Source organism: Vreelandella sp. 162(4c), from assembly GCF_058152265.1.
The window spans coordinates 5,084,822-5,199,216 of the sequence record NZ_CM176981.1; the positions used below are offsets into that span (position 1 = coordinate 5,084,822).

The following is a 114,395-nucleotide window of genomic DNA, read 5'->3' on the forward strand; positions in this document are numbered from 1 at the left end:
AGCTCAGTTGGTTAGAGCGCCACGTTGACATCGTGGAGGTCGGCGGTTCAAATCCGCCTGGTCCTACCAGCTTTTATCAGAAACGCCCCAGGCAGTGATGCTTGGGGCGTTTTTGTGTGGGTGTTATATGGCGTTTTTTATTTTGTAGACTATAGCTTTTAACTAGCTCTTTTGAATTAGGTCGGGTAGGTCAGTTTGGCGCATAAACGTTGCTACCAGGGCCTCAATGCCTGCTTGGTCTTGTTGTGTGAAGCGCGCCTCCAGCGGGCTATCCAAATCCAGTACGCCCCATAGGTTGCCATCGACTACGATGGGAATCACCAGTTCAGAGCGAGAGTTGGCGTCGCAGGCAATATGGTCGGCAACCGCGTGTACGTCGTCCACTCGCTGGGTAGTTTGTTGGCGAGCAGCCGCGCCGCATACGCCTTTGCTAAAGGGAATCGGGTGGCAGGCGGGCTGCCCCTGAAAAGGGCCTAGACCTAACACATCAGGCTGGCGTTGAAGGTAAAAGCCTACCCAGTTTAAGTCGCTAAGCTGTTGGTGAATAAACGCACAGGTTTGCGCGCTGTTGGTGAGCCAATCACGTGTATCGAGCAGCGCTTCAAGCTGTCGATTGAGAAGAGGGTAGTCAACACTGTTTTGCATGAGGGATCCTTTGCTACAAACGCAACAGGCCGACACTTTTGCATTTGGGGTTACCTATGCGTGTCGGCCTGACGTCATCTATTGATGGCTTGCGGTATTACTCGATCCAGCCAGGAACTGCTGCGCCTTTGAATAGTTCTTCGGCTTTCTCGATCACTTCATCACGCTGATAGGCGTCGACCAGTTGACGAATCTCTTCACGCTCTTCGTCACCGCCGCGAACCGCGATCAGGTTGACGTAAGGAGACTCGGGGCCCTCTTTGATCAAGGCGTCATCCAGGCTTAGGCCAGCAGGCTGAGCGAAGGTGTTGTTGATGAACGCCATGTCGACATCGGGCAGCACGCGGGGGAGCTGGGCGGCTTCAATTTCGCGGAAACGGAAGTCGCGGGGGTTTTCAGCGATATCGATCGGTGTTGATTCGAGAAATTCTGGATCGTTAAGGGTGATCAGGCCTTCGTTGTGCATCAGGATCAGCGCGCGACCTTCATTTGAAGGGTCATTGGGCAGTGCAATTTGTGCGCCGTCAGGCAGGTCGTCGATACTGTCGTATTTTTCTGAGTAAGCACCAATCGGGTACACGAAGGTGTAACCAGCGATTGCCAGGTCATAGCCACGATCGTCGACCATCGACTGCAAATAGGGCTCATGCTGGTAGGCATTGGCGTCGAGGCTGCCGTCTGCAAGGGCTGCGTTCGGGGTAACGTAGTCAGTGAACTCGATGATTTCTACATCAAGGTCGTACTCTTCTTTGGCAATGCGCGCTGCAACTTCCATCACTTCTGTTTCAGGGCCCGCAACGGTGCCCATTTTGATGCTGCGCGTTTCAGCATTGGCGACGTTAACGGCAAGCGCCAGGGCGGTAAGGCTGCCAATAATCAGTTTTTGCATGAATCTCTCCAGTGGCATTTTGATAGATGGTGCAATGATGCGGCAATAAAAAACTGTTGTCTAATGCATTTTGGTTATAATGGATGACAAATAAACGAGTGGCTACTTGCGATCGCTTTTGCGTACCAAGTAGTCGCCCAAGCTCTGAAAACCCTGCACCATGACGACCAAAATCACCACGGTAATCAGCATGATGGTTGGGTTGAAGCGGTTGTAGCCGTAGCGGATACCTAAGTCGCCGAGACCACCGCCGCCCACTGCGCCGGCCATGGCGGAGTAACTTACCAGCGTGACAACGGTAATGGTTAAACCCGTCATGATCCCGCCGCGAGCTTCCGGAATCAGCACCTTGCGAATAATTTGCCAAGGCGTTGCGCCCATGGCTTGGGCGGCTTCAATTAACCCTGGCGAGATTTCATTAAGTGCAGCCTCGACAAGCCGAGCGACAAACGGAATAGCGGCAATTGTGAGCGGTACCGACGCGGCATTAATGCCAATCGAGGTGCCCACCAACATGCGCGTAAAAGGAATGATCGCTACCATCAAAATAATAAACGGGATGGAGCGACCAACGTTGGTAATAATGCTCAGTACTTGATTAAGTACGGGCTTCGCCAATATTTGCCGTGGGCGTGTAACGTACAGCATTACCCCAAGGGGCAAGCCGACGAGGGTAGAAATAAGTCCTGAAACGGCCACCATATAAAGGGTATCCAGCGTGGCCTGTAAAATGAGATCAATCATTGCGCTGGACATGGCCGAGTACCTCCACTTGCAGTTGATGAGATTCGAGATAGTGCATGGCTTGCTGGGTTTGCGTCGGAGAACCGAGTAGTTCCGCAATCATCAGGCCCAGGGTGCGCTCCTGAATCGACTCTACTTTTGCTTGTAAAATGCTGACATCGACCCCGCATTCTCGAGCAAGGCGGGAAATCAGCGGCGTCGAGACTGCATCGCCAGAGAAGGTTAGGCGTACCACAGGGTGGGTGTTTTCGCCTGGGGCATCAAGGAGCCTCTCAATCAGCTCTTTGGGCGGTGTTAGCTGGAGGAAGTCGTTAAGAAACTCACGACCAAGCTGGGTACGCGGAGCGGTAAAGAAGTCGCCGACTTCAGCGTCTTCCACCAGTTCGCCGTCCGAGATCAAACTCACCCGGTGGCAAATCGATTTGACCACTTCCATCTCGTGGGTGATCAGCAGGATGGTAATGCCCAGTTGGTGGTTAATATCGCGCAGCAGTTCCAGTATTGAACTGGTGGTTTGTGGGTCTAGCGCAGAGGTTGCCTCATCACAGAGCAACACCTGCGGCTTGCTGGCTAGCGCCCGGGCGATCGCCACACGCTGTTTTTGACCGCCGGAAAGCTGAGCAGGGTACTGGTTGGCCTTATCTGCCAGGCCTACCATCTCCAGGAGCGGAATAACGCGATCGCGGACGGTGTGGCGTTTTTGCCCCATTAGTTCTAGAGGCAGGGCAACGTTGTCGAACACCGTGCGTGTGGTCAATAGATTAAAGTGTTGAAAAATCATGCCAATACGGTGACGCGCACGATTAAGCGCGGCGTTACTCAGCTGGGTCATTTCCTGACCATCGACCGTGACGCTGCCGCTCGTGGGGCGCTCTAAGAGATTAACGCAGCGAATTAGCGTTGATTTACCTGCGCCGGAGAGGCCGATGACGCCGTGAATAGTGCCTTTGGGCACACTGAGAGTGGCATTTTTGAGTGCATGGACGGCATTTGCGCCGCTGCCCTTGTTGTTACTGAAATAGGTTTTACTGACGTTGCTAAGTTCAATCATAGCGTCTGCCTTAACGGTAGGCCGAAGACGGAGTGCGGGATGCGAGCTGGGGGAGGGCCAGTATCGAATAGAAAATAAAAAAGGCCACCCCAATGGGTGGCCATCAACGCTGGACACGCCCGTTTAGCTGCACTTCACTCAATCAGTAGGCTAAATACTAAGCCATAGACTAGGTGGACGCCCGCAATCTGGGTACAAATCGGCGTCATTAGATTTGCGGCAAAATTTTAGAGATAGGTCGCTGCCTTGTCAATTTTATCCATCTGATTTTATGTTGTAAGTCGCCGAGTCAGCATTATTTTCTGATTTTTATAAATATTTAAGTTTTTAGTTCTGTGCGTGCGTTTTTAAAGATGTGCAGCTGGATGAAGTTACCTTGAGTTGAAAGCAGCCATAGAAAAGTCAATGGCGTAGAATGGCAAGATCAAGAAACCCTCAAGGCAGAATGCACGGCGGTGAGGGAGCAGTAGGAAGCTTGCGCCATTCATTGAGCGCTTTTGCTACGTGCTCTTTACGACTTATTTGAATTACACGGCTTTTTTATTAGATGAGGAGAAAGCGCCTTATGTTTACTGGCATTGTGCAAGGGGTAGCCAGGGTTGTGGCGGTACGCGAGCTGGATGATTTTCGCGTGCATGTGTTGGAAATGCCCCCCGCGATGCGCGAAGGGCTTGAGGTCGGAGCGTCTGTTGCTCATAACGGCGTTTGCTTGACGGTAACGGCCATAGAGGGGGATAGCGTTAGTTTTGATTTGATGCGTGAAACGCTGCGATTGACTAATCTTGGTGCAATCACCCCTGGGCAATGCGTCAATATAGAGCGCGCGGCGCGCTTTGGTGATGAGATAGGCGGACACTCCATGTCAGGCCACATCATTTCCATGGCAGAAGTGGTGGCCATCGAAGAGGCGCCCAACAACCGTCGGCTATGGTTTTCGCTGCCGGAACGACTGGGCCGATTCGTGTTTGAAAAGGGCTATATCGGGGTGGACGGTATTAGTTTGACCATTGGGGATGTACGCCCCACTGAAAGTGGGGATGTGGAGTTCAGCGTCAATTTAATTCCTGAGACACTTTCGCGTACCACGCTTCAGGATCGAGCCCCCGGGGATCAGGTCAATATTGAAATTGACCCGCAAACCCAGGTGATCGTTGAAACCGTTGAGCGAGTGCTTTCTCAAAAAAGCGGCGTTTAGTAAGTGACGCGGCAATGGCAATAATCAGCTTTTTTGGTTAATGGGTTGACCGATCGGTTAGTTCATGGCCTAAAGATTGCTAGACATTAGGCGGCGGGCGATTTCCGCCAACATTGGTCGCTACGCTGAGGCGCTCGCATCACAGCGAGCGTTTCGGTAGTATGTGCGGCTTTTCTCAGCACCAGAACGCATACTCATGCGGCGTTAGCGCTAAGGATAAAAAGATTCATGAAACTTCTGGATAACTATTTCAAGCTCTCCGAGCACAAAACCAACGTGAAGACAGAAGTTATCGCCGGGATCACCACCTTCCTGACGATGGCCTATATCATCTTTGTCAACCCGAGCATTTTGTCTGAAGCGGGGATGGACTACGGCGCAGTGTTCGTCGCCACTTGCCTAGCGGCAGCGATTGGCTGTTTCGTCATGGGGATGTGGGCTAACTACCCGATAGCTCAGGCGCCAGGCATGGGTTTGAATGCCTTTTTCACCTACGGCGTGGTGCTGGGGATGGGCTATACCTGGGAAGCTGCGCTGGGGGCGGTGTTCTTCTCAGGTCTAACGTTCTTCTTGTTGAGTATTTTTAAAATTCGCGAGTGGATCATTAACTCCATTCCTATGACGTTACGGTTGGGGATCGCCGCTGGTATTGGCCTTTTCTTGGCAATGATAGCGCTTAAGAACGCCGGTATCGTGGTTGCCAACCCCGCGACCTTTGTTTCCTTAGGTGATCTTTCCCAACCCGCGGCTATTTATGCGCTGCTGGGCTTCTTTGTGATTACCGCGCTCTCTTACTTGCGAGTGACTGGTGCCGTCATGATCGGGATTTTGGGGATTACTATTGTTGCAATGGTGCTCGGTCATAATGAGTATGGGGGCCTGATGTCGATGCCACCCTCTATTGCACCTACCTTTATGGCGATGGATTTGATGGGCGCGCTGGATGTGGCGATGCTTAGCGTAATCTTTGCCTTCCTGTTTGTGGATCTATTTGATACCTCCGGCACCCTGGTAGGCGTTGCTCACCGCGGCAAGCTGTTGGACAAGGATGGCAAGTTACCGCGCATTGGTCGCGCCATGATGGCCGACAGCACCGCGTCAATGGCGGGTGCCGCCTTGGGTACTTCCACCACCACAAGCTACATTGAATCGACGGCGGGTATCGCTTCGGGTGGCCGTACTGGGTTAACGGCGGTAGTGGTTGGTGTTCTGTTCCTGATCAGCCTGTTCTTCGCTCCGCTGGCGGGTTCTATTCCGGCCTACGCTACCGCAGGTGCGCTGCTGTATGTGGCGGTATTGATGGCAGGAAGTTTGGCTCACGCGAACTGGGAAGACCCCACCGACGCCGCGCCGGTACTGATTGCCGCCCTGGCGATGCCGCTGACGTTCTCGATTGCCGAAGGTATTGCGCTTGGCTTTATTAGCTATGTAGCGATCAAGGCGTTGTCGGGCCGTTTTGCCGACCTGAATCCGGCGGTGATTATTTTGGCGTTGCTGTTTGCGACAAGATACCTTTTCTTGGTTTGATTGATCATTACCACTTTTTATTACTCAATGAGAGACGCGATGAGCATCTACGGCGACTACATTAAGTCCGTCATTCGCACGGTTCCCGATTGGCCTGAACAGGGCGTGAACTTTCGCGACATCACCCCGTTGCTGCAAAATAGCGCGGCCTTTCGCAAGCTGATCGATAGCTTCGTTCACCGCTATCAGGAAATGAACCTGGATGCCATCGCGGCCATTGATGCGCGTGGCTTTATTATTGGTGCGCCGCTCGCTTATGAGTTGGGTTGCAGCTTTGTACCGGTGCGTAAGAAGGGCAAGCTGCCTTTCAAGACCATCAGCGAGACTTATAAGCTGGAGTACGGACATTCAGAAGTGGAGCTGCACTCCGATGCGTTCCAGAAAGATGACCGTATCCTGCTGATGGATGACCTCATCGCCACCGGCGGCACCATGCTGGCCGCGGCCAACCTCATTCAGCGCAGCGGTGGTCAGGTGGTTGAGACCGCCACCATTATTGATCTGCCTGAGCTGGGCGGATCGCAGAAAATTCGCGATGCTGGTTTCAGTGTATTCGCAGTTTGTTCTTTCAACGAAGACGAGTAATGCCCCATGAGCAGCGATCGCTACCACCAACACTTCACTGTCTCCTGGGATCAGTTGCACCGTGATGTGCGCACCCTATGCCATCAAATGATCGAGCGTGATTTTAAAGGCATCGTAGCGATTACCCGCGGCGGTTTAATTCCCGCCGCGCTGATTGCTCGGGAGCTTAATATCCGGCTGATCGATACCGTGTGTATTAAAAGCTACGACCATATGGATCAGGGCGGTCTGGATATCATGAAGGGCGTCGATCATGACGGTGAAGGTTGGTTGCTGGTCGATGACTTGGTGGATACTGGCAAAACAGCGCGGGCAGTACGTAAAATGCTGCCTAAAGCTCACTTTGTGACTATCTATGCCAAGCCGGATGGTCGTCCCTTGGTGGATCAATACCTGACCGAAGTTGCCCAGCAGTGCTGGATTCAGTTCCCCTGGGATATGGGTGTTGCATACGTTGAGCCGCTTGTTGATCAAATGAAGAGGTAATAATGGCCAATCCACTTCCCGACGATTGGAGTCAGTGGCTGGGTAATGAGTTTCAGGCTGACTATATGCTGGCGCTAAAAGATTTTTTGGCGCAGCAAAAAGCTGCGAAGAAGATCATATATCCCCACTCAACGCAGTGGTTTCGTGCCTTTGAACTGACCCCGTTGAACGAAGTGAAGGTGGTTATTTTAGGCCAGGATCCCTATCACGGGCCCAATCAGGCTCACGGTTTATGCTTTTCCGTGCAGCCCGGCGTACCCGTGCCACCGTCGCTGGTCAATATCTACAAGGAGTTGGCCACTGATGTTGGTTTTACCCCCGTGCGCCACGGCCATCTGGAAGCATGGGCCAAGCAGGGCGTGTTGTTGTTAAACACTTCGCTGACTGTGGAGCAGGGCAATGCGGCATCTCATCGCGGTAAGGGATGGGAGCCCTTCACTGACCGCGCGATTGAAACCGTCAGCCAGCACGCGCCGCCGTGTGTGTTTCTGCTGTGGGGCAGTCATGCGCGCCAGAAGAAGGCGTTAATCGACCAAAGGCGCCATTTAATACTGGAAGCCCCGCACCCATCACCGCTCTCTGCGCATCGGGGCTTTTTTGGTACCCGGCATTTTTCCCAAGCCAATCAATTTCTTCAGGCGCAAGGGCGAGCACCTATCGAATGGCAATTGCCTGAAACCCCTTAACCTCGTAAGTGGTTGCGGGTAGAATACGCGCAATTTTGTGCCTAGCTGATGCAACCTTGGTTGCCATTCTGAATCCCCTGCAGTGAGGAAGTCCCATGAGTGTTTACGCCATTAACCATCCGCTTGTACAACATAAGCTGGGTCTGATGCGCGAAGTTGACCTGAGCACTAAGAGCTTTCGTGAACTGGCAGGTGAAGTCGCCAAGCTGCTGACCTATGAAGCAACTAAAGGTCTTGAGCTGGAAGATCATGAAATCCAGGGATGGAACGGTGAGCCGATTGCAACGCGCCGATTAAAAGGTAAAAAAGTCACCGTCGTACCGATTCTGCGTGCCGGGCTCGGCATGCTGGAAGGCGTAACGGATCTAATCCCGAGTGCGCGGGTAAGCGTTGTAGGTCTTTATCGCGATGAAGAGACGCTACAGCCGGTGCCTTACTTTGCCAAGTTTGCCAACGATATCGAAGAGCGCATGGCGATCGTGATAGACCCCATGCTGGCTACCGGCGGTTCGATGGTAGCAACACTGGATATGCTGCGTGAGCGTGGCTGTGAGCATATGAAGGTGATCGTTCTCGTTGCCGCCCCTGAAGGTATCAAGCGGGTGCAGGACGCTTACCCCGATATCGAAATTTACACCGCCTCAATCGATGACCGCCTCGATGAAAATGGCTACATCGTCCCCGGACTAGGTGACGCTGGCGACAAGATTTTCGGAACGCGCTAAGCATCGTTATTGACATTGCCCCTTACGCCCAGCGTCAGGGGCATTTTTTTGTATACCTGCTATCAAATCAATAATCACTAGGAATTCACTTATGCGTGAAGCTGCCAGTCAGGCTGAGTCGTGGCCAAAAGTCATTTTAACCGGCGCACAAATGCTATTTGTGGCGTTTGGCGCCTTGGTGTTAGTACCGCTTTTGACAGGACTCGACCCAAGCGTTGCGCTGTTCACGGCTGGGGTGGGAACCTTGGTATTTCATGGGGTCACCAAGCAGAGCGTGCCGGTGTTTTTAGCCTCATCGTTTGCCTTTATAGCGCCTATTCAAGGCTCTGTGGCGAGCTTTGGCGTTTCGGCAACCATGGGCGGACTAATGGCAGCGGGGCTGGTCTATGTGGCGATCTCTCAGGTTGTGCGCTTAAAAGGCTCCGCTTGGCTGCATCGCTTGCTGCCCGCTGTGGTGGTGGGGCCGGTGATTATGGTGATTGGCCTGGCGCTGGCGCCGGTGGCCGTAAGTATGGCGACCGGTGAAACCAGCGACAATATCGGCTATGGCGCGGCGATTTTCTTATCAATGACCAGCTTGCTAGTCACGCTTGTGTTGGCCGTTTTTGGTCGCGGGCTACTTCGCCTAGTGCCGATTATGGGGGGCATTATCACCGGCTATTTTTTAGCGTTGCTGATGGGGGTAGTCGACTTTACGCCAGTGCATGAGGCGGCGTGGTTATCGATACCCAGCTTTACCGCACCCAGTTTTCACTGGGCTGCCATTCTGTTTATGATTCCGGTCGCGATTGCCCCAGCGGTAGAACACATTGGTGATATGGTGGCCATTGGTTCGGTGACCCGCAAAAACTACCTGGAAAAGCCTGGCCTGCATCGAACTCTGTTAGGCGATGGGCTGGCGACCAGCGTAGCAGCGCTGTTCGGCGGGCCGCCGAATACTACTTACTCGGAAGTCACCGGGGCGGTAACGCTTACTCGGGCATTTAATCCCAAGTACATGATTGTTGCCGCGATTATTGCCATTGTGCTGGCGTTTGTGTCCAAGCTTGGCGCGTTGCTGCAGACCATTCCTGGCCCGGTAATGGGCGGTATAATGACGCTGTTGTTTGGCTCCATTGCGGTGGTCGGTATGAACACACTGGTACGTGCAGGACAGTCGCTGACGGCGCCGCGCAACTTGGTCGTGGTTTCGCTGATACTGGTGTTCGGGATTGGCGGCATGCAGTTTGGTGGAGGCCAGTTTACGCTGCAGGGCGTTAGCCTGGCCGCTTTGATGGGTATTGCGTTGAACTGGCTATTACCCCGTGAGCAAGAGGGCGAGTAGAGTCATCCTCTATAACGCTGTGTGAATCGTTAGAATGGTAGCGTGAGTGATCATCAGGAGTTTCGGCAGCATGGAAAACGAACTAACCGCACCTTTTCCCATACTGGGGATTGCTGCCTGGAGCGGTACCGGAAAAACGACGCTGCTAGAGAAGCTGTTGCCACGATTAGGGGAGTATGGCTTGAGCGTCGCTGTCATCAAGCATGCGCACCACTCGTTTGATGTCGACCAGCCCGGCAAGGATAGCTATAAGCTGCGTAGCGCAGGTGCCGCACCGATACTGGTGGCTTCCCGTCAGCGCTTTGCGCTGATGCAGGAAACCCCTGACCAGGGAGAGCCTGATTTAGCCCAGCTAATTGCCATGATGGCGCCGCACAAACCTGACCTGGTGATTGTCGAAGGCTTCAAGGCTTGGCCGATTCCCAAGCTGGTGCTATACCGCGATGGGATTGGCGATGCGGCTATTTTAACCGGCCGATGGGTTGAGGCAGTCGCGCTCAGTGCGCCACCGCCTATCGACCTGGCGGCTTCGGTGGCTCAGTTAGATCTAGACGATAGCGAAGCGGTTGCACAATGGGTAGTGACCTGGTTAAGCGCTAAAAACGATACGATGTCTTCAAAAAATACGTCTTCAAAACGTATGTCTTCAAAACAGCAATGGTGACAACATGCATCTGACCCACCTTAACACCCGTGGCGAAGCCAATATGGTGGACGTCGGCGATAAGCTGGAAACCCGCCGCGAAGCAGTCGCCTCCGGGCGCATTATAATGCAGCCTGAAACGCTGAAATTGCTTAGCGATGGTGAACTGCCCAAGGGTGATGTGCTGGCCACCGCGCGTATCGCTGGTATTCAGGCGGCCAAACGTACTCATGAGCTGATTCCTCTCTGTCACTCACTGGCGCTCTCCAAGGTTTCTGTTGAGTTCGATATTGATGTGGCCGAATCCTGCGTTCATGTGACCTCGCTGTGTCGCTTGAATGGACGCACTGGGGTCGAAATGGAAGCCCTTACCGCTGTTTCGGTAGCCTGTTTGACGCTTTACGATATGTGCAAAGCGGTCGATAAAGGTATGCGTATCGAGGCTATACAACTCGACAGCAAGCAAGGTGGTCAGCGTGGCGACTACCAGCGTATGAGCACCCAGGCGCCGATTGTTACCGGTGACGGCGTAGCCGGAGAAGTCAGCTTGGGCGAGCGCTGCCCTTCACCCTGCGTGCGGGTTAAGTTTTTAGCCGAACTGCGCGAGCGGGTAGGCGAAAGTGAGACCGTCGTGAGTCTCGATCAACTGGCTAGCCGCGACATTAGTGGATTAAAAGCCGCGCTGGCCGAGCAGGATAGTCGCTTTAAACAACTCACCGACCAGCGTACGCTGTGTGCGATTAATCAGGTCATGGCCAATGACGAGGCGTTAGTGACCGATGATGACGAAGTGGCGTTTTTCCCGCCAGTAACAGGGGGGTGAGGGTGGATAATAAGCTGGATATTAAAGTAACGATTCAAGCAGCCCCGTTTCCAATGGACTACGGCTATGACGATGCCTTGGCTGGGCGTAGTGATATTGGCGCGGTGGTGAGTTTTACCGGCTTAGTGCGTGATTTTAATGAAACGCCGGACGTCACAGGGTTAACGCTGGAACACTATTCGGGAATGACCGAGCGTACGCTGACGGAGATTGGTGAACAGGCTTGGCAGCGCTGGTCGCTCCAAGCGGTGCGGATTATTCATCGTGTCGGTTACCTGGGGCCAGGCGATCCGATTGTGCGCGTACTCGTAGCCAGCGCACACCGGCGTGAGGCGTTCGAAGCCTGCGATTTTATTATGGATTACCTGAAAACCCAGGCGCCTTTCTGGAAGAAAGAGCACTCTGCCCAGGGCGAGTATTGGGTCAAAGAGCGTCACTCTGATCAACAGGACGCAGCGCGGTGGGAGTGAAGTGCCGCGTCACTGTGCTTGTTGCACTGACACGAAACTGTCATTGCGAACGCAGTGAAGCAATCTCGGGGGTAGGCGCCACCGCTGGTTGAGATTGCCGCGTCGCTGCGCTCCTCGCAATGACATAATAAGAAGGCTCCTCGCAGTGACACGAAACTGTTATTGCGAACGCAGTGAAGCAATCTGGGTTTTATAGCCGTCGTTGAATGATGCCGCTCTAACGGTTAGCGGCACTTTCATACGCAGCAGGTTCTGGCATTTCGGCGGCCATAATCTGTAGATGCACGTCGGGCAGGTGCTGCATATGCTCCGCCAGCCACTGCACCATGCGAGGCTGTAATGCTTGGCGCAAGTCGGCAAGCGTCTCTGCTGCAATCTCCTCAAGCTGATCATCCAGCCAATCATTAAAGCTATCTTCATCTAGCGGGCTGGCCCCCGAGGCATCCAGCATCAAACGGCCAATACGCGCCCATCCAGTGTCAGTAGCCGTCACTGGCAGCGCTAAGTATAAGCTACCGCGACGGGCCTTGTTGGCGTCGTGAACCTCAAGACCAGGATGGGGCACCACGCTGTTTTGACTGACGATGCAGGGCGGCTGCGGATAGCGCGACTCACAGCGCAGCCCGTGACTGTCAAAGCAAATTAGATCGCCGTTCACCGGCGCCAATGGAGCGCTAATGCCTAGCTGTTTGGCAATAGTCTGATGAGCCTGCTGATGGCGTGCTTCGCCATGCACCGGTATGAGATGTTTTGGCCTGACCCACTGATACAGCTTGATCAGTTCATCCTGGGCGGGGTGCCCGGTAGCGTGCAGCTCAGGGTGGTTGAACTCGTCGTAGAGGTTGACACCTAAATGCGCCAAACGCTTTTTAAGCTGCTCAATGGGGCGTTCATTGCCAGGAATGGCTTTAGCCGAAAAAATAACGTTATCGCCCGGCTGAAGATCCACAAAAGGGTGGCGACCCTGGGCGAGACGCTGTAGCGCAGCACGGGGCTCGCCCTGGCTGCCGGTGGCGATAATCACCACTTCATCCGGGGGGAGGTAGCCTAGGTCATGATTGGGCACCAGCGGCGGTAAATCATCCATATAGCCGAGCCCCCGGGCAACGCTGACCATGCGCTCCATTGAACGGCCCATCAAGCTAATGCGTCGGCCACACTTCTGAGCGGCGCGCCCTATCGCTAACACCCGGGCAAGGTTACTGGCAAAGCAGGAGACCACCACCCGGCCCTGGCAGTTGCCGAGGGTTTTTGTCAGGGCGCGGGCGACGTCCCCCTCGCTACCGGAGTGCCCGGGCATGGGGGCGTTAGTGGAGTCGCCCACAACCAAGTCAACCGGGGCAAGCGCCTTGAAGAGGGCTGCACTGATCGGCGTGCCGATAATCGGTTCAGGGTCGAGTTTCCAGTCGCCGGTATGTAAAACGCGATAGCCACCGGCTATCATTATTAGCGCACAGCTTTCGGGAATCGAGTGGGTTAAAAGTAAATAGCGCAGCGTGAATGGCCCGCTCTCTAGGGCCTCGCCAGGTTCAATGACATGGATAGCCGCACTGCTAAGCTGATGCTCGGCAAATTTTAGCCGCAACAGGCCTGCCGCCAGCGGGGTGGCGTAAATGGGGCAGTTCCACATCGGCCATAGCCAGGCTGCGGCACCAATGTGGTCTTCGTGACCATGGGTGATAAATAGCGCTTTGGGCACGATCCCCAGTGCTTTCGGCGTATCAAGATTGGGTACCTGCAGTGGCGAGTTGGGAAGATCCTGGCGGATCATCATGCCGCAGTCCACGGCTATCCAGTGATCGTCATAGCCGTATAGCGTTAGATTCATTCCAATCTCACCGCATCCCCCCAGCGGCAACATGCGCAGCGGTGGACGACGACGGGGACGAATTTGAACGCGTGGTGAATGCATCTGTTATGAAAAACCTAAAAAGTAGTGACTTAACTATACGGGAAGGCAGGGGCAGCTAACAATCATCCATGGCCTTCCGATACACTATGCGACCTAAGCCGCTGGTTTGTCATAATTAACTTAGCAATAGGTCAAGAGTAGCTCACATGTCTCATTATTATCGTTTAGTAGTTTCCTGTCCTGACCGGGTGGGTATTGTTGCACGGGTATCGAGCTTTATTGCCCAGCAGGGTGGCTCCATTACCGAAGCTAGCCAGCACTCCGATTTAGAAACCGGCTGCTTTTTTATGCGCTACGAAATTCTGGCGGATTCGGTAGGTATGTCGGCGGAAGCGCTGAGCGCGGCATTTGAACCGATAGCCAGCGAATTCAATATGCAGTGGTCGCTGGTGGATACCCAGCAGCGTAGGCGCGTAGTGCTGATGGTGTCGCGGGAGTCACATTGCTTGGTAGATCTACTTTACCGCTGGCAGGCGGGGGAACTGGATTGCGACATTGTCGGGGTTATCTCCAACCATGATGATATGCGTTCGCTGACGGAGTGGTACGGTATTCCTTATCACCATGTACCGGTCGACCCCGACAATAAGCAAGCATCGTTTGCCAAGGTTCAGGCCGAAATCGACAGTGCCCGCGCCGACTGCGTGGTGCTGGCGCGCTATATGCAAATACTGCCCCCTGAGCTGTGCGCGCGCTATGCGGGGCGAGTGATCAATATTCACCACAGCTTTTTGCCCTCTTTTGCCGGGGCTAAGCCCTACCACCAGGCCTACCAGCGGGGGGTTAAGCTGATTGGCGCTACCTGCCACTATGTGACCGAGGAACTCGACGCAGGCCCCATCATCGAACAGGATATCCATCGCGTTAGCCACTGTCATACGCCTACTGATCTAGTCCGCTTTGGTCGTGATGTGGAGAAAGCCGTGCTCGCTCGAGGTTTGCGTTGGCACTTAGAGGATCGTGTGTTGGTGCATGGCAACAAGACAGTGGTATTTAGCTAAGTACTCTATAATGCCCGCCCATCAACCTGAGAGGCCGCCATGTCATTTGCGCAAGGTGTATTAGCGCCCTGGGCGCTGCTGCTCACCTGGCTACTCTCGTTAGCAGTGATCGCATGGGCGCTTTGGGGGCGGCCCTGGCAGGTGTTGATAGCGGATTCAGCGCTTCAGCACCGCTGGCTGGGTGCTACGCTGGCGGTGATGCTGATGTGGCAGCTTCGTGCCCAGGCTGTTGATTGGCTAACGCTACACCTTGTTTTTACAGTATTGATGACACTCGTTTTTAAAGCGCCATTAGCGCTGATTAGCAACGTGCTGATCAACATTGCCATGGTGGTGATTGGCCGTAATGAGTGGATGTTGCTGGGGGCAAATGTACTGGTTACTGGGATCGTCCCGGCGGCCGTTATTGGCACGGTATGGCGGCTGGTAGATCGCCGCCTGCCGGATAACTTGATGGTCTTTCTGTTTGCCTGCGGCTTTTTTGGCGCGGCGCTGGCAACGCTGGGAGGAGGCTTGGCGGCGGTAGTGCTGATTATCGTCGCGGGTACAGACCCTGAGGCGATCTATCTCGCCCAGGAGTATGCGCGTTTTTTACCACTGCTAATGCCTTCAGAGGCATTTATTACTGGCATGCTGCTGAGCATCCTGCTGGTCTATCACCCAAACTGGGTGGCCACCTTCAATGACCACCGCTATATCGACCTGCAGTAGCGGATTTATTAGCCGAGTGCCTGGCCGTTGCCACCACGAATTACGCCGACTCCAACGCCTTCAATATCGAGCGCTTGAGAGCGCAGGTCGATTTCAATGGGCGCAAAATCAGGGTTCTCTGCAAACAGCGTCACTTGGTGCCCCTGGCGTTTGAAGCGTTTAACCGTTACTTCATCGTCCAGGCGGGCAACCACGATCTGGCCATCGCGAACCCGGTCGGTGCGATGAACCGCCAGTAAATCACCTTCCAAAATGCCAATATCCTTCATGGAAAGGCCGCGTACGCGCAGCAGATAGTCAGCTTTGGGAGTGAAGTACTCGGCCGGTAGCGGGCAGTAGCGATCAATATGTTCGGCGGCCAAAATGGGGCTGCCGGCAGCTACTTCCCCGATCACAGGCAGGCCAGTGGGTGGGGCTTCCACGTTGGTTGTGGGTAAGGCGGTGACTGCGCTATCCAGGACTTCTTGAGGTTCCTGGTTGGGCAGGCGGATGCCGCGAGAGGTGTTGCGGATAATGCGAATAACACCTTTGCGTTCCAGCGCGCGCAGGTGCTCTTCAGCCGCATTGGGTGAGCGGAAGCCAAGTGCTTTGGCAATCTCGGCGCGGGTAGGAGGGTAGCCAAATTCGCCCATGGTCTTAACGATAAAATCAAACACGTGCTGTTGGCGAGCGGTTAGCGGACGCGACATACCAGACTCCATAAATAGTGAATAGACAGTAACAAGTTAAATGTCGACTTAATCAATAAGTGTTTAAGTATACAGTATGTTCCTCTGTCCAGTATATGGCTTGTCAGTGCCTATTGCCGATGTCTATGCAATTTTTCTAATCGTTTGAAACTAAGTTTCTGCTTATTTAATACGTCACATTTTGTCAATAAATCAAGCGTTGAGCCCGCCTACGTTATGGCATAGTATTTTGCTATGTTTTAAACACCTGTTTCCCTGGAGAGCGACATGGCTCAATCTGATACGGTGACCCGTATACTCGACACCGCCGAGGTGCTGTTTGCAGAGCGGGGTTTTGCTGAAACTTCGCTGCGCAACATCACTAGCAAAGCGCGGGTTAACTTAGCCGCTGTTAATTACCATTTTGGTTCCAAAAAAGCCTTGATTCAGGCCGTTTTTGCCCGCTACCTGGATCCGTTTAGTCAGCGCTTTCATACTGCGCTAGATGAGCTCGAGGGCCAACACGCCGGGCGCGTTATCCCGCTGGAAACACTGCTCGAGACCATGGCAACTACCGTTCTCGCGGTGCCCGCCGAGCGCAATAGTTTGAAAGTGTTTATGCGCCTGCTGGGTCTTGCCTACAGTCAAGCACAGGGACATCTAAGACGTTATATCCAGGAAGAGTATGGCGATGTGTTTACACGCTTCACCGAGCTTGTGCGCAAAGCAACGCCGGATCTGCCTGACGCCGAGCGTTTTTGGCGGCTACACTTTGTGCTCGGCACGGTAATCTTTACCCTGTCTGGCCTCGATGCGCTACGCGATATCGCGGAGAAGGATTACCACGAGCAGGTCTCTGTGCGTGATTTGGTCAGGCGATTGCTCCCGGTAGTGGTGGCTGCTATGAATGCGCCGTTACCCATAGCCCTTGACGGTGCCAAGCCAGAAGAAGGAAAACATGCGAACTCCTACGCTAGCTGAGCTACCTCCAACGGAACATATCTGGCTGGAGATCGATACTACCGAACAGTTGCTGCGCTGTTGGCGAGGGCCAAAAGTGCTCCATGAGTGTTCTATTTCATCCGGTGCTGCCGGAAGCGGGGAGCGCAACGGCAGTGGTAAAACCCCTCGCGGGTGGCACTATGTGCGCGCGGCCATTGGCGGTGATATGCCCGAAAATGCGGTGTTTCGAGGTCGCCGCTGGACGGGCGAGACATTTTCGCCCGAACTCGCCGAAGAGCATCCAGAGCGTGACTGGATTCTGACCCGCATACTGTGGCTGTGTGGCTTGGAAAAGGGCGTGAACCGCGGTGGTCAGGTGGACTCGCAACGGCGCTATATTTACCTGCACGGGACGCCGCCTGACGAGCCCATGGGCGTTGCTGCGTCCCACGGCTGTATTCGTTTACGCAATAGTGATTTGCTCTATATCTTTTCGTTAGCGTTGCCGGGCACCCCTGTTTGGTTGCACGGTGGACGCCAGTCCTTTGACTGATCAGATTTTGACACCGCTAGACGATCGTCTAGAATCATCGCCCCTTTTCATGGACCTATCACGATGACTCAACCGTTAGGCCCGGTCATGCTTGACCTTGAAGGCCCAAAATTGACGGCTGCAGAAAAACGCTTGCTGCTAGAACCGACGGTAGGGGGCGTAATTTTGTTTGCCCGCAACGTTGAACATGGCTATCAGGTTCGCAAGCTCTGCAGCGATATTCGCCGTGTGCGTGCTGATTTACTGCTTGCCGTGGATCAAGAAGGCGGTCGCGTTCAGCGCATAAAAGAGGGGTTAACACGCCTGCCTGCCATGGCGCGTATCGGCGAGTGTTACCGCGCTGCCCAGGGAGAGGGGCTGGCGTTAGCTAAAGATGCCGGCTGGTTGTTAGGGATGGAGATGGCTGCCTGCGGTCTGGATCTGAGCTTCGCCCCGGTACTTGATGTGGAGAGCGGTCTATCCAGCGTTATTGGTGATCGTAGTTTCAGCAGTGACCCACAGCACGTAGCCCAGCTGGGCAATGCATTTATTCAGGGGCTTCACGATGCCGGTATGGCCGCTGTGGGTAAGCACTTTCCCGGCCACGGTGGTGTCGCGGCGGACTCACACGTTGCATTGCCGATAGACGATCGCCCGCTAGAAGTGATGAAACAGCACGATCTTGTGCCCTTTACCCAGTTAGCTTCACAGTTAGATGGGATTATGCCTGCACACGTTATTTATAGTGCTTTTGATACGCGCCCAGCAGGCTTTTCACCCAACTGGTTGGGCATGCTGCGGGAATCGCTAGGCTTCAAAGGCTGCATTTTTTCAGATGACCTGAGTATGGCCGGCGCCCACGAGGCGGGAGACCCCAAAGCGCGTGCCCAGGCAGCGCTGGCAGCAGGCTGCGATATGCTGCTGGTATGTAATGACCGAGCCTCCGCGCTTGAAGTGATGGAGGCATGCCACGGAATCAATTCTAAGCGCCCCGCTAAGTTGCGCTATAGCCGTGCGCGCCCAGACCTAGATGCGCTGAGTGCATTGGGCCGTTGGCGTCGTACTCACGCTAAGCTGGAAGCGCTAGCGGATAAGCCCCAGTTCAGCGCAGAAGCCGAGTAAGCCCAGTGCGGAAGCAGAGTAAGCCCAGCGCTGAATAAATCTCTTACTTAAATAAATGAAGTTTTAACCCGCCGTGGAGTTGGTAGATGTCAAAGTTGGATAAAGAAGCATTAGAGTCGCTGGACTCGATGCGTGAGCTGATGGATAACGCCGACTGCCTAATTTCTCAGCAAGAGGTAGAGCGGGCGCTGGATCGTATGGCGGAAGAGATTACTCGGGATTTAGGCGATAAACTGCCGGTTTTTTACTGCGTAATGAATGGTGGCTTGATTACCACCGGTCATCTGCTTACCCGCTTGGGCTTTCCGTTGGAAGTAGATTATTTGCATGCCACTCGCTACCGCAACGAGCTGCGCGGCGGCGAGCTTTTTTGGCGCGTTTCCCCTGAAGTGCCCATGGCGGGCCGTCACGTAGTGATTGTTGACGATATCCTGGATGAGGGGGCGACCCTGGCGGCCATTTTGGCTTACTGCGAAGAGGCCCAGGCCGCCAGCGTTACCACAGCGGTGTTGGTCGATAAACAGCACAACCGCAAAGCAGTGCCTGGGTTGAAAGCCGACTACTGCAGCCTGGAAGTTGCCGACCGTTATGTGTTTGGCTTTGGTATGGATTACAAAGGCTACTGGCGCAACGCGCCGGGAATTTTTGCCCCCAAAGGCATGTAATCCACTGGGGGCTTGCGTAGTTTTTGTAGTAGTTTTTACATTAGCGGGGCGAGAAACGCCTCGCTAAGCCGGTTTCAGCAATCATCCGCGTTGAAATCTCCTCCACCGAGAAGCGTGTCGCATCGATGAAGGGAATGTGCATGGTGCGGTAGAGCGACTCGGCCTGTTCCACTTCTTGTAGGCACTGATCCATCGAGCTATAGCGGCTATTGGGGCGTCTCTCGTTGCGAATTGCCGACAAGCGTCGCGCATCGATGGTTAACCCAAACAGCTTTTGCCGATGGGGCACGAGCGCCTTGGGTAGCTTCAGCATGCCATCTTCGTCTAAATCGTCTTCCGTCAGCGGGTAGTTAGCCGCCCGAATGCCAAACTGCAGCGCCAGATAAAGCGAGGTAGGTGTTTTGCCGCAGCGCGAGACGCCAACCAGGATGATATCCGCTTTATCGTATTGGTGGGTGCGTGCACCGTCATCATTATCTAGCGCGAAGTGGACGGAGTGGATACGATCCATGTAGACATCATCGCTGCCTATCGAGTGAGTGCGCCCAACGCTGTAGGAGGAGTGGGTCTCTAGTTCTTGCTCTAAGGGCTCCAGAAAGGTGGAAAAAATATCGACCTTAAAGCCGGACGCCTTACGAATAACGTCGCGTATTTGTTGATCCACAATGGTGTCAATGATAATGGGGCGATGACCATCCCGGTTGGCTGTCGACTCAATAATCGCTGCTAACGCCTGCGCTTTTTCCAACGTATCGATATAGGGCTTGGTCTGCATATCGATCTCAACATCGCTGAACTGGGCCAGCAAGCTACGTCCTAAACTTTCCGCCGTGATGCCGGTACCATCTGAAATAAAAAAAGCCGTACGTTTCATAACTAAGTCCACGGGTGAGTGATACGGCTATTGTGAGCCGAGCTGTTTGTCAGCACAACGTGTCATCATTGGGCGTTTTGGCGGGCTCAAATGTATCTGACTACATAAATAGCCCAAAAAGCCCTGCTGTTGTAAAAATCCTCCACTCTCTTCGCTATTAGACCAATGGCGAATATATTGGCGTGGTGCTAGGGTGTCTCAATCAATTATCCATGATCGTCAAGGTCATGCAGATATCTATGAGCGAGGGGGTTACGTGGAAGAGTACATTCTGTGGTTCGATCAGCTGGGCATGGCGGACGTCGAACGCGTAGGTGGTAAAAACGCCTCGCTGGGTGAAATGATTTCTAACCTGTCCGGTGCTGGCGTGACGGTTCCTGGCGGTTTTGCCACCACCGCCCACGCTTATCGTGAATTTCTCTCCCACGAAGGATTAAACGAGCGCATTAATGCCACCCTGGCCCGTCTGGACGTCGATGACGTTAAAGCGCTGGCTGAGGCGGGCCGCAATATACGCCAATGGATCATCGATACGCCGCTACCTCCTACCTTTGAATCGGCCCTGCGCGATGCCTACGGCCAGCTGCAGCAACAGCACCCGCAACTGAAAGTAGCCGTGCGCAGCTCAGCCACCGCGGAAGATCTACCCGACGCTTCCTTTGCAGGCCAACAGGAAACCTTCCTGAATATCGAAGGCTTCGACAATATCAAGCGTGCAGTGCACGAGGTTTTTGCCTCGCTGTTTAACGATCGTGCGATCTCCTACCGAGTGCACCGTGGCTACGCCCACGAAAATGTTGCCTTGTCGGCGGGCGTTCAGAAAATGGTGCGTTCAGAGACCGGTGCGGCAGGCGTTATGTTTACCCTGGACACCGAATCCGGCTTTAAAGACGCCGTTTTTGTCACTGGCTCCTGGGGCTTGGGCGAAACCGTGGTGCAGGGTGCAGTCAATCCCGACGAGTTCTACGTGCACAAGCCGACCCTGGCGGCGGGCCGCCCGGCGGTGCTGCGCCGTAATTTAGGTTCCAAGCTGATCAAGATGGTTTATGGGCAGGATGCCAGCGCCGGTAAATCGGTTGAGACCGTCGATGTGCCCCATGCCGACCGCGGCCGCTTCTGTATCAACGATCAGCAAGTGATGGATCTGGCCCGACAGGCGATGACTATCGAGCAGCACTACCAGCGGCCCATGGATATTGAGTGGGCGTTGGATGGCGATGATGGTCGGCTTTACATCGTCCAGGCGCGTCCTGAAACGGTGGTCTCTCAGCAGGAGGGCGGTAAACTCGAGCGCTTCCAGCTGCGTGAAAAGGGTCGTACGTTAATAACCGGCCGAGCGATTGGTCAACGTATTGGCCGGGGTACCGTCAAAGTCGTGCTCAGCCCTGATGACATGGATAAGATCCATGATGGCGATATCCTGGTCACCGATATGACCGACCCGGATTGGGAGCCGATCATGAAACGTGCTTCCGCGATCGTCACCAATCGCGGTGGGCGTACCTGTCATGCGGCGATTATCGCCCGTGAGTTGGGTATTCCCGCTGTCGTTGGCTGTGGTGATGCGACTACCCAGTTAAAAGAGGGTATCGATGTCACGGTTTCTTGTGCGGAAGGCGATACCGGCAATGTGTATGAAGGGTTGTTGGAGTTTGATTGCAAAGTCTCCAGCGTCGATGCGATGCCGGAAATCCCCTTTAAAATTATGATGAATGTGGGCAACCCTGACCGCGCCTTTGGGTTTGCCAGTCTGCCTCACGCAGGCGTGGGTTTAGCGCGTTTGGAATTTATCATTAACCGCATGATCGGCGTCCACCCTAAAGCGCTGTTGGAGTACGACACGCTGCCGGTTGATTTACAGCAGGTGATCGATTTACGTACTGCGGGTTACACCGACCCGGTCAGCTTCTATGTCGATAAACTGGTTGAAGGTATCTCCACGCTAGCGGCAGCGTTTCATCCCCAGCGCGTCATCGTGCGGCTGTCCGACTTTAAGTCCAACGAATACGAAAACCTGATTGGCGGCAAACTCTATGAGCCGGGGGAAGAGAACCCCATGCTCGGTTTCCGGGGGGCATCGCGCTACATTTCAGAGGCGTTCAGGCCCTGCTTTGAACTCGAGTGCCAAGCGCTCAAGCGGGTGCGTGAAGAGATGGGCTTCGAGAATATCGAAATCATGGTGCCCTTTGTGCGTACCACCGACGAAGCACGTGAGGTGGTAGAGCTGTTGGCGGCTAATGGCCTCGAACGTGGCGGCCCCACAGGGCTTAAAGTGATTATGATGTGCGAGCTTCCCGCCAATGCACTGCTGGCCGATGAGTTTCTGGAGTATTTTGATGGTTTCTCCATTGGCTCAAACGACCTGACCCAGCTAACGTTAGGGTTGGATCGTGATTCCGGCATCGTGGCGCATCTGTTTGACGAGCGTAATGGGGCGGTTAAAAAGCTCCTGGCCATGGCCATTCAAGCCTGTAAGGCGAAGGGCAAATATGTTGGTATCTGCGGACAGGGGCCGTCAGACCATCCTGACTTGGCTAAATGGTTGATGGAGCAGGGTATCGATTCTGTATCACTCAACCCCGATGCGGTGCTGGAAACCTGGTTTATGCTGGCAGGGCAAAAAATCGAGTAGTTATATTTATTTTAACTAATTTACGCCCGGCCATTGTGCCGGGCGTCGCTGTTTTTATAGGCTACTCTTTTGGAGTGGTTTTTTAACTTGTCATGGAGAGCGCTGAGATGTCACCAAAATCGGTTAAGTATGCGCTACCTGTTCTGCTGGTAGCGCCATTGTATAGTTGGGGGTTTAGCTATGAGACACCCTCCATTTCCCCTGAAAGCGAATCGGGCTATGAAGAGAAGCCCGGCTGGGAAGCCGAGTCATTTGCGGTGGCAGCAGCTAACCCGCTCGCCACCGATGCCGGTTACCAAGTACTTAAAGCCGGTGGTAACGCCATTGATGCGGCCATTGCGGTGCAGATGGTGTTGAACCTGGTTGAGCCTCAGTCCAGTGGTATTGGTGGTGGTGCTTTTTTGATGTACTTCGATGGCGATGAAGTGCGTGCCTACGATGGTCGTGAAACCGCGCCCCAAGGCGTTAACGGTGAGCTGTTTATGCAGGATGGCGAGCCGCTGGCGTTTAATGAAGCAGTGGTTAGCGGCCTCTCAGTGGGAGTGCCAGGCACGCTGCGTATGCTTGAGAAAGCCCACGCTGAGCACGGTGAGCTGGCCTGGGAAGAGCTGTTTATCCCGGCAATCACCCTGGCCGAGGAGGGCTTTGAGGTTAGCAATCGGTTGCATACCAGCTTGGCTGGTGATGAGTTTCTGCGCCAAGACCCAGTAGCGAGCCAGTTTTATTATGATTCAGACGGTGAGCCTATCGCCGTTGGTGAAACGCTCAAAAACCCAGCGTTGGCAGCCGTTCTTCGCCGCGTCGCTGAGCAAGGCAGCGTCGCCTTGTACGAAGGAGCCGTGGCACAAGACATCGTTGAGCGCGTTCAGAACCACCCTGAGCGTCCAGGCAGTTTGACGCTTGAGGATATGAGTGGCTACCAGGCGCTTAACCGAGAACCGCTGTGTACGCCTTGGCAACAGTGGGAAGTATGTGGTTTCCCGCCACCCTCATCGGGTCATCTGACCGTGATGCAGATTTTAGGCATGCTTGATCAGCAGCCACTGCTTGAAGCCCCGTTAGACAGTGGTGCTGCAAGCAGTGGGTGGCTGCATCAATTCTTGGAAGCCTCACGCCTGGCCTTTGCGGATCGTGGCCGTTACATCGCCGATCCTGACTTTGTCGAGGCGCCGGGAGGCGATTGGTCATTGATGCTAGCCCCGGAATACTTGGAGCAGCGCAGTGCACTTATCGAAGAGATGAGCATGGGCGACAGCGCTGAACCGGGTAACCCTGGGGAGCTTGACGTGAGCTGGGCTAGCCAGCCCGAACAGCCCGAGTACGGTACTAGCCATATCAGTATTGTCGATGAGGAGGGCACCGCGGTGGCTATGACCACCACCATCGAGCAGGCGTTTGGCTCGCGAGTTATGTCCGACGGTGGCACGGGGCTAGCGGGTGGTTTCCTGCTCAATAACGAGCTCACCGATTTTTCATTTACCCCTGAAGTGGATGGCGAGCCCGTAGCGAACCGGGTAGAGCCCGGCAAGCGTCCCCGCTCCAGCATGAGCCCGACCCTGGTATTTGATCAAGAAACCGGCGAGCTAGTAGCCAGTTTGGGCTCACCAGGTGGCGCCGCCATTATTCATTACACCGCCCGTACATTAGTCGCACTGCGCGACTGGGGGTTAAGCGCTCAAGAGGCGCTCAACCTTCCCCATGCTATTACTTTGGGTGGGGATGTCTATGTGGAAGAGGGGCGTTTTCCTGAGGCAACCATCGAATCCCTGCGTGAGCGTGGTCATACGGTCAGCGAGCGGGAGCTAACCAGCGGCCTTCAGGCCATTATGCGCCTTGAAGATGGCACTCTGTTTGGTGGTGCTGACCCTCGGCGTGAAGGGGTGGTAATGGGCGATTAGGCCAACCTCTATTGGCGAAGCCAGTTGCGCAGCTTCACTAGCATTAGCGCACCGTCGCTTAATTCGCGGCGGACTTGAATAAGTTCGTTTAAACGATCTGGGTAGTCGGTGATAATTGCATCGACCCCCAGATCAATCAGCGTTGACATGCGAGCTCGGTCATTGACGGTCCAGGCGTGTATTTCGTAACCGTATAGTCGCGCTAAGCGAACTTCCCCTTCCGTGATGCGGTTATGGCGTAGCCCAAGGGCATCAAAGTCACGCCGGTTTAGCGTGCCGGGCAGTATAAGCTGGGCCAGTAAGGTAACGCGCAATTCAGGTGCTTGGGCTTTGATATGTTTAAGTAATGATGGGGACATGGTAGCCATGCGCATATCCATTAGCGCATTGGGAAAACCGCACGCTGTATAGCCGTCGAAGGCGCTTTGTTGGGTCGCCCAGCAGCGATAGCGCACGTCACTCTCTGCATTCAAAGTCTCGATAACAGCATCGGCTAGCGCCTGTTCTTGCCCCGGCAGAGGCTTGATGTCGATCATTAGTCCGGCTTTTCCGCGCACTCTTTGCAGCGCTTCATCCAAGCCTGGAATGTTCTCACCTTGATAAGCATCACCAAACCAGCTTCCTACATCGAATTGGCTGAGTTGTTCTCTGGTTAGCTCGCCAAACTCACGGGGGTCGCCGGTTAGCCGCGCCATGCTGCGATCGTGGTAAAGCATAACCTGTTGGTCACGGCTCAAACGTACGTCTATTTCGATATAGTCGGCGCCATCAAGTAGTGACTGCTCCAGCGCGGCAAGGGTATTTTCGGGGGCCACCATGGAGCTTCCACGGTGGGCAATCACCGCGACGTTGTCACGTATCTCAAAGCTATTGAGTATCCACCATGCTTGAAGGCCGGCAAAAATGAGTACGCTAAGCTCTACCGCCCAGGCCAGTTTGCCTGCATTAAAATCCTCAGGTGGCGGTGCGGGTCGAGCTTCTCTGTGGGCCAGCTGCATATAGAGGCAGGCGGAAAGCAGCGCATTGGTGGCAATACCGATGAAGGTAATGGCCAGGGTGATCAGCACATAGCCGAGTAAGTAGGCCAGCATGGCTGGGATGAGCACGGCATTATGCTCAGGCAGCCACCACAGAAGTGGCGTGAATAGGCGGTCAAAGAGCAGTGTCACCAGTAGCGGCAGGCTAACGATCACGACCAATAGCAGAAGTACCGCAGCGCCAATGGAGCGGCGCCAGCCGCGGGTTAAGCTAACGCTTCGTTTAAGTGCCTGCCAGGGGTTACAGCTTTCCAACGCAACGAGGGGGAGCGCCAATAGCCAGCGCAGGTAGAGCCATGACGCTACCCATACCCAGGCAATAATCAGTGGCAGCGCGCACGCCATGAAATACCACAGTGCAGGGGGACGCACGCGCTGAAGATAGTAGGGGTCTATACCACTCAGCCAGAAATCGTAAAGCCACGCGAGCCCAGCCATAAAGGGCACGAGCAGTACTAAGTGGGTGCCTACCTGGAGTATGACAAGACCCGCGAGGGCAGGTAGCCGACGGGTGCTTAGCCAGAGCGCTTCAAGGGCCAGCCGATAGTGATTGTCACGGGGCCTGACGGCGACCTGCAGCATGCCTGCCTGCTGCCAGTAAATAATCAAAAAAGCGAACCCAAGCCCTACCAGCATGCCTACCAAACCCAGCGGGCTAAACAGTAGTGCGATCAATTCATCGTTGGTGACCACTGTACGGTTGAGTTGGGCAAGCAGCCAGCGTGTCATCCAGGTGATCGCTGGCAGCAGCAAGGCTGAGGCAAGTAGGGTAAAAAACAGGTGGTAGGCGATCAGTGGGCGAAGATGATCGCGCAGCGTGTGTAGTAAGGCAGAGCCAAGGTAGGTCAAAGGCTGCATCGTCATTAAACGGTAAGAATGAGCCACCAGGGTGGCAGTAACCGCCACACCTGGCAAGAGGCTCTTTTAAGACAAATTTAATGACTACGGAGGTCTTTGTTAGGAAAGTGGCAGCTCTTGCTCGGCAACAATAATGCCGTTGTTATCTGCATACAGCCACTGTCCAGGCTGCAGAGTAACACCAGCAAAGGTGACGTCAATATCGCGTTGTCCTTCGCCGCGTTTTTCGCTTTTGCGCGGATGGCTGCCTAGCGCCTGAACGCCAATCGGCAGGGCGGCTAGTATATCCACATCGCGCACGCAGCCGTACATAACGATCCCTGCCCAGCCGTTGGCGACGGCCTGCTCGGCGAGCATATCCCCCAGCATGGCGCAGCGGTGCGAACCACCCGCATCCACCACCAGCACCGCGCCGTTACCCGGCTCGGCAACGGCCTGTTTCACCATGGAGTTATCTTCAAAGCATTTGATTGTACGAATAGGGCCATAGAAAGCTTCAAGCCCGCCAAAATTGGCAAATAACGGGTCAAGCACCGCAACCTCTGGATGCGCATCGCAGAGATCGGGCGTCACTATATCAATCGACTTCGTCATCACAAGCTCCTAAGGGTAAACACTGTTGGATTACCGGACAGTTTAGAAAGGTAGAGCATAAAAAACGCCCCGCCCTGTAAAACAGTGGCGGGGCGTTCGGTCATCGACTCAGAAAATGCAACGTGTCACATCTTCTGCGATGGTGCGAGCATCGGCGATGGGGCGGTCTATCTCAAGTGCTTAACAAGCGTTAGGCTTCTTGAGCGACCGGAATCACGTTTGAGGCTATCTTTTGATACTCCTCAATCTCGTGAAAGTTCATATAACGATAAATCTCGCCCGCCATAGCGTCAAACTCACCCATATAGCGTTGATACTCTTCAACGCTGGGTAGGCGTCCTTCTACTGCGGCAACGGCCGCCAGTTCCGCAGAGGCGAGGTACACATTGGCACCGTCACCCAAACGGTTCGGGAAGTTACGTGTAGACGTAGACACCACGGTGCTCTTAGCGGCAACGCGGGCCTGGTTACCCATACACAATGAACAACCCGGCATCTCCATACGGGCACCGGCACGGCCATAAATACCGTAGTAGCCCTCTTCAGTCAGCTGATGCTGATCCATTTTCGTCGGTGGTGCCAGCCACAGCCGGGTTTTTAAGCTACCGGCAGGCTGCTTCTCAAGCAGTTTGCCAGCAGCCCGGAAGTGGCCGATGTTGGTCATGCATGAACCGATAAAGACTTCGTCGATTTTCTGGCCAGCGACTTCAGACAGCAGGCGCGCATCGTCCGGGTCATTCGGTGCACAAAGAACCGGCTCTTTAATTTCAGCCAGATCAATTTCGATAACTTCGGTGTACTCGGCATCCTGGTCGGCACGCATCAAGCTGGGGTTGGCCAGCCACGCTTCCATGCCTTCAATACGACGGCTAATGGTGCGTTCATCGCCATAACCGTTGCCCATCATCCACTTCAACAGGGTGATGTTGGACTTCAAGTACTCGGCAACGCTCTCTTCAGACAGCGTAATGGTACAGCCAGCGGCGGAGCGCTCGGCGGACGCATCAGAAAGCTCGAAGGCTTGCTCAACGGTTAAATCTTCAAGTCCTTCGATTTCCAACACACGCCCGGAGAAGGCATTTTTCTTGTTGGATTTATCAACGGTCAGCAAGCCTTGCTTGATGGCGTAGAGCGGAATAGCGTGAACCAAATCGCGTAGCGTAACACCAGGCTGGCGCTTGCCCTTGAAGCGAACCAGTACCGACTCCGGCATATCCAGCGGCATAACGCCGGTGGCCGCGGCAAACGCTACCAGGCCTGAACCCGCCGGGAATGAGATGCCGAGCGGGAAACGGGTGTGCGAGTCACCGCCGGTGCCCACCGTATCAGGCAGCAGCATGCGGTTGAGCCAGCTGTGGATGATACCGTCACCGGGGCGCAGCGAAACGCCGCCACGGTTCATGATGAAGTCGGGCAGGGTGTGGTGAGTATCCACATCTACGGGCTTCGGATAAGCCGCGGTGTGGCAGAACGACTGCATGACTAGGTCGGCTTGGAAGCCCAGGCAGGCAAGGTCTTTCAGCTCATCACGGGTCATCGGGCCGGTGGTGTCTTGCGAGCCAACGGTAGTCATCTTGGGCTCGCAGTACATGCCGGGACGAACGCCCTCTAAACCGCACGCTTTACCGACCATTTTCTGCGCTAAGGTGAAGCCTTTGCTGGTATCTTTAGGCTGGTCAGGTAGGCGGAAAACGTCAGAGGTGGGCAGGCCCAGTGACTCACGCGCCTTGCCAGTCAAACCACGGCCAATGATCAGGGGAATACGGCCGCCAGCGCGTACTTCATCCAGAATCAGCTGCGTTTTAAGCTCGAAGGTGGTGATTACCTCGTCGCTATCGTGCTTGCACACTTTACCTGCGTAGGGGTAAACATCGATGACATCGCCCATATTCAGGTTGGTGACGTCCATCTCAATCGGCAAGGCGCCCGAATCTTCCATGGTGTTAAAGAAAATAGGCGCAATTTTACTACCAAAGCAGAAACCGCCAGCGCGCTTGTTAGGAGCGTAGGGGATATCGTCGCCGAAGAACCACAGTACCGAGTTAGTGGCTGACTTACGCGATGAGCCGGTGCCGACTACGTCGCCTACATAAACGACGGGAAAGCCTTTGGCTTTAACGTCTTCGATCTGCTTGAGCGGGCCAGTGGTACCTGGAACCACTGGCTCAATGCCGTCGCGCTCGTTTTTGAGCATGGCGTTGGCATGGAGCGGAATATCCGGACGTGACCAGGCATCCGGCGCGGGAGACAGGTCATCGGTATTGGTTTCGCCCGGGACTTTAAACACGCTCAAGGTGATTTTTTCAGCCAGTGCCGGCTTAGACAGGAACCACTCGGCGTCTGCCCAGGACTGAATAACCTCTTTAGCGACGCTGTTGCCGTTCTTGGCGCGGCTTTCCACATCATGGAAGGCGTCGAACATCAGCAGTGTGTGCTTGAGCTGCTCGCCTGCTTCTCGGGCAAGCTCCTCGTTATCGAGTAGCTCTACCATTGAAACGATGTTGTAGCCACCCTGCATGGTACCCAGTAGCTTGACGGCGTGAATCTTGTCGATCAGCGGAGAGCTCGCTTCACCTTTCGCAATGGCGGTAAGAAAGCCTGCTTTTACATAAGCTGCCTCGTCAACGCCCGGCGGAACGCGGTTGGTGATTAAGTCGAGGATAAACTCCTCTTCACCGGCCGGTGGCGTCTTCAGCAGCTCAACCAGTAAGGCTACTTGTTCGGCGTTTAGGGGTTTGGGCGGGACGCCCTCAGCTGCACGTTCCTCGACATGTTGGCGGTAAGCTTCAAGCACGTTGGGGCCCTCTCATTCACGTTTCATTTACTTTATGGTGATGGCCTGCACGGTGCACGGTGGTGGCCGCGCAGTGGGTGTAGAGTGGAGCCGATCACATATGACATACGCTTGACAAACAGCGTGTGGTTGGATGGCTGCGATTCTACGGCAAACTGTCGACAATGTTAAGCTGGCAAGCAAAGACGACTCTTGTACTTTATGTTGATACCTTGATTTAAACGGATCAAAAAAACGCTTTTTATTAGCCTATTGGCGTAAAAACAGGAAAGTTTTTTCCCCATTTACGGGCTAACCACAGGTTGTGCAGGTGTGATTGTCGTTACAGCGCGTTACCATAGTCCTCACTTTATGACCTTAGCGCTATCTAACTGCTGTGGTACTTACGTAAGCGAGCTGATTAAAAGTGTGTGGAGCATTTTTAAGCGCGCAACTACATTAGTAATAAGCGATTCAGGGTATGAAGAACGCAATTCAACAGGGAACTGTAAGCGCCTTGCGCGCTTATATGTTGTACAATAGTGAGATATAATCTCGGTAATGGTGTTATGTTGATACAACCCGGTACACTTCCGCCCTCTAAACAAAAGAATGCCTTACAAACGGCTGATCATGCGGTGAAAGCGGATGATCTGCTGCCGGAAAGTTTGCACCAGTTTTTGGCCTGTGCAACACCTGAGGCGTGGCTGCAATGGGCGTTAGAGAATCCTGAAACGCTGCTGGTCGACCACGCTCAGTGTGAAAAAAAAGCCGCTTCCACCGCCATGAGTTTGCTCTATCGCTACGTCGATCAGCCACTTCTGCTAAGCAAAATGTCGCAATTGGCGCGCGAAGAGTTGCTCCATTTCGAGCAAGTGGTTGCGCTCATGGAGGCGCGTGGGGTGACCTACCAACACTTGACCGCTTCACGCTACGCGGAAGGCCTTAGGCGACACCTGCGCAGCAATGATCCCGAACGGTTAATCGATGTGCTCATCATTGGCGCCCTTATCGAAGCGCGTAGTTGCGAACGATTCGCTTGCTTGATTCCGTATTTAGATGAAGAGCTCGCCAAGTTTTATCGCACCCTGGTGAAGTCAGAAGGCCGTCACTTTGAGGACTACCTATTACTGGCTCGCCAGCAGACATCGGGCTCTATTGATGAGCGGATCGCTTTTTTTGTAGCGCGTGAAGCGGAGCTGATTACTACGCCCGATACGGCTTTTCGTTTCCATAGCGGTGTGCCAGCTTAACCCGCTTAGCCCGGCAGGATGTTTATCATGCGCGATGCTCGTGAGACAGACCAGTTAACTCTCTTTGGTCACTTTTCGCTTACCCAGGGCGAAGACGTATTAACCCACTTTAGCTACGACAAAGTGAAGGCGCTGCTCGTTTATCTGCTGCTGCATCGTCAGCCGGTTAACCGCGCCGCGCTGGCCGAACTGCTGTGGCCTGACCAAGGGTTATCCTCAGGCAGAACTAACCTGCGTCACGCGCTGCACTGTTTACGCCAGTCGTTGGGGGAGAGCGCCGACCAAGTATTAAGCGTCTCCCGGCAAACGATTGCCTTCCAGCTTCCGGCCAATTGGAAAGTCGACCTGCATACACTGCAACAACTGCTTGAAGGGCCGCGCGACTTGGATACCCTGGAAGCACTGATGACCTGTTACCAAGGTGACCTGATTGAAGAACTTCAATTGGCCACCTGTAGTGAGTTTCAGCGCTGGTTAGTCCAGGTGCGCAATGAGTGGCGCCAGCGCGTCATTCGTTTTGCTGAACAAGTACTCGAAGCACATACCGATGTGCCTGATCTGATCCTGGAAACACTGGTCAGTCGCTTTTCCGGCTATGGCCCGTTTCATGAGCGCTTGGTTCGCCAACTGGTTGAACAGAATCAAATGGCCGCCGCGCACGAGCAGTATAATAGCTACTTGCAGCTATTGGCGTTGTCAGGCCAGCAGCCTGAACCTAGCTTCTTACAGTTGGCAAACTACTGGTCTGACGGCCACCATGATCCGCGCATGATGAGTCCCCAGGGCGCGTTTTCCCGCGCGCTGGCGGCAGACAGTAAACCGCTGCGTGAAGATGAGATTGAGCTGCGCCAACTTTCCGTGATGGCTATCCGGCTGCGCCTGAAAGGGGAGTGGCAAGACCGAGCCGCGACCCGACATTGCCTCACTCTGCAGTTAGAGCTGTTGCGATGGCTAGAGCAGCAGTGCCATCACTTGGGCGGCTTCTGGCTGCCTGGCGCCACTGGCGGCTTGGGGCTGGCGTGTTTCGGTACCCATGGGCCTGCTCACCAACTGGCTGAGTTAGTGGCGCTCTATGAGCACTGCCGTCAGGCGCTTCCCCAGGAGAGTGCTCGCCACTGGTCTGGCGAAGGCGAAGTGCCGCAATTTGAGTTAGCTGCTGGTTTGCACAGTGGGCAAGTCGTCTACTTGCCCGAGCGGCAATTGGCGGACCCGCTGGGGCAAGTCACCCAAACCTCGCTGGAGCTAATGAGCGCAGCTGAAGGCAGTGAGCTGGTTATCTCACAAGAAGCCAGTCAGCACATGCCGCCCGCGCTTGATCTACAGCCACGCTTGGTATCGCGTTTGGTGGCTAGCGATGGTCGCGTTCGACTGCGCGCTTTAGTGCTGGGCCTAAACGAAGGCGGTCGCGATGCACTGCCGCCTAGCCTGGTTGGGCGTGAAACCTCGCTGCGTACGCTGCGCGATGCGTTGGCGCGGGCAGGTATAGGTTTGCGTCAAAGCGTGTTAGTTCGTGGGGCATCTGGCATGGGAAAATCGGCGCTGATGGTCGGTTTCCGCCAGTTAGAGCTTAGTCGCGATGCGGCAATTTGCTGGCAGCCCACCACGAGGCTGTCGGTGCTAGATCCCTACGGCGTTGCCCGGACTCTGGTGGGCTGGTATCTCAAGCAACCGCTGACTATCGAGGCGATTCACGAGCTACAGGCAACGCTTGAGTTTGACCAGCTTACGCCCGAGCGTCAGCACCTGTTGGAAGAGGCGCTTGGGGTGCACGAAGTTCAGGAGATCACCCAGCTTGCCCAAAGCGGTGAAGCCGTTGAATTGGTGGTGATGTTGCTGCACCGCTTAATCGAGCGCCAGGCGACCACTCATACCCTGGTGCTGATGGTCGATGATTTACAGTGGCTTGATGAGCCGTCGTTTAAAGTGCTCGCGGGGCTTCAGGCACGTTTACCTATCAATACCGCCTTCATGTTGGTGGCTAGCCACCACGGCCGAGAACTGCTGCCGGTGAAGCTACATTGGGATCAACAGATTAGTTTGGGGAATCTGGATCCGCAGCAGTCTTCACGGCTATTGTCACAGCTGTCACGGCGCTACCGCATTCATTTGAGCCCACGGTTACGTAACCAGATTATTGAGCGCTGCGATGGCGTGCCGCTCTATATGCAGGAAATTTGCCGGCGTCTGGATATGGATCGTCGCGAAGGGCGTAGTGTCCAGTTCGATGAACTGCCCAAGGGGTTGTTAGGGCTGCTGGCAAGCCGTATTGATCAGCTTGAGGGTGACCGCGAAATTGCCCACGTAGCGGCAGTGCTGGGTAAGCGTTTCCGGTTGGATTTCCTACTGGAGTGTAGCGGCTGGGAAAAAGGGCGACTTAACCAGGCTCTCGAACATATGCGGGCGCTGGAGATTGTCGAGCCGGTCGATAAAGAGAGCGGCGAGCACGAATATCAGTTTAGCCACCAGTTGCTGCAAGAAGCTGCCTACCTTTCTTGCCCGCGGGATGTGCGGGTCAAGCTGCACCAACAGGTAGTGACCCTAATAGAGGAGCGCTTCCCTGTCTGGATTAGTCGCCACCCCGGCGATTTTGCCACTCACCTGCGCCGGAGCGGTCATTATGCCCGTGGTGCACGCTATTTCGAATTGGCCGCCCGTGAAGCGCTCAAGGTGAGCGCCAACCGAACCGCGCTACGCATGGCCGATTTCGGTTTGGCGAGCTTGCGCCACGTTGAGCATGAGATTGAGCGTGAAGTAAGTCTGCTCACCGTGCGTGGTCAGGCGGCGTTCTCACTTGAGGGCCACGGCTCGCCTACCGCTCACGAAAGCTTTGTGCGTGCGAGGGAACTGCTGCGCGAATCGGGTACCGATAGATTGGAGGATCCAGAAGATCTTGAGCAGATATTCCTAGTCAAATGGGGGCTTTGGGTGGGGCGTAGCCAGCGCTATGCTCATGCCGATGCCTTTGCACTGGCGTCGACGCTCGCTGATCTTGCTTCACGCCTTGAAGACCCTCGCTATCGTCGGTTGGCCGATTATGCCCGGGCCAACTGTGAGTACTGGGCGGGTCGCATTCAGCAGGCTCACGACCATTTAGATGAAATCGATCCGCTCAATGCGCAAATGATGATCGAGTGGCTACCGTTCTCTGATCATCCACAAGTTTCAGCCGCCTGCTTTCAGGGCTGGGCGCTCTGCCTGCGTGGTGATTATCAGCGTGCCGAGCGGCAAGTTTCGGCGGCGATTCGGCTGGCGGAGAAGATTGCTCACCCCGGTACCTTGGCGCTGGCGCTGCTATTTGCCGCTGCGCTCTATCGTCAGCTAGGCCACGTCCATTTGGCCGCGCGGCATGCGGAGCGGGCGGCGGCAATGACCGGAACGCCCGATTTACAGCTGTGGCAAATATCCAGCCAGTGTATTCTTGGTTGGCAACGAGCTTTGGCTGGTGATACTACCGGGTTGACTCAGTTACGCGAGAGCCTGGATCAGATGGCGGAGCTGAACGGCCGTGACCGCTACCAGCGGCCGGTGCTGTGGTACTCGGATGCCTGCATTGAACTAGGCGAGTTAAATGCCGCAGAGGAGTACCTCGATCAGTGCTTGGTGATTGCCCGTGAGCGTACCACGCTATTTTTGCCCGAATTAGCCACCCAACTGGCTAAAGTGCGTGATCTGCTTGGACACCCCGCCAATGAAGTCAAGGCATTGGCTGAGATGGCGATAAACCAGTCCCGCGAGCACGGCAATCGCCACCAGGAGCTAGCGGCCCTTGAACTATGGCTGACGCGTATTGAGCCCAACGACCAGCAGGCGAAAGAGAGTTTTAGGCAGTTATTGAGCGAAGTCAGCCACAGCGATGCGCCGGTGCTAACCCGTTGGATCAGCTTGTTGGATCGCCGTTTGCCTCGGCCGGTAGGCGCTGAAGGTTGATAAGCTAAAGCAGGGTGCTCTTTAACGGGTGTCCTGCTCCAGCCACGTCAAGGTGGCGAGCGCCTCTTCCCGGTTCTCGCCGCACACACTAGCGTCAAAGTTAAACCGCTCGCAGACCCTGGGGCGGCTCGGATCCCCGAACAAACGGCACAGGTTATCCTCGTCTAACTGCACGCAGCGAACGCCCGCCGGCTTGCCCTCAGGCATGCCGGGGATAGCTGAGCTAATTGAAGGCGCGATGCAGCAGGCGCCACACCCCGCACGACACCCTTCACTCATAGCCTAGCACTTGGACTAGGTGAACATACGGCAATCGCGCCCTTGTTGATGCCCTCAAAGGCCTGGATACGCGTGGTTACGCCGCTTTGCGTGGCAACCTCTTTTGCCAGCCAGGCGGCGATATTTTCTACCGTGGTGGGGCCGGGGAGGACTGCGCATAGCGACTGTGGCAGCGTAATGGAGAAATCACCTTGGGCGGCGCGATAGCCGCAGGTAAGGAAATCGTTATCCCGTGAGGTGATATCCGCCTCTTCAAGCAGGTAGCGATTTTCCAGCCATGCGGCCCACTGTTGTTCGAGCGTAGGTTGACGCAGCTCTTGCTGAAAGATGTGTAGCCGTGAACGGTGGCCGTGAGCGATACGCTGGCAGTTGCCTAAATGGCGCTTCAGGCCGTGCGAGTAGCCATAGGCAGCGCCATCGACGGCCTCGTCGCTAAGCGTAAGGGTAACCTGATGGACATTCTCAGGCCGTTCTTCAGTCAGCTGCTGACTTAAGTGCTCCGCGACCGTGTCAAGCTCAATGGTTTGCCACGGCAGCAGGCTAAACGCCTCCTTGGGGCCGCGCACTTCCATCGGATAGGGCGTGGTGGTTCGCACGCACACACCTTCGGGGCACTCCGTCACCGTGACCCCAGGCGCCTGAGTAGGTACCAGCAGAGTATGATCGAGGCCGCTGTCTAGCGTGCGCTTGATCCACGGCTTGACTTCACCAAAATCGAACAGCATGCCATCTTCGCCCAGCTCGCCATCCAGCACTGCGTCCACCTGCCAGCTGCAGCCTACTAGGCCGCGCTCGGAACACCAAAGGGAAACGTCAATATGGGTCAGTTGGTTCACGAATAGGGACATTAATCAAAACCTGCTAATTTGTGCATTTGTAGCGATAGGCGCCACTGGGGGTTAGCCATGCAGTAGGCGGTCGCTTCAGCAACGGTGGTCTTATCCTGATTGAGAGGGGCAAGATCCATCGGCTGTAGAAAGAAGTGGCGAAACCCTAGGCCTGAAAACTGCTCCGGGGGAGCGTCCACCTGAGGGTAGACAAGCTTTAACTCGTCGCCTTGGGTAATGGCTAGCGGATTGCTACCCTTAGGGCTGACACATAGCCAGTCAATACCTGGTGGCGGAGCCAGCGTACCGTTGGTCTCGACGGCCACCTCAAACCCATGGCTATGCAGTGTGGCAATCAGCGCTGCGTCAAGCTGCAGCAGCGGCTCGCCGCCGGTAAACACCACATAGGGCGTCGCGTGCGACTTGGCGTCACCGAGTTGGCTGGGCCAGAGCCCGGCAATGTGTTCAGCAAGGGCGGTAGCAGTAGCAAACTTGCCGCCATTGATGCCGTTAGTGCCAATAAAGTCAGTATCGCAAAAGGTGCATTTAGCCGTCGCCCGATCAATTTCACGGCCCGACCACAGATTGCAGCCGCTGAAACGACAGAAAACGCTCGCTCTGCCCGCTTGAGCACCTTCCCCCTGGAGGGTGTAAAAGGCTTCTTTGACCTGATACATCAGCGCTGACCTACTGCGCTGTCTACGCTGTAAGCCAATGGATCGGTAACACCGTTGGCGGCAAAGGCGTCCAGCCGCTCGCGGCAGCTGCCGCATACGCCGCAGGCAAGTTCACGGCCTTCGTAGCAGGTCCAGGTATGGCGGTAATCCAATCCCATTGCCAAGCCTTCACGCAGTATGTCGGCCTTGCTTACTTTGAGATAAGGGGCGTGTAGCTTCACTGGCTCGAAGTTGGCGATGCCCGCGACATGGTTCATTGCCTCGACGAATTCGGGGCGGCAGTCGGGGTAGAGAATGTGGTCGCCGCCATGGGCACCGTAGTCGACTCGTTCTGCGCCAATGTTCACAGCCTTGGCAATCGCCAGGGAGAGCAAGATCATATTGCGATTGGGTACGACGGTAGCGCGCAGGTTGTCCGCATCATAGTCGCCCTGTGGCATTGCTTGGTCTGGATTGGTGAGCGCCGAATGATCAATCAGGCCGTGTATGGCGCGAATATCGACTACTTGATGGGGTAGCCCCAGCGAGGCGCACACTTGGCGTGCAGTGTCGAGTTCGCGAGCATGCCGCTGACCATAGTCAAACGAAAGCGCGTGTACGCTAAGCCCTTCTCGCAGCGCGCGATGAAGCACGGTAAAAGAGTCCATTCCACCGGAATAGATAACGACGGTTGTGGTGGCTGTATCAGCCGCCACTGGGGGTATTGATGACATGAGAAAACACTCTTTGTCGGAGAATTTATTAATCGCGAGCAGCGTTTAGCTGACGCGGCGTTCCGGGGTCCGGTCCGGAAGGGCGGCAGTTTACGCAATAGCCGTTAGTCTGACCAGTTCTAGCGCTGACCATGTACCTGGTTGAAGTAAAAAAGTGCGTAGGCGGGCAGCATGAATATCAACATGCTACGCTATCCATCCATGTCGTTAGAGGCGAACCAATGGCAACTATTGAACATAGTGAAATCATTAACGCTCCGCCCGAACGAGTGTTTGAACTATTGCGTCGTGTCGAGGATTTTGCCGATTACTCGGATCTGATTCGCTCAATAGAAACGCTGGGCGAAAACCGTTACCGCTGGCACGTACGTGCCGTGGGCATGGACTGGGCGTTTGATGTCATGGTTACCGAGGTTCAGCCGCCTTATGTGCTTGCCTGGGAGTCCTTGGATGGTGTGAAGAACCAGGGACGTTATCGCCTTCGCGAGGTGCCAGAAGGTACCGAAGTGGCATTAACGTTGAGCTATGAAATTCGCAACCGCTTAATGGAGAAAGCCGTCAACAAAGCGGCCAAGCCACTAGTCGGCAAAGTCAGCCGACAAATTCTTGAGCGCGTTGAGGCACGTTTAAATCAGTAGCGCCGCTTAGCAGCGCATTGGTGATCAGGCCACCGACTTATTGTGGTTTATGCATTGAGGCGTCAAGGTGGTCAACGACCTCTGCCCAGTCGGCATCTTCATCTACGGCTTCTTTCAGAAATTCTGCCTGGCCCTCGTTCCAGCAGGGAGCTTCAGACAATGGCATCGTTTCCGGAAGTGGGGCGTTGCGCTGGATAAAGCGCTCGATTGAAGCTGCATCAGATGCCAATCCCAACTGCTCGAATAGTTCGCTGAAATGGTGTACCGGCTTTTCCATAATCTGTTGCTCCTTCAAACGGTTAGAATGCTCCCTATAACATAGCTTGATTCTCAGTCTGCGCCAGCACACAAAAGCCTTTGTTTGATCAACGTTCGCCAACCAGTGGTGTTAAAAAGCGCTGTCGTTGATCTTCTAACGCGAGTGGCTGGGCCAGTAAATGGGCTAGCTTGGTGAACGCCGCCTCCGGCGTCATATCATCGCCTGCCACAACGCCTGCATCGCTCAGGCCGTGACCTGCCGCATAAGCACCCAGGTGGACACTGCCCTGCGGGCACTGGCTAATGGCGGCAAGCAGTTTGCCTTCGCCGGTGGCTCTGGCAAGTACGTTAAGCAAGTGGGGATCGTCGGGGAGGTTGCCCGCGCCCCAGAGCTGAAGTAACGCCCCTTTTACCCGTGAATCACTCAACCAAGCATCCAGCTGCCAGGCTGCTACGCCCGGCCAAAGAGCGATGCGCACGATCTCTCCCTGATTGACCAGGCGGTAGTCGGGGAGCTCGAAACGTGGCGCGCCACGCTGCTGCAGGCCAAGCCCACGGCTGGGGTAATAAACGAAATCGTCGCCTACCCGCTCGCCGAGCAGTGGGTAGTTAGGGCTTGCGAAGGCGTTGGCTGCTTCGCTGTGCTGCTTAATGGCGCGGGCACCCCGCAGCAATTGCCCTGCAAAGTAAATCGCCACTTCTTGGAGCTCAGGCTTGTCAGCGAACTGCAGCGCGCCGTGCAAATTGTGCAAGGCATCGCTGTCGGGCGATTCTAGTGGCAACATCGAGCCCGTGACGACCACTGGCCGATCTAGCCCCTGGAGTTGATAGGCGAGGCTGGAAGCGGTCCAGCTGAGTGTGTCAGTGCCGTGAATAATCACGAAACCGGCGAAGGCCGTTAGCCGGTCGTCGATATCCTGGGCGAGCTGTTGCCAAGTGAGCGGGGTGGCCGCACTTGAGTCAATCAACGTGGTGTAGCTGACGACCTTATAAGGTGGAAGGGATTGCTGTTGGGCAAGCGGTAGCTGGCTCAGGGCCTTTGCCATGCGAGTGGCAAAGTCACCGCTAGGCGCAAGCCCTTCAGCATGCTGTTGCATACCGATAGTGCCGCCGGTGTAAATGACTAATATTCGCTCTTGGGCGGGAACGCTGCTGGCAAGAGGGGAGTGAGGGATCATCGCCATCTCCTGGGGCTTTGTGCGAAACCTGCTAAGTGGGTCTTACGCGCTGTATCAAAAGTTCGCCGCTCTGGTCATCTAGACGCTGATTACGGCCCGCCAGTAGCGCAAAGCCACAACAAACCGTGATCAGAATAATCAATAACCAAGCGATTTGTGATGTGTTGGCGCCTGTTTGCAGCATAACTCCCACACCAAAAGGCCCAAGTGCTGCCAGTGTATAACCACCGCCCTGAACCAGCCCAGAAAGCTGACCGGCAAGGCGGGAGTTGGCCGTGCGTAAGACGAGTAGGCTCAGTGCCAGGCTAAAGCTGCCACCTTGACCGATACCCAGTAAAGCGGCGCCTGGCCATTGCCACACTAATGGCGCAATAAGTAGCATCCATAGGCCAATGGCGGTGCTAAGCAGCACAGCCAATAGCGCGGGACGCTGGTCACGCCCCATTCGTGCAAGCCAGGGCGCGCCTAGCGCGGAGGCTAGCTGGCACATAATCGACACCGCCATTGTCCAGCCCGCATCGGCCTCGTTATAACCGCGATCAACCAGCAGAGTAGGCAGCCAGCCAAATACGATGTACGCCATGGACGATTGAATGCCCATGAACAGCATGACGTGCCAGGTAAGCGGTTGCTTAAGAAGCCGTAAAATACCGCTTTTGGGCGCTGTCGGCGTGTTGGTCATTGTGGTTCGGGGCATTTGGAAGTGCCAAAGCACCAGTGCGAGCAGCGCCAGCAGTGACCAGCTCATCAAACTCGCCTGCCAACTGCCGAGCAGTTGCGTTAATGGGACGCTAAACCCAGCCCCTAAGGCGCCACCTAAGCAGAGCGCCATGGTGTATAAACCGGTAAGCAGGTCGGCACTATCGGGAAGTTCACGCTTAACCAGGGCCGGTAGCAGGGTGCCGCCAATGCCGATCGCACAGCCTGCCATCGCCGAGCCAATAAAGAGCCCACCGGGGAAAGGTAAACCACGTAAAACCAACCCCGCAGCCAGTAGCGCCAATGCCGAACTTAGCGCCCGTTCACTGCCTATACGTCTAGCCAGGGCAGGGGCAAGCGGGGCGGAGAGGCCTAAAAACAGCACGGGTAGCGTGGTGAGTAACCCCGCAGCGGTAGCGGAAAGCCCCGCGCTTTCTTGCAGGCGAGTAAGCAGTGGGGCAACCGAAGACATGGCGGGGCGTAAATTAAGCCCCACCACGACCATCAGCAAAATAAACGTAATCGAGCGACGCGTTGCCATACGAGTACTTACTTAAGCTGGGGACGCAAGTCTCCGCGAACGGCATCGAGTAGCGTAATAAAGTGGTAATCCTGGGGAGTGTCCAGACAGTCGACCCTGACGTTTGTGCGCATGCCTTTATCCATATTCAACTGGTCAAATATTTCTAATGTAAGCTTGCGAGCAGGTTTATCGCCCGGCGCCATGATGCCATCTTCAAGGGTAAAAGTTTCAAGCAGGGTGACACGTACGCGGGTGCTATTGCCTTCGCTCAGTACTCGGCGTACAAAAAGCCAGCCTTCGCAGGGGAGGGCGTGGTTGTCATCCCGTTGACGCAAGAAAATCGTGCGGTAGCAGGCCCCTTCGGTCGAGGCCTTTTCAGCCATACTGCGGTAGGCTTGAAGCACCTGATTAGCTGACGCACGGGCGTCCTCTAAACGCTGCACGATCCCTTGATGTTCGCGGCTGAGTTGCTCTTGACGTTGGAACGTCAGCCATTGGCGATACTCGGCCATCAGTTGAGAAGACGCCATAATCACTCCGTGAAAAGTATTGGCTAAAATAGCTGCTGGAAACAGCGGCTTGGAATATGCAAAGGCGACACCTTCGCATATTCCTGCGCTCTGAGCTAGCGCCGCGCGCGGCGTTTACGCTCGCCGCCGGTATTGGCACTCTGGCCTTCGGGCTTGCGTTTGGCGCGAGGCTGACGTTGGTTGCGTCGACCATTCTCGATGGGCTCAGGTTTGATACTGGGGTCGGGCTCAAAGCCAGGTTCAATGTGCTTTGTTAGCTTCTGCTTGATTAGCCGCTCAATATTGCCCAGCAGGGCATCTTCATCGACACACACCAACGAAACGGCTTCGCCATTGCTGCCCGCACGGCCTGTGCGGCCAATGCGGTGGACATAATCTTCCGCCACGTTGGGTAGGTCAAAATTGACGACGTGGGGCAACTCATTGATATCCAGGCCGCGAGCAGCGATATCGGTGGCCACGAGTACCTGCAGGTCGCCGCTCTTAAATGCCGTTAGCGCGCGAGTGCGAGCTCCCTGGCTTTTATTGCCATGGATCGCCATGGAAGGGATGTCCTGCTTGGAGAGCTGCTCTGCAAGGCGGTTAGCGCCATGTTTGGTGCGCGTAAATACCAGAACCTGGAACCAGCCGTTCTGTTGAATTAAGTGAGCCAGCAGTTCGCGCTTCTTCTCGCGGTCGACACGGTAAATGGCCTGCTCAATTTTGTCGGCTGTGGCATTCCGTGGCGCTACCTCAATCATCGCCGGGTTATCCAGCAACTGTTGTGCCAGGGTTTGGATCTCGTTAGAGAATGTCGCCGAGAACAGCAGGTTTTGGCGCTTTTTAGGCACCAGGCGCAGCAGGCGCTTAATGTCGTGAATGAAGCCCATATCCAGCATACGGTCAGCTTCATCAAGCACTAAAATCTCAACGCAGGAGAGATCCACATGCCCCTGCTGGTGAAGATCCAGCAGGCGGCCAGGGGTAGCTACAAGTACATCCAAACCGGCTTTTAGGGCATCGATTTGAGGCTGCTGGCCAACGCCACCAAAAATAATGTGGGAGCGCAGTGCCAGATGTTGACCGTAGGTCGACACGCTTTCGCCTACTTGAGCGGCAAGCTCACGGGTAGGGGTTAGCACCAGTGCACGTACCTGACGCTTTGTAGGTCGTTTGCCGGTATTTAGACGTTGCAGCATTGGCAGCGTAAAACCAGCGGTTTTACCCGTGCCGGTTTGGGCGCTGGCCAGCATGTCACGACCTTCTAGTACGACGGGGATAGCCTGTCGTTGTATCGGGGTAGGCTCGGTGTAACCTTGCGCTGTAACAGCGCGTAATAAATCGGCGTGCAGGCCAAGTTCAGAAAAGCTCATGCGTTCTCCGCAGTCACCTAGTGAGTTAATACCGGTAAGTGGCTGTTATCACTAGATGTAATGTTCAAAAAGCGAGGTTGATTCACCTTCGCGGCAGCGAAGTCTGCCAGATAATTCAGTGTGCCGCGATGGTCGTTGGGTAGCCGTGGATGACCGTGACAGGAGACGTGAAGGTTATAGCGCCAAGCAGCACTATCATCCTGGTGTGCACGGACACACCAGAAAACTACGTGTCAGTAATAAGCCGAGTAGTGTAACACGGTTATAGGGCCTCAGCTTGTTTCGCTGAATCGTTCCAGCGATGGGGCCTGGGCATGCAGTGGGATTAACCGCGCTAAAGTAGCCGCAGGCAAATCAAGCTGGGCCACTTCCTTGGGGGCTAATGTAAAAAAGTGCTCAGGGGTGAAAACACCAAGTTGAAACAGTTGGCGGGCCGTGGCTGGTCCTATGCCGTCGAGCCCCAGTAGTTGCCGCGCAAAGAGGGTGAGAAAACGACTGTTTTGCTGTTCATCAAAATCGACGCTAGCCATTTGATAATAGTGCCCAGCTTGAATAGTAATAAACTGCTCAATGCGCTGAAGCGCGGCTAGCGTTGTGGCATCGTGAGCCTGGGCTGCTAACTGATCGCGCAGAGCATCGTGGCTATTTAAAGCCGTTTCGAGGACTCCTTGAGTCGGTTCGCCCTCAAGCAGTGCCGTTACGGTATGCATTAGGGCGTTAATGGCATCGCGTAGTTGTTCAGCGGGCAGACCCGTGGTCTGGCTTGGTTCAGCTGGCATATTGACATCCCTGAGAGGGTTAGCATTAAGCGTAGTGCAGCAAACTCAGTTTAGAAAAGCACTGATTAATCAAAATAATCGCCCTGACGTATTTTAGTGGCGATAAGTTCGGCAGCTTGATCCCAGCTATCACTTAATGCACGCACCAGGGCGGGATAGCCATCTTCTGCAAGAGGCGTTTCGGCATAGAAAGTTTCCATCTCTAACAGCTCGCCGGCATCGTTTAGCAATTGCCATTGGCCGCTAGCCACGGCGATACCATCAAAGCGGCCCTGGAATTGATCTACGTTCAGGCGCAGGGTGAGGGCGTTGGATTGATCACCTTCACCACGCATAACCCTAAGTGTTGGCAACGCTTTGGATAGATTGGCGCGCACTCTCCGCTCTAATTGCCTGCCTAAGCCTTCTGCCCACTGGTGTTCCCGAGCGGCATTCAGTGTAATGTCGTCTAGCTGCATCACAATGCCGTCGACATCCAGGTAGTGGGCTAGCCGTGGTGCGCTCACTATAAGCGTACCCTCGGGCTGGCGGGGTGTGCTAGCCAATGGGTCGCTTGGCAGCATATAGCGAGCGGGGGGCGTGACACTGCTGGCGCAGGCGGATAGCAACAAGCAGATCAGCAGCAGTGAATATCTCATCCATGTAAACATCGTTCGCTCCTTAATCACGTGGCGCACGCGGTATGGGGTCTTGAGCATCCAGATTATCAAACAACAGTGCTCTGGGATTGTCGTTGAGCGTGCGAGTCAAAGGCTGCAGGTCACGCATCAAGCGATCCAGTCGCTCAATGGCGGTTGTCAGCTCTTGATAGGCCGGCGATGACGGCGATAGCCCCTGTAGCGTGCTGCGCAATTCCTCCAGGGTTGCGTTGAGGTTGCCGCCCACAGCCTGGGTTTCAGGATCATTGAGCAATTGATTAAGAGAGGCGCTCACGTCGCGAACCTCATTCAGCATGCTCTCAGAAGCTTGAAGGTTACTATCCAAACCGGTTAACAGCGGTTCAACCTCAAGGGCGTTTAGTTTCTCAAGTAGATCGGTTACCTGGGCCTGTATCTGAGCAAAGCCGCCGGCTACGGTGGGGAAGACATCTCGATCTGAGAAGCGCTCGGCGACATACTCATCGGCAAGGTCGCGGTGGAAGTTCAAGTCTACAAACAGAGCGCCCGTTAACAGGCTGCCACTTTTTAGCGAGGCGCGTAGTCCGAGGCCGAACATGCGTTGGAATCTCGCCTTCCACTCTTCCAGGTCAATATCGCTATTTTCGATCCCTAGGCGCTGAGGTTCGACTCTGATCAGTACGGGGATGGCAAAGCGTGCCCGTGAGTCGGGCTGCGGAGCGGTAAAGTTCCAGGGTACGGCAGCAACGGTGCCCATGCGTACCCCGCGAAACTCTACCGGTGCGCCTTTAGAGAGTCCGCGTACCGTTTCATCGACCAGCAGTACATACTCCAAATAACGATTAAAGGTTCCTTCCCGAGCGGCATCCTCATCAGCGTAGAGAGTGAACCGTGTGTTGGCTTCAACCGGCTGACCCATGGGCAGATCTTCGGGCACGCCGAAAGTAACGCCGCCACCCAGCAGCGCTTCCAATGACTCAACGTTAACCCGAACGCCGTCGGCGTCTAAGCGGAAATCGACACCGCTAGAGGTCCAGAAGCGAGTGCTGTCGGTGACTAAGTCTGTATATGGCTCCTCAATAAATAGCTGGTGCTGCATGGTGCGTGACTCAGGCTCGAAACTATTTTCTTCGATGCGTCCCACGGTGTAGCCCTGATAGGAGACCGGGTCACCGACGCGTAGTGAGTTACCTAACTGGCTCGTCAAGCTAAGACGCAGTCCCGCTTGGCCAGCGGGTGCAACAGGGGGGATATCGCTAACGGGGAATTCTCGCCGTGGTGCTTCCTCTGTGCCTGGCTCAAGCTGTATATAAGCGCCAGAGAGCACGGTACCCAACCCACTAATACCTTCACGGCCAATGCGCGGTTTAACCACCCAAAAGCGGGTATCTTCGCGCAGAAGGTCCTCCACTTCCGGCTGAATACGAGCGGTCAGCACTGCATGGGAAAGGTCGTCAGACAGGCGCACGCTTTGTACGCGGCCTACTTCAACATTACGGCTGCGAATCAGCGTATTGCCCGCCTCAATGCCTTCAGCACTCTCCATGGTCAGCGTCACCTGAGTTCCACGACTAGCGTAATTGTCGTAAACCAGCCATAACCCAATAGCAATCGCGACGATCGGTACCACCCAAATGGGCGATAATCTGGTCTGGCGCGATGTTTTGGCCTTATTTAGCTCCTGATCGTTAATTGGGTCAGTGTTTGACGATTCTGTTTCGTTAGCCATCAACAGGTTCCTTGGTGGCCGCTTTACGGCGAAGAAGAGGGTGACGATGTGGAAGAGGGGTATCCCAAATTAAGCGCGGGTCAAAGGTCATTGCTGCAAGCATGGTTAACACAACCACGGCGCCGAAGGCGAGCGACGCAGGGCCTGGCGTAATTGACATCAGGGAGCCAGCGCGAATCAGTGCCACTAAGATAGCCACCACGAAGACATCGACCATTGACCAGCGACCAATAAATTCTGTTAGACGATACAGCCGCGTGCGACTTTGAGCATTGAGCGCACTGCTACGCTTAACCACCAAACAAAGCCAAGTTAGCGCAACGAGTTTACCTACAGGTACGATAACACTGGCGATAAAGATAACCGCTGCGATCGGCCAGGAGCCCATCTGGATCAGTTGAACAACGCCACCAATAATCGTCGAAGGCGAGGAGTTGCCTAGGCTAGTAGTAGTCATAATGGGGTAGATATTGGCTGGAATATACATAATGGCAGAGGCGCCCAGCAGTGCCCAGGTGCGTTGCAAGCTGTTAGGAAGCCGCTGATGAAGCTTTTCATGGCAGCGAATGCAATGCCCATGGCCCTGGGGCGATAGGCGGTTAATCAGTCCGCAGGTTGGGCAGCCGGTCAGCCCTTGTTCACCAGCGGGTAGGCCTGTCCGGGTACCTTCGGGAGCCAGTGGTTCTCCCTCAAGCGAGAACCACATCCAATCGGCATCCAGGGACTGGCTTGTCATCAGCAGCAGCAGCGCAAATGCACAAAACGCCCAGAAGGAGATACCTATTTCCACATCGGCCAGGCCCGCTATTTTTATCAGGCTTACCAAGGCGCCAATAATAAAGACATCGGCCATCATCCACGGCGTTAAATGCGCCAGTGAGCGTGCAATATCGCGACTAAACGGCAGGGGGCGATCGCGAAGTAGTCCAAATTGAAGCCAAAGAACGCCAAGCAAATACACGGCTGGCAGCACCACTATGGTCATAATGACGGCGATAGCCACCACGGGTTGGTGAAAGCCAATCAGTGTGGTGGCGGTCTGGGTCAGCTCGATGCGGTTGCTTACTCCGCTGACCGTAAAGCTAATAAACGGAAACGACACTGCCAGCATTAGTGCGACAAGCGAGGCGATGGCCAGGGCCATACTGCGCTGAGCGGGGTAGCGATGGCGCTTAACCAACACGTGTGAGCAGCGTGGACAGCTTGCTTTCTCGCCAGAATTTAACGGCGGTAGCGCGGATACCCAGTCGCATTCGTGGCAGGCACGCAAACGCCGTCGCTGAGTTCTAACCTCAGGCGGCAAGCTGTCAACAATGGGGGCGTTGACGGGCAGTGGACGGCGCTTAATCAATTTTTGTGGGCGCAAAAACCAAAACTCTCAGTGCGAACCCCTAGCAAAACTACTAGGATGTGGCGGATTAAGCATGTCAAACACGCATTTTAGCAAGTCTATGTCACTGAAATAATGTTTAAAAACATAGTCTAGCCGCTTGACCAATGGGTTAGTTTAGACAACGATGCTGCGGCGCAATGGCGAACAGTTAGATTCGACCTGATTGGCCGCGTACTTCCGCGTCAGGTTTACGTGCTAGTGTCGCCATCATAGTGGCAGGCATTGCTAGTAATAGCATCTTACTGCCGTTGCAATGAAGTGTTGCTCAGAAGCACAACCTATAAACAGTACCGATCATTATGTCATGAAGGAAATGAAATGTTGCTTCCCACATTAGCAGTTGTAGTTGGATTGATCTTACTGGTTTGGAGCGCTGAGAAATTTATCGACGGCGCGGCGGCAACCTCTCGTTGGCTTGGTTTGTCACCCCTATTGATCGGTATGCTGGTGATTGGGTTTGGTACTTCGGCGCCGGAAATGATGGTATCCGTGCTGGCGGCGCTGGATGGAAATCCAGGTTTGGCGGTGGGGAATGCTTATGGCTCAAATATTGCCAATATCGGTTTAATTCTCGGCTTGGTAGCCCTTGTTGCACCACTGTCGGTGCACTCTAGCGTTATCCGTAAAGAGATGCCGATATTGATGCTGGTCATGTTAGCAACGGGCCTAATGCTGCTGGATGGATTCGTCGCGCGTTGGGAGGCCGTTGGCCTGTTGCTGGCATTGGTTGTCTTTATCGTTGTGAGCATTCTGCGTTCTCGCAATCAGTCCGACGATGCGCTGGTGTCTGAGGTCGCTGAAACCCTGGATAGCAAGCCGATGTCTCGCGGTAAAGCCATCATGTGGACGCTGGTGGGGTTGGTGCTGCTTATCGCTAGTTCGCGGCTTCTGGTGTGGGGAGCCGTTGAAATTGCACTGCGCTTTGGTGTGAGCGATTTGATTATTGGTTTGACCGTAGTCGCCATCGGGACGTCGCTCCCTGAGCTTGCTTCCTCGATTACTGCCCTGCGTCGAAAAGAGCACGATATGGTGCTAGGCAACGTGGTTGGGTCTAACCTGTTTAATAGCTTGGCGGTGGTCGGCCTCGCCGGTGTCATTGCGCCGATTGAGGCGGGGCGAGAGGTGCTCGTGCGCGACTGGAGCGTGATGACCGGTATGACGCTGCTGATGATCCTGTTTGCGTTTTCTTGGCGTGGTCGTCCGCGGCGCATTAATCGCTTGGAGGGGGGGATTCTGCTGGCGCTGTTTGTCGCGTACACCAGCTATATGGTCAGCGTCGTTATTATGTCGCGATAATGTCTACTTTGCCATACCGCACCGCAAGGGTAATTGGTGCGTCAATGCGACCCATCTTAGACATCCGGCTACTGTAATACAATGGCTGTCCAAGAGGGGCGCTAGTGACGGAAGCTAAGTTGCGTGAAGCAAAGTAACGCAGGAATAAGTAGTGTAAAAAACTAGCGTAAAGAAATAAGCTTAGTGCTTATAACTAAAAGTGCACTGCCATAAAGGCTCAACTAAGCTTGTGTTAGCCCATTGATGGGATATCGATTCAGGTCTTAGGAGAGTGAAATGGAACTTGATCCGCTGGTTTTATCGCGATTGCAATTTGCATTCGTTGTGTCGTTTCACGCTATCTTCCCCGTATTTACGATTGGTCTAGCGTCTTATATTGCGCTGCTCCATGGTCTGTTCTTCACAACGAAGAACCCTGCATGGGATCGTCTCTCGCTATTCTGGACAAAGGTGTTTGCCGTTGTCTTTGGGATGGGGGTGGTGTCAGGCATCGTTATGTCATTCCAGTTTGGCACTAACTGGAGCAACTTTTCCCAGGCCTCTTCGAATTTCCTCGGCCCCATGCTCAGCTATGAAGTTGTCACCGCGTTCTTCTTAGAGGCAGCCTTCCTGGGCGTCCTGCTATTCGGCCGCGGTAAGGTGCCTCAAGGGGTTCATTTATTTGCTGCCATTATGGTGGCGGTGGGCACCTTTATTTCTTCTTTCTGGATTCTATCCGCTAACAGCTGGTTGCATACCCCTGCGGGCGTAGAGTTAGTTGACTTCCGCTTCCACGTGACCTCCTGGAGCGAGGCGATCTTTAATCCGTCGTTTCCTTACCGCTTTATGCATATGGCCGTTGCCTCATTCTTGACCGGTGGCTTCGTTGTCGCTGGGGTGAGTGCTTGGTTTCTGTTGCGCGATCGAGACCCGGAAGCGAATCGCCGAGCTCTCTCTATGTGCCTCTGGCTGCTGCTTTTTTTGGCACCGACTCAGGCCGTCATCGGCGATTTTCATGGCATAAACACCCTGGAGCACCAGCCGACTAAAGTGGCTGCCATGGAAGGGCACTGGGAAACCTCTGGCAATGTGCCGCTGCTGCTGTTTGCCATTCCTGACCAGGAAGCACAAACCAACCACTTTGAGCTGGCTATTCCGAACTTGGCCAGCATTATCTTGACTCACTCTGTTGATGGGGAGGTGCCGGGGATTAATGAAGCGGCGCCTGAAGAGCAGCCGCCAGTGCTGATCGTCTTCTGGGGCTTCCGAGTTATGGTAGGGATTGGTCTGCTAATGATTGCGGTGGCGCTGACGGGGCTGGTGTTGCGCCGCAAAAGGCGTATCTATGACAAACGTCTATTCTTAAAAGGCCTGACGGCAATGATTCCCATGCCGTTTGTGGCTGTTTTGGCGGGCTGGATCGTCACAGAGTCAGGCCGTTCTCCTTGGTTGGTGTACGGCATGATGACCCATGCCGAGGGCTTAACCCCGTCGCTCACCGGCCCTATGGCGCTGTTTACGCTGATTGGCTATGCCTTGGTCTACGGCGTGGTGTTTTACGCGGGCATTTATTACCTCACCCGTGTGGTGCGTAACGGCATGCTGCCGGAAGAGGAACGCGAAACCACCGACGAGAACTTCAAGCGCCCCATGCGGCCTATGTCGGCGGCGCATACACCTTTTGATGATGACGTTGACCCGGTGAGGAGCTAGACATGGAAATGTTTGATCTAACGTTAGTTTGGGCCTTCATCATCGGTTTCGGCATCATGATGTATGTGCTTATGGATGGGTTTGATTTGGGGTTGGGTATTCTCTACCCCTTTGCTCCCGATGAAGATGCTCGGGATGTGATGATGAATTCGGTGGCGCCAATTTGGGACGGCAATGAAACATGGCTAGTGCTCGGCGGGGCTGGGCTATTAGGCGCTTTCCCACTGGTCTACTCGGTGTTCTTGCCTGCGCTTTACATCGGCGTTTTCTTAATGTTAGCAGGCTTGATCTTCCGTGGCGTGGCCTTTGAATTTCGCTTTAAATCTCGCCGTAACCGCCGCTGGTGGAACCGCGCTTTTTGCTGGGGGTCGGCGGTTGCCGCCTTTGCGCAAGGTGCCGTGGTAGGAGCCTATATCCAGGGCTTTCCGGTTGAAGATTTTGCCTATGTGGGCGGTGCCTTTGACTGGCTAACGCCTTTCTCGGTACTAACGGGGCTTGGCTTGATGGCAGGCTACGCGCTGTTAGGAGCAACTTGGCTAATACTGAAATCAGAGGGGCATGTGCAGGATTGGGCCTATAAAATCACTCCACTGCTCCTGGCACTGGTGCTGTTTGTTTTTGCGGTGATTAGCCTCTGGACGCCGTTTGTGAATCCTTTGGTCTGGGAGCGCTGGTTCGGCAATATTCAACTGATTTGGGTTTTCCCATTTGCTGCCTTGGCTTGCGCTTTTGTGGTTTTCCGTTCGGTGCAAAAACGGCGTGAAGGGGTGCCTTTCCTGGCCACTATCGGCATTTATGTCTTCACCTATTTAGGCCTGATCGTCAGTAAATGGCCGGTGATCGTGCCGCCGGATTATACGCTGTGGGATGCGGCTTCTTCGCCGGAGTCACAGCTGTTCCTGCTGGTAGGTATGGTATTCGTTATCCCGATTATATTGACCTATACCGCCTGGACCTATTGGGTGTTCCGCGGCAAGGTACGTGTAGGCGAGGGATACCACTGATTCATGGTAACTGAAGACACGCTTTCTCTTACGCCGCGCAGTTGGCTGCAAGCGTTGGCTAAGGGAGAGCGTAAACGCCTGCTTGGTTCAGCGCTTTGTGGCGTGTTGGCAGGTAGTCAAACGATAGTCGTGGTGGTTGGGCTTGCGTGGCTTATTGATCAGCTAGTGGTGCATCATCGATCACCCATTTCTCTATTACCGATATTTTCCCTTCTGGTGGGCAGTGTGCTGTTACGCGCTGCCTTTCAGTGGGGGCATGAAACATTAAGCCTGGAGGCGAGCCTGCGAATTCGACAGCGTGCCAGAGCTCAGCTGTTGGATAAACTGTCTGCCTTGGGCCCGGTGTGGCTTACCAATCAGCATAGCGGCTCGCTGGCAAATCAGGCGGTTGAGCATATAGATGCGCTGGAAGGTTATTTTGCGCGTTTTTACCCTCAACTGCGCATTACGTTCTGTTTGCCGCTATTGATTCTGGCGGTGGCGGGTTGGCTGGATTATCTGGTGGCGCTGTTCCTGCTGCTTTCTGCACCGCTTATTCCACTTTTTATGGCATTGGTTGGCATGGGAGCTGAGCGCCTTAATCGCGACCAGTTCGTTGCGGTATCGCGATTGTCAGCGCATTTTATTGACCGTGTGCGCGGTATGACCACACTGCAGCTTTTTGGCCGTACGTCAGCCGCACAGCAGGATGTTTGGTATGCCACGGATGGTTATCGGCGTCTTAGCATGCGTACCCTTCGGTTAGCTTTTCTCTCATCAGCGGTGCTGGAGTTTTTTTCCTCGGTCGCGATTGCGGTTGTGGCTATGTATGTCGGTTTCGGCCTGCTGGGCTATATCGAGTACGGGCCGGCAACATCGTTGACGCTTTTTTCGGGCTTAGCGGTGTTACTGCTCGCGCCTGAATTTTTCCAACCGCTGCGCACGCTTTCTCAGCATTACCATGATCGCGCGGCGGCACTCGGTGCCGCCGAGAGCGTGGTGAATATCCTCAATCAGCCAAGTTTGGTGAGTGGGCATCACTATATGGCTCCGCGGTCAGATAGGTCGGCCATTGAGTTAAAGGCTGCTTGCGTTGCTTATCCTAGCCGTGGGCAAGTGATAGGCCCTATCGATCTCACCATTCAGCAGGGTGAGGTAGTGGTGCTTAGCGGTGTCTCCGGTAGCGGCAAGTCAACGCTGTTAGCGCTGCTCGCGGGCTTTATCGCCCCAAGCGCTGGCAAGTACCTTCGACAAGAAAGTAGCCGCTATGCCTGGCTGGATCAGCAGCCCTGTCTCTTGCACGGCAGTTTGATCGATAATCTACGTTTGGCGGCCCCCGAAGCTTCCCGTGAAGAAATGCTCGCCGCACTGCATCGTGCTGGTTTTGGGCTGCTGTTAACTCAGCTACCCGAGGGTCTGGATACGTTAATCGGCGAGCGTGGGGTAGGGTTATCGGGTGGCCAAGCTCAACGCCTTGCCCTCGCGCGAGTGTATCTTAGCAATGCACCGTTGGTGCTCTTAGATGAGCCGACGGCGAGTTTAGATCAAGAGACAGAGCAGTTCGTGATGGCTGCTTTGCTTGAGCTTGCCCAAGAGGGGCGCACCCTGGTCATAGCGACCCACCATCCGGCCGTGATTGCCGCCGCTCAACGCCATCTAGCTTTTGAACAGGGTGAACTGGTAGAGGTGGCCTCATGATGACTATTTACCGTGACTTCCGCCCTTGGCTGCTGCTCTTAGTGCGCCGCCGCAGGCGCTTTTTGGTGGGCGCCTTGTTGGTTTGGGTCACCCTGATAGCCGGGCTTGCGCTGCTGGGGTTGTCGGGTTGGTTTATTACCGCCAGTGCTCTGACCGGTATCGCCCTGGCTCTGGGTATTCCCGCGCGACTTGATGTTTATATCCCCGGTGGCGGCATTCGCTTCTTCGCTTTGGCGCGCACCCTTGCGCGCTATGTCGAGCGTCTCTATAACCATAATACGGTGTTAACGCTGCTTGCCGACTTGCGTTATCGGGTATTTGGCCATTTAACGCGCTTTGACGATGCTCGCTTGCACGGTGAGCGTGCCAGCGACTGGCTGAGCCGTTTAACGGCTGATATCGACACCCTGGATAATTTTTATCTGCGACTCTTGGTGCCACCATTGGTGGCGCTGCTTGGTGTAGTGACTGTGTCGCTTTTTGTGGCTATTTGGTTGCCCGGTATTGCCGTGCTGATGGCGGTGACGCTGGGCTTGCTCTGGCTAGTAGCGACCTTGTTAGCGGCTGCCTGGGGATTTTCGCAAAGCTATCAGCAGGTGGTTGACCAGCAGTCGCTGCGCCGCCTAGTGGTCGACCAAGTACAGGCCTCGGCCGAGTTGATGAGCTATCAAACGACCCAGTGGCACCGGACGATGATTGCGACTCAAGAGCAGCAAGCGTTCGGCAATCAGCGCCGCTTGGGGCGTAAGGCGGCGCTAATAAACTGCCTGGTGAGTGTCATAAGCGGATTAATGGTAGTGGCAGTTGTGTGGTTCGCTAGCCTGGTATTTAGCCAGCAGCTGGTCACGGGCCCTGTTTTGGTGATGGTTGCATTGATAGTGCTGGGGGTGAATGAGGCGTTTATCGCACTACCTGCTAGCTTTATCAAGCTGGGCGCTAGCTATGCAGCGGTGCGTCGGTTAAATGCGCTAACCAGCGATTCATCGTCGGCTGCCCCTGTTGTTACGCTACCTGAAGATGTTGATCTCAGCGTTCAGGTTAATCAGCTCTCTCTGCGCTATGCGCAAACATTAGAGCCCGCGCTAAGGTGTATTAATTTTCAACTACCCGCTGGAAAGCGAGCGGTGATTACCGGCAATTCTGGTGCCGGAAAATCGTCTTTAGCCAGTGTGTTGATGGGACGCTTACAAGCAACTCAGGGTGAGGCGATGGTGGGTGGCGTGCCAGTGTGGCAGCTCTCGGTCGAAAGCCGTGCTAATCACTTTGCTATGCTCACTCAGCAGGTGGATCTGTTTGATGCCTCTATTGCTGAGAACCTGCGTATTGCCAACCCCACCGCAAGCGATGAAAACCTCTGGGAGGTATTGAAGGCCGTTGCCTTGGATGGTTGGGTTGAGCAACTGCCGAAAGGCTTAGCCACGTCGGTGGGCGAAAAAGGCCAGCAGCTATCGGGTGGTCAAGGTCGGCGTTTGGCATTAGCACGGCTAATGCTTTGCAGTCCTCAAGTGGTGATTCTTGACGAGCCATTTGCAGGCGTTGATGCGGTGACGGCAAACCACCTTGCGGCTTCCCTGGATCAATGGCTGCTTAATCGAACGGTTATATTCTTTGTCCATCAAGTTGGTTCACTGAACCCATTGCCTGGGGTCGAGTACCACTGGCATTTAGATGCCGGTAGACTTAGCCAGTTCGCACTTAAAGAATCGGTAATGAGCGATATTGATTAATTGATAAGAGATAGCCAGGAGCCCTCCATGCACGAATTTTTACGCAATCTTCCTAAAGTAGAGCTCCATTTGCATATCGAAGGCTCGCTGGAACCAGAGCTAATGTTTGCACTAGCACAGCGTAATGGGATTGAGCTGCCCTATACGACAGTTCAAGAAGCCAAAGATGCTTACCACTTCAATGATCTGCAGGGGTTCCTGAATCTCTATTTTCAGGGCATGAGCGTGCTGCGTAACGAGGAAGATTTTTACGACCTGGCGATGGATTATTTCAAGCGCGCGCGGGAGGAGGGTGTTGTGCATATCGACATGCACTTTGACCCCCAGGCGCACCTACAGCGTGGTGTGCCGCTTGAAGTGGTAATGGCTGGGCTATTAAAAGCTAAGCAGGAGGCAGAGGATAACCTCGACCTCTCTATCGGCATGATTATGGCTTTTCTCCGCGACCGTCCCGCAGAGGAGGCGTTGCATGTACTTGAGCAAGCCGCTCCCTATTGGAAAATGCTAGATGCCATCGGTCTGGATAGCGCTGAACAAAACAACCCACCGGTAAAATTTGTTGAGGTGTTTAAGCGCGCTAAGCAGCTTGGGCTTGTGCGCGTGGCCCATGCCGGGGAGGAAGGCCCCGCAGACTATATTAAAGAAGCCCTGGATATCCTTGATGTTCAGCGCATTGATCACGGGGTGCGCTGTTTAGAAAGTGATGTGCTAGTTGAGCGTTTGCGCAGTGAACAGATTGTTCTAACGGTTTGCCCACTTTCAAACGTCAGCTTAAAGGTAGTAGAGGATTTGCGTGATCATCCGCTGCCCAAGCTTTTGGCTGAAGGGCTCAAAGTAACCATTAGTTCGGATGACCCCGCCTATTTTGGTGGCGGTATGTTGACCAATCACATTGCTTGCGCCGATGCGTTTGACTGGGATGAGGCGGTTTTTCGTCAGATAACCCGCAACGCCATTGAGGAAGCCTTTACTAGCCCAGGCCGACGCGAAGAACTTCTCGCTCGTTTAGCTGGGGTATAGCATTACAGCGCCTAGTCACACAGACTAGGCGCTGTTTTAATCAGATGCAGTGCTAGGTTTTTACTCATAAATATTCAAATCGCTGTTGACCCTGGCGGTGAATCGGGTAGTATACGCACACGTCAACGGGGCACGGCCTCATCGACTAGCTCTTTAACAATTTGATCAGGTAATTCATGTGGGCGCTTGCTGATGTTGGTGACAAATCACCCAATATCAAGGCAAGCGACTCAAGCAATAGGGTTTTAAAGGATTCGTCCTTTGGGATCTGTTTTGAATGAATTCGTTTGAACCTTGAGCCAAGTTTGGTTCGCTTCTGTCGCTTTCGGGTGGCAGGTAAGAACCGCATAGATCTTAAACTGAAGAGTTTGATCATGGCTCAGATTGAACGCTGGCGGCAGGCCTAACACATGCAAGTCGAGCGGTAACAGGGGTAGCTTGCTACCCGCTGACGAGCGGCGGACGGGTGAGTAATGCATAGGAATCTGCCCGATAGTGGGGGATAACCTGGGGAAACCCAGGCTAATACCGCATACGTCCTACGGGAGAAAGGGGGCTTTGGCTCCCGCTATTGGATGAGCCTATGTCGGATTAGCTAGTTGGTAAGGTAATGGCTTACCAAGGCAACGATCCGTAGCTGGTCTGAGAGGATGATCAGCCACATCGGGACTGAGACACGGCCCGAACTCCTACGGGAGGCAGCAGTGGGGAATATTGGACAATGGGGGCAACCCTGATCCAGCCATGCCGCGTGTGTGAAGAAGGCCCTCGGGTTGTAAAGCACTTTCAGCGAGGAAGAACGCCTATCGGTTAATACCCGGTAGGAAAGACATCACTCGCAGAAGAAGCACCGGCTAACTCCGTGCCAGCAGCCGCGGTAATACGGAGGGTGCAAGCGTTAATCGGAATTACTGGGCGTAAAGCGCGCGTAGGTGGCTTGATAAGCCGGTTGTGAAAGCCCCGGGCTCAACCTGGGAACGGCATCCGGAACTGTCAGGCTAGAGTGCAGGAGAGGAAGGTAGAATTCCCGGTGTAGCGGTGAAATGCGTAGAGATCGGGAGGAATACCAGTGGCGAAGGCGGCCTTCTGGACTGACACTGACACTGAGGTGCGAAAGCGTGGGTAGCAAACAGGATTAGATACCCTGGTAGTCCACGCCGTAAACGATGTCGACCAGCCGTTGGGTGCCTAGAGCACTTTGTGGCGAAGTTAACGCGATAAGTCGACCGCCTGGGGAGTACGGCCGCAAGGTTAAAACTCAAATGAATTGACGGGGGCCCGCACAAGCGGTGGAGCATGTGGTTTAATTCGATGCAACGCGAAGAACCTTACCTACCCTTGACATCTACAGAAGCCGGAAGAGATTCTGGTGTGCCTTCGGGAACTGTAAGACAGGTGCTGCATGGCTGTCGTCAGCTCGTGTTGTGAAATGTTGGGTTAAGTCCCGTAACGAGCGCAACCCTTGTCCTTATTTGCCAGCGAGTAATGGCGGGAACTCTAAGGAGACTGCCGGTGACAAACCGGAGGAAGGTGGGGACGACGTCAAGTCATCATGGCCCTTACGGGTAGGGCTACACACGTGCTACAATGGCCGGTACAAAGGGCTGCGAGCTCGCGAGAGTCAGCGAATCCCTTAAAGCCGGTCTCAGTCCGGATCGGAGTCTGCAACTCGACTCCGTGAAGTCGGAATCGCTAGTAATCGTGAATCAGAATGTCACGGTGAATACGTTCCCGGGCCTTGTACACACCGCCCGTCACACCATGGGAGTGGACTGCACCAGAAGTGGTTAGCCTAACGCAAGAGGGCGATCACCACGGTGTGGTTCATGACTGGGGTGAAGTCGTAACAAGGTAGCCGTAGGGGAACCTGCGGCTGGATCACCTCCTTAAACGATGCGTCACAGTCGGTAAGCGTCCACAATGAATTACCTGATCAGATATAGAGCAAACGGTAAAAGCACGATCCCCTCTTGGGTCTGTAGCTCAGTTGGTTAGAGCGCACCCCTGATAAGGGTGAGGTCGGCAGTTCAAGTCTGCCCAGACCCACCAAATTTTATCTATCGCTGCGTTATTTTATAACTCGCATAGCAGGCTATGCGTCGTCATAAAATGCCTTGCGCTAAATAAAATTGGCCAGAGGTGAGTGTGACTAAGAGTGACTAGATGGGGCCATAGCTCAGCTGGGAGAGCGCCTGCCTTGCACGCAGGAGGTCAGCGGTTCGATCCCGCTTGGCTCCACCATTACGTTACTACCCTGTTTAACCTTCAATACCGTTTGTGAATGTTTCGTGACCATTGATAAGTCGCTGTGTTGTAGCCGTTGTTTTAGTTATCGCACGCCGCCTTATCACTGTTCATTGAGCAGCTGCTCTTTAACAATGTATATCATGCTGACAAGAACACTTCGCAAGAAGTGGTCTTAAATTGTGATACGCGTCAGCGTATCCGGCAAAATGAAACGTGATCATTGCGACATCCAGACTCCTTCGGGTTATAGGGTCAAGCAATGAAGCGCACACGGTGGATGCCTAGGCAGCCAGAGGCGATGAAAGACGTGGTAGCCTGCGATAAGGCTCGGTGAGGTGGCAACAACCTGTGACCCGGGCATTTCTGAATGGGGAAACCCACTCATCACAAGATGAGTATCGTGCACTGAATACATAGGTGTACGAGGCGAACCAGGGGAACTGAAACATCTAAGTACCCTGAGGAAAAGAAATCAACCGAGATTCCCCTAGTAGCGGCGAGCGAACGGGGACCAGCCCTTAAGCATGTGACTGATTAGGCGAACACGCTGGGAAGCGTGGCCGTAGCGGGTGATAGCCCCGTAGTCGAAAATCTGATCATGTGAAATCGAGTAGGTCGGGGCACGAGAAACCTTGACTGAAGACGGGGGGACCATCCTCCAAGGCTAAATACTCCTGGCTGACCGATAGTGAACCAGTACCGTGAGGGAAAGGCGAAAAGAACCCCGGAGAGGGGAGTGAAATAGATCCTGAAACCGTGTGCGTACAAGCAGTAGGAGCAGACTTGTTCTGTGACTGCGTACCTTTTGTATAATGGGTCAGCGACTTATATTCAGTGGCGAGGTTAACCGTATAGGGGAGCCGTAGGGAAACCGAGTCTTAACTGGGCGACACAGTCGCTGGATATAGACCCGAAACCGAGCGATCTATCCATGAGCAGGGTGAAGATTGAGTAACATCAATTGGAGGCCCGAACCAGGATCTGTTGAAAAAGATTTGGATGACTTGTGGATCGGAGTGAAAGGCTAATCAAGCTCGGAGATAGCTGGTTCTCCTCGAAAGCTATTTAGGTAGCGCCTCACGTAGTACCGCCGGGGGTAGAGCACTGTTTCGGCTAGGGGGTCATCCCGACTTACCAACCCGAGGCAAACTCCGAATACCGGTGAGTAACGCGTGGGAGACACACGGCGGGTGCTAACGTCCGTCGTGAAAAGGGAAACAACCCAGACCGTCAGCTAAGGTCCCGAAATCCTGGTTAAGTGGGAAACGATGTGGGAAGGCTCAGACAGCTAGGAGGTTGGCTTAGAAGCAGCCATCCTTTAAAGAAAGCGTAATAGCTCACTAGTCGAGTCGGCCTGCGCGGAAGATGTAACGGGGCTAAACCAGGTACCGAAGCTACGGGTGAGTTTCTATTTCGATAGGAATTCGCGGTAGAGGAGCGTCGTGTAAGCCGATGAAGGTGAATTGAGAAGTTCGCTGGAGGTATCACGAGTGCGAATGCTGACATGAGTAACGATAAAGGGTGTGAAAAACACCCTCGCCGGAAGACCAAGGGTTTCTGTTCGACGCTAATCGGAGCAGAGTGAGTCGGCCCCTAAGGCGAGGCCGAAAGGCGTAGTCGATGGGAAACGGGTCAATATTCCCGTACCGGACATGGTTGCGATGGGGGGACGAAGAAGGCTAGGTGAGCCAGGCGTTGGTAGTCCTGGTGAAAGTGAGTAGGCCGAGACCTTAGGTAAATCCGGGGTCTTAAAGCCGAGACACGAGACGAACTGACCACGGTCAGGAAGTCACTGATGCCACGCTTCCAGGAAAAGCCTCTAAGCTTCAGATCATGTGCGACCGTACCCCAAACCGACACAGGTGGTCAGGGTGAGAATCCCAAGGCGCTTGAGAGAACTCGGGTGAAGGAACTAGGCAAAATGGTGCCGTAACTTCGGGAGAAGGCACGCCGGCATAGGGTGAAGAGACTTGCTCTCCTAGCCCGAACCGGTCGAAGATACCAGGTGGCTGCAACTGTTTATTAAAAACACAGCACTCTGCTAACGCGCAAGCGGACGTATAGGGTGTGACGCCTGCCCGGTGCCGGAAGGTTAAATGATGGTGTTAGCCGCAAGGCGAAGCTCTTGATTGAAGCCCCGGTAAACGGCGGCCGTAACTATAACGGTCCTAAGGTAGCGAAATTCCTTGTCGGGTAAGTTCCGACCTGCACGAATGGCGTAATGATGGCCACGCTGTCTCCACCCGAGACTCAGTGAAATTGAAATCGCCGTGAAGATGCGGTGTACCCGCGGCTAGACGGAAAGACCCCGTGAACCTTTACTATAGCTTCACACTGGACGCTGATGTTGCCTGTGTAGGATAGCTGGGAGGCTTTGAACTCTGGACGCCAGTTCGGAGGGAGCCAACCTTGAAATACCAGCCTGGCATCATTGGCGTTCTCACTCAGGTCCGTTATCCGGATCGAGGACAGTGTGTGGTGGGTAGTTTGACTGGGGCGGTCTCCTCCTAAAGAGTAACGGAGGAGCACGAAGGTACCCTCAGCACGGTCGGACATCGTGCATTGAGTGCAAGAGCATAAGGGTGCTTGACTGCGAGACAGACACGTCGAGCAGGTGCGAAAGCAGGTTCTAGTGATCCGGTGGTTCTGTATGGAAGGGCCATCGCTCAACGGATAAAAGGTACTCCGGGGATAACAGGCTGATACCGCCCAAGAGTTCACATCGACGGCGGTGTTTGGCACCTCGATGTCGGCTCATCACATCCTGGGGCTGAAGTCGGTCCCAAGGGTATGGCTGTTCGCCATTTAAAGTGGTACGCGAGCTGGGTTTAGAACGTCGTGAGACAGTTCGGTCCCTATCTGCCGTGGGCGTTGGATGTTTGAGAAGGGCTGCTCCTAGTACGAGAGGACCGGAGTGGACGACCCTCTGGTGTTCCGGTTGTCACGCCAGTGGCATTGCCGGGTAGCTATGGTCGGACGGGATAACCGCTGAAAGCATCTAAGCGGGAAGCCCCCTTCAAGATGAGACATCCCTGAGGCCTAGAGCCTCCTGAAGGGCCCAGCGAGACCAGCTGGTTGATAGGCACGGTGTGGAAGCGCTGCAAGGCGTTGAGCTAACGTGTACTAATGGCCCGTGAGGCTTGACCCTATAACACCCAAGGGGTCTGGTCGCGATGATGACGTCAATGAAAACCGGATACGCAGCGTGTGGCCCAAGCGACATAACGCCAGGGCGACAGGCATTGAGACGATCACAAGATAGCAAAAACGCTAGTCAGCATGATGTACATTAACAGTTACGCCTGACGACCATAGCACGCGTGAACCACCTGATCCCTTGCCGAACTCAGAAGTGAAACCGCTTAGCGCCGATGGTAGTGTGGGGTCTCCCCATGCGAGAGTAGGTCATCGTCAGGCACTTATTATGAAAAATCCCCCAGGGCTGATGCCTTGGGGGATTTTTTTTGCGTGAGGGGTAAATAGTGAGGAGTGAGTAGAAAACGTTGGCGAATGGCTATCTCCCGAATATCCTGTTCCGCCTCACGTGGAGTGGCCCTGAAAAAGTAGACACCTTTATAGAGAGAAGGTGTTATGAAATTTAAATCTAGCCCTCGCTACAGTGACGAGTTCAGACGTCAGGTTATTCAGGTCTCACTCACTTCGCCGCAGACACAGGCTCAACTTGCTGCCAAGCTAAACATTCACCCGAACACGTTAAGCCGCTGGCGTAGGGAGTGGATGATGGGCAAGAATTCGTCGGATAAATTAATCAGGGATACGCAACCAGAGAAGAGTGTTCAAGAACTAGAACGCGAAGTGAAGCGCTTGAAAAAGCAGCTGAAGCGCGCTGAGCTGGAGAATGACATTCTAAAAAAGGCGGACGAGTACTTCGTCAAACACGGCAAATAAGGTTTGCTTTTATTGATGCTCGCCGTTGTCAGCAATGGCCAGTATCGGTCGTTTGTGAAGTACTCGGCGTCTCGCGTGCAGGTTACTATCGTTGGCGGGAGCGACAGTGTCGTCCTGGCCCGCGTCAAGCGCGACACCTAGCTATCAAGGAATTTCTGCTTAATCGTGCTCGCCAAATGGAGCATGTGCCGGGGTATCGGAAATTATGGCTAGAGGCTCAGGATGCTGGTTTCTGCTGTGGCAAAAATCAGGTACAACGTCTGTTACAAGAGGCAGGATACCGCTCACGAACAGCCTCAAAGCCAGGCTATAGGCGTAGCAAGTCATCCTTGCCTGTCCTGCCAAATCTGTTGAATCGCCAGTTTTCGGTAGGGGCTGGCAATCGAGTTTGGGTATCAGACATTACTCAGGTTCGCTGTCGGGAGGGATGGCTTTATATCGCCGCGGTGCTTGATTTAGGTACTCGCCAAATCGTGGGTCGGGCGATGGGGCCAGTTAATAGCTCACAGCTTGTTTTGAAGGCGTTAGAACATGCATGGCAGCATCAACGGCCGACGGGAAAGAATCTCTTGTTCCACTCCGACCAGGGGACTCAGTACCGAAGCGAAGAGGTGATGACTTGGCTAAACAATCGGCAAGTAACGATTAGCATGTCTCGTCGAGGTAATTGTTGGGACAATGCCTGTGCGGAAAGCTTCTTTGCTCTACTGAAGAAAGAATGGATTCAGCCGCTAGGTATGATCCATCGAGACGAGATGGTAGATGAAGTTCGCTATTATATTGATCATTATTATTCGAAAGTGAGGCGTCATATGACGCTGGGTGGGTTGACCCCCAGCGCCTACGTAGCCGCCTCTTAACATCAAGTGTCTACTAAACTAGGGGCACTCCAACGCCTCACGCCTCACGCCTCACGCCTCACGCCTCACGCCTCACGCCTCACGCCTCACTTTTATACATCCCTTCGATGCTGGCACTGCCCGCCTGCCCAGGTTTCATAAATAGCGCGGTCGTCCGCCAGCATCATGAGTGCAAACAGCCGCTCACCAAGCGTGGTGCAGTGATTGATTCGTCGAGAGAGTAGCGATGTTGCCTGGGTGTCAATCACCACAAAGTCAGCCTCAAGGGTAGGCGCCAACTGACCGATGTGGCTATCCAACGAGAGAGCTTTTGCATTACCCATGGTTAAGCCATAAAAGCCCTGCCATGCGGTAAGGGGCTGTCCGCCTAGTTGACCCACTTGATAGGCCGCTTTAAGCGTTCCAAATCCTGATAAATCAGTGCCTGCGCCGATATCGCTGGCAAACGTATATGCCATGCCCGTCTGTTTGGCTGCTTCGCGGTCGAATAACCCGCTACCCAGAAAAAGATTGGAGCTGGGGCAAAAGGCAATATTGGCTCCTCGATCCGCCAAGCGTTTGCGCATGCCGTTATCGAGGTGAATACCATGAGCGAAGGTGCTGCGGGGCCCGACTAAGCCTGCCTCCTCATACACAGCCAAGTAGTCGCGGCTACCAGGAAAAAGTTCGGCTACCCAGTCTAACTCGCCACTGTTTTCAGCTAAGTGGGTCTGTAACCAAAGGCTAGGATCATTACGTAAGAGAGCGCCGGCAGCGTCCATTTGCGTCTTAGTTGAAGTCGGCGCAAAACGCGGTGTGACGCTATAGCCCAGGCGGTCATTGCCGTGCCAGTCTTCAATCAGTCGCTCGCTGTCAGCAATGCCAGATGCACCGTCCATCAGCGCCTCTGGCGCATTACGATCCATCAATACCTTACCCACCAGCATGCGCAGCTGGCGTTTTTGGCAGGCGGTGAAAAATGCATCTACGGAGCCGGGGTGGCTAGAGCCGAATACCTGGGCAGTGGTAGTGCCCGCACGTAGCATTTCATCCAAAAAAGCATTAGACAGCGCTTCAGCATGGACATGATTAGCAAAGCGACACTCTTCAGGAAAGGTGTAGTCGTTTAGCCAGTCAAGCAGTTGGCGGCCATAAGAAGCCATGATATCCAGCTGCACATAGTGCACATGGGTATCGATAAACCCCGGCATAATCAGCTTGTCACGATAATCAAGAACGTCAGCCCCTTTGGGTAGCAAAGGTGAGAGTTCGGTGAAATGGCCGACGGCATGAATATGCTGGCCTTTCAACCAGAGCAGTCCGTCGCCGTAATGCTCTAAGCTGCCCGGTTCAGGTGTATTGCCATCGCCAGGGTCACGGGCAAAACTAATCAATTCAGCACGAATGAACGTATCGGTAGAAGAAGTCATATCAACTCGGGGTCGTCGGAGAATCGGTCATTAGCGTTCGCACTGCCTGGGGGTCAAGGCCACGGTTTTCTTGCGAAGAGGGCGTGTCCGTTAGCCAAAGCAGTTCAGCCACCACCGTTAAAGCAATCGCATAGGGCGTTTTATTACTCAGCTTAGTGGCGTGGATGTGGCCGATGGGGCATCGCACCTGCGCAATTTGATCGGCGGAGTAACCATCGCGCTTAAGGCGTCCTTCAAAGCTTGCCCATTTGCTGTCAGAACCAATTAGCCCAATCGACGCGATGTCATCGCGCGCGATCAGCGCTTTGATCAGCGCATAGTCTTCGTCATGGTTGTGCGTCAATACCAGTGCGTGGCTATCAGCAGGTAAGGCGGCAACACTTTGCTGTGCATCTTGGAGTGAATAACAGCTAAGTCGCGGCTGCTGCTGATGCTGATGCTGATGGTACTGCTCGGCAAACGCATCGCTTCGGCTATCGTACCAGTGTAATTGCCAGGGAAGCGGCGCACTTAGCTTTACCAGTTGCTGCCCTACGTGCCCTGCACCAAAGATCGCTATGTGCGTTGTAGTGCCAGGAAAGGCTTCCAAGAGGATATTAACGAACCCACCACAGCATTGGCCGCTTCGTCCGCCTAGAGAAAAGGCTTCCAAACTGAGGCCATAGCGTTTTTCTGTCAAACAGGCACGTGCAGCGGTAATGGTTTGCCACTCAAAGGTACCGCCACCTAGTGTATCGAAGATCGCATCGTCGGTGATCACCATGCGTGCGCCAGGCTCCCGGGGAGTGGAGCCTGCGCTGGTTACCTGAGTGGCTAATACATGCGGTATGCCGTCGCGCTGTAAGCGGTGTAGCGCCGCATGCCAGCTTTCTGGGTTTTGACTAGAACTCACAGCACTTTCTTCCTGATAGAGTTGGCTGCCAGCATGACCCGCTCTGGTGTGGCCGGTGTATCTAAGTGAGGAGAGATGGCGTAACCAGTAAGGCTCGATAGCGCATCGCGCAGCGCTGACCACACACTGATACCGAGCATTAAAGGTGGCTCACCGACTGCTTTTGAACGGTAGAGACTGGCCATGGAGTTGGGATGGCCTTCCATTAGCGCGACATTGAAGACGGGCGGTAGGTCGCCAAAGGTAGGGATTTTATAGGTCGCCGGGCCATCGCTGACAAGCACGCCTTTGTCGTTCCACTTAAGCTCTTCACTGGTCAACCAGCCCATTCCTTGAATAAAACCTCCCTCCACCTGACCAATATCAATGGCTGGGTTTAGTGAGTCTCCCACGTCGTGCAAGATATCGATACGATCGACCTGATACTCCCCGCTCAAGGTATCCACGCTTACTTCTGCCACTGCCGCGCCAAACGCGTAGTAGTAGAAGGGCCGGCCTTGACCAACTGAACGATCGTAGTGAATAAGCGGTGTGGCGTAGAAGCCTTTTTCAGATAGCGATATGCGATTGAGGTAAGCTGTTTGCACCAACTCACCCCAAGATATGCGGCGCTCGCTTTCGCCGAACCCGGCCACTAGCATGCCATCTTCCAGGCGCATCCCTTCGCGATCCAAGCCCTCTGAATAGTGCTCGGCGGCAAAATCAAACAGGCGTTCTCGCAGTTTACTGGCGGCATCCCGCGCGGCCATACCGTTTAAGTCAGCACCGCTAGAGGCAGCGGTAGGGGAGGTATTGGGGACTTTATCGGTTCGCGTAGCGGTAATGCGTACCTTCTCCAGATCCAGGCCCAGCTCCCGAGCCACTACCTGACAAATTTTAGTATGTAGCCCTTGGCCCATCTCGGTACCGCCGTGATTGATCATCACGCTGCCGTCAGTGTAAACATGCAGAAGAGCACCCGCCTGATTAAGGTGCTGGGCGGTAAACGAAATGCCAAATTTAACCGGGGTAAGTGCCAGTCCTTTTTTAATGATAGGGCTGGTGGCGTTGAAGTCACTGACCGCTTTGCGCCGTGTCCAGTAATCGCTGTCGATTTCTAGGGTTTCAACGAGCGTATGCAGGAGTTGCCGCTGATCGACCTGCTGGCCGTAGTGAGTCACCTCGCGGCCATCGCGGTAGAAGTTGCGCTTACGTACAGTCAGTGGGTCTTCGCCAATCTGGCGGGCAATATCATCCATGGCCGCTTCGATAATCATCATTCCTTGGGGGCCACCGAAGCCCCGAAATGCGGTATTAGAGGCGGTATGGGTTTTTGCTCGATGACCGACTACCTGGGCGTCCCCTAGCGAGTAGGCGTTGTCGGCGTGGAACATAGCGCGATCAACGATAGCGTCGGAAAGATCCGGCGAGTAGCCGCAGTCACCGATCACCGTAATCTCACCACCCTGAATAACGCCCTCAGCATCAATGGCGAGTCGATAGCGGTTATGGAAAGGGTGGCGTTTACCCGTGGCGCGCATATCTTCACTGCGCGGTAAGCGGAGTCGCACCGTCTTGCCTGTGCGGCGGGCAATAATCGCGGCTATACACGCCCAGGGGGAGGCCTGAGTCTCTTTGCCACCAAAGCCACCACCCATACGGCGCACTTCTACGGTCACGGCATGAAAAGGAATATCGAGCACCTCCGCCACCAGCTTCTGGGTTTCGCTGGGGTGCTGGTTGGAGGTATGGACGACAACGCCCTCATCCTCGGTGGGGTGAACCACGCAGGCCTGGCCTTCCAGATAGAAGTGCTCTTGGCCACCGACGAATAGCTCACCCTCAATCAGTTGTTCCGCTTGATCAAGCGCCTGCTGCCAATCTCCACGGGTCTGCACATGAGTCGGGCGCACAAACTCCTCACGCTCCGTTGCGGCCACCGGATCTAAACTGGCAGGTTGCTCGTCTATGCTAATGGCGGCTAGCTTGACGGCACGACGTGCGGCCTGCAGCGACGTTGCGGCAACGGCGAAGAGGCATTGGCCTGCGTAGCTGATCGCTTGATCGACAAAAATGGGATCGCCCGGAAAGACCGGCCCGATATCGGTATGCCCTGGCACTTCATGAAAGGTAATCACATCGACTACCCCTGGTGCCTCTTTCACCTTGCTGAGATCAAGCTGCGTTAAGGTGCCGTGGGCGACGGGCGATAGGCCAAGCGCCACATGCAGGGCATCTGCGGGGAGTACCAAGTCGTCAATATAAGCGGCCTTGCCGGTGACGTGCTTTTCAGCACTTTCGTGAAAACTTGCGCTTCCCGCCTGTCGCTGGCCATTACTGTCCACCGTATGACGTGCCAAGGGCCCTGAGCCTTGGATGTGGTCGTGTAGTTCACGGCGAGCACGGCTGCTATCGCCGTCCAGTTTAGTGAGCGTACGCATGGAGCATCACCTCGTGGTCGGGCGCTAAGAGAGAAAGATAGAGACGTTCAAGCAGGTTCTTGGCAGCTTGCCGGCGATAATGCTGACTGCCCCGCACATCACTCATGGGCTGGAAGTCGTCATCAAGTGCCTGCTGAGCGGCGCGAAAAGCTTCCACGCTGATGGTGCACCCTTCCAGCGCAGCTTCGGCAGCTTGTGCGCGCTTGGGAATAGCGGCCATTCCCCCAAAAGCGATGCGTACATCGTGCAAGGTGCCTTGTTCAATGCGGTAGCTAAAGGCACCGAGTAGCGCAGAGATATCATCTTCGCGACGCTTGGATAACTTCCAAACGCGTAATTGACTGTCCTCAACCGGCTGCGGAATGAAAATCCGCGAAACGACTTCATCAGCCGCTAAAGCGGTCTTTTTGTAATCGAGGAAGAAATCCTCCAGCGCTAAGCAACGCTTGCCGTTTGTGCTGGCAAGTTCCACCTGAGCTCCCAAGGCAAGTAGCACGGGTGGCGTATCACCAATAGGTGAGGCATTGGCGATATTGCCACCCAGCGTTCCCCGATTACGAATTTGCTGGGAGCCAAGCCGGTGCAGCAGGTGAGCAAACGCAGGAAAGTGCTTTTCAAATAGCGGTTCGAGCTGGGTATAGGTAACCCCGGCGCCTATCCACCAGCCGGTTTGATGTCCATGGGTAGCCTCTTCAACCGTCAATAGCTCGGCAACCCGGGAAACGTCAATCAACTGATCAAGCGGCGCCAAGCGCTGAGTGATCTCCAACCAAAGATCAGTACCGCCTGCCACCAAGCGCGCCTGGGGAGTTGCGCGACGCAATTGCGTTAGCTCTTCCAAAGACGCTGGCTGAGCAAAAAATGGCGCAGTTCCTGCCGAATCGGCGGTCTGAGTGTCGCTTTCTGACGCTGGCAACGTCGCGTCGAACCACTGAGGGCGCTCATAGGGCGTATCATTCATACGCAGCGCCGCATCGCGGATAGGACGATAGCCGGTGCAGCGGCACAAATTACCCCCCAGAGCGGCTTCTAGGCGTTCAGGTGATAGTTCTTGTAAAAGGGGAGTAGGGCGTTGAGTAAGATCGCTATGCAAGGTGAAAAGCGACATAACGATACCTGGCGTACAAAAACCACACTGACTGCCATGGCATTCGATCATCGCTTCCTGGGCTGGGTGTAGGCGACCTTTTTCCGATAACCCTTCAACGGTGACCAAGTGCTTGCCCTGTAGCTGGTGAGCGGGCGTAATACAGGCGTTAGCGCTGGTAAACTTTTGGCTACCAGCCGTTGACTCGCCAATCGCCACGGTGCAGGCGCCACAGTCACCGGAAGCGCAGCCCTCTTTGGTGCCCGTTAGGGCCAAATGCTCGCGCAGTAGCGTTAAAATACTGGCGTCGGGTGAAACGTTACACCGCTGAGGGGTACCATTGAGCAGGAACGTCATCGTTGCCATGCCGAACTCCACTGTTATTGTATAGACCGGAATTTTTTTGACCGATCGGTCAATATAGGTTGAGCTTGGGACAAAACGCCCTACCTTGCAAGTATTTGCTCACTGCACAGGAGTGGGGCAAGCTGGTGTGAAATGCTAACTTTTGGGGCAGTCCAGTCTATCTTCTCACCCAGCTAAGCATTCATGTGTAATTAAACATTCAAGCTAACAATCACTCACGCTATTGGGGAATACTGTTAATGACCGCCGTCTCTGCCACTCATGAAAGCCCTAGCCGGGAAAGAATAGAAACAAGTATTCTGGTGGCCGCTGAGGAGGTGTTCTCTCAGCACGGCTACCGCGGGGCGAGCTTGCAAATGATCGCTGATCGAGTCGGTCTCCCCAAAGCCAATATTTTGTACTACATGGGCAGTAAGCAAGCGCTTTATGTGCGACTGCTTAACCGCATGATGCGCCGCTGGAACGAAGTGCTTGAAGACATTACTCCTGATAGTGATCCCGCGACGGTACTCAGTGACTTTATTCGCACTAAAATGGTGCTGGGGCAGCGCTATCCCGAAGGCTCAAAACTTTTTGCGGCGGAAATTTTAGCCGGTGCTCCCTTCTTAAGTGATTATCTGGGCGGCGAGTTACGCGACTGGGTCTCCTCTCGTGCCGCGATCATTCGCCAGTGGTCAGCCCAGGGAAAAATGGATGCTGTCGATCCGCGCTGGCTTATTTTCCTGATTTGGTCTGCCACCCAGCACTACACTGAATATAGTGCCCAGGTCAGCGGTATTCTAGGCCGCGATGCGTTAACCGAGGATGACCTTGAATCCATCTCCAGCTTTCTTGAGCACGTTATTCTAAAAGGCTGCGGCGTTACTTCACCCGCGCCCAATAATTCTGCACCTAAAAGCAGTGCAGACGCTCACAGTGTGGAAAAGTGACCTTCACATGAGCGCTTTGCCTATTGGTCAGTATCTTGATCCGCTTAAAACCATCTTGACTACCCATAATCGGCTGATGCTGATTGCCCAGCCGGGGGCGGGTAAAACCACCCGCGTGGCGCTCTGTTTACTTGAAGAAGAGTGGGTCAAAGGGCAAAAACTACTGTTACTTGAGCCTCGTCGTGTAGCTGCGCGTTTGGCAGCCAGCTTTATGGCCCGGCAATTGGGTGAAGACGTTGGCCAAACGGTGGGGTATCGCATGCGCGGTGATAGCTGTGTGAGCGCGCAAACCCGCTTGGAAGTAGTCACCCAGGGCGTACTCACTCGCATGCTGCAAGATGACCCGCTGTTAGAAGGCGTTGCCGGGATCATTTTTGATGAGTTCCATGAACGCAGTTTAGAAGCTGATGTGGGATTGGCGCTAACGCTGGATGTGCAGACCAGTATTCGCGATGATTTGCGCCTACTGGTGATGTCGGCAACCTTGGATGTCGAAGCGCTCAAGCGGGTGTTGGGCGAGCAAGTACCTGTTATTGAGTGCCATGGGCGTCAGTATCCTGTGGCGACGGCTTATCGTCCTTCCCTGAGTGGTGAGGAGAGCATTAGCCACGCAATTCGGGTGGTCGAGGAAGCGCTCTCACTGCCTGGTACGCAAGGCATACTGGTAATCTTGCCCGGTGTCGCCGAAATTAATCGCTTGGTTCAGGCGCTGGAAAAAACGCTGCCCCATCTGGCGATTCGGCCGCTGCACGGCAGAATGAGTATTGCTGTACAGCAGGCAGCCTTGGCGGCGAATACATCGAAACAGCGCATTATCGTCTCCACCGCCATCACCGAATCGAGCATTACCGTGGATGGTGTGAATGTGGTGATTGACGGTGGCCTGGAGCGGGTGCCACTTTTTCAGCCGCGTACCGGGCTAACCCGTTTAACGACCCGGCGGATCAATCGCGCCAGTGCCGATCAGCGTCGGGGGCGTGCAGGGCGTCAGCGGGAAGGCCGTTGTTTTCGGCTCTGGGCCCAGGAGCAGCCGTTGGCGCCTTATGGTGAGCCTGAAATTCAGCAAGCGGATCTCTCATCGCTAGTGCTCGAACTGGCGTGCTGGGGCGTCGCATCACCCCAAGCGCTAAGCTGGGTAACATCGCCGCCGGAGGGTGCCTGGCGCAGTGGCCAATCGCTGCTCGAGCAATTAGGCGTGTTAGATCACGAACGCAGGCTTACCCCTCTAGGTAGCCGCTGTGCCAAATGGCCAGTTGAACCGAGAGTTGCCGTGATGCTGGAGCGGGCTTCAGAGTTTAATACTGTACCACTAGCCTGTGGAATAGCGGCACTCCTTGAAGAGCGCGACAGCAACGAGCGATCCCTGCATGATGCGTTAGCACTGCGTCTTCGTCAGCCTAAACGCTTCCCCAGTTGGCATCGCGAAGCGCTTAGGCTGGCTAAGCGAGCAGGAGTGGCACTTAATGACGCCGTGCTAGTACCGCTTGGGCCACTCTTAGCGCTGGCGTACCCTGAGCGCCTTGGCCAGTCAATTGAGCCGGGTAAGTTTCGGCTTGCCAATGGCAAAACCGCTACGCTGCCGTTAAACGATACGTTGGCGCATCAAGACTACGTTGTCGCTGTCGCATTAAACAGTGCGGCTGGCGACCAGGCGCGGATCATCTCAGGCGAACCGCTATCACTTGAGTCGCTGCTTTCGCTATATCCTGGTATTCGCCAATGGCAGCCACGAGTGGCGTGGTCGCAAGAACAGGGCCGTTTAATTGGTGAAGAGGTGCAAGCTCACGGCAGCCTCGTCATTGCCAAACGACCTCTAGCACACTTACCCGAGGAGGCGGTGAAAGAGGCGCTATTGAATGCACTACGCCAGCGGCCCGAGCAGTTATTTGGCGATAATTTACAGCAGTTGCGCGGGCGAATGGCGCTACTTCGCGAGTACCAGGGGGACGAGTGGCCCGACTGGTCCGAGCCAGCGCTATTAGCCTCATTAGAGAACTGGCTAGCCCCTTACCTAATCGGTATTAAACGGTTGAGTCAAATTGAGAAATTGCCGCTAGAGCGCTATTTGCTCAATTCACTGAGCTGGGAAGCACAACGTGAATTCGAGCAGTTAACCCCATTAGCGCTTGAGGTTCCTAGCGGCAAACAGGTTGGCTTAGACTACCTGCCGTGCCTTTCCCAGCGGCCACCTGTGTTAGCGTTGAAACTGCAAGAGGCCTTTGGCTGGCGGGTAACGCCCACCGTTGTCGATGGTGCCGTTGCCGTAATGATTCACCTGCTTTCTCCCGCGCGTCGGCCGTTGCAAGTCACCCAGGACTTGGTTAGCTTTTGGCAGAAGGGTTATCCTGAAGTACGCAAAGAGATGCGCGGTCGCTATCCAAAGCATCCCTGGCCTGAAGACCCACTGACAGCACCCGCCACTGCGCATACCAAGCGAAAGGCGTGACCGGTTTCGCTGCTTCGACTCCGATAATTACTCGCTGCGCTTTTTCGGGATTTCATCGGGAATGCGATAGCGCACGCCATCTACGCGTTCTTCCTCATAGCGTTGATTCTCTTCTTCAGGCACTACGCCGATGACGGTTTCCTTAGACCCATCCGGCCAAGTGTAAGTCGTGCAGCCTGCCAGCAGCAGTGGAATGATCAAAAACAGTGTGATGGGTAAGGCGAGGTGGCGCTTGAGCATAAGGCACTCCATTGGGTGGCGCTGATCCTGAGAATTGGCTGAGTATCTCACATTGAGAAACTATAGGTGGTCATTTACGTGGCTGTAAATGCTTATGTAGGTCTATGATAATAGTGGCTAACCCTTCAGCCATAGACTGATACGAGAGCCAAAGAAAACCGGAGGTGGTATGTGGTCTGTAGTCAAGTCAGTGTTAGCAGCCCTACTAGGCGTTCAAAGTAATCAAAAGCGGGAAGAGGACTTTAGCAGTGGCAGGCCCGCAGCCTACCTCGTTACGGGGGTGGTGATCACGCTACTGTTCGTTTTGATGCTTGTTTTTTTGGCCATGTTTGCGGCCCGCTGAAAAGCGTTGATAGCGTTAAATAAGCAAAGCGTGACGAATCGCACATATTTTCTATACTGCTAATATCTAATTTCATCCTACCCTAATCTAACGATAAGAAATAACAACAATAAAACTGGAGGTCTCTATGCGTTCACGGTGGTGGCTAATGGCCGTATCCCTTGCTGCAAGTGGATCGCAGGCTCAAACGAACGGTTGGAACATGCCTGTCGGCGTTACCGATGTGAGTAGCGATATTTACGGCCTGCACATGACCATATTCTGGATATGTGTCGTGATTGGATTGGTGGTATTTGGGGCAATGTTCTACTCCCTGTTTCGCTATCGCCATTCCAAAGGTGCAAAGGCCGCCCACTTTCATGAGCACACTAGTGTGGAAGTGTTATGGACAGCTATCCCTATCTTGATCCTGGTAGGTATGGCGGTGCCCGCCACCGCAACTTTAAAAAACATGTATGACTCATCAGACGCCGAGTTGGATGTAATGATTACCGGCCAGCAGTGGCGTTGGCGCTATGAATACCTGGGGGAAGATGTGGCATTCACCTCCAATATGAGTACGCCGAGAACGCAAATCAGCGGAGAAGAAACTCGCGGAGAGCACTACCTATTAGAGGTTGATGAGCCGCTGGTGCTGCCGATAAATCGTAAAGTGCGCTTTCTAATGACCTCAGATGACGTTATTCACTCTTGGTGGGTGCCGGATTTAGCGGTTAAGCAGGATACGATTCCCGGCTTTATCAATGAGAATTGGGTGAAGATCAACGAGCCGGGTATTTACCGCGGGCAGTGCGCTGAGCTGTGCGGTATCGACCACGGCTTTATGCCTGTGGTGGTGCACGCTGTGGAGGAGGAGGAGTTTGATGGCTGGCTAGCTGAGCGCAAAGAGGCTGCTGAGCAGGAAGCCATGGGGGTTGACCGTGAATGGGCAATGGATGAGCTAGTTGAGCGCGGCGAATCAGTGTATCAATCGATCTGCTCCTCTTGTCATCAGGCCGAAGGCCAAGGTTCTCCACCCGCCTTTCCCGCGTTGGCAAATAACGAACAGCTCATCAATGATGTGGATTGGCATCTAGATAGGGTCGTCAACGGTGTATCGGGTGCTGCTATGCCTGCTTTCCGTAGCACCTTAAACCCTGTTGAGATAGCGGCTGTGGTCACCTATACGCGTAACGCCTGGGGTAATGATACGGGTGATGTCGTGCAGCCCTCTGCAGTAGCTGAGTTAATTGCCCAGTGATGTTGGTTTGCCACTCAATTAGACAACAATATTTCGGAGAGACACATGGCGCCCAAACTACCTCCTCAGCCACCGCTGCAACATAGCACCACGGCCGTCGCCGATGGGCAGTCCCATGGTCATGCTGCGCCGCCGAAAGGCATTTTTCGCTGGCTACTGACCACCAATCATAAAGAGATTGGCTCCCTTTATTTGATTTTTTCGCTGACGATGTTTTTCATCGGGGGGATATTCGCCCTCGTGGTTAGGGCGGAACTTTTCCAGCCCGGCCTGCAGCTGGTCGAGCCTGAATTTTTCAACCAGATGACCACCATGCATGGCTTGATCATGGTGTTTGGTGCGGTAATGCCTGCTTTTACCGGTTTAGCCAACTGGATGATACCGCTACAGATTGGCGCGCCAGATATGGCGTTACCTCGGTTGAATAACTTCAGTTTTTGGCTTCTTCCTGTTTCATTCACACTGCTACTTTCAACGCTACTAATGCCCGGCGGCGGCCCTAATTTTGGTTGGACGTTTTATGCACCGCTGTCGACGAATTTTGCTCCACCTTCGACAACTTTCTTTATTCTTGCGCTACATATTGCCGGTATTAGTTCTATTCTCGGTGCCATCAACATCATCGCGACCATTTTAAATATGCGTGCGCCGGGTATGCGTTTAATGGATATGCCGCTATTCGTATGGACATGGCTGATTACCGCTTTCCTATTAATTGCGGTAATGCCGGTGCTAGCGGGTGTCATCACGATGATGTTGATGGATATCAACTTTGGCACCAGCTTCTTTGATGCGGCAGGTGGTGGGGATCCGGTGTTGTTCCAGCATCTATTCTGGTTCTTTGGGCATCCCGAAGTATACATTATGATTCTGCCAGCTTTTGGTATTGTCTCAGCGATTATCCCCACCTTCGCGCGTAAGCCTTTGTTTGGTTACGCTTCCATGGTGTACGCCACTGCGGCCATTGCACTGCTGTCATTTTTAGTCTGGGCCCACCATATGTTTATAGTGGGTCTACCTTTGGTGGCAGAGTTGTTCTTTATGTATTCCACCATGCTGATCGCCGTGCCAACCGGCGTGAAGGTATTTAACTGGGTAACCACACTGTTTCGCGGCTCGATTAGTTTTGAATCGCCGATGCTGTTTGCTCTGGCTTTCGTGGTGCTGTTTACCATTGGTGGTTTTTCAGGGCTTATGCTGGCGATTGCACCGGCGGATTTTCAGTATCACGATACCTACTTCGTCGTTGCCCACTTTCACTATGTGCTAGTCCCGGGGGCAATCTTTGCGATTATGGCGGGGGTCTATTACTGGCTGCCTAAATGGACTGGGCATTACCCCAATGAGAAGCTGGCCCAGTGGCACTTCTGGTTCTCGATTATTGGTGTCAATCTAACCTTCTTCCCCATGCACTTCGCAGGCTTGGCGGGAATGCCGCGGCGGATCCCTGACTACGCCCTTCAGTTTGCGGACTTTAATTTACTCTCAAGCATCGGTGCCTTCTTCTTTGGCGCATCTCAACTGCTCTTTGTATTGGGCGTCATACTGTGCGTGCGCGGTGGCAAAAAAGCGCCAGCAAAAGCCTGGGAGGGGGCCGAGGATTTAGAATGGACGGTGCCTAGTCCAGCACCACTGCATACGTTTGAAACGCCGCCAGTGTTTCATCGTACGTCCCACTAGCAATGACATAAAGCACATGGGTCACTGGCCTAAGAGGTGTTATGGATAGCCAAGAGCAGGCAAAGGTAGGTGTGCGCCGCACGGTTATTAGAACAATCGCCGTATTGATAGGCATGTTTGGCTTTGCCTTTGCACTAGTGCCGCTTTATGACGTTTTTTGTAGCATTACTGGTATTAACGGCAAGGTGGACGCCACTGCGAAGAGCGTCGTGCACGAAGAAGTCGATGAGTCGCGCTATATAAATGTGCAATTTATCACGCGTGGTAGCCCGGGCCTGCCGTGGCAAATGAGCGTTGAAATGCGCCAGATGAGTGTGCACCCCGGGCAAATGGCGGAAGTCGATTTTACCTTCACCAATAATAGCAGTAGCGAAAGCTGGGGGAGAGCAGTGCCCAGTGTGTCTCCCTCTACTGCCACGACGCATCTACGTAAAATCAGCTGTTTCTGCTTTCAGGAGCAGCAGTTGCAGGGTAATGAGCGGTTAACCATACCGTTGGTATTCCAGCTAGCGCGTGATCTGCCCGACGATATTAATACTATTACACTGGTGTATACCCTCTACCCGATAGAGCATGTGATTCAAAATGCTGCATTGGATAATACGCTTAAGAGCAGCGCTAACAACGAGCTTGTAAACGACCCTATAAACAATCTCAGTAACACGCCTAAAAATAATAAAGCGGCGGGAGAAGCGATATGAGCAGTGGTAGCTATTATGTTCCGGCGAGTAGCCGATGGCCTGTTCTCGGCTCGGTTGCCCTAGGCGCCATGATGGTCGGCACGGGCATTAAACTCGTTTATGACACCGGGTTACCGCTGGTGTTAATCGGTGTGGTAGGCATTCTTGCGGTGATGGGGCTCTGGTTCCGTGACGTCATTAGTGAGTCTCGGGGAGGGCTTTATGATGAGCAGATGGATCGCTCATTTCGTTGGGGGATGGGCTGGTTCATTTTTTCGGAAGTAATGTTTTTTGCCGCCTTTTTTGGCGCGCTGTTTTACGTACGCATGTTTGCTATTCCATGGTTAGGGGGAGAGGGGGCAAAAGGTGTTTCCGCATTACTATGGCCTGACTTTGTCGCCACTTGGCCGTTGTTGAATCCACCGGACTCATCCATTGCCGGCCCTGAACAAGTCTTTAGCCCGTGGCAACTGCCTCTCGTCAACACGCTGATTTTGATAACTTCCAGCATCACGCTCACCGTTGCTCACGAAGCTTTAAAAGTGGGTGACCGGAAGACTTGCCGCAACTGGCTAACGGGAACGGTGCTATTGGGTTGCTGCTTTATCATGATCCAGGGTGTCGAATACTACGAGGCCTACGCCCATTATGGCATTACCTTGGAAGCCGGAATTTTCGGGGCAACATTCTTTATTTTGACCGGCTTTCATGGTGTGCACGTGATTATCGGCACGCTGATTTTAGCCACCATGCTGGTACGCATTATCAAGGGCCACTTTGGCGACGAAAACCATTTTGGTTTTGAAGCCTCTTGCTGGTACTGGCACTTTGTTGATGTGGTGTGGGTTGGGCTGTTTATTTTTGTCTACGTCTTATAACCGCATTAGCCTAACTGGCCCGACCAATAGCCGAAAATAATGAGGGCCATGAGCAGACAGGCTAATCCAATTCTCCATTTGAGAGAGAGTAGTAGGCGGCGGGAAGAGACGTTATCTCTAATCAGGAAAATGGCGCCTACGGCCAAGCTGATAACCATCGCAATAAACACGGCGGCAATGAGTAGTTGTAACCACATGATGAATCCCTCTCGGCAATGGCGTTTTTATAGTTGGTATCTGTTTTGGAGTTTGCTGGTGGCGTTAGGTATTAGTTTAGGACTATGGCAGTGGGAACGGGCAGATGACAAGCGGTTGGCCATCGCCGTTCGCGATGCAGCCCCTACCTTAGTGCAGCCTACCGAGCAGCCAGCGCAAGGCGCCCAGGTAACGTTGCGTGGGCAGTATTTGGCGGAGCAAACGCTCTATTTGGATAATCGCGTTGTAGACGGAAGAGTGGGGGTGGCCGTACTAACCCCGCTGCGTGATAGTTTCGGGCAGCTTTGGCTGGTACAGCGTGGCTTTTTAGCCACCGGGCCGCGTCGCGAAACGCCGCAGACAACCACACCCAGCGGTACGGTCGAAGTGATTGGCGAGTGGCAGGAGGTACAGTCTGGCGGGCCGCTATATGGGGAAAATAGAGAAGGGGCAAGGCTGCAGCAGCTTAGCCTTGAACCCTGGCACGCTTCGCTAGGCGCGTTTAGTTACCCAGGCTGGTTGCACGCCAGCGAAGGCGATGGGGTCTTAATCCCATGGTGGGAAGCCAATGTGATGCCGCCCAGTCGGCATATGGGCTATGCCTTTCAATGGTGGGGGCTGGCACTGGCGGCCTTGATGGTGATGTTTATTGGCGGATATAAACTGCGTCGCGATGGCGCTGATAAAAAAGCTTTAGTTAATAAAAATAAACAGAGGTGAAAAGTATGCAGGACGCCAGACATATTCGCCGTCAGCGGCTCAAGTTAATCCTTATTTTTGTCGTTTTTGCGGCGCCCATGGTCGCTGCTTGGGGAATGGTCGAGTTACGCATCGGTATTCCCGATCGCCATACTGCTCACGGAAATGTGGAGCTGGAATTGCCCATGCTTGACGAGTGGCCTTTAACAATAGCTGCGGTCAATAGCCAAGAGGAGTGGGTCTTGGCCTTTGACTGCTCTCAGCAGTGTGAGCAGCGTAAGGATGAGTTTTGGCGTTTACACCGTGCTTTAGGGCGCGAAGCGCCGAGGTTAACTCGCTTACGGATTGGTGGGGATCCCGAATCGCTGCCAGGAGAAATGACCAGCGAATGGCAGCACTTACCTCCGTGGCGTCAAGCCAACTCGGCTTGGCTGCTTGATCCAATGGGGCGACCAGCACTGGCCTTTGAGGCCAACGTAGCCACTGAGGATGTGCTCGAGGATATCCAGCATCTACTTAAAGTGAATCCTCAATAAAGCGCGCTAGCCTCTGCTGTTAAGGAAACGCCATGCACGATTCATTTGAGCGCCGCTTGCGCTGGTTAGTGCGATTAACGCTGGTAGGTACTCTATTTACTGCCGTAGTGATGCTGGTAGGCGCCTGGACGCGTTTAGTCGATGCTGGTTTAGGCTGCCCTGACTGGCCGGGTTGCTACGGCAAGCTATTAGTTCCTGATAATGATCTTGCCACGCTTCATCATCCCGATGTCCCGTTGGAGCCCTTTAAAGCGTGGGTAGAAATGGTACATCGCTATATCGCGACGCTGTTGGGATTGGTGATCGTTAGCGTTGTAGCCTTGGGCTGGCCGTTGCGTCATCGTCGCGATTACCCATGGCACCTAAGCTTGATGCTGCTGGTGGTTATTTTGCTCCAGGGCGCCTTTGGTGCCTTCACCGTTACGCTCAAGTTATGGCCTCAAGTCGTTACCCTTCACCTCCTGGGCGGGTTGAGTGTGCTGCTGCTGCTCTTTTGGCTGCATCTTCGCTTACGCCTCGCTGTGGCGCCAAAGCCAACAAGTGAGCCTCGGCGAGTGAATGCGTGGTGGGGTATTGCGGCATGTTTGCTGGTAGTGCAATTGGCTCTAGGTGGGTGGGTGTCCAGCAATTATGCCGGTATTGCCTGCCAAGGTTTTCCTACTTGTAATGGCCAGTGGATGCCCGCGATGGATATCAGCGAGGGCTTCCATCTTACCCAGACCGTGGGGCCCAATTACCTACATGGGCATTTACATGCCGATGCACGTACCGCGATTCAAGTGGTACATCGCCTGGGGGCATTGTTGCTTGGTGTCGGGCTAATAGTGCTCTGGTGGCGTTATCGACAGTGGCAGAATGTGGTAAGGCCGCTAGCGATTGTCGTCGGTTTGTATGTGCTGCAGGCTGCATTGGGGGTGGCCAATGTGGTGCTTTGGTTGCCGCTTTGGCTGGCGCTACTGCACACAGCGGGCGCCATTGCGTTGGCCGTTGGGCTCGTTTGGGCCTGGTGGCGTTGGCGCTATCATGAGGCTGGCGTTTACTCAACGACGACTCATTCACCTTATAACAACGTTATCGTTCAATAAAAGGGAAGCATGCCATGCGAAATATAACAATGACGCTACCCACGGCAGTGCCTTCTATGGTGTGGGGCTGGAAAGAGCTCCTTGGTCTGTGCAAGATGAAAGTTGTTGCCGTTATGTTGGTGTGTGCTGCCGTAGGAATGGCGTTAGCAACCCCGGGCCTACCACCATTGACGAACGTAGTCCTTGGGCTAGCCGGTATCGGCTTGGCCTCTTGCGGTGCGGCGGCTTTTAACCATGTCATCGACCGCCACTTGGACGCGGTAATGACACGAACGTCTCGTCGTCCTTTGGCAAGTAAACGTCTACCCGTGGCAATCGCTCTAGGTTGGGCGTGCTTGCTTTCAGTCGCGGGTGTGGCGCTATTGGTGTGGCAGGTTAACCATTTAACGGCTGCGCTAACCTTTGCCTCCCTAATTGGTTATGCGCTGATTTATACCGCTTTTTTAAAGCGGGCGACACCACAAAATATCGTCATTGGAGGCGTTGCTGGCGCTGCGCCGCCACTGCTGGGGTGGGTCGCTATTACTGGGCAAATTACCCCCGAGCCTTTGCTTTTAATGCTGATTATTTTTGCCTGGACGCCGCCCCATTTTTGGGCGCTGGCCATTCACAAGCGCGATGATTATGCCCGGGCTGGTATCCCCATGCTGCCCGTTACCCACGGCATTCCTTTTACGCGGCTGCAAATTTGGCTGTATGGGTGGTTAACGGTGTTAGCCACCTTACTGCCGGTGATGATAGGCATGAGCGGCGCGCTCTACCTAGTGGTCGTGCTGTGCCTGAATGCGCGCTTCATGGTGTGGAATTGGCGAGTGTGGCGTGGTCAGGATCCTGCTGCTCCTATCGGCGCATTCTGGTTCTCAATTCGCTATTTATTAGGTGTTTTTGGGGCGCTATTACTTGATCACTACGCTGCGGCGCTTGCTTGGTGATCCAAACAAGAGTTGGACAGCTATGCAGTCAGAAGAGAAGCAAGCCTAGATGCTATTGGCAGAATAGTGGTATAAGGGTGTACAATTTTCGTCAAGCAATTTATCCGCTGAATGAGGAGTTTCATGAGCTCAACGGTAGCGCTGGTATTACTCGCCGTGGCGATTGCAGTCATTGTAGGGTTGTGTTTCTACGCATGGTCGTTACGCAAAGAGGTGAGTCGTCGAGAAGCTTATCGTCGCGATGAAGACGCTCGCGCCCAACAAAATAGCTTAGAAAACCTCGATTATGTAGCAAGCGCACTGGTTCAGGAGCAGGTCGATATTACCGAAGGCGCCTGGCGGTGCAAGGTGTTACTGGAAATCATTGATCCTAGTTTAACGGAACGAACTGAATTTAAGGCATTTGCCGAGCACTACAGCCGCACTCAACACCTGAATACCCATACCGCTCGTCAACAGTTGTCCCCCCGAGAGCGTATGCAGGAAGACAAAGAGCGGCTGATGGTAGAAAATGATATGCGCGATGCCGTATTGGAGGCAGCTCGGGCAGTGCTGAAATGGCGTGCCCAAGGCAGAAAAGCGCTGCATTAATGACAGGTTTTGAGCGGTTTAAACCGCCCAAAAGCATAGCAAGCTAATTTTTAGTGCCCATTGCGGCAATTTTGCTATGCTGAAGGATGTCGGTATTGGCAAGAAGTTGATATCTTGGCATTGTTGCCTTCCTGCGCTTAAGCGTGAATGATAGGCACATCGCTCTATATCGACTGGGTGTTGAGTAATTAGTACGTGATTATTGGTACTGGTAGCTTGATACTATCAACAGCGATATGGAGCAGGCGAAAAATGGATGCTCTCGCAATAAGAAGCATTGGATAGATTTGGTCACTTATGGCCATTTCAGCATTGGATCAAGAAGGAGTCTTGCATGAAAAAATCAACGACTGGCTTGCTCATCGGTTCCGCACTGGTAGTAGGTCTATCTGGCTGTGCCAGCTCGGCCTCACAGTCTTCCGGCCAAGCAAGCGCTAGCAGCGACCGCAGCTGGTACCAGCACCCTGCGGTATGTGGTCTGGCAGGCGGCGTTATCGGTGGCAGCATTGGCTACGCCACCAGCAGTAGTTCTGATGAAGAGAGCGGTGCTGCTACTGGTGCCGCAGCTGGTGCTGCTATCGGCGGTCTGCTATGTGCTGATCGTACGCCTGAGCCGGTTGCACCTCAGTGCCCGAGCTATGGCGAAGTGCCTGCTGGTGTCGCAGTTGACGCCGAGGGATGCCCGTTAGATTCTGACGGTGATGGCGTGCCGGACTACCGCGATCAGTGCCCAGGCACTCCCGCTGGCGTTGAAGTTAATGCCAACGGTTGCCCGCTTGACTCCGATAACGACGGTGTGCCCGATTACCGTGATCAGTGCCCGAACACTCCTGCTGGTGTAGAAGTGAACGCCCTGGGTTGCCCGGATAGCGTAGTTCTGGAAGATGTTAACTTCGAGTTTGATTCTGCTCAGTTAACCTCTAACGCTCAGAGCGTGCTTAACGGTGTTGCAGAGCGCTTGGTCAGCAACCCTGATGTTCGCGTAAGCATCGAAGGCCACACTGATTCACGCGGTTCTGACGAGTACAACAAAAACTTGTCACAAGAGCGTGCTCAATCTGTTGCTAACTACTTGGCGAGCCGTGGCGTAGAAGCTAACCGCATGCGTGCGGTAGGTTACGGTGAAGAGCGTCCGGTCGCCTCTAACGAGACTGAAGAAGGTCGCTTCCAGAACCGTCGCGTTGAACTGGATGAGTGGAACTAAGTTCACTTATCATCTGAGGTTTGCGGTTTGGTTATAAAGTGCTAGCGGCAATCCACAGGTAAAGAAACGGGAGGCTTATGCCTCCCGTTTTTATTTTAAGCGGTCGGCAAGTCTGCTAGTCTTGCTGCTGTTTTATGTTGGTACATTTACACCTCTCCCAAGACCATTGATAGCGATATGTGATCCTTGGTATGGATCACCACTGCGCTCAAGGAATCTGAATGCCTATTGTTACTCTGCCTGACGGCAGTCAAAAGACGTTTGAAGCACCGCTAACCATTATGCAGCTCGCAGAATCCATTGGCCCTGGTTTGGCTAAGGCCTGTATCGCTGGAAAGATCGATGGTGTGCTGGTAGATGCCGCTGACCTGATCGAGCAAGACGCAACGGTGGCGATAATTACTGCCCGTGACGCTGAAGGGCTGGAAATTATTCGCCACTCCTGCGCTCACCTCATTGGTCATGCGGTTAAGCAGATGTACCCCGAGGCCAAAATGGCCATCGGGCCAGTTATTGAAGATGGTTTCTACTACGATATTGAGTTTGGTCAATCTGTCACACCGGAAGACCTGGAAGCCATCGAAGCGCGTATGCAGTCACTGATAGAGCGTGAGTACGATGTGGTACGCGAGTATGTTGATCGTGACCAGGCAATGCTGACTTTTTTACACCGCGATGAACCTTATAAGCAGGAAATTGTTCGCGATATTCCCGATGACGCGACCATCCGGCTTTATCATCACGAAGAATACACCGATATGTGCCGCGGGCCTCATGTGCCAAATACCCGCCACTTAAAAGCCTTTAAGTTGACCAAGTTGGCCGGTGCTTATTGGCGCGGTGACGCTGCAAATACTATGTTGACGCGTATCTACGGCACCGCGTGGGGTGATAAAAAACAGCTGAAGGCTTACGTCAAACGTCTCGAAGAGGCGGAGAAACGCGATCACCGTAAGTTGGCGCGTCGGTTGGATCTCTTCCACATGCAGGAAGAGGCGCCGGGGATGATATTCTGGCATCCAAACGGCTGGGCGCTATGGCAGCAGATCGAACAATATATGCGGGGCGTCTATAAAGAGGGTGGTTATCAAGAAATACGCTGTCCTCAGATTATGGACGTATCGCTTTGGAAAAAATCAGGGCACTGGGATAACTACGCGGACGGCATGTTCTTTACTGAATCCGAAAAGCGTGAGTATGCTCTTAAGCCGATGAACTGCCCTGGACATGTTCAGGTGTTTAATTCTGGTTTGCGTAGCTATCGCGAATTGCCCGTTCGTTTTGGTGAGTTTGGTGGATGCCACCGTAACGAGCCTTCAGGTGCTTTACACGGCATTATGCGTGTGCGGGCATTTACGCAAGATGATGGCCATGTTTTCTGTACTGAAGCTCAAGTTGAGCCTGAAGTGACTGATTTTCATCGCCAAGCGCTAAAGGTGTATAGTGATTTCGGCTTTGAAGATATAGCTATTAAAATTGCTCTTCGCCCGGAAAAGCGCATTGGAAGTGATGAGGTTTGGGATCGGGCAGAAGATGCGCTGCGTAGCGCATTGAAAACTTGTGGCGTCGAGTGGCAGGAACTTCCTGGCGAAGGCGCGTTCTACGGCCCCAAGATTGAATATCATATGAAAGACTGTCTGGGGCGTGAATGGCAGGTCGGCACTATGCAGGTCGATTTTATGATGCCAGAGCGGCTTGGGGCTCAGTATGTGACTGAAGAAGGTCAGCGTAAGTCGCCGGTAATGCTGCATCGTGCTATTGTAGGCTCCATGGAGCGCTTCATTGGCATCTTGATTGAACATTATGCGGGCGCTATGCCATTATGGCTTGCGCCTCAGCAGGCGGTTGTCATGACTATCACCGATTCGCAGCGTGAATATGCGCTCGAATTGGAGAAACGTCTGCAAAAAAGTGGCTTGCGTGTTAAAGCGGACTTGAGGAACGAGAAGATCGGCTTTAAAATCCGTGAGCATACATTACAGAAAGTTCCCTATCTCCTTGTGGTGGGAGATAAGGAAGTCGAAGCTGACTCAGTGGCCGTGCGAACACGCAGCGGCGAAAACCTCGGTACAATGACGGTCGATGAATTTATTGAACGCCATACTGCCGAGAGAGCAGCCCTGGCGACATCGTCAATGGCCTAAGGAGACGGAACGATCAAGAGAAGCAACCAGCGCGGGCGTCCAGCAGACAAACGCCCACCAATGAACGAGCGAATTGTCGAAGAAGAAGTACGCCTTATTGGTAGCGACGGTGAGCAGTTGGGCGTTGTGCCCACCACCGAAGCGCTAGAGCGTGCTGAATCTGAAAGCTTAGATCTCGTGCAAATTTCGAATGCCGATCCCATCGTCTGTAAGATTATGGATTACGGCAAATTCGTTTTTGAGACCAAGAAGCAGAAAGCGGCTCAAAAGAAGAAGCAGAAGCAAATCCAGGTTAAGGAAGTCAAATTCCGTCCTGGCACCGATGAAGGCGATTATCAGGTCAAGCTTAAAAACCTGACGCGCTTTTTGGAAGGTGGTGACAAGGGCAAAGTCACACTGCGCTTCCGTGGTCGTGAAATGGCGCACCAGGATATCGGCCGTAAGCTGATGGAAAGGATCGCGGCAGACCTGGAAGAGATCGGAGTGGTAGAGGCCTTTCCTAAAATGGAAGGCCGCCAGATGATCATGATTATTGCCCCGAAAAAGAAGTGATCCAACGGCGATGTCAACGGGCCACCGTTAAACTGGTGGTCGGCCCTGGGTTTTCTAAAAAATATCGAGCGGAGTTTTCCTCATGCCGAAAATCAAAAGCAACAGCGGCGCTGCCAAGCGCTTCAAGAAGACTGCTAATGGCTTTAAGCACAAGCAGTCTCACCGTAGCCACATCTTGACCAAGAAATCGACCAAGCGTAAGCGTCAATTGCGTGGAATGAAGCAGATCCACGCGTCTGATAAAGCGCTCATCCAGCGTATGCTGCCGAATCTATAAGTCGGGTTTTCGTTTTTCTGAGTGCACATTTTTTTTGCCTCAGCCTTAAAGTCAGGAGTGTGTTATGACTCGAGTTAAACGTGGCGTAGTAGCGCGTCGTCGCCATAAAAAAGTATTGAAGCTTGCCAAAGGTTACTACGGTGCCCGTTCACGCGTTTTCCGTGTTGCCAAGCAAGCTGTTATCAAAGCTGGTCAGTACGCTTACCGTGACCGTCGCAATCGTAAGCGCCAGTTCCGCGCGCTATGGATCCAGCGTATTAACGCTGGTGCGCGTGTTAACGGTATGTCTTACAGCCGCTTTGTTGGCGGTCTTAAGAAAGCCGGTATCGAAATCGACCGTAAAGTATTGGCCGATTTGGCAGTACACGAGAAGGCTGCATTTGCTGCCATCGTGGAAAAAGCCAAGGCTGCCCAATAAGGTAATATGCACAGGGCTTGTGCCCGTGTTACGTGCCTGAGGTCATTTCAGAGTGACCCATCCAGGGGAAGAGCAGCCGCTCTTCCCCTGTTTTTTTGTCACCTTCAACGTGCCACGCCATCTTCACGGATGGACACCGCTTAATTCGGAGTGAAACGGATGGATCACCTTCCTACTCTGGTATCTGAGGCTCGCGACGCCATTCAGGCTGCGCAGAGTGTCGCCGCACTAGACGAGTTACGAGTACGCTACTTAGGTAAGAAAGGTGAGGTAACTGCCTTGCTGAAGGGCCTGGGGAAGCTGTCAGCCGAAGAACGCCCGGCAGCAGGCGAGCGTATTAATCAAGCCAAGCAAACGCTGGCCGACGAAATTGATGCTAAGCGCGAACAGCTTGAAAGTGAGGCGCTGAATGCCCGTTTGGCCGCTGAAAGTATCGATGTCACATTGCCAGGGCGTGGTCAGGCCAGCGGTGGGTTGCATCCCGTCACGCGTACGCTTGAGCGCATAGAGGGGCTGTTCACACGTATTGGTTATGACGTGGCGGTAGGGCCTGAAATTGAAGACGATTATCACAACTTCGAAGCCCTCAACATTCCCGCGCACCATCCCGCTCGCGGTATGGCTGATACCTTCTATTTTGACGCCACGCGCTTGCTGCGTACTCACACCTCGCCGGTGCAAGTGCGTACTATGAAAAGTAGTGAGCCACCTATCCGTATCGTTTGCCCGGGGCGGGTCTATCGCAGCGATTCAGATTTGACTCACACCCCCATGTTCCACCAAGTGGAGGGCTTGCTGGTCGATGAGGGGGTTAGCTTTGCCGACCTTAAAGGAACGATCGAAGACTTTCTGCAGGCATTTTTTGAGCGCGACGACCTTTCGGTGCGTTTCCGTCCATCCTACTTTCCATTCACTGAGCCCTCCGCCGAAGTGGATATTCAGTGTGTGATGTGTAGTGGATCAGGTTGTCGTGTCTGTTCCCACAGCGGCTGGCTGGAAGTGATGGGATGCGGCATGGTGCATCCTGAAGTCTTTCGTCACTCGGGTATTGATACCGAGCGCTATACCGGTTTTGCCTTCGGAATGGGGGCTGAGCGTTTGGCAATGCTGCGCTACGGCGTGAATGATTTACGCCTGTTCTTTGAAAACGATCTGCGTTTTTTACGTCAATTCGCTTAAGACCGCCGCCGAATACAGGATCAACGATGAAATTTTCAGAACAGTGGCTGCGTGAGTGGGTTTCGCCGCAGCTTGAAACGCAGGCAATGGCCGACCAAATCACCATGGCGGGCTTGGAAGTCGACGCTATTGAGCCGGTAGCCGCCGCATTCAGCGGTGTAGTGGTGGCTGAGGTGCTGAGTAAAGAGAAGCACCCTGACGCGGATAAGCTCAATGTGTGCACCGTTGATGACGGTAGTGGCGAGCCTGTGCAGGTTGTCTGCGGTGCACCCAATGTTGATGTTGGTCAGAAAATCCCCTTTGCCCAGGTGGGTGGCGTGCTGCCAGGTGATTTTAAAATCAAAAAAGCCAAGCTACGCGGCGTTGAATCGCGCGGGATGATTTGTTCTGCATCGGAGCTGGGGCTTGAAGAAGAGACCTCGCCCGGCATCCTGGTGCTGTCGTCATCTGCGCCGGTGGGGGGCGATTTCAGAGAGTTCATGCATCTTAATGACATGACGATTGAGGTCGATCTGACGCCCAACCGGGGAGACTGCCTGAGTATTAAGGGGATGGCGCGAGAGGTCGGCGTGCTTAACCGTTTGCCGGTTAACGGGCCCGTAATCGCACCGGTGGCCGCGGAGGTTGAGGATAGCTTCGCGGTGAGCGTAGAGGCACCAGAGCAGTGCCCGCGCTATATTGGTCGCGTAATCAAGGGCGTTAATGTTAAGGCTGAAACACCGCTGTGGATGGTAGAACGTCTTCGCCGCAGTGGCGTGCGCTCGATTGACCCAGTGGTGGATATTACCAACTACGTCATGCTGGAATTGGGCCAGCCGATGCACGCCTTTGACCGCCACAACCTGCAAGAGGGCATAGTGGTTCGCATGGCCAAGCCGGGCGAACGGCTAACACTGCTTGATGGTAGTGATATGGCGCTGCGCCCCGAAACGTTGATCATTGCCGACAGCTCAGGCCCGCTAGCCATGGCAGGTGTGATGGGTGGGGAAAACTCCGGCGTTAATGAAAATACCCAGACTATTTTCCTTGAATCAGCGTTCTTCACTCCGCTTGCCATTGCGGGGCAGGCGCGCTCCTACGGGCTACACACAGATGCATCGCACCGTTTTGAGCGCGGCGTCGATCCGCAATTGACACCAGTTGCCGTTGAGCGCGCCACACAGCTTTTGATTGATATCTGCGGCGGCCAAGCAGGGCCTCTTGTTGAAGCGCAAAGTGCTGAGCGTATGCCTGCTGAGCGCGCTATTTTCTTGCGCAGTGAACGGTTAGAAAAAGCGCTTTCCAAGGCTCTCGATAGTGATGATGTAACTGATATCTTGCAACGCCTAGGGCTTGAAGTCAGCGTGCAGGATGCCGGCTGGGCAGTCACTGCGCCGAGTTGGCGTTTTGATCTGGCCATCGAAGAGGATCTCATCGAAGAAGTAGCGCGTATCCATGGCTACAATAATTTGCCGGTGCGCCGGCCGGCGGCACGCTTGGCGCTCCGTTCAGCAGACGAGGCAACGCTTACCCAGGCACGGCTGCGCCGCCAGATGGTTGCCCGCGGCTTCCAAGAGGCGATTACCTACAGCTTTGTGGCTCCTGAGCTGCAAGCGACCATGCTGCCCGATGCTGTAAGCCCCGCGCTAGCTAACCCTATCTCGGCTGATTTGTCGGTGATGCGTGCTAGTTTGTTTCCCGGCTTGGTGCGCGCCATGGAGTATAACCTTAACCGTCAGCAAACCCGCGTGCGGCTGTTTGAAACCGGGCTGGTTTTCAACGGCGAACTGGATGAGTTGTCACAAGTCCCGATGCTTGGTGCTCTGGTCTGTGGTGCGCGGGAAGCAGAGGGCTGGAGTGATGCGAAAGGGCGGGTGGATTTCTACGATCTAAAGGGCGATTTGGAGAGTGTCCTGGCCTTGGGCGGTGACGCTGACGCATGGCGCTTTGAGCCTGCAGAGCACCCGGCCCTTCATCCGGGGCAGTGTGCGCAGCTGCTGCATCGTGGAGAGCCTGCGGGTTGGATCGGTACCCTGCACCCTCAGGTGCGCGCAACGCTTGGCTTGAAGATGGATGCGGCGCTCTTCGAAGTGCGTCTGGATGCGCTTAGCCAAGGCCGTATTCCTGCCTTTGAACCGTTATCACGCTTTCCTGAGGTGCGCCGTGATTTGGCGTTTATACTCAAAGAGGCGACTCCTGTGCAGGCGCTGTTGGATTGCGCCAAGCAGCAAGCAGGTGAGTATCTGCAAGATATCAAGCTATTTGACGTCTATTCAGGTAAAGGTGTGGCCGAAGAGCACAAGAGTATTGCTTTGGGCTTGACCTGGCAGCATCCATCGCGCACGCTAAACGACGAGGAAATCAATCAGTTGGTTGATTCAATTGTGACACAAGTGCGTGTCAAGTTAGATGCTGAGCTGCGCGGCTAATTAAGTAGCTATGTGAGTGCCTGGGCTACGCCACGATGCTTATCACGTTCTTGGCAATGCGTTTGCTACTGTACGTTTGGTACAGAGCGTTTGTTGCTGTGTTTGCTTCAAGGATAAGGAGAAGCCTTATGGGTGCGTTGACCAAAGCAGAGCTAGCCGAACATTTGCATGCAGAGCTAGCCCTGTCCAAACGAGAAGCGAAGGCTATGGTCGAAGCTTTTTTTGAAGAGATTAGAGCCTGCCTTCGTGAGAACGAACAGGTAAAACTATCGGGTTTTGGTAACTTTGATCTGCGAGATAAGCGCGAGCGACCAGGGCGTAACCCCAAAACCGGTGAAGAAATTCCCATTTCTGCTCGAAGAGTCGTGACGTTTCGCCCAGGGCAAAAGCTTAAGCAGCAGGTTGAACACTATGAAGGCGGTGAATAGTCTTTTGGTTTGAGAAATGCTGTTACTCACAGGTAAGTAGCTGCTCTCGTGTCATGCAAGACTCCCCCTCATAAAAAAGGAGTGCCTTCGGGCGCTCCTTTTCTCTTTTATGATGGGCGTTGTTGTGATGAGTATAGTGATAAGCGCGCCTGTGGAGTGATGGCTTTTGTTACCCCTGCATGCCGCCACCTTCGATTAGCCAGGTAATCACCACCTTAATGACGTAACCCAGCATGCCTGCGCCGAGCACCACAAACAGCATGATGGTACCAAATTTGCCTGCGTTCGATTTTTTGGCCAAATCCCAGATAATAAAACACATAAATATGATCAGGCCGCTAATCATTAGCGGGGTGATCCAAGCCTCGAAGGTTTGCTGCATAGCCACTCCTGTGCGCTGCGTGTGGGTCACCCGTTTGGGCGATGTGTCTCATTCTAACCAGCCATGTTAATATTTGAGCAAATTCATCAGGTATTTGTCGACTTGACGGTTGGCACTGTGACACTTTGACAGGGGAGTGACGATGCCGAAGCTAAATATTTTGGTGGGTACCATGTATGGCGGTGCCCTTGATGTGGCAGAGCAGGTGAAACCCCTATTTGAACAGGCCGGTTACGCTGTGGAGATTATTGAACAGCCATCTGTTGATGATATTGTCAGCGGTGACGCCGATTTGGCGCTTTTTTGTGTATCGACCACTGGTAGTGGTGATTTTCCCGGCAGTTTTGTGCCCTTTGTCCGGCAGTTGCGTGACCAAAGTCCCGCGCTTACCACACTTCGCTACGGACTCATTGCACTCGGTGATAGCTCGTATGGTGATACATTTTGTGGCGCGGGCCGCGCGCTTGATGAGCTGCTGGCGGATCATGGCGCGACGCGTTTAGGGGAGCGCCTAGAGATCGATGCCATGGAGACCTTTATGGCCGACGATGCTGCTGTGCCCTGGGTGGAAGAGTGGATCGTTGCCCAGCAATTAGAGGTGGCTTGAGCGATGCAGCGAGCCCCCACCTCGCCTGAGCGCATCAGCGTTGCGCTGGGCTTATGTGTCGTTATGCTGGCAACTTTGCCGCGCTACATGGCGGGAGGGCATGAAACCCGCCAGACGCTGATTATCTTCGCCTTAGCGCTGGTGGCTTTTGCGGCTATTGTTCAGTGGCGCTTACTGGCCGTGGAGGCGCGTCGTCGTCTGCCACAACTATGTAAACGGTTAGTCGTTATGCTGCTGCTGGGAATGGTGGTGATGGGTGGCTGGCATGCGCTGTTTACGGACTGGATCAGTTGGCAGGTGTTCATTTCTCATGGTGCTACGCTTGGGGTGCTTCTTCATGCGCTGAGCTTATGGTGGTCGGGTGAGCGTCATGCAGGTTAGCTTTTTTTGCGGTAGTGATTGAAAAAGTCGCTGCAAGACGCACAAAGCAGTAGAATGGTAAAAATTACGCAACGTGGGGCGAATAATGAAGCTAAACACGCCTTAAAGTGGTTAATTGCTCGCTTATTGCCTTGTTTTTAAAATCACTGCCCCCATGTTGCGAGCATGGCGCTTGCCACTATGCGTTGGGGTTCTTAAAATTGCCCCCTTGAACTTATTATATGCAATCAACACAACGCCCAGCCGTTAGAGGACAATTCATGCAAGTTTCTGTCGAGACGACCTCCCAGATCGAACGCCGCATTACCATTCAAGTGCCGGCGGCCGAAATTGACGGGGCCGTTAGCGCTCGCTTGAAAGACACTGCGAAGAACGTTCGCTTGAATGGTTTTCGCCAGGGCCGGGTGCCAATGGCAGTAGTCCAGCAGCGCTACGGCCAAGACGTACGTAACGAGGTTGTCAGCGAAGTAATGCGTGAGCGTTATGTGCGCGCTATTACCGAAGAAGGGTTGAACCCTGCTGGCTTCCCGCAAATTGAGCCATCGGTCAATGAGTCCGGTAAAGACCTAGAGTTCGTTGCGGTTATGGAGATCTACCCGCAGGTTGAGCTTAACTCTATCGAAGGTACAGAGATTGAGCGTCCGGTGGTTTCGGTGAGTGATGCGGATGTCGATGAGATGATCGATACGCTGCGTAAGCAAAATGCAGCCTGGGAAGAAGTGGACGCTGCTGCAGCTGACGGCGATCAAGTCACTATCGATTTCCAGGGTTACATCGGTGACGAGCCTTTTGAAGGCGGTAGTGCCGAAGGCCACACGCTGGTCATTGGTTCCAATAGCTTTATTCCTGGTTTTGAAGAGCAGTTAATTGGCGCTAAAGCGGGCGAAGAGAAGACCCTTAACGTCACCTTCCCTGAGGATTACCAGGCCGAACATTTAGCCGGTAAAGAAGCCACCTTCAAGGTAGCCGTACATAAGGTCAGCAGCCAGAAGTTGCCCGAGGTAGACGCTGAGTTTATCGAGCGTTTTGGCGTTGAAGGCGGCGATCAGGAAAAATTCCGCGCTGAAATCAAGAAGAACATGACCCGTGAAGCGTCGCAAGCCGTTGATAACCGGGTTAAGCAGCAAGTGCTCGATGCGCTGAAAAAGGTTAACGAAATTCCTGTGCCTAGCGCGCTCGTTCAACAAGAGACTGACGGCATGAAGCGCCAAGCGGCGCAGCAGTTTGGTCTAGGCGAAGATTTTGATGTCAGCCAGTTGCCCAACGAACTCTTTGAAGAGCAGGCCAAAGGCCGCGTTCAGGTCGGCTTGTTGCTGGCTGAAGTAATCAAAGCTAACGAACTCGATGCTGACGATGATGCTATCAAAGCAAAAGTGACCGAGCTTGCTGAGCAGTACCAAGATCCTGATGAGGTGGTTAGCTACTACATGGGTAACGAGCAGATGAAAACCCAAGTAAAATCTGCCATTCTCGAAGAGAAAGCGGTAGCTAAGCTGCTCGAACAAACGAACATTAAAGACGTTGAAATGTCTTATCAGCAAGCCCTTGCCGCTGCGCAACAGCAGGCAGAGCAAGATGAGGGTGCTGAAGAGGGCGAGCAAGCGAGCGCCTAACACCCTGGAACGCGGCGCACCTAATATGTCGGTGCGCCTTTCCCTTCCCGGACGCAAGGAATCACCTGAATGAGTGAGTTTGATATTCAAAACGCCGGCGGTTTAGTGCCCATGGTGGTTGAGCAGAGCGCCAAAGGGGAAAGAGCCTACGACATTTACTCACGCCTGTTAAAAGAGCGTGTGATCTTTTTGGTAGGCCCTGTAGAAGACTACATGGCTAATCTGGTTGTTGCCCAACTGCTGTTCCTGGAATCGGAAAACCCCGATAAAGATATTCACCTGTATATTAACTCGCCAGGTGGATCGGTCACTGCGGGTATGTCGATTTATGACACTATGCAGTTTGTGAAACCAGATGTCTCTACGGTGTGTATTGGTCAGGCGGCCAGCATGGGTGCGCTGTTATTGACAGCGGGTGCTGCTGGCAAGCGTTATTGCCTTCCCAACTCACGCGTCATGATTCACCAGCCGCTGGGTGGTTACCAAGGCCAAGCGTCTGACATTGAAATTCATACCCGTGAGATTCTGGGTATTCGCGAGAAACTGAACCAAATTCTTGCCCACCACACGGGTCAGGAAATTGAAGCTGTCTCACGTGATACTGATCGGGATAATTTCATGAGCGCCAATCAAGCCAAAGAGTATGGCCTGATTGATGCAGTGCTGGATAAGCGGCCTACATCCTGATAGCGTGATAGGATTCTGCTTTTCTAACGAGCTTTTCCGGCGGCGAAAGCCGCCGCAGTGATAGAGGTATGCGAATGGCCGACGGCAAAGGCAAAGACGAAGGTGGCAAACTGCTCTACTGCTCGTTTTGCGGCAAAAACCAAAACGAAGTACGTAAGCTGATTGCGGGCCCATCCGTCTATATCTGCGATGAGTGTGTCGACTTGTGTAATGACATCATTCGCGAGGAAGTTCTCGAAGCCGATGCCGAGAGCGATGAGGAGCGTTTACCTACGCCACGCGAAATACGTCATACGCTTGATGACTACGTTATCGGACAGGATCGCGCCAAGATGGTGCTTTCCGTAGCGGTATATAACCACTACAAGCGTTTGAAAACAGATGTACGCGACGGCGATGTAGAGCTAGGTAAATCAAACATTCTGCTGATTGGCCCCACCGGTAGCGGTAAAACGCTGCTTGCGGAAACCATGGCACGGTTACTGAATGTACCTTTTACCATTGCGGATGCAACCACGCTGACGGAAGCCGGCTATGTCGGTGAAGATGTCGAAAACATCATCCAGAAGCTGTTGCAGAAGTGCGACTACGACGTCGAGAAAGCCGAGCGTGGCATTGTTTACATCGATGAAATCGACAAGATTTCACGCAAGTCGGATAACCCTTCTATTACCCGTGATGTCTCGGGTGAAGGCGTTCAGCAAGCACTGCTGAAGCTTATTGAAGGTACGACGGCTTCCGTGCCGCCTCAAGGCGGACGCAAACACCCTCAGCAGGAGTTTGTCCAAGTCAATACGGGCAACATTCTGTTTATCGTAGGCGGTGCTTTTGCAGGGCTGGATAAAGTTATCCGTGACCGTGCTGAGAAAGGCGGCATCGGCTTCAATGCGGCGGTGAAAAGCAAAGAGTCTTCCCGTGGGGTGGGTGAACTGCTGGCCGACGTAGAGCCTGATGATCTGGTTAAATTTGGCTTGATTCCAGAGTTTGTGGGTCGTTTGCCCATCATCGCAACACTGATGGAGCTCACTGAAGACGCCCTGGTGCAGATTCTTACAGAACCGAAGAATTCGCTAGTTAAGCAGTACGCCAAGCTGTTTGAAATGGAAGATGTAACGCTAGAGTTCAGAGATGAAGCGTTACGTGCAGTGGCTGAAAAAGCCATGGAGCGTAAGACAGGTGCTCGCGGACTGCGCTCTATTCTAGAGTCGGTACTGTTGGATACCATGTACGAAATTCCTTCGCTTGAAGGTGTTAGCAAGGTCGTCATCGACGGATCTGTGATAGCCGGAGAAAGCGAACCTCTGTTGATCTACTCTCAGCAGGAAGATGCACGTGTCGACGGCACTGATGGTTAGTGGCTAGTCGAGTATCGCGGCCCAGCTTCAACCGCTTGCGCTAAATCAAGGGGTCGCCAAGGCGACCCCTTGTTGTTGTAGATGTTCTAGGGCTCTGCTGTAGAGAGCCCTTATAAAGCGTGTTGTGAAGCCTGGTTATCTAGCGAGAGAGTTATAAAGCCTAATTCGTGAAGTGTTACTGCCTAGCCTATTCAATGCTAACGTCTAAACGCCAGCATTTTGAAAAGTGTGCAGTACTTTTCTAAGTACTCTTTTAAGTACTCATCCGATTTGTCGAGGAACGTCTGCGATGCAGCAGAACGCCGAACAGACACAATGTCTACCCCTTTTGCCATTGCGCGATGTGGTTGTTTATCCGCAAATGGTCATCCCCCTTTTTGTAGGTCGTGAAAAGTCTATCCAGGCGCTCGAAGCGGCGATGGAGGCTGATAAACGTGTGCTACTGGTGGCTCAGCGTGAAGCGTCTCAAGATGAGCCTGACAATGCGGATCTTTACGCTATGGGCACCGTGGCCGATATCATGCAACTGCTTAAGTTGCCTGATGGCACGGTCAAGGTACTCATTGAGGGGAATTTTCGAGCGGATGTTCTCAATGTCGAAGAGAATGCCGCAGGCTACACCCAGGCGTATTTAACGCCCCGAGAGAGTGAACCGCTGACCAGTCGTGAGCAGGAAGCACTGGTACGCGTGTTGCTCAATCAGTTCGAGCAGTACGTCAAACTCTCCAAAAAAGTCCCCAACGAAGTGCTTAATTCGCTGTCGGGGATTGAAGATCCAAGCCGCTTGGTGGACACCATTTGTGCCCACCTGTCGCTTAAAATTGGCGACAAGCAAGAGCTGCTTGAGATGGATCGGGTGCGCGATCGTATTGAGCACCTGATGGCGCTGATCGAATCTGAAATCGACCTACTGCAAGTAGAGAAGCGCATCCGCTCGCGGGTCAAAGAGCAGATGGAGAAGACTCAGCGCGAGTACTACCTCAATGAGCAGATGAAAGCTATCCAGAAAGAGATGGGTGAGCTGGATAATGTGCCCAACGAGGCTGAGAAGTATGAGCTGGCGATTAAAGAGTCCGGTATGCCGAAAGAGGCGTCCGAGAAAGCGACTCAAGAGCTCAATAAGCTTAAAATGATGGCCTCAAACTCCGCTGAAGCGACCGTAGTGCGCTCCTACCTGGATTGGTTAGTCGCTGTTCCATGGAAAAAGCGTACCCGGGTAAAGCATGATCTCGTCAAAGCGCAGCAGGTGCTCGATGAAGATCATTACGGCCTGGAGGAGGTTAAGGCGCGCATCCTGGAATATCTTGCCGTACAGAAGCGCGTGCGCAAGATGAAAGGCCCAGTGCTATGTCTCGTTGGGCCGCCCGGGGTGGGCAAGACCTCGCTTGGCCAGTCCATTGCCCGTGCCACCAATCGCAAATATGTGCGTTTGGCCCTGGGTGGGGTACGCGATGAGTCGGAAATTCGCGGCCATCGGCGCACCTATATTGGTTCATTGCCAGGCAAGTTGATGCAGCGGATGAGCAGAGCAGGGGTTAAAAACCCGTTATTTCTTTTGGATGAGGTCGACAAACTGGGCATGGATCATCGCGGTGACCCTGCCTCTGCGCTGCTCGAAGTGCTTGATCCTGAGCAGAACAACAGCTTTAGCGATCACTATCTGGAGCTTGACTACGATCTCTCCGAGACGCTGTTCATCTGTACCGCTAACTCGATGAATATCCCTAGCGCCTTGCTTGACCGTATGGAGATTATTCGTCTGCCGGGTTACACCGAGGATGAGAAGCTGGCGATCGCTAAGCGCTACTTATTGCCTAAGCAACTAGCCGCGAACGGTTTAAAAGGCGATGAGTTAACGCTCGAAGACAGCGCGCTTTTAGAGCTTATTCGCTACTATACCCGCGAAGCGGGTGTGCGTGAGCTGGAGCGGCAGATTGCCAAAGTGTCGCGGAAGGTACTGCGTGAGCGGCTTGAGAAAGAGCGTGACCCGCAAGCCGCCCAAACAGGGCAGAGCTTAACGGCTGAGCAAATTGAGCACTACGCGGGCGTACGTCGCTATAGTTACGGTTTGGCAGAGCAAGACGACCAGATCGGCCGAGTGACAGGCCTTGCCTGGACATCGGTGGGCGGCGAGTTACTCAACATCGAGTCTGTCGTGACGCCGGGTAAAGGGCGAATTAACAAGACCGGTTCACTTGGCGATGTAATGAAAGAGTCGGTGAGTGCCGCTCATACGGTAGTGCGCGCTAGGGCAGAAGCGTATGGCATTGACCCCGAACGGTTCGAAAAAGAGGACCTGCATATCCACGTTCCTGAAGGGGCAACACCTAAAGATGGGCCCAGTGCAGGTATTGCCATGGTGACGGCGATTGTTTCCGCATACACCCAGCGTGCGGTACGCTGCGACGTGGCAATGACCGGTGAAGTCAATCTGCGCGGTGAGGTATTACCGATAGGCGGATTGAAGGAGAAATTGCTGGCAGCCCGCCGCGGTGGTATAAAGACAGTGCTAATTCCTGAGGAAAACCGCCGTGATCTCAAGGAAGTACCTGACAATATCAAAGGTGCATTGGATATTCGTCCGGTACGTTGGATAGATGATGTCTTAGCCGTAGCGCTAGCTGATAAGGTAGAAGACGGTGCGCCATTGAAAAGTACCGAAGCATCGTTTAGTAATACCGTTGTTGCTAGTACCCATTAAGCTGTTAAAGTCCTCGCTGGTCTTTAATTTTACTTAATATGTGCCCGCTGCTTTGGGTAGCGGGTATCTCGCGGTATGGTTGCTTGACAGATGTTTCAAGGCATTGCTATAAAACGCAGCTATGCTTTGATCGTCGTATCCATCGGTGACCATGCCGTTCAGAGCCATTTTTTGAAACAGTCAAGGGGTGAAGAGTGAATAAGTCCGAGCTGATTGAAGCCATTGCCGCGTCTGCAGATATTCCGAAAGCAGCGGCAACCCGCGCATTGGATGCCATGGTGGAGTCTGTCACCGATAGCCTTAAGAAAGGCGAAAGCGTATCTCTGGTAGGTTTTGGTACCTTCGCGATCAAAGAGCGTGCTGCTCGTACTGGCCGTAACCCACAAACGGGTCAGCCAATCCAGATCAGTGCCGCCAAAGTACCCAGCTTCAAAGCAGGTAAAGCGCTGAAAGACGCCGTCAACTAATTTGACCGCGTTTGCTGTAACCTAATGGGCGCATCGCATTGGCGATGCGCCCATGTTATTTTCTGGCCCACTTTTTATTTGGGTTGAGCGGGCCGATCTGTTTGGCTGTGACTATCTGAGGCTAGCATGCTGCAAAGTATTCGAGATGGCTCCAGGAGCTGGGGTGCCAAAATTATTATCGGTGTCATGGTCGCGGCCATGGCACTTTTCGGGATTGAGTCACTGTTTGGGCTTTTTGGCAGCGATCCGGACGAAGTGGCGAGCGTCAACGGACAGCCGATTATGCGTCAGCAAGTTGAGCTAGAGGTTCAGCGCGCGCTGCGTTCAGGACAAGTGCCGCCAGAGCAAGAGCGTGCCTTGCGCAACGATATACTTGACCAGCTTATCACGCAGCAACTGCTGTCCCAGTATGCAGAAGAGGGTGGTTTTGCCGTTTCTGAACAGCAGTTGGATCAGTTAATTGTCAGCCTGCCGGAATTTCATGATCAGGATGGCCGTTTCTCTGCAGAGGTGTTCCGAAATCGTCTCGCCGGTGCTGGCTATACGCCGATCTCCTTTCGTGAAGAGTTGCGCGTCGATATCCAGCGCCAGCATTTACAGCAAGGCTTAGCCTTCAGTGATTTTAGCCTGCCGAACGAGCAAGAGCGCCTGGCCGAATTACAGCGCCAGCAGCGTAGTTTCCGCTATATAGTTTTGGATGGCGACGATGTGGACGCTGATATCAGCGTTAGCGATGACGATCTCCAAGCATATTACGATGCCCACCAGGAGCGCTATGAACGCCCGGAACAGGTGCGTCTTGAGTATGTGCTGATTGACCGTCAGGCCATGGCAGAGGGTCGTGACGTGGATGAAGAGGCCCTGCGTGACGCCTGGCGCGAGAAAAATCGCAATGCTGACCGCCGTGTGTCGCATATCATGATCACCTTTGGTAATGAGCGCACCCGCGATGAAGCGCAGCAATTAGCCGAGACCGCTCGGGAAGCACTGGACAGCGGTGATTCGTTTACAGATACCGCCTTGCGCTATTCTGACGACACGGCCAGCGCAGAAGAGGGCGGTGATCTTGGTGTGATCAGCCGTGGCTTCTTTGGTGAGGCCTTTGATGAAGCGGCCTTTGGTCTCGAAGAGGGTGATGTATCCCAGCCTGTTGAGTTGGATAACGCTTTCCACATTATCCAGGTGACGGATATTCAGGGCCCTACTTTTGAAGAGCAGCGCGATGAGCTAGCGCGGGAAGTGGCACTACGTGACATTGATGATGAGTTTAACCAGCGGGTTCAACAACTGATCGACGAGAGCTTCGCTGCCGACGACTTACAGAGCGTTGCCGATGAGCTCGGTCTAACGCTGCAGGAGAGCGATTGGCTTGCTCGTGATGATGAGGCTGACGGAGTGCTATCTGAGCCTGGGGTAATGTCGGCGGCCTTTAGCAACGACGTATTTGAAGAGGGCTACAACAGCGAAGTGATTGAGCTGGATCAGGATCGTCGCCTGGTACTGCGGGTTGCTGAGCAGCGTGATGCGACTCTGCTGCCGCTTGATGAAGTGCGCGAGGACGTTGAAATGTCAGTGGCCGCAGAACAGCAGCAAGAGGCGCTGCGTGAAGAGGCACAGGCACTGGTTGCCAGTTTGCAAGACGGTCAGTCAGCAGATGTTGCTTGGCTCGAAGCCAACAGCGTAAGCCGCCAAGCCGATAGCACTGTACCTCAGCTGATTGTTCAGGAAGCCTTCCGCATGGCGCGCCCTGAAGAGGGTGAGAGCGTCTATCGCACGGTTGAACTGCCGCAAGGAGTGGCTGTGGTAGCGCTTGATAGCGTCAGTGTAGGTGAGGTCGATGAGCAGATGGAGACATTTGTTGCACAAATGGCCGAGCAGTTGCGTGCCCAATCGGTATTGCAGGGATTGATTGATGACCTGCGCAGCGATGCCGATATAGAGCGCTAGAGTCGCTTAAGCCCAAGTTAAAAACAGCAAGAGCAAAAAAGCCGATCACATGATCGGCTTTTTTATACTCGTAAATTGCGGTCAGGAATCAGGTAATTCCGTTAAAGAGAACTGACGTAGTCGGGGCGCAGTATGGTCGGCGCGCTCAATGATAATATCCCAGCCGTGCTGGGCATCCCAGTCGCCTAGTACATAGCGCTTGGCAGGCACGTCTTCAACCGTCAAGTCATGTACTCTGGGGCGGTGGGTGTGACCGTGGATCATGGTAGTCAAGCCATGGTGCTCCATCAGCGCAATGACTTCTTGTGGCGTCACATCCATAATCGCTTCAGCTTTATTAGCATTGGCTTCGCCAGATTGAGTACGCAAGCTTTGCGCAAGTGCTACACGTTGTTCCAAAGGTAGCGCAAGCATCTGCGCCTGCCACTCTGGATTGCGCGACTGCTTGCGGAAAGCCATATACGCTTCATCCTGAGTACACAAACTATCGCCATGTAGCAGTAAAACGGGAATGCCTTGGATTTCCACTTCCTCAATATCCGGTAGCAGAAATGCCTGGCACGCATTTATAAAGCGTTCGCCCAGCAGAAAGTCTCGGTTGCCGTGCATTAGGTACACCGCAGTACCGTCGCTGCTAAGTCTGCGCAAATGGCGAATTACTTCATGTGCAACAACGCTAAGCGGATGTGTATTGGCGTCCAGTAGATCATCGCCAATCCAGGCATCGAAAAGATCCCCAAGAATATAAAGCGCGTCGGCTCCTGGAGCAGTGTGCTCTAAGTAGCGGTAAAATCCCTGATTGATCTCGGGGGTATCGCTACTTAGATGAAGGTCGGCAACAAGCAGTGTGCGCATAAGGCTCCCGGCGTTATTCCGCGTCTTTGACGTACGCGCGCTCGATAATGACATCTTCGGAGGGGACGTCGGCGTGCATGCCGCGGCGAGACGTAGCTACGTTTTTAATCTCATTGACCACATCCATCCCGTCAACGACTTCGCCAAATACCGCATAGCCCCAGCCTTGAAGGCTTTTACCGCTGTGATCGAGGAAACTATTATCGCCCACATTGATAAAAAACTGCGCAGTGGCAGAGTGGGGATCCTGGGTGCGTGCCATGGCCAGGGTGCCAACGGTATTTTTCAAGCCGTTGTCGGCTTCGTTGTCGATAGGGTCGCGGGTCGGCTTTTGGTTGAACTCCTTATCGAAACCACCCCCTTGCACCATGAAGCCGTCAATGACGCGATGGAACAGGGTGCCATCATAAAACCCGTCGCGCACATACTGTTCAAAATTCGCCGCACTAATTGGCGCTTTTTCGTGGTTAAGAGCGATGGTGATGTCACCGTGGTTCGTTTGTAATACGATCATAGATAAATTCCTGTTCAATAAAGGCGTTCGCCTTGGCGCTGTGCATCGGCGTCACGTTATAATAGCGGTTTTGCCCTGCACCGCGAAGGGCTATAGGAGTATCCTATGTCCTCACGGCTCAGCACGCCATCCACCACGAGGTTATCAACACCATCATGACCAACGAGACCACCCCAGCGCCGAACTTCATTCGCAACCAAGTACGCGACGAAATCGAGGGCGGCCAGGTCACTAAAATCGTGACGCGCTTCCCCCCGGAGCCCAATGGCTTCCTGCATATCGGCCATGCGAAGTCGATCTGTCTAAATTTCGGGTTGGCGGAGCAACTGGGTGGCGAGTGTCATCTACGTTTTGACGACACCAACCCTGCCAAAGAAGAGCAGGCTTACATCGATGCGATCAAAGAGGACGTCAGCTGGCTAGGCTTTGAATGGGCAGGCCCGGTGCGTTTTGCGTCTGACTACTTCGACCAGCTCTATGCCTGGGCGCAGCACTTAATGCGTGAAGGCAAAGCCTACGTTGACGACCTGTCGCCGGATGAAATCCGCGAGTATCGCGGCACCCTGACGGCGCCGGGTAAACCCAGCCCTTATCGCGAACGCAGCGCCGAGGAGAACCTGGATTTGCTCGCGCGTATGCGTGAAGGTGAGTTTGGCGAAAGTGAAAAGGTCGTGCGCGCCAAGATTGACATGGCCTCACCCAATATCAATCTACGCGACCCGATTATTTACCGTATTCGTCATGCCAGCCATCACCAGACTGGCGACAAGTGGAAAATCTATCCCTCTTACGACTTCACCCATGGTCAGTCGGATGCTATTGAAGGTATTACCCACTCGATCTGCACCCTGGAATTCGAAGATCACCGACCACTGTACGAGTGGTTTTTAAATAATCTGCCGGTTCCCGCGAAACCGCGCCAGATCGAGTTTGCACGGCTGAATCTCGACTACACCCTGACCTCCAAGCGCAAACTGAAACTGCTGGTTGACGAAAAAATTGTCGATGGCTGGGACGATCCACGTATGCCGACGATCTCCGGCATGCGTCGCCGTGGCTATACGCCCGCGTCAATTCGTAAATTCTGCGAGATGATTGGCGTTACTCGTGCCGACGGTGGCTTGGTGGATATCGCCATGTTGACCCACGCCATTCGCTCGGATCTTGAAGACAATGCCCCGCGCGCCATGTGTGTGTTAAAGCCGCTGAAAGTCGTGCTCACCAACGTGCCGGAAGATCACCAGGAGGTGTACGAAGTCCCTGGTCACCCCGCCCGTGAAGATATGACGGTGCGTCAGGTGCCGTTCAGCCGCGAGCTGTATATCGACCAAGACGACTTTATGGAAGACGCGCCTAAAAAGTTCTTCCGCTTGGCACCAGGTAAAGAAGTACGCCTGCGCAATAGCTACGTGATTCGTTGTGACGAAGTGATCAAAGACGCCGCCGGTGAGATCAGCGAACTGCACTGTTCGGTGGATTTCGATACGCTGGGTAAAAATCCCGAAGGACGTAAGGTCAAAGGTGTTATTCACTGGGTTAGCGCTGCACACGGCGTGCCGATGGAAGTGCGTCTTTACGACAATCTGTTCACCGTTGAACAGCCGGATCGCGATAAAGATGTCGATTTTCTAGAGCATCTTAATCCGGAGTCGCTGGTCGTTTGCCAAGCCATCGGAGAGCCAAGCTTAGCCTTCGCAACGCCCGAGTCACGCTTCCAGTTCGAGCGCGTCGGCTACTTCTGCGCTGACCGTCACGACTCTACACCAGAGCATTTGGTGTTTAACCGTACCGTGGGGTTGAAAGATAGTTGGGCTAAAATCAAGCAGAAGGGCTAAAACAAACATGGATAGCCATATGCATATTTACAATACGCTGACGCGCCGCAAAGAACCTTTCACCCCACTAGAAGCGGGTAAAGTGAGCATGTATGTCTGCGGCATGACGGTGTATGACTACTGCCACCTAGGGCACGCTCGCGTAATGGTCGCCTTTGATGTCATCACCCGCTATCTTCGAGAACGCGGCTATGACGTTAACTACGTGCGCAACATTACCGATATCGACGACAAGATACTCAAGCGCGCCGACGAAAATGGCGAAAGTATCACTGCGCTGACAGAGCGCATGATTGATGCCATGCACGAAGATGAGGCGCGCCTATTTGTATTGCCGCCCAGCCATGAACCGCGCGCCACCGGCCATATCGACGATATCGTGGCAATGATTGAAACGCTGATTGAAAAAGGCTTTGCCTACGCGGCCGATAACGGTGATGTCTACTATCGGGTGCGCAAATTCGCTGATTACGGCAAGCTCAATAACCGCCAGTTAGACGATATGCGTGCAGGCAGCCGGGTTGATGTGGATGTTCATAAAGAAGACCCGCTCGATTTCGTGCTCTGGAAGGCAGCCAAACCGGGGGAGGCGCACTGGGCGTCGCCCTGGGGTAACGGCCGGCCTGGCTGGCACATCGAGTGCTCGGCGATGTCGACCTGCTGCCTGGGTGACACTTTCGACATTCATGGCGGCGGGCCGGATTTAACCTTTCCGCACCATGAAAATGAGATCGCTCAATCCGAGGCGGCCACTGGCAAAACCTACGTCAATACCTGGATGCACGCAGGCGCTGTGCGGGTGAATCAGGAAAAGATGTCCAAATCCCTGGGCAACTTCTTCACCATTCGCGACGTGCTGGCCGAGCACGACCCAGAAGTGGTGCGTTTTCTGCTGGTGGCGAGTCACTACCGTAGCCCGATCAACTACTCGGTTGATTCACTGACCGAGGCGCGTAAATCGCTAACGCGCTTGTACACCGCGCTGGAAGGTCTTGAGCTAGGCGCGGCAAATAGTGATGACGCTTCAGCTTACCGTGAGCGCTTTACTCAGGTAATGGACGATGACTTCAATACCCCCGAAGCTTTGGCGGTGATGTTTGAGCTGGCTCGCGAGGTCAATCGCGCCAAGCAAGAACAGCCTAATGAAGCTGCCAAGCTGGCGGGCGAGTTAAAGCAGCTTGGGTCAGTTTTGGGGCTTCTTCAGCAAGAGCCACAAACGTTCTTAAAAGGCACGCAGCAGCAGGGTATGCCGCTCAGCGAGAGCGAGATCGAAGCGAAAATTGCTCAGCGCATTGAGGCTAAGGCGAATAAAGACTTCGCCCAAGCGGATGCGATCCGCGATGAGCTTGCCGCTTTAGGGATTATTCTCAAGGACTCCCGAGAAGGCACGTCTTGGGTATTAGAAGCACCTTAACCCAAAAACCTTCATCTCTCGTTGGTGGCTTATGCGCTAACTTAAACGCTGATGGCTCTTATAATGACTATAAGAGCCTCGGTCGTTTAAAGCCCACTTCAAAAGGAATTCAAAGATGCGCTTTTCAGCCAATTCTTTCATTGCTAAGCCCTTAATCGCTGCTTGTGCCGTATCCCTCGCGGCATTCTCCCAAGTCAGCGCTAACGAGCCTGTGGTGGTGTCATCCAAAATCGATACAGAAGGCTCTGTTCTGGGCGAGCTGATTATTCAGACCCTGGAGCGCAATGACATTGCGACCGAAAACCGCTTACAGCTGGGCGGCACTAGCGTTGTCCGCACTGCGCTTGAAGCGGGCGAGATTGACCTTTATCCAGAATACACGGGTAATGGCGCGTTCTTTTTCGATATGACCGACAGTTCAGTATGGAATAATGCAGATCAGGCTTATGAAACAGTGCGCGAGCGTGATGCGCAGCAAGGCTTGATATGGCTGCAGCCTGCCAGCGCTAATAACACTTGGGCAATGAGCGTCCGCGAGGATGTTGCCGAGGAAAATGAGCTGGTGAGTCTAGAAGATCTAGCCGCCTATTTGGCCGACGGTGGCGAGTTCAAATTTGCTGCAAGCGCTGAGTTTGTCGAGTCTTCACAAGCACTGCCTGCATTTCAGGAAGCCTACGGTTTTGAGTTAAGTGACGATCAACTGTTGGTGCTCTCTGGTGGTAATACCGCCGCTACCATGCGTGCGGCCGCCCAACAGACCAGCGGTGTTAATGGCGCGATGACCTATGGCACGGACGGTGGCTTAAGTGCGCTGGGGCTGGTCGTGCTGGAAGATACCAAGGGCGTGCAACCGGTGTATCAGCCTGCCCCCGTGGTTCGTGAAAGCGTACTTGAAACCTATCCAGAAATAGAAGCGCTGCTCAATGAGGTTTTCACTAGCCTTGATCTGGTCACTCTGCAAACGCTCAATGCCGATGTCGCCGTTAACGGGCTGTCTCCATCCCAAGTGGCCAGCGACTACCTCGATTCGCTTAATAATTAATGCCTGGTAATCTTATAATTTAATGCTAACGCTCGGGATAACTAATTAATGTCGTTGATGGATGCACTGCCCACCCCGCGGCTTCGTTGGGAAGGGTGGCACCCTAACGTTGTGCTCGTTAGCCTGAGCCTTATTATGCTGGCTGCATTCTGGTTACTTGATGTGGTCAGCATGGCCCCCAACCGGATTGTGTTAGGGACGGGGCATGGCGCACTGGAGGCTTTTGGCTGGCCAGGTGCGCTATTGGCAACGCTATTGCTCTCCTTTATCGGTATTCTCGCGTGCCAGCCAACCCATCGTCACTACCGAGCGCTGTTAGCGGCGGTGATAGTGATCATGGCGCTAATGCCAGTGGGGTTGATGGCGAGCAGCTATTTACTGATTGACCCTGAGATGCCTCAAGCGCGTTTAGGCATGGGAGCGGCGTATTGGGTTGTTCTGTTTGTACTGCTGCTGTGTTTAGTAGAACTACGCTTGCGCTTAAACCTCACGCGGGTATGGCCCACGCTATTGCTATGTGGTGTCGCGCTGATGTGGTGGCTCTGTGCAGCTTTTGGGCTGGAGACGCTTGCCCTCGTTCAAGAATTTAAAGCCCGTGATCAACAGTTTCTAAGCGCCGTCGCGCAGCACATTAAGCTGGTCAGTATCGCCGTCAGTGTCAGCATTGTGCTTGGGCTGGCACTTGCCATGCTGATGCGCCGCTATGCCCGGCTGCAGAAGGGCGCGTTTGCTGTGCTCAATTTTCTTCAAACCATTCCCAGTTTGGCGCTATTCGGTCTACTGCTGGCGCCGCTAGCCTGGCTTGCCACCAACGTGCCTTTTTTAGCCCAGCTTGGCGTTAGCGGTATTGGCACTACGCCCGCCTTAATTGCACTGATTGGCTACAGCCTGCTGCCCATTGTGCGCAACACCTATACCGCGCTTGAACAAGTCAGTCCCGATACATTAGAAGCCGCCAAAGGCATGGGCATGCGTGCCGGGCAGCGTTTTTGGCAGGTGCGGTTACCGCTGGCGCTGCCGGTGCTGTTGGAAGGGGTGGGAATTACCACTGTTCAGGCCATTGGGCTTACCGCCGTTGCCGCTCTGATTGGTGCGGGCGGGTTAGGTACTTTTATTTTTCAAGGCTTAGGTCAGGCCGCCATGGATATGGTGCTGCTTGGCGCACTGCCTATTTTAATGCTGGCTCTGGTGGTGGATGCGGGCTTAGGTGCCTTGGCAGAAGCGCTGCGCCCCGGAGGAACAAGATGATCGAACTATCCCACGTATCCAAGCGGTTTGGGGATGAAACCGCGGTGGACGATATTTCTCTACGGGTGGCGAAGGGTAAATTCTGTGCGTTAGTGGGTACCTCGGGCTGTGGTAAATCGACCACCTTGCGCATGATCAATCGCTTAATTGAGCACAGCGAAGGCGACATCATCCTCGATGGGCAGGCGATAGACGCGTATGACCCTGTAAAACTACGTCGCCGGATTGGCTATGTGATACAGCACACCGGGCTGTTTCCCCACTGGAACGTTGCGCGCAACATCGGTCTGGTGCCACGGTTATTGAAGTGGTCAGCAACGGACGTCCAGTCACGGGTGGCCGAGCTAATGCATTTGCTCGGTTTGCCAGTGGATGAGTTTGGGCATAAATACCCGCATCAGCTTTCAGGGGGGCAGGCGCAGCGAGTGGGTGTTGCGCGTGCCCTGGCGGCAGACCCGGATATTTTGTTGATGGATGAACCCTTCGGCGCGCTTGATCCTATTACCCGTGAAAAGCTACAGGATGAGCTGGCCAAGCTACAAGCACGGCTGCATAAAACCGTAGTGTTTGTGACCCATGATATGGATGAAGCGCTTAAGCTGGCGGATCACTTAGTGGTGATGCGCGAAGGTCGAATCGTGCAACAAGGTTCACCGCTGGCGCTATTACAAAGCCCTGCCGACCCTTTTGTCGAGTCGCTTTTAGGTGGGCTGGAAAGAGGCCTTAAACAAGCCGCGTTAACCCGTGTGAAAGATCATATGACCTCTATGGGGCCTACCTTGCCCGCGCAGTCGCGCATCCCTGGGACTTTCTCGCTACGTCAGGCGCTTTCCATGATGCTGCGCGATCATAGCGACCGGTTGACCGTTGTTGACCAACATGATGTGCCGGTCGGTGAGCTATCGTTGCGGAGAATTATCAAGGAGGCTCAACTGGACAATGGAAACCCGCGTGAGTAACTCGCTAAGCGTCGCCCAGCCCCACAAAAAAGCCCCACAATGGCTATGGCCACTGTTTTGGGGGGCGCTGCTAATGATGAGCGTCTTTGCCATGTCGGCTGCCGAGCCCCTATTTCGCTGGATTGAGCCCGATGCCCGGCAAGTCATCTACGATCGCGCCGGTTTTGTCACTTTGCTAGGCCGCCACCTCTTTGTCGTCGGCATTGCAGCGGTGGTGACCATTATCGTGGGAGTCGCGGCGGGTATCGCCGTTACCCGCAGGTGGGGGAGTGATTTTCTACCACTGGTGGCCCAGTTGGCATCACTAGGGCAAACGTTTCCTCCAGTGGCGGTTCTGGCGCTGGCGGTACCCGTTCTGGGGTTTGGCACCTTGCCCATTATTGTCGCTTTAATGCTCTACGGGCTATTGCCTATCGTGCGCAATACTCTTGCTGGTTTGCAGGGCGTCGAAGGCGATATTAAAACGGCTGCTCACGCTATGGGCATGAAGCCAACGCAAATCCTGTGTCAAGTTGAGCTCCCTCTGGCAGCACCGGTCATTCTGGCGGGCATCCGAACCTCGGTGACCATCAATATTGCCACTGCCGCGTTAGGGGCTACCGTGGGAGCAAGTAACCTTGGTGACCCGATTATCTCCGGCATCGTGAACGGCAATATGGCCTATGTGGTTCAAGGGGCGCTGACCATTGCATTGTTGGCCCTGACGATTGATAGCTTGTTCGAAGTGTTGCAGCGTCAACTACGTGCGCGTATCTCTGATGACTGATTTTTCTGCGTTTTAACCTCTCTGCATCTTAAGTAGCATCCCTAAAGTCCTTGCGCTGCGTTATTGTCCTAAATGTTGTGGTAGATAGATGTTGCGTTGACCTATGACAGATAAATCCACTGGCATAAACGGTCAATACCAACAACACTGCCCTCAAAAGGGGCAAAACAAGGACAATAATGATGACACAGTACGTACACCAGCCGGACTTCATGACCGGCGACGAATTTTCAATTCCTACTTTCAGCCTGCTTAACCCAGAAGGTGAGCTGCATAGCGACGCTGATGAGCCCGCGCTTGAGCGTGATCACGCCCGGCGTATCTATCAGGCGATGCTGGCCACGCGTATTCTCGATGAACGTATGATGGCTGCTCAGCGCCAGGGGCGGTTGAGCTTTTATATGCAGTGTACCGGGGAAGAGGCCGCTGTAGTGGGCGCCACTGCTGCGCTAAATGACGCCGATATGATTATGGCGCAGTACCGCGAGCAGGGCGCTTTAATGTATCGCGGCTTCTCGATCGACGAATTCATGAATCAGCTGTTCGGCAACGAGCTGGACTACGGCAAAGGCCGCCAAATGCCGATTCACTATGGGTCGCGCAAGCTGCACTACATGACCATCTCGTCCCCCTTAGCGACTCAGATTCCTCAGGCCACGGGCTACGCCTACGGCCAAAAATTGGCTGGTAACGGTCACTGCACGTTAACGTTTTTTGGTGAAGGCGCTGCCTCCGAGGGTGATTTCCACGCCGCGCTGAATATGGCCTCAGTGCATCAGGTGCCGGTGATTTTCTTCTGCCGTAATAATGGCTATGCCATTTCCACGCCTGCCGTCGAGCAGTTTGCCGCCGACGGTATCGCCCCCCGAGCCTTTGGCTACCACATGCACGTGATCCGGGTAGATGGTAACGATGTGCTGGCGGTCTACGAAGCGACGCGGCAGGCACGCAAGATCGCCGTTGAGAAAAATCAGCCGGTATTGATCGAGGCCATGAGCTATCGCCTTGCCGCGCACTCCTCTTCCGACGACCCCTCTGGCTATCGCTCGAAAGATGAGGAGGAGGTGTGGCGCGCCAAAGACCCACTGCTGCGGCTGCAAAAATGGCTCTTGAAGAAACAGTGGTGGAGCGAAGAGGAGGAGGCTACCCAGCAGGAAACCCTGCGCCGTGAAGTACTGGAAACCATGAAGCGGGCTGAGAAGCGCTCATCGCCGCCGCTAGAGAGCCTGATCAGCGATGTGTATGCCGATATAACCCCATCGCTGCAGCGCCAATTCGATCAGTTAAAACGCCATATCCGTCGCTACCCAGAGGCTTATCCCCGCGGGGCGCAGTCGTTGGATTTAGACGTGGGCACCGAGACTGATACTCAGGGAGAGGCGTAACATGGCTACCATGAACATGCTCCAGGCAATTAATAATGCACTGGATATCGCCATGGCAGAGGATGAAAAAGTCATCTGCTTTGGTGAAGATGTGGGTATTTTTGGCGGCGTATTTCGGGCCACCAGTCACCTGCAGGAGAAGTACGGCAAAGCGCGCTGTTTCAATACGCCACTTGTCGAACAGGGCATTATCGGCTTTGCCAATGGCTTGGCGGCCCAGGGCTCGGTGCCTGTGGCAGAAATACAGTTTGCCGACTATATCTTTCCGGCGTTTGACCAGATCGTTAACGAAACCGCCAAGTTCCGGTACCGCTCAGGCGATCTGTTTAACGTTGGTGGTTTGACGATTCGCACTCCTTACGGTGGCGGTATCGCTGGTGGCCTTTATCACTCTCAATCACCGGAAGCTTATTTCACCCATACACCTGGATTAAAGGTGGTGGTGCCGCGCAACCCATACCAGGCTAAAGGGCTACTGCTTGCCGCTATTCGCGACCCGGATCCGGTGCTTTTTCTGGAGCCTAAGCGTCTTTATCGTGCTTCAGTCGGTGAAGTGCCCGAAGAGGATTACCAGCTTCCCATTGGCGAAGCCGAAATCACCAAGGAGGGCACGGATATTACCGTGGTAGGCTGGGGCGCGCAGATGGAGGTGATCGGCAAAGCGGTCGAGCTAGCCGAAGAGCAGGGCATCGCCTGTGAAGTGATCGACCTGCGCTCACTGCTGCCCTGGGATGCGGATACGGTGGCTGAATCGGTGTTAAAAACCGGCCGACTGGTGGTGAGCCATGAAGCCCCGTTAACCGGTGGCTTTGCCGGTGAAATCGCTGCCACTATTCAAGAGCGTTGTTTTCTCTACCTGGAATCGCCCATTGCCCGGGTGACGGGTCTGGATACGCCTTTTCCACTGGTGCTGGAAAAAGAGTATCTGCCTGATCACCTGAAGATTTTTGAAGCGATTCGCGAAAGCGTCAACTTTTAGTGGCTATTAATGCCTAAGTACGCATGGGGAGAAAAACAATGAGCGATTTTTTATTGCCTGATATTGGCGAAGGCATCGTCGAGTGTGAAGTCGTCGAATGGCGCGTCGCTGAAGGCGATCAAATTGAAGAAGATCAGCCTATCGTTGAAGTCATGACCGACAAGGCGCTGGTGGAGATTACCGCCCCCGAAGCCGGTGTGGTGACCAAACTGTATGTGGCCCAGGGCCAAATTGCCAAAGTGCATGCGCCGCTGTATGCCTATCAAGTGGATGGGGCTAGTAACAATAATAGTGAGGCCGAACCAGACGGTGCGCAATCGGCCGCCAGTGAAAAGCCAATGGCACAGACGACAGAATCGTCCAACCCTACAGGTATTCCGGCTGCTGGCCGCTTATATGACAAGGTGCCAGCCAGCCCCGCCGTTAGACGCCTAGTGCGTGAACACTCTCTACAGCTCACGGAGATCGCTGGCAGCGGCAAAGACGGTCGGGTGCTAAAAGAGGACGTGTTGGCGCATCTGGATCAAGCACTCCAAGCTTCAGCTTCATCTAGCCAAACCGTTGTTAACAACCAAGCTGAAACTCAGGCACCCAGAGTGGAGCCCCTCCGCGGTGTGCGGGCGGTCATGGCCAAGCGCATGGTCGAGGCAGCCAGCACCATTCCCCATTTTCACTACGGTGAAGAGATCGACGTTACTGCACTGTTGGCGCTGCGGGAGCGCTTAAAGCCGCTAGCCGAGGCTCAGGGCGAACGGCTGACGCTAATGCCGTTTTTTATGAAAGCCATGGCGCTAGCCGTCGCCGAAGAGCCTATCGTTAATGCCCAGTTAAATGCGGCTGGGGATGAGCTGCACTACTACCCCCATTGTAATATCGGTATGGCGGTGGATAGCAAAGCGGGTTTGATGGTGCCCAATGTCAAAAACGTTGAGCGCTTAACCCTGTTGGAAATTGCCCGGGAAGTCGGCCGGCTAACCACCTCGGCGCGGGAGGGGCGGGTTGATCAGGCGGATCTAAAAGGCGGCACCATTAGTATTTCCAATATTGGGGCGTTGGGAGGTACCTACGCCGCGCCTATCATTAACGCCCCCGAGGCCGCTATTGTGGCGATTGGTAAAACCCAGTGGCTACCACGCTTTGATGAGCAGGGTGCGGTACAGCGCCGGGCGATCATGACCATCACCTGGGCGGGCGATCACCGTTTTATCGACGGCGGTACCATTGCGCGTTTCTGTAATGCCTGGAAGGGCTTTCTCGAAGCCCCAGAGACCATGCTGCTTCACTTAGGCTAGCAAGCAAGGTGACTTATGTCCCAGGCACCGCTTCAGCAGTTTTATATACCTGAAGAGCAGTCGGTCTATCTGCTGAGCCATCACGATGCCCGTAAGCTTAAAGACTGGGTAGCGCTATGCCAGGCGCAGCTCTCCCAGTTGGGCTATCAGGGCATCGAGCTCATTGGCAAGGGTGCCTACGGTTTTGTATTTGCCGGCAGCACCGTCCACCAAGGCGCTAAAGCGCATTATGTCTTTAAATTCTCCCGCATTACCCTACCTGTGCACTTGCAGGAGCGCCTCGAAGAAGAGGCGTTTATGCTGGAACAGGTGTCCCATCCACGCATTCCAGGTCTTATTGCTTACCAGCGCTCCCGGGGGCAGTCCATTCTGGTAATGGAGCGTGCCCCCGGCTGGAATTTAGAGCAGGTATCGCTTAAGCAGGGGCGCCTCTCTCCACGCTTGATTGTGCGCATTGCGGCGCAGTTGGCCGACATCCTGCTTGCCCTGCGGCAGGAGTCAGGGTCCCAGGCACGTCCGGTGGTGCATGGCGATATTAAGCCTTCTAACTTGGTGTATGACGCCGAGCAGGAGTCTATTGCGTTAATCGACTGGGGCTCATCGGTATTTGCCCAACTAGACGCGCAACTGCAGTTTGTGGGCGCCAACGTGATGGAGCTGATGTCGGACAATTTGCAGCAAACCAATGCCCGCCTGGGCGATGTTTACTTTATCGGCGAAGAGCAGTTGAACGGCGCACTGTCATCGCCGCGATTCGACGAGCAGGGCGCGGCGGGTACCCTGTATGCGCTGGCGTCGGCGCAGTCGTGTCGATTTGGCCATCGGGCGATTCCCGCCAGTTCGCTGGGGTTGCCGATGGAGTTTGCCCGCACCCTGGATGGCATGCTCGACCCCGACCCTCAGGTACGGCGCAAAGCGGGCGACTACTTTTTAAAAAACATGCCGCGAATGGCCAGGGTAGTAATGATCGATCTGCCCACATCGCTCAGTGTCCCGCTGGTACCGGTATGGGCGCGTCCTGCGCATCAGGAGATCGATACCGTGGTATATAGCTCGCGCAAAGCCTTTCTACGCGAAGCGAATGCACAGGAAACCCTGAATGATGTCAATGATGTGCAGTTAGACCGCTACTACAAGCAGTTTATGCAGGGTATGGGGGAAACCGAAAAAGCCTTTTTGGCGTCGGTGAGCCGCCTGGGCAAATATCCGGTGGTAGGGGGATTGGCGGTTCGCTGGGAGCGTGAGGGTGTGTATATCGATTCGTCGTTAAATTTACACGACCCTACGCTGAAGCCCGCCTTTATTGAAGCGGTCAATAATATGGTGCACTTGGCGCGGGCGATTCATCGTCAGGGCGTGTTTAAAAGCTGCTTGTTTAATGCCCGGCAAACACTGCACTTAGAACGTACTTCCGTGGATGAAGCCTTCGTTAGCGAACCCAGCATGGCGATAGGCTATGAGTTGAGCGCAGTACCGGAGCTTGAAGATCGCACCCGTCAGCACAGCTACTTCGAAGATGGCCCCGACCCAGAAGAGCTATTGGTGCTGCCCGAGGCGATTATGCATGTGCTGCAGCAGCTCAATGACATTCACCATACCGGCATGATCATTTTTGAAGCGCTGCCACAACACCTCAAAATACATAGCTACTATCGTCTGCTGGATCCGGCTCGAGAGGACGAGTTCCGCACGCTGCTGGCGCGCATTCTCGCCTCGGTAGACCAAATCGAGGGCCTAGGCGTCTCGGGCTACATGAAAATGCCCTACAAGGACACTCGCTACTTTGCGCATCTGGAAAGCCAGCCAGAGCGCTACTACCCCCGCGACCCGCGGGAGTATGTCCGAAGGGCAACAACGTCCTAATTACACGGCTTAGTTAGGTCTGGTTTAGT

At 54.0% G+C, this 114,395-nt stretch carries 98 protein-coding genes, 3 tRNA genes and 3 rRNA genes (1 of these 104 cut by a window edge); 72 read left to right on the forward strand and 32 right to left on the reverse strand.

Features of this window, described 5'->3' with window-relative positions; all coding sequences use genetic code 11:
• A tRNA-Val gene (locus tag AC4EYZ_RS23475) sits at positions 1–69 on the forward strand; it begins 8 nt to the left of the window's first position.
• A 93-nt stretch (positions 70–162) separates the two neighbouring features.
• Here the strand turns inward: AC4EYZ_RS23475 and AC4EYZ_RS23480 are convergent.
• From AC4EYZ_RS23480 to AC4EYZ_RS23495, 4 genes are all read right to left on the reverse strand, one after another.
• A complete protein-coding gene (locus tag AC4EYZ_RS23480; RefSeq protein WP_027957467.1) occupies positions 163–645 on the reverse strand; it encodes a GAF domain-containing protein in 483 nt (160 codons plus the stop codon).
• A gap of 97 nt (positions 646–742) precedes the next feature.
• The gene (locus tag AC4EYZ_RS23485; RefSeq protein WP_007114419.1) at positions 743–1,534 is read right to left on the reverse strand and encodes a MetQ/NlpA family ABC transporter substrate-binding protein; all 792 of its coding nucleotides are present in this window, start codon (positions 1,532–1,534) and stop codon (positions 743–745) included.
• A gap of 102 nt (positions 1,535–1,636) precedes the next feature.
• The gene (locus AC4EYZ_RS23490) at positions 1,637–2,290 is read right to left on the reverse strand and encodes a methionine ABC transporter permease (protein ID WP_022523240.1); all 654 of its coding nucleotides are present in this window, start codon (positions 2,288–2,290) and stop codon (positions 1,637–1,639) included.
• Entirely contained in the window at positions 2,271–3,329 is a 1,059-nt protein-coding gene (locus AC4EYZ_RS23495; RefSeq protein ID WP_022523241.1) for a methionine ABC transporter ATP-binding protein, read from the reverse strand. Before AC4EYZ_RS23495 ends, AC4EYZ_RS23490 begins: the two co-directional genes overlap by 20 nt.
• Positions 3,330–3,894: 565 nt before the next feature.
• Between AC4EYZ_RS23495 and AC4EYZ_RS23500 the strand changes: the two genes are divergently transcribed.
• The 10 genes from AC4EYZ_RS23500 to moaE all read left to right on the forward strand — a co-directional run bounded on the left by AC4EYZ_RS23500 (position 3,895) and on the right by moaE (position 11,793).
• Positions 3,895–4,524, forward strand: coding sequence for a riboflavin synthase (locus AC4EYZ_RS23500; RefSeq protein ID WP_022523243.1), 630 nt, complete (start codon positions 3,895–3,897; stop codon positions 4,522–4,524).
• Positions 4,525–4,752: 228 nt separating this feature from the next.
• The gene (locus AC4EYZ_RS23505; protein ID WP_009286934.1) at positions 4,753–6,051 is read left to right on the forward strand and encodes an NCS2 family permease; all 1,299 of its coding nucleotides are present in this window, start codon (positions 4,753–4,755) and stop codon (positions 6,049–6,051) included.
• A 39-nt stretch (positions 6,052–6,090) separates the two neighbouring features.
• Complete coding sequence (locus AC4EYZ_RS23510) at positions 6,091–6,636, forward strand: adenine phosphoribosyltransferase (RefSeq protein ID WP_022523244.1); 546 nt, start codon at positions 6,091–6,093, stop codon at positions 6,634–6,636.
• A 6-nt stretch (positions 6,637–6,642) separates the two neighbouring features.
• Positions 6,643–7,122, forward strand: coding sequence for a xanthine phosphoribosyltransferase (gene gpt / locus AC4EYZ_RS23515; RefSeq protein ID WP_009286932.1), 480 nt, complete (start codon positions 6,643–6,645; stop codon positions 7,120–7,122).
• Between the two features lie 2 nt (positions 7,123–7,124).
• Positions 7,125–7,808, forward strand: a complete 684-nt coding sequence (gene ung, locus AC4EYZ_RS23520) for a uracil-DNA glycosylase (RefSeq protein WP_009286931.1) — start codon at positions 7,125–7,127, stop codon at positions 7,806–7,808.
• Positions 7,809–7,903: 95 nt separating this feature from the next.
• Positions 7,904–8,533 (forward strand): uracil phosphoribosyltransferase, encoded by a 630-nt coding sequence (gene upp / locus AC4EYZ_RS23525; protein WP_009286930.1) that lies wholly within the window; start codon positions 7,904–7,906, stop codon positions 8,531–8,533.
• A gap of 91 nt (positions 8,534–8,624) precedes the next feature.
• Entirely contained in the window at positions 8,625–9,857 is a 1,233-nt protein-coding gene (locus AC4EYZ_RS23530; protein ID WP_474192217.1) for a uracil-xanthine permease family protein, read from the forward strand.
• A 70-nt stretch (positions 9,858–9,927) separates the two neighbouring features.
• On the forward strand, positions 9,928–10,521 hold the full coding sequence (mobB, locus tag AC4EYZ_RS23535; RefSeq protein WP_414122769.1) for a molybdopterin-guanine dinucleotide biosynthesis protein B: 594 nt from the start codon (positions 9,928–9,930) through the stop codon (positions 10,519–10,521).
• Positions 10,522–10,525: 4 nt separating this feature from the next.
• On the forward strand, positions 10,526–11,323 hold the full coding sequence (moaC, locus tag AC4EYZ_RS23540) for a cyclic pyranopterin monophosphate synthase MoaC (RefSeq protein WP_009286927.1): 798 nt from the start codon (positions 10,526–10,528) through the stop codon (positions 11,321–11,323).
• A 2-nt stretch (positions 11,324–11,325) separates the two neighbouring features.
• A complete protein-coding gene (gene moaE, locus AC4EYZ_RS23545; RefSeq protein WP_490204055.1) occupies positions 11,326–11,793 on the forward strand; it encodes a molybdopterin synthase catalytic subunit MoaE in 468 nt (155 codons plus the stop codon).
• 217 nt (positions 11,794–12,010) lie between these two features.
• Here moaE and AC4EYZ_RS23550 read toward each other — a convergent pair whose 3' ends face one another.
• Positions 12,011–13,621, reverse strand: coding sequence for a ribonuclease J (locus tag AC4EYZ_RS23550; RefSeq protein WP_490204056.1), 1,611 nt, complete (start codon positions 13,619–13,621; stop codon positions 12,011–12,013).
• Positions 13,622–13,851: 230 nt separating this feature from the next.
• Here AC4EYZ_RS23550 and purU point away from each other — a divergent pair, with 230 nt between their 5' ends.
• Entirely contained in the window at positions 13,852–14,706 is an 855-nt protein-coding gene (gene purU / locus AC4EYZ_RS23555) for a formyltetrahydrofolate deformylase (protein ID WP_009286925.1), read from the forward strand.
• Between the two features lie 39 nt (positions 14,707–14,745).
• Positions 14,746–15,417 (forward strand): energy-coupling factor ABC transporter permease, encoded by a 672-nt coding sequence (locus tag AC4EYZ_RS23560; protein ID WP_474191274.1) that lies wholly within the window; start codon positions 14,746–14,748, stop codon positions 15,415–15,417.
• An 8-nt stretch (positions 15,418–15,425) separates the two neighbouring features.
• On the opposite strand, the gene lexA is transcribed toward AC4EYZ_RS23560, so the two are convergent.
• Positions 15,426–16,106: a transcriptional repressor LexA gene (lexA, locus tag AC4EYZ_RS23565; RefSeq protein ID WP_022523251.1), complete on the reverse strand. Its 681-nt coding sequence runs from the start codon at positions 16,104–16,106 to the stop codon at positions 15,426–15,428.
• A gap of 267 nt (positions 16,107–16,373) precedes the next feature.
• Here lexA and AC4EYZ_RS23570 point away from each other — a divergent pair, with 267 nt between their 5' ends.
• The 4 genes from AC4EYZ_RS23570 to AC4EYZ_RS23585 all read left to right on the forward strand — a co-directional run bounded on the left by AC4EYZ_RS23570 (position 16,374) and on the right by AC4EYZ_RS23585 (position 19,346).
• The gene (locus AC4EYZ_RS23570) at positions 16,374–17,066 is read left to right on the forward strand and encodes a TetR/AcrR family transcriptional regulator (protein ID WP_022523252.1); all 693 of its coding nucleotides are present in this window, start codon (positions 16,374–16,376) and stop codon (positions 17,064–17,066) included.
• The gene (locus AC4EYZ_RS23575) at positions 17,044–17,580 is read left to right on the forward strand and encodes a L,D-transpeptidase (protein ID WP_022523253.1); all 537 of its coding nucleotides are present in this window, start codon (positions 17,044–17,046) and stop codon (positions 17,578–17,580) included. Before AC4EYZ_RS23570 ends, AC4EYZ_RS23575 begins: the two co-directional genes overlap by 23 nt.
• A gap of 63 nt (positions 17,581–17,643) precedes the next feature.
• Entirely contained in the window at positions 17,644–18,681 is a 1,038-nt protein-coding gene (nagZ, locus tag AC4EYZ_RS23580) for a beta-N-acetylhexosaminidase (protein WP_490204057.1), read from the forward strand.
• A gap of 86 nt (positions 18,682–18,767) precedes the next feature.
• On the forward strand, positions 18,768–19,346 hold the full coding sequence (locus tag AC4EYZ_RS23585; protein ID WP_009286922.1) for a hypoxanthine-guanine phosphoribosyltransferase: 579 nt from the start codon (positions 18,768–18,770) through the stop codon (positions 19,344–19,346).
• Between the two features lie 40 nt (positions 19,347–19,386).
• Here AC4EYZ_RS23585 and ppsR read toward each other — a convergent pair whose 3' ends face one another.
• A complete protein-coding gene (ppsR, locus tag AC4EYZ_RS23590; protein ID WP_022523255.1) occupies positions 19,387–20,220 on the reverse strand; it encodes a posphoenolpyruvate synthetase regulatory kinase/phosphorylase PpsR in 834 nt (277 codons plus the stop codon).
• A gap of 256 nt (positions 20,221–20,476) precedes the next feature.
• Here ppsR and ppsA point away from each other — a divergent pair, with 256 nt between their 5' ends.
• The gene (gene ppsA / locus AC4EYZ_RS23595; protein WP_022523256.1) at positions 20,477–22,852 is read left to right on the forward strand and encodes a phosphoenolpyruvate synthase; all 2,376 of its coding nucleotides are present in this window, start codon (positions 20,477–20,479) and stop codon (positions 22,850–22,852) included.
• 107 nt (positions 22,853–22,959) lie between these two features.
• Positions 22,960–24,750, forward strand: a complete 1,791-nt coding sequence (gene ggt / locus AC4EYZ_RS23600; protein ID WP_022523257.1) for a gamma-glutamyltransferase — start codon at positions 22,960–22,962, stop codon at positions 24,748–24,750.
• Between the two features lie 8 nt (positions 24,751–24,758).
• On the opposite strand, the gene AC4EYZ_RS23605 is transcribed toward ggt, so the two are convergent.
• From AC4EYZ_RS23605 to acnB, 3 genes are all read right to left on the reverse strand, one after another.
• Positions 24,759–26,702, reverse strand: a complete 1,944-nt coding sequence (locus AC4EYZ_RS23605; RefSeq protein WP_053857049.1) for a glycerophosphodiester phosphodiesterase family protein — start codon at positions 26,700–26,702, stop codon at positions 24,759–24,761.
• Between the two features lie 42 nt (positions 26,703–26,744).
• Positions 26,745–27,239 carry a ribonuclease E activity regulator RraA gene (gene rraA / locus AC4EYZ_RS23610; RefSeq protein ID WP_022523259.1) on the reverse strand — a complete coding sequence of 165 codons (495 nt, stop codon included), beginning with the start codon at positions 27,237–27,239 and terminating at the stop codon, positions 26,745–26,747.
• Positions 27,240–27,429: 190 nt separating this feature from the next.
• Positions 27,430–30,033 carry a bifunctional aconitate hydratase 2/2-methylisocitrate dehydratase gene (acnB, locus tag AC4EYZ_RS23615; RefSeq protein ID WP_009286917.1) on the reverse strand — a complete coding sequence of 868 codons (2,604 nt, stop codon included), beginning with the start codon at positions 30,031–30,033 and terminating at the stop codon, positions 27,430–27,432.
• Between the two features lie 548 nt (positions 30,034–30,581).
• Between acnB and AC4EYZ_RS23620 the strand changes: the two genes are divergently transcribed.
• Positions 30,582–31,265, forward strand: coding sequence for a MiaE family protein (locus AC4EYZ_RS23620; protein WP_022523261.1), 684 nt, complete (start codon positions 30,582–30,584; stop codon positions 31,263–31,265).
• 27 nt (positions 31,266–31,292) lie between these two features.
• Positions 31,293–35,192, forward strand: a complete 3,900-nt coding sequence (locus AC4EYZ_RS23625) for an ATP-binding protein (protein WP_022523262.1) — start codon at positions 31,293–31,295, stop codon at positions 35,190–35,192.
• Between the two features lie 21 nt (positions 35,193–35,213).
• Here AC4EYZ_RS23625 and AC4EYZ_RS23630 read toward each other — a convergent pair whose 3' ends face one another.
• The 4 genes from AC4EYZ_RS23630 to queC are packed head-to-tail and all read right to left on the reverse strand — an operon-like array spanning position 35,214 to position 37,688.
• Positions 35,214–35,471, reverse strand: coding sequence for a YkgJ family cysteine cluster protein (locus AC4EYZ_RS23630; RefSeq protein WP_022523263.1), 258 nt, complete (start codon positions 35,469–35,471; stop codon positions 35,214–35,216).
• On the reverse strand, positions 35,468–36,319 hold the full coding sequence (locus AC4EYZ_RS23635) for a 6-carboxytetrahydropterin synthase (RefSeq protein WP_022523264.1): 852 nt from the start codon (positions 36,317–36,319) through the stop codon (positions 35,468–35,470). Before AC4EYZ_RS23635 ends, AC4EYZ_RS23630 begins: the two co-directional genes overlap by 4 nt.
• A complete protein-coding gene (gene queE, locus AC4EYZ_RS23640; RefSeq protein WP_022523265.1) occupies positions 36,319–36,975 on the reverse strand; it encodes a 7-carboxy-7-deazaguanine synthase in 657 nt (218 codons plus the stop codon). The genes AC4EYZ_RS23635 and queE overlap by 1 nt, the downstream gene beginning before the upstream one ends.
• Positions 36,975–37,688, reverse strand: a complete 714-nt coding sequence (queC, locus tag AC4EYZ_RS23645) for a 7-cyano-7-deazaguanine synthase QueC (RefSeq protein WP_022523266.1) — start codon at positions 37,686–37,688, stop codon at positions 36,975–36,977. Before queC ends, queE begins: the two co-directional genes overlap by 1 nt.
• 221 nt (positions 37,689–37,909) lie before the next feature.
• Here queC and AC4EYZ_RS23650 point away from each other — a divergent pair, with 221 nt between their 5' ends.
• The gene (locus AC4EYZ_RS23650) at positions 37,910–38,326 is read left to right on the forward strand and encodes an SRPBCC family protein (protein WP_022523267.1); all 417 of its coding nucleotides are present in this window, start codon (positions 37,910–37,912) and stop codon (positions 38,324–38,326) included.
• A gap of 37 nt (positions 38,327–38,363) precedes the next feature.
• Here the strand turns inward: AC4EYZ_RS23650 and AC4EYZ_RS23655 are convergent, their stop codons facing one another.
• From AC4EYZ_RS23655 to AC4EYZ_RS23695, 9 genes are all read right to left on the reverse strand, one after another.
• Entirely contained in the window at positions 38,364–38,603 is a 240-nt protein-coding gene (locus AC4EYZ_RS23655; protein WP_022523268.1) for a DUF2789 domain-containing protein, read from the reverse strand.
• Between the two features lie 88 nt (positions 38,604–38,691).
• The gene (locus tag AC4EYZ_RS23660) at positions 38,692–39,768 is read right to left on the reverse strand and encodes an asparaginase (RefSeq protein ID WP_009286913.1); all 1,077 of its coding nucleotides are present in this window, start codon (positions 39,766–39,768) and stop codon (positions 38,692–38,694) included.
• Between the two features lie 25 nt (positions 39,769–39,793).
• Positions 39,794–41,002: an MFS transporter gene (locus AC4EYZ_RS23665; protein WP_022523270.1), complete on the reverse strand. Its 1,209-nt coding sequence runs from the start codon at positions 41,000–41,002 to the stop codon at positions 39,794–39,796.
• Between the two features lie 8 nt (positions 41,003–41,010).
• Positions 41,011–41,514 carry a hypothetical protein gene (locus tag AC4EYZ_RS23670; RefSeq protein ID WP_022523271.1) on the reverse strand — a complete coding sequence of 168 codons (504 nt, stop codon included), beginning with the start codon at positions 41,512–41,514 and terminating at the stop codon, positions 41,011–41,013.
• Between the two features lie 95 nt (positions 41,515–41,609).
• The gene (locus AC4EYZ_RS23675) at positions 41,610–42,866 is read right to left on the reverse strand and encodes a DEAD/DEAH box helicase (RefSeq protein WP_009286911.1); all 1,257 of its coding nucleotides are present in this window, start codon (positions 42,864–42,866) and stop codon (positions 41,610–41,612) included.
• Between the two features lie 272 nt (positions 42,867–43,138).
• Positions 43,139–43,645, reverse strand: a complete 507-nt coding sequence (locus tag AC4EYZ_RS23680) for a helix-hairpin-helix domain-containing protein (RefSeq protein ID WP_022523272.1) — start codon at positions 43,643–43,645, stop codon at positions 43,139–43,141.
• A 65-nt stretch (positions 43,646–43,710) separates the two neighbouring features.
• Positions 43,711–44,295 carry a PqiC family protein gene (locus tag AC4EYZ_RS23685; protein WP_022523273.1) on the reverse strand — a complete coding sequence of 195 codons (585 nt, stop codon included), beginning with the start codon at positions 44,293–44,295 and terminating at the stop codon, positions 43,711–43,713.
• Positions 44,296–44,305: 10 nt separating this feature from the next.
• The gene (gene pqiB / locus AC4EYZ_RS23690) at positions 44,306–45,991 is read right to left on the reverse strand and encodes an intermembrane transport protein PqiB (protein WP_022523274.1); all 1,686 of its coding nucleotides are present in this window, start codon (positions 45,989–45,991) and stop codon (positions 44,306–44,308) included.
• Positions 45,984–47,357 (reverse strand): paraquat-inducible protein A, encoded by a 1,374-nt coding sequence (locus AC4EYZ_RS23695; RefSeq protein WP_009286909.1) that lies wholly within the window; start codon positions 47,355–47,357, stop codon positions 45,984–45,986. Before AC4EYZ_RS23695 ends, pqiB begins: the two co-directional genes overlap by 8 nt.
• Positions 47,358–47,702: 345 nt before the next feature.
• On the opposite strand from AC4EYZ_RS23695, the gene AC4EYZ_RS23700 reads away from it, so the two are divergent.
• From AC4EYZ_RS23700 to AC4EYZ_RS23755, 12 genes are all read left to right on the forward strand, one after another.
• Positions 47,703–48,680 (forward strand): calcium/sodium antiporter, encoded by a 978-nt coding sequence (locus AC4EYZ_RS23700; protein WP_027957440.1) that lies wholly within the window; start codon positions 47,703–47,705, stop codon positions 48,678–48,680.
• Between the two features lie 276 nt (positions 48,681–48,956).
• On the forward strand, positions 48,957–50,372 hold the full coding sequence (locus AC4EYZ_RS23705; protein ID WP_474191857.1) for a cytochrome ubiquinol oxidase subunit I: 1,416 nt from the start codon (positions 48,957–48,959) through the stop codon (positions 50,370–50,372).
• Between the two features lie 2 nt (positions 50,373–50,374).
• Entirely contained in the window at positions 50,375–51,376 is a 1,002-nt protein-coding gene (gene cydB, locus AC4EYZ_RS23710; protein ID WP_009286907.1) for a cytochrome d ubiquinol oxidase subunit II, read from the forward strand.
• A 3-nt stretch (positions 51,377–51,379) separates the two neighbouring features.
• Complete coding sequence (gene cydD, locus AC4EYZ_RS23715) at positions 51,380–53,053, forward strand: thiol reductant ABC exporter subunit CydD (RefSeq protein WP_141441032.1); 1,674 nt, start codon at positions 51,380–51,382, stop codon at positions 53,051–53,053.
• On the forward strand, positions 53,050–54,780 hold the full coding sequence (cydC, locus tag AC4EYZ_RS23720) for a thiol reductant ABC exporter subunit CydC (RefSeq protein WP_474191855.1): 1,731 nt from the start codon (positions 53,050–53,052) through the stop codon (positions 54,778–54,780). Before cydD ends, cydC begins: the two co-directional genes overlap by 4 nt.
• Positions 54,781–54,807: 27 nt before the next feature.
• On the forward strand, positions 54,808–55,800 hold the full coding sequence (locus tag AC4EYZ_RS23725) for an adenosine deaminase (protein WP_027957439.1): 993 nt from the start codon (positions 54,808–54,810) through the stop codon (positions 55,798–55,800).
• A gap of 356 nt (positions 55,801–56,156) precedes the next feature.
• Positions 56,157–57,689 (forward strand): 16S ribosomal RNA (locus AC4EYZ_RS23730).
• Between the two features lie 83 nt (positions 57,690–57,772).
• Positions 57,773–57,849 (forward strand) — tRNA-Ile (locus AC4EYZ_RS23735).
• A gap of 116 nt (positions 57,850–57,965) precedes the next feature.
• Positions 57,966–58,041, forward strand: a tRNA-Ala gene (locus AC4EYZ_RS23740).
• Positions 58,042–58,297: 256 nt separating this feature from the next.
• Positions 58,298–61,195 (forward strand): 23S ribosomal RNA (locus AC4EYZ_RS23745).
• Positions 61,196–61,348: 153 nt separating this feature from the next.
• Positions 61,349–61,464 (forward strand): 5S ribosomal RNA (gene rrf, locus AC4EYZ_RS23750).
• The 16S, 23S and 5S rRNA genes sit together here with 2 tRNA genes alongside, the layout of an rRNA operon.
• Positions 61,465–61,638: 174 nt before the next feature.
• Positions 61,639–62,816, forward strand: a protein-coding gene (locus AC4EYZ_RS23755) for an IS3 family transposase (protein ID WP_490203995.1) whose coding sequence is annotated in 2 segments (ribosomal slippage) — positions 61,639–61,930 and positions 61,930–62,816 — 1,179 coding nt in all. Because the reading frame shifts where the segments join, the coding sequence is not laid out codon by codon here.
• Positions 62,817–62,908: 92 nt separating this feature from the next.
• On the opposite strand, the gene guaD is transcribed toward AC4EYZ_RS23755, so the two are convergent.
• The 4 genes from guaD to xdhA are packed head-to-tail and all read right to left on the reverse strand — an operon-like array spanning position 62,909 to position 68,990.
• Positions 62,909–64,225 carry a guanine deaminase gene (gene guaD, locus AC4EYZ_RS23760; RefSeq protein WP_027959593.1) on the reverse strand — a complete coding sequence of 439 codons (1,317 nt, stop codon included), beginning with the start codon at positions 64,223–64,225 and terminating at the stop codon, positions 62,909–62,911.
• Position 64,226: 1 nt separating this feature from the next.
• Positions 64,227–65,117, reverse strand: a complete 891-nt coding sequence (gene xdhC / locus AC4EYZ_RS23765) for a xanthine dehydrogenase accessory protein XdhC (RefSeq protein WP_474192562.1) — start codon at positions 65,115–65,117, stop codon at positions 64,227–64,229.
• Positions 65,114–67,537, reverse strand: coding sequence for a xanthine dehydrogenase molybdopterin binding subunit (gene xdhB, locus AC4EYZ_RS23770; protein WP_233975191.1), 2,424 nt, complete (start codon positions 67,535–67,537; stop codon positions 65,114–65,116). The genes xdhC and xdhB overlap by 4 nt, the downstream gene beginning before the upstream one ends.
• Positions 67,521–68,990: a xanthine dehydrogenase small subunit gene (gene xdhA, locus AC4EYZ_RS23775; protein ID WP_474192561.1), complete on the reverse strand. Its 1,470-nt coding sequence runs from the start codon at positions 68,988–68,990 to the stop codon at positions 67,521–67,523. Before xdhA ends, xdhB begins: the two co-directional genes overlap by 17 nt.
• Before the next feature lie 239 nt (positions 68,991–69,229).
• On the opposite strand from xdhA, the gene AC4EYZ_RS23780 reads away from it, so the two are divergent.
• Positions 69,230–69,919 (forward strand): TetR family transcriptional regulator C-terminal domain-containing protein, encoded by a 690-nt coding sequence (locus tag AC4EYZ_RS23780; protein ID WP_022523285.1) that lies wholly within the window; start codon positions 69,230–69,232, stop codon positions 69,917–69,919.
• A gap of 7 nt (positions 69,920–69,926) precedes the next feature.
• Positions 69,927–72,365, forward strand: a complete 2,439-nt coding sequence (gene hrpB / locus AC4EYZ_RS23785; RefSeq protein ID WP_490204058.1) for an ATP-dependent helicase HrpB — start codon at positions 69,927–69,929, stop codon at positions 72,363–72,365.
• A gap of 27 nt (positions 72,366–72,392) precedes the next feature.
• Here hrpB and AC4EYZ_RS23790 read toward each other — a convergent pair whose 3' ends face one another.
• The gene (locus AC4EYZ_RS23790; RefSeq protein WP_490204059.1) at positions 72,393–72,605 is read right to left on the reverse strand and encodes a hypothetical protein; all 213 of its coding nucleotides are present in this window, start codon (positions 72,603–72,605) and stop codon (positions 72,393–72,395) included.
• Positions 72,606–72,774: 169 nt separating this feature from the next.
• On the opposite strand from AC4EYZ_RS23790, the gene AC4EYZ_RS23795 reads away from it, so the two are divergent.
• The 5 genes from AC4EYZ_RS23795 (at position 72,775) to AC4EYZ_RS23815 (ending at position 77,426) form a co-directional block, all read left to right on the forward strand.
• Complete coding sequence (locus tag AC4EYZ_RS23795) at positions 72,775–72,948, forward strand: DUF2970 domain-containing protein (protein WP_081742603.1); 174 nt, start codon at positions 72,775–72,777, stop codon at positions 72,946–72,948.
• Between the two features lie 127 nt (positions 72,949–73,075).
• Entirely contained in the window at positions 73,076–74,188 is a 1,113-nt protein-coding gene (coxB, locus tag AC4EYZ_RS23800; RefSeq protein ID WP_009287787.1) for a cytochrome c oxidase subunit II, read from the forward strand.
• A gap of 45 nt (positions 74,189–74,233) precedes the next feature.
• Positions 74,234–75,868: a cytochrome c oxidase subunit I gene (gene ctaD, locus AC4EYZ_RS23805; RefSeq protein WP_009287788.1), complete on the forward strand. Its 1,635-nt coding sequence runs from the start codon at positions 74,234–74,236 to the stop codon at positions 75,866–75,868.
• A gap of 41 nt (positions 75,869–75,909) precedes the next feature.
• Entirely contained in the window at positions 75,910–76,569 is a 660-nt protein-coding gene (locus tag AC4EYZ_RS23810) for a cytochrome c oxidase assembly protein (protein ID WP_022523290.1), read from the forward strand.
• Positions 76,566–77,426: a cytochrome c oxidase subunit 3 gene (locus tag AC4EYZ_RS23815; RefSeq protein ID WP_022523291.1), complete on the forward strand. Its 861-nt coding sequence runs from the start codon at positions 76,566–76,568 to the stop codon at positions 77,424–77,426. The genes AC4EYZ_RS23810 and AC4EYZ_RS23815 overlap by 4 nt, the downstream gene beginning before the upstream one ends.
• Positions 77,427–77,431: 5 nt before the next feature.
• Here AC4EYZ_RS23815 and AC4EYZ_RS23820 read toward each other — a convergent pair whose 3' ends face one another.
• Positions 77,432–77,623 (reverse strand): DUF2909 family protein, encoded by a 192-nt coding sequence (locus AC4EYZ_RS23820; RefSeq protein WP_022523292.1) that lies wholly within the window; start codon positions 77,621–77,623, stop codon positions 77,432–77,434.
• On the opposite strand from AC4EYZ_RS23820, the gene AC4EYZ_RS23825 reads away from it, so the two are divergent.
• From AC4EYZ_RS23825 to AC4EYZ_RS23885, 13 genes are all read left to right on the forward strand, one after another.
• A complete protein-coding gene (locus AC4EYZ_RS23825; RefSeq protein ID WP_041159466.1) occupies positions 77,622–78,341 on the forward strand; it encodes an SURF1 family protein in 720 nt (239 codons plus the stop codon). The genes AC4EYZ_RS23820 and AC4EYZ_RS23825 overlap by 2 nt on opposite strands.
• A 5-nt stretch (positions 78,342–78,346) precedes the next feature.
• Positions 78,347–78,856 (forward strand): hypothetical protein, encoded by a 510-nt coding sequence (locus AC4EYZ_RS23830; RefSeq protein ID WP_027959588.1) that lies wholly within the window; start codon positions 78,347–78,349, stop codon positions 78,854–78,856.
• 32 nt (positions 78,857–78,888) lie between these two features.
• Complete coding sequence (locus AC4EYZ_RS23835; RefSeq protein WP_009287793.1) at positions 78,889–79,941, forward strand: COX15/CtaA family protein; 1,053 nt, start codon at positions 78,889–78,891, stop codon at positions 79,939–79,941.
• Between the two features lie 14 nt (positions 79,942–79,955).
• Positions 79,956–80,873 (forward strand): heme o synthase, encoded by a 918-nt coding sequence (gene cyoE / locus AC4EYZ_RS23840; RefSeq protein ID WP_022523295.1) that lies wholly within the window; start codon positions 79,956–79,958, stop codon positions 80,871–80,873.
• Between the two features lie 123 nt (positions 80,874–80,996).
• Positions 80,997–81,464, forward strand: coding sequence for a DUF2489 domain-containing protein (locus AC4EYZ_RS23845; RefSeq protein WP_022523296.1), 468 nt, complete (start codon positions 80,997–80,999; stop codon positions 81,462–81,464).
• 334 nt (positions 81,465–81,798) lie between these two features.
• Entirely contained in the window at positions 81,799–82,668 is an 870-nt protein-coding gene (locus AC4EYZ_RS23850; RefSeq protein ID WP_022523297.1) for an OmpA family protein, read from the forward strand.
• A 221-nt stretch (positions 82,669–82,889) separates the two neighbouring features.
• Positions 82,890–84,812 (forward strand): threonine--tRNA ligase, encoded by a 1,923-nt coding sequence (gene thrS, locus AC4EYZ_RS23855; protein WP_009287796.1) that lies wholly within the window; start codon positions 82,890–82,892, stop codon positions 84,810–84,812.
• A 60-nt stretch (positions 84,813–84,872) separates the two neighbouring features.
• On the forward strand, positions 84,873–85,364 hold the full coding sequence (gene infC / locus AC4EYZ_RS23860) for a translation initiation factor IF-3 (RefSeq protein ID WP_009287797.1): 492 nt from the start codon (positions 84,873–84,875) through the stop codon (positions 85,362–85,364).
• A gap of 82 nt (positions 85,365–85,446) precedes the next feature.
• The gene (rpmI, locus tag AC4EYZ_RS23865; RefSeq protein WP_027959586.1) at positions 85,447–85,641 is read left to right on the forward strand and encodes a 50S ribosomal protein L35; all 195 of its coding nucleotides are present in this window, start codon (positions 85,447–85,449) and stop codon (positions 85,639–85,641) included.
• Between the two features lie 64 nt (positions 85,642–85,705).
• Positions 85,706–86,059, forward strand: coding sequence for a 50S ribosomal protein L20 (gene rplT, locus AC4EYZ_RS23870; RefSeq protein WP_007114344.1), 354 nt, complete (start codon positions 85,706–85,708; stop codon positions 86,057–86,059).
• Positions 86,060–86,218: 159 nt separating this feature from the next.
• Positions 86,219–87,238, forward strand: coding sequence for a phenylalanine--tRNA ligase subunit alpha (gene pheS, locus AC4EYZ_RS23875; RefSeq protein WP_022523299.1), 1,020 nt, complete (start codon positions 86,219–86,221; stop codon positions 87,236–87,238).
• A 26-nt stretch (positions 87,239–87,264) separates the two neighbouring features.
• On the forward strand, positions 87,265–89,646 hold the full coding sequence (gene pheT / locus AC4EYZ_RS23880) for a phenylalanine--tRNA ligase subunit beta (protein ID WP_474191629.1): 2,382 nt from the start codon (positions 87,265–87,267) through the stop codon (positions 89,644–89,646).
• A 128-nt stretch (positions 89,647–89,774) separates the two neighbouring features.
• Entirely contained in the window at positions 89,775–90,074 is a 300-nt protein-coding gene (locus AC4EYZ_RS23885) for an integration host factor subunit alpha (RefSeq protein WP_022523301.1), read from the forward strand.
• Between the two features lie 169 nt (positions 90,075–90,243).
• Here the strand turns inward: AC4EYZ_RS23885 and AC4EYZ_RS23890 are convergent, their stop codons facing one another.
• Complete coding sequence (locus AC4EYZ_RS23890) at positions 90,244–90,456, reverse strand: DUF2788 domain-containing protein (protein WP_022523302.1); 213 nt, start codon at positions 90,454–90,456, stop codon at positions 90,244–90,246.
• A gap of 142 nt (positions 90,457–90,598) precedes the next feature.
• Between AC4EYZ_RS23890 and AC4EYZ_RS23895 the strand changes: the two genes are divergently transcribed.
• The 8 genes from AC4EYZ_RS23895 (at position 90,599) to AC4EYZ_RS23930 (ending at position 100,214) form a co-directional block, all read left to right on the forward strand.
• On the forward strand, positions 90,599–91,063 hold the full coding sequence (locus AC4EYZ_RS23895; RefSeq protein WP_022523303.1) for a flavodoxin: 465 nt from the start codon (positions 90,599–90,601) through the stop codon (positions 91,061–91,063).
• 3 nt (positions 91,064–91,066) lie between these two features.
• A complete protein-coding gene (locus AC4EYZ_RS23900) occupies positions 91,067–91,444 on the forward strand; it encodes a hypothetical protein (RefSeq protein ID WP_022523304.1) in 378 nt (125 codons plus the stop codon).
• A 260-nt stretch (positions 91,445–91,704) separates the two neighbouring features.
• Positions 91,705–93,057 (forward strand): trigger factor, encoded by a 1,353-nt coding sequence (gene tig / locus AC4EYZ_RS23905; RefSeq protein ID WP_233975189.1) that lies wholly within the window; start codon positions 91,705–91,707, stop codon positions 93,055–93,057.
• A 69-nt stretch (positions 93,058–93,126) separates the two neighbouring features.
• Complete coding sequence (clpP, locus tag AC4EYZ_RS23910) at positions 93,127–93,744, forward strand: ATP-dependent Clp endopeptidase proteolytic subunit ClpP (RefSeq protein ID WP_009287800.1); 618 nt, start codon at positions 93,127–93,129, stop codon at positions 93,742–93,744.
• 74 nt (positions 93,745–93,818) lie between these two features.
• On the forward strand, positions 93,819–95,099 hold the full coding sequence (gene clpX / locus AC4EYZ_RS23915) for an ATP-dependent Clp protease ATP-binding subunit ClpX (RefSeq protein ID WP_022523306.1): 1,281 nt from the start codon (positions 93,819–93,821) through the stop codon (positions 95,097–95,099).
• A gap of 289 nt (positions 95,100–95,388) precedes the next feature.
• Complete coding sequence (gene lon / locus AC4EYZ_RS23920) at positions 95,389–97,800, forward strand: endopeptidase La (RefSeq protein ID WP_027959583.1); 2,412 nt, start codon at positions 95,389–95,391, stop codon at positions 97,798–97,800.
• 194 nt (positions 97,801–97,994) lie between these two features.
• A complete protein-coding gene (locus AC4EYZ_RS23925; RefSeq protein WP_007114333.1) occupies positions 97,995–98,267 on the forward strand; it encodes an HU family DNA-binding protein in 273 nt (90 codons plus the stop codon).
• A 126-nt stretch (positions 98,268–98,393) separates the two neighbouring features.
• On the forward strand, positions 98,394–100,214 hold the full coding sequence (locus AC4EYZ_RS23930) for a SurA N-terminal domain-containing protein (RefSeq protein ID WP_022523308.1): 1,821 nt from the start codon (positions 98,394–98,396) through the stop codon (positions 100,212–100,214).
• A gap of 81 nt (positions 100,215–100,295) precedes the next feature.
• Here the strand turns inward: AC4EYZ_RS23930 and AC4EYZ_RS23935 are convergent, their stop codons facing one another.
• A complete protein-coding gene (locus AC4EYZ_RS23935) occupies positions 100,296–101,069 on the reverse strand; it encodes a UDP-2,3-diacylglucosamine diphosphatase (protein ID WP_022523309.1) in 774 nt (257 codons plus the stop codon).
• Positions 101,070–101,082: 13 nt separating this feature from the next.
• Positions 101,083–101,583, reverse strand: a complete 501-nt coding sequence (locus AC4EYZ_RS23940) for a peptidylprolyl isomerase (protein ID WP_022523310.1) — start codon at positions 101,581–101,583, stop codon at positions 101,083–101,085.
• A gap of 155 nt (positions 101,584–101,738) precedes the next feature.
• On the opposite strand from AC4EYZ_RS23940, the gene AC4EYZ_RS23945 reads away from it, so the two are divergent.
• From AC4EYZ_RS23945 to AC4EYZ_RS23990, 10 genes are all read left to right on the forward strand, one after another.
• Positions 101,739–103,418: a glutamine--tRNA ligase/YqeY domain fusion protein gene (locus tag AC4EYZ_RS23945; protein WP_022523311.1), complete on the forward strand. Its 1,680-nt coding sequence runs from the start codon at positions 101,739–101,741 to the stop codon at positions 103,416–103,418.
• 19 nt (positions 103,419–103,437) lie between these two features.
• Positions 103,438–104,832, forward strand: a complete 1,395-nt coding sequence (gene cysS / locus AC4EYZ_RS23950; protein WP_022523312.1) for a cysteine--tRNA ligase — start codon at positions 103,438–103,440, stop codon at positions 104,830–104,832.
• Positions 104,833–104,947: 115 nt separating this feature from the next.
• The gene (osmF, locus tag AC4EYZ_RS23955) at positions 104,948–105,874 is read left to right on the forward strand and encodes a glycine betaine ABC transporter substrate-binding protein OsmF (RefSeq protein WP_022523313.1); all 927 of its coding nucleotides are present in this window, start codon (positions 104,948–104,950) and stop codon (positions 105,872–105,874) included.
• A 48-nt stretch (positions 105,875–105,922) separates the two neighbouring features.
• Positions 105,923–107,122, forward strand: a complete 1,200-nt coding sequence (locus AC4EYZ_RS23960) for an ABC transporter permease (RefSeq protein WP_022523314.1) — start codon at positions 105,923–105,925, stop codon at positions 107,120–107,122.
• The gene (locus AC4EYZ_RS23965; protein WP_022523315.1) at positions 107,119–108,081 is read left to right on the forward strand and encodes an ABC transporter ATP-binding protein; all 963 of its coding nucleotides are present in this window, start codon (positions 107,119–107,121) and stop codon (positions 108,079–108,081) included. The genes AC4EYZ_RS23960 and AC4EYZ_RS23965 overlap by 4 nt, the downstream gene beginning before the upstream one ends.
• Positions 108,062–108,847: an ABC transporter permease gene (locus AC4EYZ_RS23970; protein WP_022523316.1), complete on the forward strand. Its 786-nt coding sequence runs from the start codon at positions 108,062–108,064 to the stop codon at positions 108,845–108,847. The genes AC4EYZ_RS23965 and AC4EYZ_RS23970 overlap by 20 nt, the downstream gene beginning before the upstream one ends.
• A gap of 182 nt (positions 108,848–109,029) precedes the next feature.
• Positions 109,030–110,232, forward strand: coding sequence for a thiamine pyrophosphate-dependent dehydrogenase E1 component subunit alpha (locus tag AC4EYZ_RS23975; protein ID WP_027959577.1), 1,203 nt, complete (start codon positions 109,030–109,032; stop codon positions 110,230–110,232).
• A 1-nt stretch (position 110,233) separates the two neighbouring features.
• Positions 110,234–111,211 carry an alpha-ketoacid dehydrogenase subunit beta gene (locus tag AC4EYZ_RS23980; protein ID WP_009287805.1) on the forward strand — a complete coding sequence of 326 codons (978 nt, stop codon included), beginning with the start codon at positions 110,234–110,236 and terminating at the stop codon, positions 111,209–111,211.
• 38 nt (positions 111,212–111,249) lie between these two features.
• Positions 111,250–112,503, forward strand: coding sequence for a 2-oxo acid dehydrogenase subunit E2 (locus tag AC4EYZ_RS23985; protein WP_022523318.1), 1,254 nt, complete (start codon positions 111,250–111,252; stop codon positions 112,501–112,503).
• 15 nt (positions 112,504–112,518) lie between these two features.
• Complete coding sequence (locus tag AC4EYZ_RS23990; protein WP_022523319.1) at positions 112,519–114,366, forward strand: protein kinase domain-containing protein; 1,848 nt, start codon at positions 112,519–112,521, stop codon at positions 114,364–114,366.
• Positions 114,367–114,395 lie beyond the last annotated feature (29 nt).

What these genes read in the sequence shown, in the direction of transcription:
- AC4EYZ_RS23480 (WP_027957467.1), bottom strand. Translation starts at nt 645, where the DNA reads ATGCAAAACAGTGTTGACTACCCTCTTCTCAATCGACAGCTTGAAGCG.
- AC4EYZ_RS23485 (WP_007114419.1), bottom strand. Translation starts at nt 1,534, where the DNA reads ATGCAAAAACTGATTATTGGCAGCCTTACCGCCCTGGCGCTTGCCGTT.
- AC4EYZ_RS23490 (WP_022523240.1), bottom strand. Translation starts at nt 2,290, where the DNA reads ATGTCCAGCGCAATGATTGATCTCATTTTACAGGCCACGCTGGATACC.
- AC4EYZ_RS23495 (WP_022523241.1), bottom strand. Translation starts at nt 3,329, where the DNA reads ATGATTGAACTTAGCAACGTCAGTAAAACCTATTTCAGTAACAACAAG.
- AC4EYZ_RS23500 (WP_022523243.1), top strand. Translation starts at nt 3,895, where the DNA reads ATGTTTACTGGCATTGTGCAAGGGGTAGCCAGGGTTGTGGCGGTACGC.
- AC4EYZ_RS23505 (WP_009286934.1), top strand. Translation starts at nt 4,753, where the DNA reads ATGAAACTTCTGGATAACTATTTCAAGCTCTCCGAGCACAAAACCAAC.
- AC4EYZ_RS23510 (WP_022523244.1), top strand. Translation starts at nt 6,091, where the DNA reads ATGAGCATCTACGGCGACTACATTAAGTCCGTCATTCGCACGGTTCCC.
- gpt (WP_009286932.1), top strand. Translation starts at nt 6,643, where the DNA reads ATGAGCAGCGATCGCTACCACCAACACTTCACTGTCTCCTGGGATCAG.
- ung (WP_009286931.1), top strand. Translation starts at nt 7,125, where the DNA reads ATGGCCAATCCACTTCCCGACGATTGGAGTCAGTGGCTGGGTAATGAG.
- upp (WP_009286930.1), top strand. Translation starts at nt 7,904, where the DNA reads ATGAGTGTTTACGCCATTAACCATCCGCTTGTACAACATAAGCTGGGT.
- AC4EYZ_RS23530 (WP_474192217.1), top strand. Translation starts at nt 8,625, where the DNA reads ATGCGTGAAGCTGCCAGTCAGGCTGAGTCGTGGCCAAAAGTCATTTTA.
- mobB (WP_414122769.1), top strand. Translation starts at nt 9,928, where the DNA reads ATGGAAAACGAACTAACCGCACCTTTTCCCATACTGGGGATTGCTGCC.
- moaC (WP_009286927.1), top strand. Translation starts at nt 10,526, where the DNA reads ATGCATCTGACCCACCTTAACACCCGTGGCGAAGCCAATATGGTGGAC.
- AC4EYZ_RS23550 (WP_490204056.1), bottom strand. Translation starts at nt 13,621, where the DNA reads ATGAATCTAACGCTATACGGCTATGACGATCACTGGATAGCCGTGGAC.
- purU (WP_009286925.1), top strand. Translation starts at nt 13,852, where the DNA reads ATGTCTCATTATTATCGTTTAGTAGTTTCCTGTCCTGACCGGGTGGGT.
- AC4EYZ_RS23560 (WP_474191274.1), top strand. Translation starts at nt 14,746, where the DNA reads ATGTCATTTGCGCAAGGTGTATTAGCGCCCTGGGCGCTGCTGCTCACC.
- lexA (WP_022523251.1), bottom strand. Translation starts at nt 16,106, where the DNA reads ATGTCGCGTCCGCTAACCGCTCGCCAACAGCACGTGTTTGATTTTATC.
- AC4EYZ_RS23570 (WP_022523252.1), top strand. Translation starts at nt 16,374, where the DNA reads ATGGCTCAATCTGATACGGTGACCCGTATACTCGACACCGCCGAGGTG.
- AC4EYZ_RS23575 (WP_022523253.1), top strand. Translation starts at nt 17,044, where the DNA reads ATGCGAACTCCTACGCTAGCTGAGCTACCTCCAACGGAACATATCTGG.
- nagZ (WP_490204057.1), top strand. Translation starts at nt 17,644, where the DNA reads ATGACTCAACCGTTAGGCCCGGTCATGCTTGACCTTGAAGGCCCAAAA.
- AC4EYZ_RS23585 (WP_009286922.1), top strand. Translation starts at nt 18,768, where the DNA reads ATGTCAAAGTTGGATAAAGAAGCATTAGAGTCGCTGGACTCGATGCGT.
- ppsR (WP_022523255.1), bottom strand. Translation starts at nt 20,220, where the DNA reads ATGAAACGTACGGCTTTTTTTATTTCAGATGGTACCGGCATCACGGCG.
- ggt (WP_022523257.1), top strand. Translation starts at nt 22,960, where the DNA reads ATGTCACCAAAATCGGTTAAGTATGCGCTACCTGTTCTGCTGGTAGCG.
- rraA (WP_022523259.1), bottom strand. Translation starts at nt 27,239, where the DNA reads ATGACGAAGTCGATTGATATAGTGACGCCCGATCTCTGCGATGCGCAT.
- AC4EYZ_RS23620 (WP_022523261.1), top strand. Translation starts at nt 30,582, where the DNA reads ATGTTGATACAACCCGGTACACTTCCGCCCTCTAAACAAAAGAATGCC.
- AC4EYZ_RS23625 (WP_022523262.1), top strand. Translation starts at nt 31,293, where the DNA reads ATGCGCGATGCTCGTGAGACAGACCAGTTAACTCTCTTTGGTCACTTT.
- AC4EYZ_RS23630 (WP_022523263.1), bottom strand. Translation starts at nt 35,471, where the DNA reads ATGAGTGAAGGGTGTCGTGCGGGGTGTGGCGCCTGCTGCATCGCGCCT.
- AC4EYZ_RS23635 (WP_022523264.1), bottom strand. Translation starts at nt 36,319, where the DNA reads ATGTCCCTATTCGTGAACCAACTGACCCATATTGACGTTTCCCTTTGG.
- queE (WP_022523265.1), bottom strand. Translation starts at nt 36,975, where the DNA reads ATGTATCAGGTCAAAGAAGCCTTTTACACCCTCCAGGGGGAAGGTGCT.
- queC (WP_022523266.1), bottom strand. Translation starts at nt 37,688, where the DNA reads ATGTCATCAATACCCCCAGTGGCGGCTGATACAGCCACCACAACCGTC.
- AC4EYZ_RS23650 (WP_022523267.1), top strand. Translation starts at nt 37,910, where the DNA reads ATGGCAACTATTGAACATAGTGAAATCATTAACGCTCCGCCCGAACGA.
- AC4EYZ_RS23655 (WP_022523268.1), bottom strand. Translation starts at nt 38,603, where the DNA reads ATGGAAAAGCCGGTACACCATTTCAGCGAACTATTCGAGCAGTTGGGA.
- AC4EYZ_RS23660 (WP_009286913.1), bottom strand. Translation starts at nt 39,768, where the DNA reads ATGGCGATGATCCCTCACTCCCCTCTTGCCAGCAGCGTTCCCGCCCAA.
- AC4EYZ_RS23665 (WP_022523270.1), bottom strand. Translation starts at nt 41,002, where the DNA reads ATGGCAACGCGTCGCTCGATTACGTTTATTTTGCTGATGGTCGTGGTG.
- AC4EYZ_RS23670 (WP_022523271.1), bottom strand. Translation starts at nt 41,514, where the DNA reads ATGGCGTCTTCTCAACTGATGGCCGAGTATCGCCAATGGCTGACGTTC.
- AC4EYZ_RS23675 (WP_009286911.1), bottom strand. Translation starts at nt 42,866, where the DNA reads ATGAGCTTTTCTGAACTTGGCCTGCACGCCGATTTATTACGCGCTGTT.
- AC4EYZ_RS23680 (WP_022523272.1), bottom strand. Translation starts at nt 43,645, where the DNA reads ATGCCAGCTGAACCAAGCCAGACCACGGGTCTGCCCGCTGAACAACTA.
- AC4EYZ_RS23685 (WP_022523273.1), bottom strand. Translation starts at nt 44,295, where the DNA reads ATGTTTACATGGATGAGATATTCACTGCTGCTGATCTGCTTGTTGCTA.
- pqiB (WP_022523274.1), bottom strand. Translation starts at nt 45,991, where the DNA reads ATGGCTAACGAAACAGAATCGTCAAACACTGACCCAATTAACGATCAG.
- AC4EYZ_RS23700 (WP_027957440.1), top strand. Translation starts at nt 47,703, where the DNA reads ATGTTGCTTCCCACATTAGCAGTTGTAGTTGGATTGATCTTACTGGTT.
- AC4EYZ_RS23705 (WP_474191857.1), top strand. Translation starts at nt 48,957, where the DNA reads ATGGAACTTGATCCGCTGGTTTTATCGCGATTGCAATTTGCATTCGTT.
- cydB (WP_009286907.1), top strand. Translation starts at nt 50,375, where the DNA reads ATGGAAATGTTTGATCTAACGTTAGTTTGGGCCTTCATCATCGGTTTC.
- cydD (WP_141441032.1), top strand. Translation starts at nt 51,380, where the DNA reads ATGGTAACTGAAGACACGCTTTCTCTTACGCCGCGCAGTTGGCTGCAA.
- cydC (WP_474191855.1), top strand. Translation starts at nt 53,050, where the DNA reads ATGATGACTATTTACCGTGACTTCCGCCCTTGGCTGCTGCTCTTAGTG.
- AC4EYZ_RS23725 (WP_027957439.1), top strand. Translation starts at nt 54,808, where the DNA reads ATGCACGAATTTTTACGCAATCTTCCTAAAGTAGAGCTCCATTTGCAT.
- guaD (WP_027959593.1), bottom strand. Translation starts at nt 64,225, where the DNA reads ATGACTTCTTCTACCGATACGTTCATTCGTGCTGAATTGATTAGTTTT.
- xdhB (WP_233975191.1), bottom strand. Translation starts at nt 67,537, where the DNA reads ATGCGTACGCTCACTAAACTGGACGGCGATAGCAGCCGTGCTCGCCGT.
- xdhA (WP_474192561.1), bottom strand. Translation starts at nt 68,990, where the DNA reads ATGGCAACGATGACGTTCCTGCTCAATGGTACCCCTCAGCGGTGTAAC.
- AC4EYZ_RS23780 (WP_022523285.1), top strand. Translation starts at nt 69,230, where the DNA reads ATGACCGCCGTCTCTGCCACTCATGAAAGCCCTAGCCGGGAAAGAATA.
- hrpB (WP_490204058.1), top strand. Translation starts at nt 69,927, where the DNA reads ATGAGCGCTTTGCCTATTGGTCAGTATCTTGATCCGCTTAAAACCATC.
- AC4EYZ_RS23790 (WP_490204059.1), bottom strand. Translation starts at nt 72,605, where the DNA reads ATGCTCAAGCGCCACCTCGCCTTACCCATCACACTGTTTTTGATCATT.
- AC4EYZ_RS23795 (WP_081742603.1), top strand. Translation starts at nt 72,775, where the DNA reads ATGTGGTCTGTAGTCAAGTCAGTGTTAGCAGCCCTACTAGGCGTTCAA.
- coxB (WP_009287787.1), top strand. Translation starts at nt 73,076, where the DNA reads ATGCGTTCACGGTGGTGGCTAATGGCCGTATCCCTTGCTGCAAGTGGA.
- ctaD (WP_009287788.1), top strand. Translation starts at nt 74,234, where the DNA reads ATGGCGCCCAAACTACCTCCTCAGCCACCGCTGCAACATAGCACCACG.
- AC4EYZ_RS23810 (WP_022523290.1), top strand. Translation starts at nt 75,910, where the DNA reads ATGGATAGCCAAGAGCAGGCAAAGGTAGGTGTGCGCCGCACGGTTATT.
- AC4EYZ_RS23815 (WP_022523291.1), top strand. Translation starts at nt 76,566, where the DNA reads ATGAGCAGTGGTAGCTATTATGTTCCGGCGAGTAGCCGATGGCCTGTT.
- AC4EYZ_RS23825 (WP_041159466.1), top strand. Translation starts at nt 77,622, where the DNA reads ATGATGAATCCCTCTCGGCAATGGCGTTTTTATAGTTGGTATCTGTTT.
- AC4EYZ_RS23820 (WP_022523292.1), bottom strand. Translation starts at nt 77,623, where the DNA reads ATGTGGTTACAACTACTCATTGCCGCCGTGTTTATTGCGATGGTTATC.
- AC4EYZ_RS23830 (WP_027959588.1), top strand. Translation starts at nt 78,347, where the DNA reads ATGCAGGACGCCAGACATATTCGCCGTCAGCGGCTCAAGTTAATCCTT.
- AC4EYZ_RS23835 (WP_009287793.1), top strand. Translation starts at nt 78,889, where the DNA reads ATGCACGATTCATTTGAGCGCCGCTTGCGCTGGTTAGTGCGATTAACG.
- cyoE (WP_022523295.1), top strand. Translation starts at nt 79,956, where the DNA reads ATGCGAAATATAACAATGACGCTACCCACGGCAGTGCCTTCTATGGTG.
- AC4EYZ_RS23845 (WP_022523296.1), top strand. Translation starts at nt 80,997, where the DNA reads ATGAGCTCAACGGTAGCGCTGGTATTACTCGCCGTGGCGATTGCAGTC.
- AC4EYZ_RS23850 (WP_022523297.1), top strand. Translation starts at nt 81,799, where the DNA reads ATGAAAAAATCAACGACTGGCTTGCTCATCGGTTCCGCACTGGTAGTA.
- thrS (WP_009287796.1), top strand. Translation starts at nt 82,890, where the DNA reads ATGCCTATTGTTACTCTGCCTGACGGCAGTCAAAAGACGTTTGAAGCA.
- infC (WP_009287797.1), top strand. Translation starts at nt 84,873, where the DNA reads ATGAACGAGCGAATTGTCGAAGAAGAAGTACGCCTTATTGGTAGCGAC.
- rpmI (WP_027959586.1), top strand. Translation starts at nt 85,447, where the DNA reads ATGCCGAAAATCAAAAGCAACAGCGGCGCTGCCAAGCGCTTCAAGAAG.
- rplT (WP_007114344.1), top strand. Translation starts at nt 85,706, where the DNA reads ATGACTCGAGTTAAACGTGGCGTAGTAGCGCGTCGTCGCCATAAAAAA.
- pheS (WP_022523299.1), top strand. Translation starts at nt 86,219, where the DNA reads ATGGATCACCTTCCTACTCTGGTATCTGAGGCTCGCGACGCCATTCAG.
- pheT (WP_474191629.1), top strand. Translation starts at nt 87,265, where the DNA reads ATGAAATTTTCAGAACAGTGGCTGCGTGAGTGGGTTTCGCCGCAGCTT.
- AC4EYZ_RS23885 (WP_022523301.1), top strand. Translation starts at nt 89,775, where the DNA reads ATGGGTGCGTTGACCAAAGCAGAGCTAGCCGAACATTTGCATGCAGAG.
- AC4EYZ_RS23890 (WP_022523302.1), bottom strand. Translation starts at nt 90,456, where the DNA reads ATGCAGCAAACCTTCGAGGCTTGGATCACCCCGCTAATGATTAGCGGC.
- AC4EYZ_RS23895 (WP_022523303.1), top strand. Translation starts at nt 90,599, where the DNA reads ATGCCGAAGCTAAATATTTTGGTGGGTACCATGTATGGCGGTGCCCTT.
- AC4EYZ_RS23900 (WP_022523304.1), top strand. Translation starts at nt 91,067, where the DNA reads ATGCAGCGAGCCCCCACCTCGCCTGAGCGCATCAGCGTTGCGCTGGGC.
- tig (WP_233975189.1), top strand. Translation starts at nt 91,705, where the DNA reads ATGCAAGTTTCTGTCGAGACGACCTCCCAGATCGAACGCCGCATTACC.
- clpP (WP_009287800.1), top strand. Translation starts at nt 93,127, where the DNA reads ATGAGTGAGTTTGATATTCAAAACGCCGGCGGTTTAGTGCCCATGGTG.
- clpX (WP_022523306.1), top strand. Translation starts at nt 93,819, where the DNA reads ATGGCCGACGGCAAAGGCAAAGACGAAGGTGGCAAACTGCTCTACTGC.
- lon (WP_027959583.1), top strand. Translation starts at nt 95,389, where the DNA reads ATGCAGCAGAACGCCGAACAGACACAATGTCTACCCCTTTTGCCATTG.
- AC4EYZ_RS23930 (WP_022523308.1), top strand. Translation starts at nt 98,394, where the DNA reads ATGCTGCAAAGTATTCGAGATGGCTCCAGGAGCTGGGGTGCCAAAATT.
- AC4EYZ_RS23935 (WP_022523309.1), bottom strand. Translation starts at nt 101,069, where the DNA reads ATGCGCACACTGCTTGTTGCCGACCTTCATCTAAGTAGCGATACCCCC.
- AC4EYZ_RS23940 (WP_022523310.1), bottom strand. Translation starts at nt 101,583, where the DNA reads ATGATCGTATTACAAACGAACCACGGTGACATCACCATCGCTCTTAAC.
- AC4EYZ_RS23945 (WP_022523311.1), top strand. Translation starts at nt 101,739, where the DNA reads ATGACCAACGAGACCACCCCAGCGCCGAACTTCATTCGCAACCAAGTA.
- cysS (WP_022523312.1), top strand. Translation starts at nt 103,438, where the DNA reads ATGCATATTTACAATACGCTGACGCGCCGCAAAGAACCTTTCACCCCA.
- osmF (WP_022523313.1), top strand. Translation starts at nt 104,948, where the DNA reads ATGCGCTTTTCAGCCAATTCTTTCATTGCTAAGCCCTTAATCGCTGCT.
- AC4EYZ_RS23960 (WP_022523314.1), top strand. Translation starts at nt 105,923, where the DNA reads ATGTCGTTGATGGATGCACTGCCCACCCCGCGGCTTCGTTGGGAAGGG.
- AC4EYZ_RS23965 (WP_022523315.1), top strand. Translation starts at nt 107,119, where the DNA reads ATGATCGAACTATCCCACGTATCCAAGCGGTTTGGGGATGAAACCGCG.
- AC4EYZ_RS23970 (WP_022523316.1), top strand. Translation starts at nt 108,062, where the DNA reads ATGGAAACCCGCGTGAGTAACTCGCTAAGCGTCGCCCAGCCCCACAAA.
- AC4EYZ_RS23975 (WP_027959577.1), top strand. Translation starts at nt 109,030, where the DNA reads ATGACACAGTACGTACACCAGCCGGACTTCATGACCGGCGACGAATTT.
- AC4EYZ_RS23980 (WP_009287805.1), top strand. Translation starts at nt 110,234, where the DNA reads ATGGCTACCATGAACATGCTCCAGGCAATTAATAATGCACTGGATATC.
- AC4EYZ_RS23985 (WP_022523318.1), top strand. Translation starts at nt 111,250, where the DNA reads ATGAGCGATTTTTTATTGCCTGATATTGGCGAAGGCATCGTCGAGTGT.
- AC4EYZ_RS23990 (WP_022523319.1), top strand. Translation starts at nt 112,519, where the DNA reads ATGTCCCAGGCACCGCTTCAGCAGTTTTATATACCTGAAGAGCAGTCG.